Origin of the sequence: Streptomyces sp. NRRL S-87, assembly GCF_000719335.1 — a bacterium.
In the GTDB taxonomy this organism is placed as follows: Bacteria; Actinomycetota; Actinomycetes; order Streptomycetales; family Streptomycetaceae; genus Streptomyces.
This window is the reverse complement of record NZ_JOGB01000024.1, coordinates 1-113,377: the sequence shown is the minus strand read 5'-3', so window position 1 is coordinate 113,377 and position 113,377 is coordinate 1. Positions and strand designations below refer to the sequence as shown.

Sequence of the window (113,377 nt, the reverse complement as noted above, 5' to 3'; positions counted from 1 at the left end):
GCGGTGCACGTACTCGGCGGCGGCCGGGTCCGCCCGCGCCACCCGCCGCCCGAGGGCCCGGACCAGCCCCACGACGGGGTTGGCGGTCTCCCGGGAGGCCAGCGCCAACTCCCGTACGTCGTACGCGGCGGCGTCCGCGGCCGCCGAGACCGCCGCGGCGGCGGCCGGCGGCAGCGTGCCGAGCCGGGCCTGGGCCCGGGCGAGGGCGGCCTCGGCATCGAGCATGGCCTGCACCCAGGCCTCGTCCGCCACGGCTGCTTCCACCGGCGCCCCGGCCCGCACGGGCGACAGCAGCCCGCTGTCGAGCCCTGCCGGGCCGGCCCCGACGGCCGGCCGCCCGGGCCGGCCCGTCACGAGGTCACCCCCGACAGGTCGGCGTCCCACCGGTCGTCGGGGACGTCCGCCCCCAGGTCGTCGCGGCCGCCCGGTTCCGCCGCCGCGCCCCGGACCGGATCCAGCGCCAGCACCGCCCGCGCGATCGCGTCCGAGTCGCCCAGCGTCACCGAGTTGACCCCCGGCCGGATACCGGCCGCCGTCACCCAGTGCACGGCCTCGGTCGGCACCCCGTACGCGAACCGGCGCGGATGCGCCCGGCCCGCCGCGTCCACCACGTGGTAGGGCCGTTCGGTCACCGAGACGCCGCCGGTCTCGTAGACCGTGCCGCAGGCCCCCGGGATCCGGTAGGGCGCCAGCCGGCCCTCCGTCAGCAACTGGGCCATCAGGGGGTCGTCGGTGCGCCGCAGGTCGGGCTCGGGCAGCCGCGCCTCGATCAGCGCGCCCGCCCGCACCGGCGGCCCGGCCACCCGGTCGGAGGTGGCCTCGAAGGCCGGCCCGCCGGGTCCTGCGGTGGCCACCCGCACCCGCATCCCCGGCCCGAGCAGCTCCACCACCCCCGCCTCCACGAGGGCGATGAGCTCCTCGATGCGCGAGACCGGCGGGCCGATCGACAGGAAGGCGTTCAGCGGCGTGTACCAGCCCTGGAGGTCGTCGCGGTAGGAGTTGCCCTCCAGCCCGCCGTGGTCCACCACCAGCCGTATCTCGTTGCGCAGGTCGCGCAGGACGTCGAGGGCGGCCTTCAGCGGTCCGCTGACGTTGCCCGCCCGCGCCGCGGCCACGTCGGCGGCCAGGTACGCCAGCACCCACTCCCGGAACGCGTCCCGGTCGGCGAACACCCGGCTGCCGTGCGGCTGCGCCACCGCCTCCCAGTCCCACGCGTCGGCGGCCCCGATCCCGTACTCCGCGAGCAGGCCGCGCTCCTCCTCCCCGCCCGCCGGGGCCGCGAGGTAGCGTGCCGTGAAGTCCTCGCGCTCGGCCGCCGGCCGGCCGCGCCCGGCGAGCAGCGCGCCGTAGTAGACGCCCTCCACCTCCTTGGCGACCAGCGGCCACACGTCCGTGCCGAAGTGCACCCGCTCGCCGTCCACGGCCCGCGCGGCCAGCGCCGCGATCGCCGCGGGGGTGAGCAGCCGCGGCTCGTACCTCCCGTGCGCGCCCTTCTCGTTCTCGCCGCGGGCGTGGTACGGGATTCCGCGCCGCGACCCCGCGTACAGGAGCGGCTCCCGCCCCGAGGGGACGTAGCGCAGCGTCCCCGTCCCGGGCCGCCGCTCGAAGCGGCCGCCGCGGCCGGTGGTGAGCAGCGCCATGTGGTCGAAGAAGTTCAGGCCGAGGCCGCGCAGCAGCACCGCCCGGCCGGGGGCCAGCACGGAGAGGTCGACGTCGGCCGGGTTCGCCGGCAGGACGTGCGTCAGGCCCCACGCCCGCGCCTCCTCCGCCGTACGGGCCTCCTGCGGGGTGGGCCGGGCCCCGACGTGTCCCTGCGCCAGCACCACCGCGTCGAGCCCCGCCAGCAGCGTGCCGTCCGACAGCGTCAGCCGCTGGGGCCCGCCCCGCGCGCCGTGGGCACCGGCCGCGGTCTCCTCCGCCAGGTGCACCGCGCGCGCCCGGTGCACGCGCACGGTGACCTGCTCGGGCGCCGCCTCGACGATCCGGTCGAAGCAGTCCTCGAGGTAGCGGCCGTACAGGGCGCGGCTCGGGTACGCGTCCGGGCCGAGTTCCGCGGCCTCGGCCAGGAACGCCGCGTCGGCGGCGCCCCGCGGCTCGGCCGCCAGTCCCGGCAGCGCGAGGGCAGCCGACCACTCGTACAGGCTCGGGCCCTTCTCGACCGGGCCGGCCATCTCCACGCTGTCGTCGGTGAACACGGTCACCTGCGAGGCCACCGTGTTCATGAGCAGGTGCCGCGACTGCGCGGTGCGCCACACCTTGCCCGGGCCCGGCCGGTACGGGTCCACGACGTGGACCGTCACGGCGGAACCGGCGGGGCGGTTGCGCGCGTTGGCGCAGATCCGCTCCAGCACCGACAGGCCTCGCGGCCCCGCACCGACGATGCAGACCGTCAGATCCCCGCTGCTCATCACGCTTCTCCGATACTGGCGACACGGGCGGTACCCGCGGAACGGGCGGTTCGGGTGCTTCGGGTGGTACGAAGTACGGGGTGGCGTACGAGACGGCGTACGACGTGGCGTCCGGGGTGCCCGGCACGGAGGACCGGCCGGCTCAGGCCACGGCCGCGACCAGCAGGCTGGTCTCCAGGGACAGTTCGTGGACGGACTCCAGCCGCAACCCCGCCGCGGCGAGCACCGCGCGGTAACCGGCCAGGTCGCGCTCCCGGCCGCCGGCGGCCATGAGCAGGTGCAGGTCGTACAGCAGCGGCAGCAGCCGCGGGGCCCCGGGCTCGGGGACCACCCGCTCCAGGACCAGCAGTCGGGCGTCGCCCGGGCGGTCCCCGGCGGCGAGCGCCTCGCGCAGGTGCGACAGCAGCGTCGTGCAGTGCGCGTCGTCCCAGTCCTGGAGCACCCGCGAGAGCAGGTAGACGTCCGCGCCGCGCGGCAGTCCGGCGCCGGTGAACACGTCGCCGGCCACCGCCTCGTACCGTCCCGGCCCCACCGCCGCGTCCAGGTGCGCGGTGGCCACCGGCACCATGTGCGGCTGGTCGACGACGGTGCCGCGCAGCCCCGGACGCGCGGCCAGGACGGTGCCCAGCAGCATGCCGCTGCCGCCGGCCACGTCCACGACGTGGCGGGCACCGCCGAAGTCGTAGGCGTCGAGGACGTCGGGGAAGAAGACGTTCCCGGCGTTCATCGCCCGCTGGAAGCGGCCCGCGGCCGCCGGGTCGCGCAGGTACTCGTGCAGGGTCTTGCCGAAGGCGTGCTGGAAGCCGGATGTCCCGGTGCGCACCGCCGGCACCACCGCGCCCCAGGCCCGGTGGAACTCCTCGCCGTAGATGCGGACCATGGCCGCGAGGGAGCGGGGCGCGTCGGTGCGCAGCAGCTCTCCGGCGGCGGTGAGGCGGTACGTTCCCCCGCCCCCGCCCCCGCCCCCGCCTCCGCCATGCGCCTCGCCCCCGCCATGCCCCTCGGCCTCGCCCGGGCCGTGGCCGGCCCCCTCGCCGGCCCCCGCGCTCCGGCCCGCCTGCGGGCCGGTCTCGACCACGTCCAGCGCCGCCAGCAGCCGCAGCAGCCGGGCCAGCGCGTCGGCGTCGGCACCCGCGGCGTCGGCGAGCGCCGCCGCGGTCAGCCCGCCGGGCCGACCGGCGAGGTGGTCCGGCAGCCCCAGGGCCACGGCCGCGTACAGCGCCTGCGCCCGCCACGTACCGGTGATGGTGTCGACGAGCCGGCGCACCGACTCCTGCTCCGCCCCGGGGCCTTCGACGGTGCCGGGGGCGGTCCCGGCCGACGTCCCGGCCGCCGCCTCGTCCGTGCGTACGGTCACGGTCCTCACGCCCCCGTCTTCGCGACGGCCGGCCCGGCCGGCTCGGTCAGCACGTCCCGGTACCGCTCGCGCAGCACCCGCTTGAGCACCTTGCCGGTGACCCCCACCGGCAGGCCCTCCCGCTCCCCGGTGAGCACCAGCGCGTTCAGCCGCGGCAGACCCGCCGCGTCCAGCGCGGCGTTGCACGCGGCCAGCAGGTCGGCCGGGATCCGCTCGACGCCGTCCGCGTAGTAGACGACCGCCGCCGGGCAGGACCTGCCGGGCTGCTGCGGGTCGGCCACCGCCACCACCGCCGCGTCCAGCGCCTGCGTGGTGTTCAGGACGACCTCTTCGAGGGGCAGGCTGTGGACGTCCCCGGCCGCGGCCCGGATGACGTCGGGCGTGCGGTCGAGGTGGTACCAGTTGCCCTCGGCGTCCCTGCGGACGATGTCGCCGGTGAGGAAGTACCCGCTGAGCACGGACTCCTTGTTCAGGCCCGGATCGTCCCAGTACCCGGGTGTCACGCTGGGCGTGCGCACCCCCAGCATGCCGGCCTGCCCGTCGGGCAGTTCGCGCCCGTCGGGCGCGAGCACGGCGGCCTTGCGCACCACCCCGGCGGGCCGGCCGATCAGCCGTCCGTACCGCTGCGAGGCGCGGGTGTGGGCCGCCTTGAACAGCACCATGCCCATCTCCGACGACCCCAGCCCGTCCAGGTACACCGACCCCGTGCCGGGCGCACCGAGCGCCGTCAGCGGGCGGATGTGGCGCTCGTGGGAGGCGTCGCCCATGCCGTTCCAGGTGTGGACGCGCCGGGCGGCCTCCAGGTCGACGGCGGCCGGGTCGAGCTCGGCGAGGGTGAGCGGGAAGCCCAGCACGACCGTGGGCCGGAAGGCGTTGACCGCGCGGGCCAGCCGGTCGCCGTCCGCGCCGTCCAGGACCAGGGTGGGGATGCCCAGCAGCAGCGCCATCGACAGGTAGCTGATCCCCGCGGAGTGGCTGTGCGGCAGCGCGGTCAGCAGCCGGTCGGTCCGCAGCGAGGGGAAGGTCCACAGCCGTTCGCGCTTGCCGATGAAGAACGAACGGTGGTGGAACACCGGCGCCTTGGGCCGACCCGTGGTCCCCGACGAGTGGGAGATCATCACCAGGTCGTCGGCGGTGTGCCGGTACGGGAAGTCCTCGAGCGGCCGGCGCGGCCGCGGCGCCCGCGCGTCCACCTCGGCCACGTCGTGCAGCGCGGGGACCTGCGTGCGGCCGGCCGCCTGCCAGGCGGAGGCCAGGTCCTTGAGCAGGTCGGCGTCGCCCACCACCAGGTGGGTGCCGGTGCGCAGGAAGTACTCGGCCGCCGTCTGCGGGGCCATCCGGGGGTTGCAGTGCACCGCGGCGGCGCCCAGGCTCGTGACGGCGATGTGGTGCAGCAGGCCGAACAGCCCGTGCCGGGTGTACAGGCCCACGTGCGAGGAGGAGGTGACGCCCTGCTCCCGGTACCAGGCGGCGTACCGGACGACGGCGTCCCTGGCGCCGTTCAGGGACAGTCCCGGCAACTCCCGCTCCTCCCACCCCGGTACGGAGACGTCCGGGTGGAACAGCAGCGGCCGGTCCCGGTCGCGGGAAATGCGCCAGGCGTGCCAGAAGAAGTTTCCGGCGCCCAGTTCGCGGTCGGCCGTGAGGCGCAGGCGCTGCACGATGGAGCGGTGCGTGCCTATCAGGAACATGGAATACCTCACACTCCGTCGAGATCCGATCCGGTGCAGCGGCCCGGAAAGGGGATCCGGGACGATCCGAGAGAGCCGGTCCAGTACGCCGCCGAGTCTTCCGGGGGCGTCTAAAGATCCTCTGGAGGTGGAAATCGAGGGCGCGCGCCGGCGTGAATTCGCGGCGGTCGCGATGCGCCGTCACCGCCCCTTTATCCGTCCTTCAGGCGCCGCTGGGACGATGCACCGCGCCCGCCGTACGCCCGCCCTCCCGCCGTACGCCCGCCATCCGCCCGCCCGCCTGCCGTACGCCCGCCGCCCGCCCGCCCGTACCGAACGCTGGAGGCCCCGATGGTCCCCGTCCGCCCCCCGCAGCAGCCCGTCGCCATCGTCGGCGGCGGCCCCGTGGGGCTCGTGCTCGCGCTGCTCCTCGACCACCACGGCGTGGCGTCCACCGTCTACGACGCCGCCCCGTCCGTGGCCGCCGAACCGCGCGGCAGCACCCACGGCGCCCGCACCATGGAGCACTACCGCCGCCTCGGCCTGGCCACGCGGGTGCGCGAGCTCGGCCTACCCGGCGGCCACAGCGCGGGCATCACCTTCTTCACCCGCTACGACGGCCACCTCCTGGCCCACCTGCCGCACCCCGGCGCCGACGAGGTGCGCGCCGCCACCGCCGCCGCCCCGCGCACCCACCAGGTGCCCGAACCCATGCACCGCGCCAACCAGATGTACGTCGAGCGCCTGCTGCGCGAGCACGCCGGCACCCGCCCCCGCATCACCCTGCGCTACGGCCACCGCGTCACCGCGCTCGCCGAGGAGGCCGAGGCCGTGGCCCTGACCGTCGAGGGGCCGGCCGGCCGGGACGTCGTCCGGGCCGCGTACGTGGCCGGCTGCGACGGCGGCCAGGGCCTGGTCCGCCGTGCGCTCGGCATCGCCTACTCCGGCGAGGGCTCCCTCGACCAGGACGTCCTCGGCCGCCGGGCCACCGCCGCGCACCTGCGCGTGCCCGGCATGTACCGGCGCTTCCTGCGCGACCGGGCCGGCTGGAGCAACTGGGTGGTCAACGCGGAGCTCGCCCTCAACCTCATCGCCCTCGACGGCGACGACCAGTTCTTCCTGCTCACCAGCTCGGCCGACCCCGACGACCCCGACGACTCCCGGGTGGCCGACCTCGTACGCCGCGCCGCCGGCACCGACCTCGACGTGGAGGTGCTCTCCCGCCGGGCCTGGACCCCCGGCGCCGCGCTGGTCGCCGAGCGCTTCGGCAGCGGCCGCGTCTGGCTGGCCGGCGACTCCGCGCACCTGTTCACGCCCAACGGCGGCTTCGGCATGAACACCGGCGTCGACGACGCCGCCAACCTCGCCTGGAAGCTCGCCGCGGCCGTCCAGGGCTGGGGCGGGCCCGGCCTGCTCCCCTCGTACGAGACCGAGCGCCGGCCCGTCGCCCTGCGCAACACCACCGCCGCCCGCGAGCTCAACATCGGCCTCGGCGCCATCGAGCGCCCCGCGGAGCTGGAGGCCGACACGGCCGGGGGCCGCGCCGCCCGCGCCCGCACCGCCGAGCGGCTGGCCGCGTACGGGCAGCTCACCCTCGACACCCTCGGCGTGCAGCTGGGCGCCCGCTACGACGGCTCCCCGCTCATAGCCGCCGCCGGCGACACCCCGCCGCCGGACGCCTTCACCACGTACACGCCCTCCGGGGTGCCGGGCGGGCGGGCCCCGCACCTGTGGCTGGACGACGAACGGGGCCCGGGCAGCTCCCTCTTCGACCTCCTCGGCCCCGGCTTCACCCTGCTCAGCCTCTGCCCGGTGCACTCCGGCACCGCCGCCGTCGAGGCGGCCGCCCGGGCGGCCGGGGTGCCGCTGAGCGTGGTCCGGGTCGACGACGGCGCGGCCCGCGAGCTGTACGGGCGCGACCTCGTGCTCGTACGCCCCGACCAGCACATCGCCTGGCGCGGCAACCGGGCCCCGCGCGACCCCGAGGGCCTGGTGGCAAAGGTCACCGGCCATTAGTGCCGGATTCACCGAGCCCTTTCCATAAATACCGAATCAAGAATTCCGCTTGTGCTCGTCGGGCCGTTCAAACGCCCCCGGTGGCCGCCGCGACAAAGGCGCGGCGGCCCCGAGTTGCCAAAGTGGGAATGGTCTTGTGCGCCCCTCCCGAATCGTCGTTACGGTCGAATGGTCACGACGGCTCATTCCTGGAGGGGTAATGCATTTCCGTATGCTGGGGCCCATGTCCGTCACCGAAAGCGGAGACGACAGAACGCCCAGCGCGCCCAAGCACCGCCAGATGCTGGCCCTCCTGCTGATGAACGCCAACCAGGTCGTCTCCATGGCCCAGTTCGTCGAGGAGCTGTGGGAGTACAGCCCGCCGCCGCGCGCGGTCGCCGCCGTGCACACCTACGTCATGCAGCTGCGCCGCATCCTGCACGGCGGCGCGACCGCCGTCGCCTGCGGCCGCCTCGTCACCCGGGAGCAGGGCTACCTGCTGCGCGTCGAGGACGGCGAACTCGACCTGCACCTGTACGAGAGCCGGCTCCGGGCCGGCCGCGCCCTCCTCGACGCCGGTGAGCCCGACGCCGGCGCCCGCCTGCTCCGCACCGCCGACGCCATGTGGAGCGGCACCACCGGCCTGGTCGACGCCCCCACCGGCCCGCTGCTGCGGGCCGCGCTCGCCCCGATCGAACGCGAACGCACGGAGGCCACGGTCCGCCGCATCCACGCCGAACTGGCCCTGGGCCGGCACCAGGAGCTGGTCTCGGAGCTCTGCGCCCTGGTCCACCAGGACCTCACCCACGAGGAGCTCACGGGCCAGCTGATGCTCGCCCTCTACCGCTCCGGTCGACAGGCCGACGCCCTCGCCGCCTTCCACCGCCTCCGGCACGCCCTGCGCGAGGACCTGGCCACCACCCCGGGCCCGGACATCCACCGCCTGACCACCGACATCCTCACCGGCCACCCCCGCCTCGAACCGCCCACGACGGGCCACCTCCCCCTCACCCTGGACGCGGTCCCCACCCTCGTGGCCGCCTGATCCGCGAGGGGCCGGCGTTCCAGGCGCCGCCCACCCGGCCGCCGGCCCCCCGCCCCCCATTCACCGGGAGGCGGAGTCGAGGGCGCCCGCGGGGAGTTCGCCGGGGTGCCGCTCCCGAGCGGCAGCCCCGCGCCGCGCAGCGGGCGGCAGGCCGAAGCGGGCCGTCAGGGCGGCGCAGGCGACGAGCGCGGCGCAGACCCAGAAGGCCCGGGTCAGGCCGGCCGCACCGGCCTCCGTCACCGCCCCCGCCGCGGCCCCGGCGGCCGACCCCCCGTCCGCACCCGCACCCGGTCCCGCACCCGCACCGGGTCCCGCCGCCGAGCCGTACACCGAGACGACCACCGCCAGCCCCACCGCGGCCCCGATCTGCCCGGCGCACTGCACGACGCCCGCCGCGGACCCGAGCAGGTCCCGCCGGACCCCCGCCACCGCGGCGGTCTCGTACGCCATCCACAGGAACGGCAGTCCCGCCCCCACCAGAGCCAGCCCCGGCAGCATCCCCGACGCGTACGAGGACCCCGGCGCCACCCGGGTGAGCAGCAGCAGCCCCGCCCCGCTCAGCGCGCAGCCGACCAGCGCCGGCACCCGCGCGCCGAACCGGTCCAACAGCCGTGCGCACGGACGCCCCACCACCAGGACGCCGCCCACCACCGGCAGCAGCGCGCACCCCGCCGCCCAGGCGCTGTAGCCGTGCGCCTCCTGGAGGTACAGGCTCGCCACGAACACCACCGGCCCCGTCCCGGCGGCCACGAACCCGATGCCCACCGCGCCCGCCGCCAGCGACCGGTCCCGCCACAGCGCCGCCGGCAGCAGCGGGTCCGCGGCCACCGCCTGCCGGCGCAGGAACAGCGCCCCGAGCAGCCCGGCCGCCCCGAGCACCCCCCATGTCGTCGCCGACGCCCCCCGTTCGCCCATCCCCACCAGCCCGTACACGAACGCCAGCAGCCCCCCGACGAGGAACACCGCCCCCGGCACGTCGAGCGGCGCGGCCAGAGGTACGCGCGAAGGCACGCCCGGGGGCACGCGCGAAGGCACGCCCGATCGAACCCGGGCACCGCCCCGCGCCCGTCCTCCGCCGTGTGCGCACGGGGGGCACAGCCACCGCCCCGCCGCCCACGCGGCCAGTGCTATCGGCACGTTGAGGAAGAAGGCACACCGCCAGTCCAGCCGGCTGACCGCCACTCCGCCCGCCAGCACTCCGGCGATCGACCCGAGCCCTCCGCACGCGGCCCACAGGGCGAGGGCCCGGCGGCGTTCGCGGGCCCCGGGCACCACCGTCAGCAGCATGCACATCGCGGCCGGTACGAGCAGCGCCGCCGCGACCGCCTGCCCGGCCCGGGCGGCCAGCAGCACGCTCCCGCCGGGCGCGGCCCCGCACACGGCGGAGGCGGCGGCGAAGCCGGCCAGGGACCCCAGGAAGAGGCGGCGAGCGCCCAGCCGGTCGCACAGGCGCCCGCCCAGCAGTTGGAGCCCGCCGACGAGCAGGACGTACAGGTTCGTCACCCAGTGCGCGCCGGTCAGGGTCAGGCCCAGATCGCGCTGGATGTCGGGCACGGCCAGGACGACGAGACCGGCGTCCGCGTTCGCCAGCAGCGGCGCGAGGCAGACGAGCGCCAGCACGGACCGCGGCGGCCGGTACGCAGACGCAGGCGCAGACGCGGCCGGAGCCGTGTCCGAGGGACCGGCCGCAGGTCCGGGCGACGGTCCGGTGGTCGCGGGCCCGGTGGTCGCGGGTCCGGCGGTCGCGGGCGCGGCCGTCGAGGCCCCGGCCGTCGGCAGCGCGGCGGCTCCGGGCGCCGTAAGCAGGTCGGAGGAGGCGGCAGCGGAAGCGGAGGCGGCAGCGGAGGCGGAGGCCGAAGCGGGCATGCGGAACTCCCGGGGGAGAAGGGGAAGGGTCGCGGGTCAGAACCCCGCCGCCGCACCCCCGGTTGCCACACGGGCGCGACACCGCCGACCGGACCTGCGACCGACCCCGTGCAACCCGTTCGCGCGACCCGGTGTTCAACCACCGAGAGCGCACCGACAGAGCGCTCGCCTGCTTCCCGGGCCCGGCCCCGCCTCCCGGGTCAGGGCCCGAACAAGAGAAGGACAACCATGGATCTTCAGCTGTCCGGCAAGGTCGCCGTGGTCACCGGCGCCTCCAAGGGAATCGGTCTCGCGGTCACGCGCTCGCTGCTCGAGGAGGGCGCCCGGGTCGTCGCGGTCTCCCGCAAGAACACCCCCGAGCTCGAGCAGCTCGCGGGCCCGAACCTGCTGCACGTCTCGGCCGACCTGATCGACCCCGAGGCCCCGGCGCAGGTGATCGCCCGCGCCGTGGAGCACTTCGGCGGCCTCGACATCCTCGTCAACAACGCGGGTGGCCCGCCGCCCGGCGTCACCATGCCCCGTACCGGCTTCTTCGACAGCAACGACGGCCAGTGGCAGTCGATCTTCGAGTTCAACCTGTTCTCGGTGGTCCGCGCCATCCGCGCCGCCATCCCGAAGCTGGTCGAGCGCGGCGGCGGCTCCATCATCAACATCTCCACGGGCATGGCCCGCCAGCCCGCGCCGGTCAACATCGAGTACGGCGCGGCCAAGGCCGGCCTGTCGAACCTCACCAAGGCGCTGTCCGAGGAGTTCGGCTCCCAGGGCGTCCGCGTCAACACGGTCTCCCCGGGTGCCGTGCGCACCGCCTGGTGGACCGAGGAGGGCGGCGCCGCCGACGTCATCGCCGGGATGGCGGGCGCCGACCGCGACTCGGTGATGGACTCCATCGCCCCGCAGATGATGGGTCAGGTCACCGGCCGCCTCATCGACCCGCAGGAGGTCGCCGACGCGGTGCTGCTGCTCGCCTCGCCGCGGTCCGCGAGCACCACCGGTGCGGACTTCGCCGTCGACGCCGGTTTCGTCAAGACCTTCTGAGCCGGCGGAGCCGTCCGGGGCTCACGAGCCGTCCGGGGCTCACAGGGTGCACGGCGTGCACGAGGTGAAGGGGGCCGGCCCGCGGGTGTGACCGGCCCGCGGGCCGCCCGCCCCGCCTCAGACCCGGTCGGTGGCCGGGTCGAGGCGGGCGGCGACCACGTCGGGGAGCGTCTCGAGGGCGGCGTTCTCCGACGGGCGCCGGTCCATGTAGTCGGGGTTGCAGGCCTGGTAGCCCAACAGCCGGGCCAGCGGCGCCAGCGCGCCGTTCATGAGCTTCTGCAGCGCCCACGGCCGGTCCGTGAAGCGCAGCACGTCCTGGAACTCGCGCATCGTGACGGCGTGCTGGAGCAGCGAGGGCCGGCCCTCGGCGTCCGTCTTGCCGTCCTGGGCGAGCCCGAACAGCTGGCGCAGGATCAGCTGCTCGAAGCGCTCGGCCCGGTTGACCAGTTCGACGACCGCGAAGGAGGTCTCGTCCTCGGTGTTCCCGAACCAGCGGTGCACCGTGCCCGCCGGCACGGTCACGGTCTGCCCGACCTCGTCGAGGACGATGTCGCGGCCGCCCAGGTGCACGCGCAGACTTCCCCGTACCAGCGTGAAGACCTCCTCGCTGTACGGGTGGATGTGGTAGCCAGCGGCGAAACCGCCCGGCTCCACGTACAGGTCCATCACCGCACGATGGCCGCCGGTGGCGGCCGCGGGGGTCCTGATGACGATCTTCTCCCTGCAGCGCGGGTTGTAGTAGACCTCGCCCGGGTGGACGGCCATGACGCCTCCAAGGGGGAACACGCCCGTACGGCCTGCCAGCCGGTACGGGCGGAACGTGGGAGAGCTCGGCCGGCGGCCCGGTAGGGGGCCGGCGGAGCGACAAGGGAAAGCTCGGGCCCGGCCTGCCAGCCGGCACGAGCGAGAAGAAGGGGTCGCCCCGGCCGGCCTGCCAGCCGGCGGGGCGCGCACGGACGCTCGGCCGGCCTTCGGGCCGGCGGGGCGCTCCGTGCTGTCTGCTCCCACCCTCGGGGTCGGGCCCGCGTGCCCACACCCCCGTTTCTTGCTGCCTACTTCACGGCGTCCGGCGCGTCGCAACGCACTCCGCGGGGCATGCCGAAGGGCCCGCCGGGGGGTGTCCCTGGCGGGCTGTCGACGTCGCGGGAAAGGGCGGGTCGCTGGTGTCGACGTCGCGGTGCCGGGCCGGCCGCCCGCTTCGAGGGGGCGCCCCGTGGTGTGTGGGTCCCCTCAGGGGGGTCAGACGGCGCTCCCCCGTACCCGCCGTGCCCGCAGCAGCACCGCGGCCGCCACGGCTGCCGAACCCGCCAGCGCCGCGCCCGCGGCCATGGCCGCCGGGATGCCGGGGCCGTCGGCCACCAGGCCGCCCAGGAGCGAGCCCGCCGCCAGGGACAGCTGGACCGCCGTCACGAACACCGCCAGCGCGCTCTCCGGAGCCTCCGGGACCGCACCCGCCAGCGCCGTCTGCAGGCTCAGCGGTACCGCGCCGAACGCCGCGCCCCACACCGTGACCAGCACGGCCACGAGCACCGGCGAGCCCGCACACAGCGGCAGCGCCCCGGCCACGGCGGCCAGCGCCGCGGCCGCGCCGCACACCGTGCCCGGCACCGTAAGGGCCAGGGTCAGCCCGGCGAGGAAGTTGCCGGCGATGCCGGCCACTCCGTAGGCCAGCAGCAGCCCGGCGACCGCCCCCGCGCCGAGGTGCGCGTTCCGCTGCAGGTACGGCGCGATGTACGTGTACGCCGCGAAATGGCCCAGGAACACGAGGCAGGTGGCCAGCAGCCCGGCGCGGGCCGCCGGCCGCCGCGGTACGTCCAGCAGCGCGCGTACGCCCGCCACGGAACCGGCCGGCAGCCGGGGCAGGAACCGCAGCTGCGCCCCGAGGGCCAGCAGCCCCAGCACCCCGGCGGCCGCGAACGCCACCCGCCAGCCGGCCCCGCCGGCGGAGCCGGCGGAGCCGGTGCGCGCGGCCAGCGCCGCGAGCGGCAGGCTCGCCACCGTGCCCACCGAGATGCCGGCGGTGACCAGCGAGGAGGCCCGGTGGACCGCCGCCGGCGGCACCAGCCGGCCGGCCGCCGCAGCGCCCACCGCCCAGAACCCGCCCAGGGCCAGGCCCAGCAGGAGCCGGCCGGCCAGCACGGCGGCCAGGTTCGGCGCCAGCGCGCACACCCCGTCCGCGACCACCGTCAGCGCGGCCAGGGTCCACAGGACGGGCCGGCGGTCGAAGCGCCGGGAGGCCACCGTCAGGACGGGTGCCGCCGCGGCGGCCGCGAGGCCCGGCACCACCACCAGCAGGCCCGCCGTGCCGGTGCTCACCCCGAGGTCCGCCGCGACGGCCGGCAGCGCCCCGACCGGCAGCAGCTCCGAGAGCACCAGCGCCAGCGACCCCAGCGCCACGGCGGCCACCGCCGGCCAGCCGCCCCGCCGGCCGCCCGCGGACGCCGGCCGCCCCGCCCGCGACGCGTCGGCGGGGCCAGGTACGGCCGTACGGCCCCCGGCGTCGGTGCGCCGGGGGCCGTACGTCGTCGTCTCGTCACTCACCAGGAGGTCCCGATCACGAGGCCGGGAGCTGGACGGACTGGCTGTGGCGGAACACGTTGCGCGGGTCGTACTTCTTCTTGACCTGCTGCAGCTTGGCGTAGTTGCCCTTGTAGTACAGCTCGTGCCAGGGCGTGGCGGACTTGTTGAACTGCGGGTCGTGCAGGTCGATGTCCGGGTAGTTGACGTAGCAGCCGTCGGTCACGTCGTTGATGACCGGCACGCCGCCGGTGTCGGCGTACACGCCGTGGAAGAACTCGCGGATCCACTTGAGCGAGACCGCCTCGTCCGCCGGGTCGGTCCACCAGATCATCCAGGCGGCCTTGTACGCGGCGTCGCGGTGCGCGGCGGCCGTGGCGTCCTGGGCCACCGCGTTGACCTTGCCGCCGAAGGAGCTCAGCAGCACCGAGGCGGTGGTGTTGACCAGGTCGTCGCGGGTCAGGTGCTGGTAGAACGCGTCGATGTGCGCGTCCGGCATCGCCGTCTTGTAGTACGAGGACTTGAAGTCGCCCTTGAGGCTCGGGTCGTTCAGCGTCGGGTTCGTGGTCCCCATGTAGCGGGTGGCCTGCAGCCACGGCATCCGGCGCGGCTTGGCCAGCTCCGGCATCGCGGAGAGCTCGCCCATGTGGGTGGCCAGCGGCTGGTGCGCGACGTCGAGGCCCTTGGTCATCTCGGCGAGGAAGTCGTCGAGGACCTGCTGGGCGTTCGGGATGGTGGCGTCCACCTGGGTGACCAGGCCGATGTACCCGTTGGACTTGTGGTTCAGCGCGAGCATGCTGACCAGGTTGTCGTTGACCGTGCCGGGCTTGAGGTATGTGGCGTGCCACTCGCCGTAGTTCTTCACCAGGCGCGCGAAGCGGTCCTTGGTCATCTCCGCCCACGGCCACGACACCGCGCTCAGCAGCACCTCGGACGGGGGCTGCGGCAGCAGCTTGGCCGGGTCGGTGCCGGTGGCGCCGGGGGAGCGGAACCAGAAGCGGGTGATGACGCCGAAGTTGCCGCCGCCACCGCCGGTGTGCGCCCACCACAGGTCGCGGTGCGGGTCCTCGGCCTCGCGGGTGGCCACGTGCACGCGCGCGGTGCCGTCGGCGTCGACCGACACGACCTCGACGCCGTACAGGTGGTCCACCACCAGGCCGAGCTGGCGGCAGAGCAGGCCCCAGCCGCCGCCGCTGACGTGGCCGCCGGCGCCGACCTGGAAGCACATGCCGGCCGGGACGATGACGCCCCAGGTGCGGTACATCCGCTCGTACACGTTGAGCAGCTGGGAGCCGGCCTCGACGCAGACGGCGTTCTTCGCGGAGTCGAAGTACACCTTGTTCATCTTGGTCATGTCGAGGATGACCCGGACGTCCGGGTTGAAGACCCAGTCCTCCCAGCAGTGCCCGCCGCCGCGCACGGTCAGCCGCTTGTTGCCCTTCACGGCCGTCTGGACCACCTGCTGCACCTGCGCGGTGGTCTCGGCGAGGAAGACGGTCTCGGGGTTGGCGACCCAGCGCTGGTTCCAGCCCCGTACGAGGTCCTTGTACCGCTTGTCGCCGGGGGTCACCGCGGTGATCGGCTCCGCGAGCGCGACCGCGGTGCCGTCGGCGGCGCGGGCCGGGGCGGCGACGGCACCGGCCGTCCCGGTGAGCAGCGCGGCTCCGGAGGCCGCCGCACCGCCCGCCAGGAAGCCGCGCCTGCCGATCCCACCCGTGCCCTTGGCCTTGGCCTTGGCCATGGTTCCCCCTCCACAGTTCAATGTTTTCAACGGGTTTCACGCTAAAGATCACGGTGTGCCCCGGGCACCCAGCCGATTGCGCTCGTACTCGGCGGCCCGGGGACGCCCCCCGCGTGTCCCTGCGCGGTGCGGAGCGGCCGCCGGCGCTGCCCGGTCCGGTCTCAGGCCGCCGGCAGCCGCACCGACTGCGTGTGCCGGAAGAAGTCCCGGGGGTCGTACTTCTTCTTCACCTGCTGCAACTTGGCGTAGTTGCCCTTGAAGTACAGGTCGTGCCACGGCACGGCCGACTTGTTGTACGCCGGGTCGTTGAGGTCGGCGTCGGGGTAGTTGACGTAGCAGCCGTCGGTCACCGCGTTCGGCACCGGTACGCCGCCCGTGTCGGCGTACGTCTCCGCGTAGCTCTCCCGGGTCCAGGCGATGTACTTCGCGTCCTCGGCCGGGTCGTTCCACAGCACCGACCACAGCATCTTGAAGGCCGCGCCGCGGTGCGCGCAGGCGGTGTCGGTGTCGGAGAGGGCGTTGACCCGGCCGCCGTACGGCGTGAGCTGAATGTTGATCTTCGGGTTGTCGATGTCGGTGCGGGTCAGGTGCTTGTACAGGGCGTCCGCCTGCGCCTTGGGGAAGGCCGCCTTCATGTAGGCCGACTTGTACTCGGCCCGCAGCGTGGGGTCGTTGAGCAGCGGGTTCGTCGTGCTGGAGAAGCGGGTGGCCTGCAGCCACGGCATCCGGCGCGGCTCGGCGAACTGCGGCATGGCCGACATCTCGCCCATCGGCTGCGTGAGCGCGCCGGCGTCGGTGGTGATGCCCGCGCTCATGTACGCGAGGTAGTCGTCCAGCAGCTTGCGCGCGTCCGGGGCGGTGGCGTCGACCTGGGTGACCATGCCGATCTGGCCGTTCGACCTGTGGTTGAGCAGCAGGAAGCTGGTCAGGAAGCGGGTGGGGCTGTTCGCGCCGATGTTGGCCACGTGCCAGGACGCGTAGTTCTGCACGAGCCGGGTGAACTCGTCCTGCGTGAGGTCGCTCCACGCCCACGACACCGCGCTGAACAGCACCTCGGCCGGCGGCTTGGGCAGCAGCCCCTTCGGGTCGGTGCCCGTGGCGTCGGGGGAGCGGAAGAAGTAGCGGGTGACGACGCCGAACGTGCCGCCGCCGCCCCCGGTGTGGGCCCACCACAGGTCGCGGTTGGGGTCGGAGGCCTCGCGGGTGGCGATGACCGTCTTGACGCTGCCGTCGGCCGCGACGGTGACCACCTCGACGGCGTACAGGTGGTCCACGACCAGCCCGTTGCGGCGTACGAGCATGCCCCAGCCGCCGCCCGCGACGTGCCCGCCGACGCCGACCGAGTAGCAGATGCCGCCGGGGATGGTGATGCCGTAGCAGGAGTACAGCCTCTCGTACACGTCCAGCAGGCGGGCGCCGGCCTCCACCGCCACCGCGTTGAGCTGCGAGTAGTAGTAGACGGAGTTCATCTTCGACAGGTCGAGGACGATCTGCGTGCTGGAGTTGTAGACGAAGTCCTCCAGGCAGTGGCCGCCGCTGCGGACGGTCAGGCGCTTGTTGCCCTTGACCGCCTCCTGGACGATCGGCGCCACCTGCGAGGGGGCGTCGACCATGCGCACCGAGTCGGGCTTGGCCACGTACCGGGCGTTCAGGGCCCGGACCAGGTCCGGGTACTGCTGGTCGGCGGAGGTGACGGTCACCGCACCGATGGTGGCGAGGGCGGGTCCGGCGTCCGCGGCGGCGGGGTCCGCCGCGGACGCCGTCCCGTCGAGCCCGAGTGCGGCGGCCCCGCCCACACCGGCGGCTCCGATGAGGAAGCGTCGCCGGTGCAGCCCGGCTCTGTTCTGCGACATGGTCGAAAATTCCTTCGGTGAGGTCGGGTTCGCGGAGCGTCAGCGCTTGAGCGCGAAGGTCAGCCCGTCGGCGACCGGCAGCACGCTCAGCTCCACCCGGTCGTCGTCCCGCACCTTCGCGTTGAACGCCCGCAGCGCGACCGTCTCGGAGTCCTGTGCCGACGGGTCGAGGACGGCCCCGTGCCACAGCACGTTGTCCACCACGACCAGTCCCCCGGGCCGCAGCAGCGTCAGCGCGGCCTCGTAGTACGCCCAGTAGTTCTCCTTGTCGGCGTCGATGAAGACGAAGTCGTAGCTGCCCGCCTCGCCCTCCCGCGCCAGCAGCGCGTCCAGGGAGGCCCGCGCGTCGCCGATCCGCAGGTCGATCCGGTCCGCGACGCCGGCCCGGGCGGCGTACTCGCGGGCGATCGCGGTCCACTCCTCGCTGATGTCGAGGGCGGTCACCGTGCCGCCCTCCGGCAGCGCGAGCGCGGTGGCGATCAGGCTGTAGCCGGTGAAGACACCGATCTCCAGCGCCTTCTTCACCCCGGTCGACTTCACCAGCAGGGAAAGGAACTGGCCCTGCTCGGGCGATATCTGCATGAGGGACAGAGGGAGCTTCGAGGTCTCGGCCCGGAGGTCCTTCAAAACCTCCGGCTCGCGCAGCGAAATGCTCGCCACGTAGTCCTGAAGTGCCTCGTTCACTTCTACCTGAATACGCATGGTGGACCCCTCGGTCGGGACGGGCAGTACCGGATGACCAGCGACGAGTCGGAAAACTAGAACGCGAAATGGCCATGCGTCAAGCCGCTCGACGGGGGCTGAGTTCCCTGGAGCGTTTCTTCAGAGAGCCCTGGAACAATGCTCGCGTGGGGTCGCCCGCGCGGCCGCTCATTGAAATTCCGGAAACCCCGGAAAAGTGATCGGAAGGGTTTCCGTCCGAGTCGGAAACAGTCCTTCCCGCTCGACCGGAACCTTATTCACCGGATTTCCCCCGAGGATTCGAGGAGCACACCCGTGAGCACACCTGTGACTCCGCACGCGAGCCCCCCTGCGGCCCCGGACGTCGACCCGCGCGCCCTGCGTACCGCCCTGGGGCAGTTCGCCTCCGGCGTCACCGTGGTCGCCACGAGCGACGGGGCCGCCGTCCACGGCGCCACCGTCAGCTCCTTCACCTCGGTCTCGCTCGACCCCCCGCTGGTCCTGGTCAGCCTGGACCGGCGCAGCCGCAGCTGCGCCCGGCTCGCCGACGCCCCGTTCGGGGTGAACGTCCTCGCGGCCGGCCAGCGCGACCTCGCCCTGCTGTTCGCCGGCGCACCGGGCCGCGCCGCCGGGGCCGGGAGCGCGTGGCCGCGTCCCGAGCCGCGGTGGGAGGGCGACCCCCGCGCCCCCCGCCTGGCGGGCTCCGCGGCGTACTTCGGCTGCGTCCCCTGGGCGGCGTACGACGGCGGCGACCACGTGCTCTACGTCGGGAGGGTCGTCCGCTTCGACGCGCCCGGCGGCGAGCCGCTGGTCTTCCACTCCGGCGCGCTCGGCGGCTTCCGCCGCCCCGCGGCCGCCGCCACCGCCGCCTGGACCGGCTCGCTCGACGGCCCCGCCCACGGCTGGACGGCCGACTTCGGGGCCCTCGGCAGCGCCCGCACCGCCTGAGGCGAAGCGCCCGCGCGCGGCGAAGCGCCCGCACGGCCCGAGTCGAGCGCCCGCACGGCCCGCGGCGGAGCGCCGCACCGCCCGAAGCGCACGGCACCCGCACCCCCCGACCGTTCGAGGAAGAAGAGGACATGACGCTCACCGACCCCGCCCCGCACGCCCCCGAGCCGGCCGCCCGCACCACCCGCCCCCTCACCGGGGCCGAGTACCTGGAGAGCCTGCGCGACGACCGCGCGATCCACCTCTACGGGGACCGCGTCAAGGACGTCACCGCCCACCCCGCCTTCCGCAACGCCGCGCTGATGACGGCCCGCCTCTACGACGCCCTGCACGACCCGGCGAAGAAGGACGTGCTCACCACCCGCACCGACACCGGCAGCGACGGCTGGACGCACAAGTTCTTCCGCACCCCGCGCAGCGTCCAGGACCTCGTCGAGGACCGCGAGGCCATCGCCGAGTGGGCGCGGATGACGTACGGCTGGATGGGCCGCAGCCCCGACTACAAGGCCGCCTTCCTGGGCACCCTGGGCGCGAACACGGAGTACTACGCCCCCTTCGAGGACAACGCCCGCCGCTGGTACCGGGAGTCGCAGGAGAAGGTCCTCTTCTGGAACCACGCCATCATCCACCCGCCCGTCGACCGCCACCTGCCCACCGAACAGGTGCAGGACGTGTTCGTGCACGTGGAGAAGGAGACCGACGCCGGGCTGGTCGTCTCCGGCGCCAAGGTCGTCGCCACCGGCTCCGCCATCACCCACTTCAACTTCATCTCGCACTACGGCCTGCCGCTGCGCGACAAGAAGTTCGCCCTCGTCGCCACCGTCCCCATGGGCAGCCCGGGCCTGAAGCTGATCTGCCGCCCGTCGTACGCCGCCGCCGCGGCGGCCGTCGGCAGCCCCTTCGACTACCCGCTCTCCTCGCGCCTGGACGAGAACGACACCATCTTCGTGATGGACAAGGTCCTCATCCCCTGGGAGAACGTCTTCCTCTACGGGGACGTGGACAAGGTCAACGGCTTCGCCCCGCAGTCCGGCTTCCTGGAGCGGCTCACCTTCCACGGCGCGATCCGCCTCGCCGTCAAGATCGACTTCATTGCGGGGCTGCTGCTCAAGGCGGTCGACATGACCGGCTCCAAGGACTTCCGCGGCATCCAGTCGCGTGTCGGCGAGGTGCTGGCCTGGCGCAACATGTTCTGGGCCCTGTCCGACGCGGCCGCCCGCAACCCGCAGGAGTGGAAGGACGGCGCGCTGCTGCCGCGGCTCGACTACGGCATGGCGTACCGCTGGTTCATGACCATCGGCTATCCGCGGATCAAGGAGATCATCCAGCAGGACGTGGCCAGCGGCCTGATCTACGTCAACTCCAGCGCCGAGGACTTCAAGAACCCCGAGATCCGCCCGTACCTCGACAAGTACGTGCGCGGTTCGAACGGCTACGACTCCGTCAGCCGCGTCAAGCTCATGAAGCTCCTGTGGGACGCGGTCGGCACCGAGTTCGGCGGCCGGCACGAGCTGTACGAGCGCAACTACTCCGGCAACCACGAGCAGGTGCGCACCGACATCCTGCAGGCGCAGGCCGCCAGCGGACAGCTGGACGAGTACCGCGGTTTCGCGGAGAAGTGCCTGGAGGAGTACGACCTCGACGGCTGGACCGTGCCGGACCTCGACTCCTTCCCGTCCCTGCGCGAGCAGCGCAAGAACCTCTGGTCCTGACGCCCGGAGGCCCGGAGGCCCGGAGGCCCGGAGGCCCGGTGCCGAGCCGCGACGACGCGCGGCTCGGCACCGGGCCCTCGGTGCGGCGACCCGTCGGAGAAAGGCCCGGCGGCGAGACCTGTTGCGATTATTTCGAATGTTGCGGATGCTTCGTTTAACAGGGCAGCTGGGGCCACCCGGCCCTCGCACGAAGGGACGGTGCACCGTGAGCCCATCGACCGCTCGGGCCACCACCCCGTCCGGGGCGGACGCAGACTTCGCGGCCCGGGCGCTGCGGCCCGTGAAGAGGTCCCTCGCCCGCTCGCCTCACGCCGAGCGGATCCGGTTCCGGATCGAGGACGGAAACGCTGACCTCGAACTGCCGCGCGAGGCAGTGGAACTGTTGGCGACGGTGCTGAGCCACATGGCGGCAGGTCGCGCCGTCTCCATCGTGCCCGAGCACGCGGAGCTGACCACGCAGCAAGCCGCCGACATGCTGAACGTCTCCCGGCCGTTCCTGATCGGTCTCCTGGACGCCGGGGAGATCGACTTCCGGAAGGTCGGCACCCATCGTCGGATCAAGGCACAGTCCTTGCTCGAGTACCAGCGCCGGGACGACCGGCGGCGGCGGGAGGCAGCGGACGAACTGACAGCCCTGAACCAGGAGATGGGGCTGATCTGAAGCGGCGCCGTGGGTGACGTGCTGGACCGGCTGGAGCGGGACGGGCTCCTGGAGTCGGCCGCCGCCCTCCGCGCGGGATAGGGCCCGGCCTTCGGTCCGGCTTCCGGCCGGGCAGGGTCACCGGTCCGCGCCGGGCCCGGCCCCGTCCTCCCGGTCGATGAGCGCCTGTACGCCGTCCAGGATGAGCTCCAGCCCCACGGCGAGCGGGTCGTCGGCCGGGGCCCCGAACGCGCCGTCGGCGATCGCCCTGGTCAGGGCGGGGAACCGGGCCGCGTGCCGGTCGAGCAGCTCGCCGGTCAGGCGGCCCCACTCCCGGTCGTGCTCGGGGTCGAAGTCGGCCGACTGCTGGGCGAGGGCGCGCACCTGGCCGACGATCAGGAGGAACACCTGGTGGCGCTGCGCGGCCGTGAGGCCGGTGGGCTCCAGGGCGGCGAGCGCCGCGTCCAGCCAGCCGAGCTGGTTCGGGCCCATGACCTGGCGCCGCATCGCGACGGCCGACAGCAGCCAGGGGTGCGCCCGGTAGACCCCGAGCATCACCCGGGCCCAGGCCGTGATCGCCTCCCGCCAGCCGGGGCCCGCGGACGACAGGTCGGGGCGCTCGGCGCTGACCGACTCGACCATCAGCTCGACGAGTTCGGCCTTGCCGGGCACGTAGCGGTACAGCGCCATCGCCGAGACCTCGAACCCCGCGGCCACCTTGCTCATGGAGACGGCCTCCAGGCCCTCGGCGTCGGCGAGGGCCACCGCGGCCTCGGCGATCCGGGCGGGGGTCAGGCTGGGCTTGGGTCCGCGGGTGGGCTGCTCCTGCTCGCCCCACAGCAGCGCCACGCTCGCTCGCAGGTCGCGCGGCCTGTCCTCGCGCCCCTTGCCCTTGCCGGGGCCGCCGGATGGGACGGAGGTGCCGGTGCGCGTCGTGGTGGTCCTGGCCATGGCGGTCCCCTCGGTCGTGGCTGCGGCGCGGAAGGCCGTTGACGCCCTCCGAAACTGTGTATACCTTAAACACATCAAAACTGCTTACGCCGAAAACAGTTTATGGGGGTAACCATGCTCGGCACCGTCCTCGCCACCGCCTCGGCCGCCGTCCTCGCCGCACCCGTCGCCGGCCTCGCGGTCCACCGGCAGGTCAAGCGCGCCGCCCACGCCCGCCGGCTGCGCATCACCGGCCCCCGGGGCATCGACGAGTCCGGCTTCGTCCGCATCGGCGGCATCGACCAGTGGGTCTCCGTCCGCGGCGAGGACCGGCGCAACCCGGTGCTCCTGGAGATCCACGGCGGCCCCGGCGCCTCGAACCTGCCCTATGCGCACCGCACCCGCTCCTGGGAGCAGCACTTCACGCTCGTGCGCTGGGACATGCGCGGCGCCGGCAAGACCTTCGCGCGCACCGGACCGACCGGTCAGGGCGAACTGACCCTGGAGCGCCTGGAGGCCGACGCCCTGGAGGTCACCCACCACGTCCGCGCCCGGCTCGGCGTCGACAAGGTCGTCCTGCTCGCCAGCTCCTTCGGCACCGTGACCGGTCTGCGGCTGGCCCGCCGCCATCCCGAGCTGTACGCCGCGTACGTCGGCACCGACCAGAACATCGTCGACGGCGGCCGCGACCGCACCGCCCACGACGCCCTGGTCGACCGGCTCACCCGGGCCGGCCGGCGCAAGGACCTGGCCGCGGTCACGGCGATGGGCGCGGACCGGTCGGCGTGGACCGCGCACCAGTGGTCGCGGAACAACAAGCTCGTCGTCGGCTCCGACCCCCTCACCCTGGACACCGTCAAGAAGGTCGTCCTCGGCTCGATGCTGACCTCGCCCCTGCTGACCCTGCGCGAGGTCCGCAGCTTCATGAAGGCCATGGAGTTCTGTGAACCCCTCGGACCGCAGGCGATCGCCACCGTCGACGAACGCGCCGAGGGGACGGACTTCGCGCTGCCGTTCTTCGTCTTCCAGGGCGCGCGCGACGTCATCACGCCCGTCGCCCCGGCGCGCCGCTTCTTCGACCAGGTCAGCGCCCCGGTCAAGGCGTTCGCCCTCATCGAGGGCGCCGGCCACTTCGCGTCCTTCCGCCACCCCGACCGCTTCCTCGACCTCCTCCTCACCAAGGTCCGCCCGGCCCTCGCGGAAGCCGCCGAAGCCCGCTGACCGCCCCGCGCGGCCGGGCGGGTCCGCGGCGACCCCGCCCCGGTTCGGATCAGGCTCGCCGACCCCGCCCCACTTCGGATCATGCCCTCGCCGACCGGTTCCCGAGCGATCCTCGAGCACCGGGTGGGATTCCTCTTAGGGGCGCTTTTCCTACCTACCCGGTCGGAAAAGCGCACGACCCGAAGGCGGAGCCCCATCCCGCCGGCCCCGCCGCCGATCACTGCCGGAGGAATACGTGAGTCCAGTCCGTGAGCGGTACACGGTGGCCGTCGTCGGCGCCGGTGCGGCCGGCACGCTGACCGCCGTCCACCTCTGTGAGACGGCCGCGCGCCGCCGCACCCCCATCGACCTCTTCATGATCGACCCGGCCCCCGAAGCGGGCCGCGGCACCGCCTACTCCACCCGGGATCCCGGACACCGCCTCAACGTGCCCGCGGGCGGCATGAGCGGCTACCCCGACGACCCCGGCCACTTCACCCGGTGGCTCTGTCGCCACGGCGAACCCACCGTCACCGCCGCCCACTTCGCGACCCGCTACCGCTACGGCGCCTACCTCGCCGACACGCTCGCCCAGGCCATCGTCCGCGCGCACGGCACCGTGTCCGTACACCGGCTGACCACCCGCGCCGAGCACGTCGCCGGCGCCCCGGACGGCGGGGTGACCCTGCAGCTCGCCGACGGGACGCGGCTCGCCGCCGACGTCGCGGTCCTCGCCACCGGCCCCGCCGCGGCGACCGCGGCCTGGGCCCCCGCCCAACTGCGTTCCGCCGCCCGCTTCATCGCGGAGCCCTGGGCCGGCGGCGCGCTGGACGGACCCCTCGCCGACGACAGCGACGTCCTCCTCGTGGGCACCGGCCTGACCTCCGTCGACCTCGCCCTCACCCTCGAACGCCCCGGCCGCACGGTGCACGCCGTGTCCCGCAACGGCCTGGTGCCCCAGCCGCACACCCTGACCCCGGCCGGCCCCATGCCCGCCCCGGAAGGCCTCCACGACTCCTCCTTCGAACAGCTGCGCCGCAGCGTCTACCGCCACATCGCCCGCTCCGTGCGCCTGCACGGCGACTGGCGCCCCGCGCTCGACAGCCTGCGCCCGCACACCGCGGAACTGTGGCGCCGCCTCACCCCCGAGGAGCGCGCCGAATTCCTCGCCCGCGACGGCGCGCTGTGGAACACCCACCGCCACCGCATGGCGCCCGCCACCGGCGAGTCCATCGCGCGCGCCCGCACCGCGCGCCGCCTGGCCGTCCACGCCGGCACCGTCACCCGCGCCGACGTCCGCGCCGACGGAACGCTGGACGTCGGGCTCTCCGGCGGGCGCGACCTGCACGTGGGCTGGGTCCTCGACTGCACGGGGCCGGGCCCGCGCCTGGAGGACCCCGTGTGGCGCTCCCTGTTCGAAGCCGGCGCCGCGGTGCCCGGTCCGCTCGGCATGGGCGTCGCCACCGTCGACGGGCGCCTGCTCGACGAGGCAGGGGGCACCGGCCTGCCCGTGTACACCCTCGGCGCCCCGCGCCGCGGCGAGCTGTGGGAGACCACGGCCATCCCCGAGATCCGCGTCCAGGCGGCGGACCTGGCCCGGGAGCTGCTCGCACCGCTCGCCCCCCGGCGCCGGACCGCGCGCCGCCCGCTCGACGGGCACGGCCTGGCCCTGTCCACGCACGCCGAGGCGGCGGCCGCCTACCGCACCGGCCTCGACCGGATCCTGAAGGTCCGCTCGGGTGCCGAGGACTCCCTCACCCGCGCGGTCGCCCTCGACCCCGGCTTCGCCCTCGGGCACGCGGCCCTCGCCCTGCTGGGACACGAGTGCGGAGCCGCCGTCGACGTACCCCGGGCCCTGGCGGAGGCCCAGCGCTGCGCCCGGGAGCGGGCGTGCGAACGCGAGCGCTCCTTCGTGGAGGTCGTCAGCCGCCGCGTCCACGGGGACGACGGCGACGCCGCCCTCGTACGGCACCTGGAGCACCACCCGGCCGACGCGCTCGCCCTCGCCGTGGCCGTGCCCACTATCGCCTTCTCCGGCGTCGACGACCTCGACGACGACTACGCGCTGCGCCTGGTCGAGCAGACCTCCTCGGCGTACGACGGCCACTGGTTCCACACCTCCCTGCTGGCGTTCCTGCGCCAGGAGCAGGGCCGCCTGTACGAGGCCGGCGAACTCGCCCACCGCGCCCTGGCCGCCGAGCCCGCCTCCGGGCACGCCGTGCACGCGCTCGCCCACGTCCACTACGAGACCGGTGCGCACCGCGCGGGCCGCGACTGGCTGGAGCGGTGGGTCTCCGGGCGGGGCCGCGGCGCCGTGCACCGGGCCCACTTCTCCTGGCACATCGCCCTGCACGAACTGGCCCTCGACGACCCCGCCGCCGTACGCAAGCGCTGGTTCACGCAGCTCGCCCCCGGCCGGGTGACCGGCGTACGGGCCCTGGTGGACTCGGGGTCGCTGCTGTGGCGCGCCCGGCTCAGCGACAGCTGGCGCGGCGACCTGCCGGCCGCGGACGTCCTGGACGCGGTGGAGGCGGAGGTCCTGGAACGGCCCGCGACCGCCTTCACCGCCCTGCACTCCGCCATCACCCTCACCGCCGTGGGCGACCTCGCCGCCCTGCGCCGGCTGCGCGACCACGCGGCGGCCGCCGACGAGGTCCAGCGCGAGGTCATCGCCCCGCTGTGCGAGGCGTTCGCCGCGCTCGTCGAGGAGCGCTTCCACGAGGCCGCCCGCGGCCTCGACGCGCTCCTGCCCGTCCTGCGGCGGGTCGGCGGCAGCGCGGCGCAGCGCGAGGTCGTCGAGGAGACGCTGCTGTACGCGCTGACGGCGGACGGTCGCTGCGACGCGGCGGCCCGCCTGCTGGACGCCCGCCTGGAGCGTACGCAGGCCCCCCGGGACCGGCGCATGCGGGCGGGCCTGCCGGGCTGAGGGCGCCCCGGCGCCGCAGCGGGGCGCGGTGCCGCGCGGCGACGCGGTGGGGTGCCGCGCGGGGGCGGCGACGCGGTGCGGTGCTGGGCGGTGCGGGTCGGGGTGTCCCGAGGGGACACCCCCTAACCCGCCCGCAGGCCCGCGGCGTCGCCGGTGGTGGCGGTGCCGGCGGGTGCGGGGGTGGACATGGACGCGGACGCGGACGCGGGCGCGGACGTCAGGTGGTCGTGGACGGCGTGGCGGACGACCTCGTCGCGGCAGGTGCGGACCACCCGCCGGGGGAGGAAGGCCGCCAGGGCCGGTTCGGGAGGCTCGGCGCGCTGCAGGGCCCGCTGGACCAGGGAGGACAGGGCGGCGTCGGCCGGCGCGTGGCGGGCCTGCGGGAAGAGCGCCGCCAGCCGGTCGCGGGCCCGGTCGCCGGGGCGGTCGTCCAGCACCGCGCACACGCCCCGGTCCGCCACCGCCACCAGGACCGGCCCGGCCGCGGTCGCCCCCACCGCCGAGCGGACCGCGACCCCGGCGCCGCCGGCCCGGAAGGCCTGCGGGGCCATGCCGAGGATCGCCCCCGAGACGGCGTAGAACTGTCCGTTGGTGTTGAACCCGGCCCGGTAGATCGCGTCCGAGACGGTCCGCGCGCCGCCGAGGAGCTCCTCGCGGACCCGGCGCGCCCGGACGGCCGTCCAGTACGTGTACGGGGTCACCCCCGTCAGGGACTTGAACATCCGGTGGAAGTGGAACCGGCTGTACCCGGCCGCCTGCGCCAGTTCGTCGAGGTTCGGCGGCACGGCCGCGCCGTCCATCAGGGCACAGGCCCGGGCCACCGTGTCGGCGTAGTGCCGCTGCGGGTCCGGTTCGCCGGGATGGCAGCGCCGGCACGGCCGGTAGCCGCGGGCCCGCAACTCCGCCAGGGAGGTGTGGAACTCCACGTTCTCGCGGCGCGCCGACCGGGCGGCGCAGGAGGGGCGGCTGTAGATGCCGGTGGTCGTGACGGCGTAGTAGAACACCCCGTCGGCCGCCTCGTCCCGCTCCAGGACCGCCCGCCAGCGCTCGTCGTCGCTGGCGTACGCGGGGGCGACCGTGGTTTCGGCGGTCGTGGCGGCGGTGGCTGTGGCGGCCGTGGTGGGGGCGACCGTGGTGGGGGCGGCTGTGGTGACGGTGGTCGGGGCGGTGACGGCGGTAGGGGTGGCGGTGGTGGTCACGTCGATCGGTCGTTTCGTGTCGGTCCGGGTGGCGGGGGCCGGTGCGGAGGGTGGTGCGGCGGCCGGTGCGGCCCTCGGTGTCGGCGCGCTCACCGGCGGCGCCCCGCCGCGACGGCCGGGCGCGGGGCCCAGCCCCGCTCGTGCAGCCGCGCCCGGTCGCGGAGCACCTTGCCGCTCGCCGACCGCGCCAGCTCCGGCACCACGTGGAAGCGCCGCGGTGCCGAGCGCTCGCCCAGGAACCGCCGGCACCAGGCCGACAGTTCCGCGGGCCGCAGCTCCGCCGTCCCGGCCACGTGCGCCTCGACCGGGTCCGGCCCCAGCACCACCGCCTCGCGGACGTGCCGGTGGGCGCGCAGCACCTCCTCGATGTCCAGCAGGTCGGCCCCGGACGCGGCCCGCCCGGTGCGGCCGCGCAGCCGCAGCGCACCGGTGGCCGGGTCGCGGGCCACCAGGTCGTGGGTGGCCAGCCAGCCGTCCGCCCACACACGGTCCGCGGCATCCACGGCACCCGCAGGACCCGCGGCACCCGCGTCCCCGGCGGATGACGCCCCGTGAGCCGACGGCCCGTAGACGGACGGCCCGTAGACGGACGGCTCGTCAGCGGAAGGCCCGTAGGCGGAAGCCCCATCGGCGGACGGCCCGGGTGCGGACGGCCCGTGTGCGACGGGCCCGTACGGATCCGGTGCCTCCGCCAGCCGCACCTGCAGCGCCCCGCCGACCACCCGCGTACGCACGCCCGGCACCGGTACGCCCAGTGCGCCGGGCCCGTGCCCGCCCGCGAGGTCGGTCGCGACGATGCCGGTCTCCGTGGTGCCGTACGCCTGCCCGACGAGCACCCCGTACCGGCGCGCGAACGCCCCGGCCACCGCCCCGGGCAGCACGTCCCCGCCCGAGACCGCCAGCCGCAGCCGCTCCAGCCGCACCCCCGCCGGGGCCCCGGCGAGCACCCCGAAGTGGCGCGGCCGTCCCAGCACCACGTGCGCCGAAGCGGCCGCCTCGGTCACCGCGTCGGACTCCGCCGACGCGGGCAGGACCACCGTCGCGCCCACGGCGAGGGCGTGCAGCACCCCGCCGATCAGCGCGAACGAGTGCGCCACCGGCTCCAGCACGGCCACGCTCTCGCCCGCCCGCGGCATCAGCGGCAGCGCGCCCAGCCGGCGCACCTCCGTCAGCAGCGACCCCGGCGTACGGCCGGCCGGCTTGGGGCGGCCCGTCGTACCCGAGGAGAACTGCACCAGCCGGTGCGCCGTGGCGGCGGGCCGGCCGCCGGGCCTGCGCCGCACCAGCACCTCGCACTCGGGCACGAAGCGCTCCTCGTCCCCGTGCGACTCGCCCAGCGTCACCACGTACTGGGGGCGCGCCAGGTCCAGCAGCGCCGCCCGCTCCGGCCCGCTGAGGGCCGGCTCGAGCAGCAGCACCTGCGCGTCCAGGGACCACAGCGCGAGGACCGACCACAGGTGCGTGAAGCCCGGGCTGCCGTGCAGGGCCACGGTGGCGCCCGGCCGGATGCCGTGGCAGGACAGGGTGCGGGCCAGTCGCGCGGTCTCGGCGCGCAGTGCGCCGAACGTCACCGACTGGCCGCCGGCGGCCGCCGACCGGGCCCACACGGCCCCGTCGGCGCCGCCGGCCAGCAGCCGCGCACCCCACCAGCCGGCGCCCTGCGGGGCCGCGCCCCGCAGGCCCTGCCTCCGACGTGCGTCGTCATCGCTCATCGAAGGGCTCCGGTCGCTACTTCTCGACGCAGAACTCGCCGACCGGCCAGCCCACGTGGCGCTTGTCGGTGGCGACGTGCCCGAGGACCTGGTCGCCCTTCTTCAGCTCGGTGACGTTGAGCACCGCGGCGCCCGGGCCCAGGACCCGTACGTGCCAGTCGTCCTGCACGATCAGGTTGACCTCGACGCCCTCCGGCGAGGTGGCGTGGATGCTCAGCAGCGGTCGCGACTCCAGCTTGATCCGCCCCACCGTGATCCGGCGGGTACGACCGTCCGCGCCCACCGCCAGCACCGCGCTGCCCGCCTTCAGCTCGCTCAGGTAGTTGGTGCGGTTGTCCTGGCCGAAGGCGTACGAGTGCAGGGCGCCGGCGTTGATGCGGAACGGCCGGGTCGGCATGTAGGGCAGCGGGTGCGTCTCGCTGACGCACAGGACGAACCCGTGCGCGTACGAGCCGATCAGCATGCCCTCGTCCTTCTCGAAGTGCGAGGTGGTGTCGATGCACACGCGGTCGCCCAGGCCCAGGTGCTCGATGCGGTCGACCGTCAGGGTCGTCAGGTCCAGGTCCGGGGTCTTCACGCGCAGCGCCTCGACCAGCTCGAAGACGTCGTCGGCGGTGCGCGGGGCGATCAGCACGCCCTCCGAGCCCTTCTCCAGCACGTCGATGATGACCTTGGCCTCCTCGAGGTCCGCGGCCCGGCAGACGAGCTGCCCGGGGGAGCGGTCGGCCGCCGCGATCACGATCTCGAGGGGGATCTTCGTCGGGTCCTTGAACTCCACGAGCGTGTACGGGAGCGCGATCGCGGTCTCACAGGCCAGCGTCAGGGTCGGGTCGTCGACGACGTTGACGCGCCCGGCGATCTGCTTCTCGCCGGACTGGTGGCGGGCCCGCAGCTCGGCCAGGCCGTCGTGGCCGGCCACGTCGCGCAGCACGATCAGGTCGTCCAGGCCCTGGTCCGCCGGCACCTCGGCACCGGCCAGGATGCGCTTGACCGTGGCCGGCAGGGTGGCGAGCAGCGCGGGGTCGTTCGAGACGATGCCGTCGACCCGGGCGTGGATGGCCGCGTCGACCACCGCCTCCCGCTGCTCGGCGGACACGGAACGGACGTCGATCCAGGCGAATTTCATCGGGCACCTGCCAGTTCGGGACGGGATTCGGGACGTTCGTGACGGGGGGCGGAGGGGGTCCCCTGCGTGCTCGTGCTTGCGGTCGTGTCCGTGGTCGCGTTCGCGCCGCCCGCCGCCGTGTCGTGGGCGGGGGCGTGGACGACGGCGGAGAGCTGGCGGACTGCCTCCCGGGGGGAGGGGCTGGTGAACACGCGGCGGCCGACGGCCAGGCCCGCGCAGCCGTTGGCCATGGCCGAGGAGGCGAAGGACGTCAGGCTCTGCTCGGAGCCGCCGCCGCCGGCCACGATGATCGGCAGCGGGGAGCTCGCGACCACCTCCGCCATCCGCTCGGCCGGGGCGGCCAGGACGGTCTTGACGATGTCGACGCCGAGGTCGGCGGCGATGCTCGCGACGTGCGCGAGGAGGTCGGGCCGGGTGGGGTCGTCCACCCGCGGCCCGCGCGGGTAGATCATGGCGATCAGCGGCATGCCCCAGCGCTCGCACGCGGCCGCCACGGCCCCGAGGTCGCCCAGCTGCTCGGCCTCGGTGTCCGAGCCGATGTTGACGTGCACGCTGACCGCGTCCGCGCCCAGCCGTACGCACTCCTCGACGTCCCCGACGAGCACCTTGGCGTCGACGTCGGGCGCGTGGTTCGTGCTGGCGCTCAGGTGGACGACGAGCCCGGTACGGGCCAGCAGGGCCGGCGGGATCAGCCGCGCCCGCCCTTTGTGCACCACCACGGCGTCCGCGCCGCCCGCCGCGATGTCCGCCACCAGGTCCGGGAAGCCGGCCGCGGGGACGATCGGCCCGTCGGAGACGGAGTGGTCGAGCGGGATGAACAGGTACCGGCCGTCACCTCGGCGGGACAGGCGCGCCAGGCGCACCGCCTTCCCGGACAGCGGCATGGTCGTCATGACGCACCCCTTCGTTCGCGACAGCTCCGTCTCATGGCAGGAGCGTGGCAAGGGCCTCTGAAGAATCGAGCCAAGGGCGGGCGGGGCGGGGGACCGGCGGGGGTGCGGGGGCGGTGCCGGCAACCGCGCGGCGCCCCGCGGTGTTCGACGTACGACGCACCGGCGACGAGGGGAACCACCATGCGGGACCAGCGGGACGGCCACGGCGGCGGCCACGGCAGCGGCCGTGACGACGGCCGTGAGGACGGCGGCCGGGACCGAACGGCGGGCGGGACCGCGGGGCCGGCCGTGGACACCGAGGTGGCGGTGGTCGGCGGCGGCCCCGTCGGCACCCTCCTCGCCCGCGAACTGGCCCTGCTCGGCGTCGACGTGACCGTCCTGGAGAAGCTTCCCAGCCCGGACGGGATCTCCAAGGCGAGCACCCTGCACGCCCGTACCGCCCAGACCCTCGACCGCCGCGGCCTCCTCGAGGCGGTCCAGCCCGGCCGCCGGGTGGCGTCCCGGGAGGTGCACGGCCCGGTTCCGTTCCACTTCGGGGCGATGTTCGACCTCGACCTGGCGCGGGTGGTCGACGAGGGGCCCGTACTGGTCGGCAGCCCGCAGGCCTACGCCCAGGAGGTGTTCGCCGCCGAGGCGGTCCGACTGGGCGGCCGGCTCCGCAGGGACGCCGAGGTCACCGGCCTCGAGCAGCATCCCGAGCACGTCGTCCTCACCACCCGGTCCGCCGACGGGACCGAGCGCACCCTGACCGCGCGCTGGGTGGTCGGCTGCGACGGCGCGCGCAGCGCCGTACGCCGCCTCGCCGGGATCCGCTTCCTCGGCGACGGGCCCACCGTGGCGGCCCTGATGGGCGAGGTGCGGCTGCTCGACCCGCTCGGCGCCCCGTCCGGCTGGCAGCGCACCCCCCGCGGCTGGACGCTGGTGTGGACCAACCCGTACGGCCTGAGCCGGGTGTGCACGTACGACTTCCGCGGGCCGCACCGGGACCGGCGTGCGCCCGTCACGCTGGACGAGCTGCGCAACGAGGTGGAGCGGATCGCCGGCCGGCCCGTGCCCATGGACGGCGCGGCGTGGATCTCCCGCTTCAGCGACGCGTCCCTGCAGGCGGAGCACTACCGCGACGGGCGGGTCCTGCTCGCCGGCGACGCGGCCCACGTGCACTTCCCGGCCGGCGGCCAGGGCGTCAACCTCGGGCTCCAGGACGCCGTGAACCTGGGCTGGAAGCTGGCCGCCGAGGTGCGCGGCCACGCCCCGCAGGACCTCCTGGACACGTACGGGAGCGAGCGGCAGCCGGTCGCGGCCGCCGTGCTGCACAACGTACGGGCCCAGGTCGCGCTCATGGACCCGGATCCGCGGGTCGACGCGCTGCGCGCGCTGTTCGCCCGGCTCATGCACATGGACGAGGTCAACGACCTGCTCAGCACCATGATCAGCGGGGTGGGGGTGCGGTACGACGTCGGCGCCCGGCGTGCCGATCCGCTCGCCGGACGGCTCGTTCCGAGCCTGCCCCTGAAGACCTCCGACGGCGCCACCACCGTGGCCGAACTGCTGCACCGGGGGCGGCCCGTACTGCTGGACCTCGCCGGCCACGTCGGCCTGCGCACCGTCGCCGCTCCCTGGTCGGACCGCGTCGACGTGGTCACCGCCACGCCGGACGGCGGCCGGGACGTAAGGGATGCACGGGACGGTGGCGACGGATGGGGGACGGACGCTGTCCTGATCCGCCCCGACGGGTACGCCGTGTGGTCGGCCCGGGGCACCACCTCGGACGCCGAGGCCCTCCGCGCGGCCCTGGTGCGGTGGTTCGGTCCGGAGGGGGTGGAGGGGACGTAGGCCGGCGGGGTGGAGGGGACGTAGGTCGGCGGGTGGGGCGGGCGGAGCGGCGGAGGAGGTGGAGGGCTCGGCGGCCCCGGAGCGGGGATATCTGCGCCACGCAGAATATTGCGCGACGCAGTAATCTCCCCTAGTCTTCTGCGTGACACAGATGATGCAGTATGCAGAGAAAAGTAGTCCGCTACCGAGGAGCCCCCCCGTGACCACCATCGCCGTCACCGGCGCCACCGGCGCCCAGGGCGGGGCCACCGCCCGCGCCCTGCTCGCCGCCGGCCACACCGTCCGCGCCCTCACCCGCCGGCCCGCCGCCCCCGCCGCCGAGGCGCTGCGCGCCCTGGGCGCCGACGTCCGCCGGGCGGATTTCGACGACCGCGCCTCCCTCGATGCCGCGCTCGCCGGAGCGGACTCCCTGTTCGCCGTCACCACGCCGTTCGGCACCGACATCGGCACCGAGGTGCGGCAGGGCAGGGCCCTCGTCGACGCCGCCGCGGCCGCCCGCCTCGGGCACGTGGTGTTCACCTCCGCCGCGCACGCCGACCGCGCCACCGGCGTCCCGCACTACGACAGCAAGTTCCTGATCGAGCGGCACCTCTACGCGTCCGGCCTGACCTGGACCGTGATCGGTCCCGCCGCCTTCATGGACAACTACGCGGGCGGCTGGTCCCTGGACGGCCTGCGCGAGGGCTCCTTCGCCTGGCCGATGCCGGCCGACCGGCCGCTCACCCTCGTCTCCGCCCGCGACATCGGCGCCTTCGCGGCCCTCGCGCTCCAGCGGCGCGACACCTTCGCCGGGCGCCGGATCGACATCGCCTCGGACGAACTCGACCCCGCCCGGATCGCGGCGGTCCTCGCGGCCGCGACGGGACGTCCGATCGCGCACCAGCAGGTCCCGCTGGACGTCGTCCGCGGCCACTCCACCGACCTGGCCGCGATGTTCGCGTACTTCGCCGCCTTCGGCCTCGACGTGGACCTGGCCGCGCTGCGCCGGGAGTTCGCCGAGGTCGGCTGGCAGTCCTTCGCCGACTGGGCCGCCACCCAGGACTGGACCGCCCTCCTGGCCGCCCCGGCCGGCGCCGCCTCCGCTGCTCCGGCGGTCGTCTGAGGCGTTCCCGGACCCCGACCGGAGCGCCGCCACGCTACTCGGGATCCGTGGCCGGGTAGTCGCCGAGGGCCGCGACGAGCAGGCCGTAGACGTGGTCCGCCTCCGGAGTCATCGCGGCCTCGATCTCGTCGTTGTCGAGTCCGGACAGGGTGAGCTCCTGAAGCCGCCGGAACATCAACCGCTCGGCCGCGGAGACCAGCGCGGCCGCCGCCCGGGGCGCGATGGCCGGCGCGGAGTCCAGGGTGGCCCCGGCCAGGGCCGTGGCGAGCGCCGCCTCACGCAGGTCGTGCAGTTCGCGCAGGCGTGCGCTGAGCGTGGGGCTGTCGGCGACCATCTGCGCGAACTCCCGGCCCGTGAACCCGGCCACGGGGCTGTGCTCGCGCAGCGCCGTGCGGAAGAACCGGCGCAGCGCCACCAGTGGGCCCTCGCCGGGCGCGCGCCGCGCCACGGCGCGCGCCAGGCTTTCGGTGAACGCCTCGTGGTGGTCGAGGGCGAGGTCCTCCTTGCGCGGGAAGTAGTTCGTGACCGTCTTCTTGGCCACTCGGGCCGCGGTCGCGATCTCGGCGATGGTCGTCTGCTCGAAGCCCTGCTCGATGAAGAGGCGGGTGGCGCAGTCGGAGATCAGCTGTCGCGTCTCCGCCTTCTTCGCCTCGCGCAGTCCCGGCGGCTCGGCGGGGGCGGTCGGCGTGCCCGATGGGTTCGTCGTCATGGAGAAATCTTACCCCGGTCGTAAAAATATCCTTGACGTGCTGATGCTCTCGATGCAAAGTTACTTCCGTCGTAAGAATAGGCTCGGGCGAAGGTTCGTGGTCAACGGTCGTCGACCGGAGACCCGGATCGCCGGGCACAACAGGAAGGACGTGTCGCCCTTGCGCCACACGCTCAGCTCCAGCACCACGCTCGGCACCACGGAGCTCGCCACGGCGAAGCTCGCCGCCGCGAAGCTCGCAGCCCAGGGCTCGGGCCCGGCGGCCGCCCGCAGGTACCCGGCCCGGGACCTGCCCTCCTCCGGTCGCGGCAAGGGCTTCCGCGCCGTCCACCGAGCACCTCGGCGGACGTACTGACCGAGCCCGTACGCGCCGCTGCCGCGCCGCACCCGTCAGCGCAAGTCCCAGCCCCAGCCCCGCAAGGAGCCGCCGTGAACGTCACCACCGCCACCCTCTCGCTGACCGTCGACGACGTGGACGCCTCCCGCGACTTCTTCACCACCCACCTCGGCTACCGGGTCGCCGCCGGCGCCGACGGCTTCGTGTCCCTGACCCGCGGTGACGCGGCGGCGGACGTGGTGCTGCTCCGCCGCGGCACCGAGGTCCTGCCGCCCGAGCAGCGCGACCGGCGGGCGGGCGGACTGATCCTCGCCCTCACCGTCGACGGCGACCTCGAAGCCGAGGAACGCCGGCTGCGCGAGGCCGGTGCGCCGGTCACCATGCCGCTGCGCGAAGAGCCGTGGGGCGAGCGGCTGTTCCAGCTGACCGACCCCAACGGCGTCGTCGTCCAGCTCGTGGAGTGGGTGCGGCCGGCTGCGGCGTCCGCGGCAGCAGCCGAGGCCGTCGGGGGCGCCACGGACGCAGAGAAGGCCGAGAGCGCCGAGAGCGCCGAGAGCGCTGAAAGCGCTGTGAACGTCCAGAGTGCTGAGGAGGCCGCCGCCCTGCACGTGATCAGTCCCGCACCCGAGCACACCATCGAGTCCCCCAACGCCCGGATGACCGGCCTGGCGGCCCCCAGCCGGGGCAGCGCGGAACTCAGCACCTGGAACGTCTCCATGACGGCCGGCCAGACCGGTCCCGAGCACTGCGTCAGCCGCGAACAGATCTGGACGGTCGCCTCCGGCACGCTCGAGGTGACCAGCGGCGGTGTCACCGAGAAGGTCTCGGCCGGCCAGACGCTCGTCCTGCCGCCCGGCATCGTCCGCCGGGTCCACGCCCCGCAGGACACCGAGGCCCACGTCGCCATGCGCGCCGACGGGGTGGCGTCCGTCCCCGGCACCGAGGGCACCCGCGTGATCCCCTGGGCCGAGTAGGGCACCGGCCCGCCTCGTGGGGTCCCGAGGGTCCCGCAACCACCCCCACACCGACCCCGAACCGCTTGGCCCGGGGTGCGGTCGGGGGAGTCGGGGCGCGGCCGGCCCCCGGTGCTCAACCGCCAGGGGAGGACACCCAGGTGCCCCGGACCTGCCAGGTGGTGCCGTCCGCGGCGGCGCCGCGCAGGCCGTGCAGGACGCCGGGACCTGCGAGGGCCGGGACGCGGGAGTCGCCGAGCGAGCCGAAGGCGTACGTACGGGCCGGGTCCCAGTCCGTGCTGTGCCGCAACCGGCGGGCCAGCTGGGCGAAGCCGACCCCGGCGGCCGCCACCACCCACGCGTCCGGGACCTCCGCCGTCAGGCGGCGGGCGGCGCGCAGCCAGGACGCCGCCGACTCCGGCCACGTGACCGTGGCCAGGATCCGGCCGCCGCGGGCCTCCCAGGCCGTGGCGAACGCCCGCGCGGCCGCCGCCGAGGCCGGGTCGCGGCCGTGGCCCACCACGACGGTGCTGATCCGGGAGCGGGGGACCGTCAGCAGGCCCAGCAGGGCGGCCAGTTCGGCCTCCGTGTGCGGGGTCGGCGCGGGAAGCTCACCGTGCGCCGCGGACTCGCCGGCGGGGAGGAGCGGGCTCACCCGCGGCCCGGGACCTGGTGAGGCCCGCAGCGTCTCCCACGGGCTCGGCGGCGGTCCGGATCCGTGCCCCGCCCGCGGGGCGGTCGGCCGCCCGGCCGCCCGTCCCGACCCCGCTCGCGGAACCACCGGGTGCCCCGACCCGGAGGCCGCCTTCCAGGCCCGGTAGCGTTCCGGCAGGCACACGGCGCACGGCCGGTAGCCGGCCGCCACCGCGCTCGCCTCGTCCGCGAAGAAGACCCGCTCGCGCACGTACCCCCCGCGCGCCAGCGCGCGCAGCGCGCTCGGGCAGTCCAGCCGCCCGTACAGCCGACCGCGCCGGTGCCCGCCCAACACCCCTGGCACCGCACTGCGGTACGGCCGCCCGTCGGGGCCCAGCAGCACGTACCCGCCGCCGCTCATGACGCGTCGTGGAAGACCAGGCCGAGGGCCCGCCGCCGGCCGGAGCGCACCGTGCTCACCCCGTGCCGGACCGCGCCCGCCGACCAGCCGCGCGCGGTGGCCACCGGCCGGTCCCGGGTCGTGAAGACCAGCCCGTGCCCCTGCCGCAGGACGCTCGACGTGCCCCGCGACTGGGCCCGCGGCCGCTGCTCGACCAGCAGGAACTCGCCGCCCGTGTAGTCGGTCCCGTACGCGTCCAGGCCGATCACGACCTGGAGCGGGAAGACCAGGTCCCCGAACAGGTCCCGGTGCAGGGCGTTCCAGTCGCCCTCCCCGTACGAGAGCAGGATCTGGGCCGAGCGGTCCTGGCCGCCGGCGTGGCAGGCCGCGAGCCACTCGTCCAGGTCGTCCGGCCAGGGCGAGGGCCGGCCCAGCCGGGCCGCCCAGTCGCGCGCGACCGGCAGCAGCCGCGGGTACAGGGCCGCCCGCAGCGCGGCCACCGGCTCGGGCAGGTCGTGGGTGAAGTACCGGTACTGGCCGGAGCCGAAGCGGTGGCGGGCCATGTCGACGGTGGTCCGGAACAGCTCCGGCCGCTCGTACAGGGCCGCGACGTCACGGCACTCGGCGGGGGTGAGCAGCGGACCGTCGGTCGACGCGCACCCGTGCGCGTCGAGTTGGGCGGCCAGGGCCGCCCAGTCGCAGGCCCCGACCCGGTCGGCGAGCTGCTCCCGGACCGCCCCGGCGGGTGCGGGTGAGGCCGGGTGCGAGTGCGAGGGTGAGGACGCGGCAGCCGGTGCGTACGTCATCCCGCCAGCACCGAGCCCTCGATGGCCAGCAGCGTCTGCTTGCGCTCCAGGCCGCCGGCGTAGCCGGTCAGCGAGCCGTTGGCACCGATGACGCGGTGGCAGGGGCGCACGACCAGCAGCGGGTTCGCGCCGATCGCGGTGCCGACCGAGCGCGAGGCGCTGCGCGGGGCGCCGATGCGGTCGGCGATCTGCCCGTACGTCAGCGTCGTCCCGTACGGGATGGCTTCCAGGGCCCCCCACACGTCGCGCTGGAACTGCGAGCCCGAGGGCACGAACTCCAGCTCGAACTCGGTCAGGCCGCCGCCGAAGTAGGCGTCCAGCTGGCCGGCGGCGTACGCGAACGCGGCGTCGTCGCGCACCCAGCCCGGGCGGACCGCGGCCGCGCCCTTCTGCCCCTCCATGGACAGCGACACCAGGGCGACACCCCCCGGCGCGCCCGCGGACTTCTCCCCGACCAGCAGCAGCGTGCCCAGCGGGCTTTCCAGCGTGGTGTATCGCGTGGTCATCGTCTCGGTTCCTTTCGTTCTGCCTCCAGACTCGCGCGCGCGGCACCGGAAGTCTGGCGGCTTTCGGACGTCGCATTCCCGCGACCGCCCGCGCCGGCGCGCCACCGCCGCCCCGCCCGCGACCCGGCCGCCCCCGCCGCGACCCGGCCGCCCGCCGCGGCCGACCCGGCTGCCGGGCCGACTCGGCCGCCGGCCCCGCTGCGACGCCCGGCGGTCCCTCCCCCGGGGCGCGGGCAGCTCAGGGTGCCGCTGCCGCGGCCCAGAAGTGGTGCATCGCGTACGAGCGCCAGGGCCGCCAGCGCTCCGCCTCCTCGGGTGCGGAGCCGGAGCGGCGCATGCCCGCGCGCACCGCGACGTCGTTCGACAGCAGCACGTCCGGGTCCGACAGGGCCCGCATCCGGATGTAGCCGGCGGTCCACGGGCCGATGCCCGGCAGCTCCAGCAGGGCCTCCTCGGCCGCCTGGCGGTCCGCGCCCGCGTCCAGCACCACCGCGCCCCCGGCCAGGGCGCCGGCCAGGGCGCGCACCGCCGCGCGCCGCGCGGCCGGCATCCCGAGCGGCGCCAGGTCGGCCTCGGCGAGCTCCGCCGGACGCGGGAAGAGGTGCGTCAGCCCGCCGCTGGCGCGCTCCAGCGGTTCGCCGTAGGCCGCGACCAGCGCGGCCCCCAGCCGCCGGCCGGCGGCCACCGACACCTGCTGGCCCAGGACCGCCCGTACCGCCAACTCGCCGCCGTCCACCGCGCCGGGCGAACGCAGCCCCGGCCGCTGCGCCACCAGTCCCGCCAGTCCTGCCGCCCCCGCCAGTCCTGCCGCTCCCGCCGGTCCGGCCAGTCCCGCCGGTCCCGCGGCCGTGCCGCCCGGCCCGGCGCCGAGCCGTTCCTCCACCGCGTACGGGTCCGCGTCGAGGTCGAACAGCCGCCGCACCCGCTGGCTCGCGGTCGTCAGGTCCCGCAGGTCACTCAGGTGCAGCCGGCACTCCAGCCAACCCTGACCCGCGACCGCGCCCCGCGCCGGTCCCGCGCCCGGCCCGTCGGCGTCCGGCCCCGTCCCCGGCCCGGGGGCCGGCTCGCGCACCTCGGCGATGCCGGTGCCGTACGGGAGCCGCAGCGTGCGGCGGTAGAGGCGGGCCCCGCGCCCTCCGGTGACCTCCTCGATCCCGGGGACCGCCCGCCGCTCCAGGTAGTCGAAGACTTCCGCCGCCGCGTACGCCCCCCGGTACGCGAGCCGCCGGGCCACGCCGCCCGACCCGTCGGGCGCGGCCACCGGTCCGAACCGGGTGGACCGTGCGGGTCGGGCCGCGCGCAGCTCGCGCGGGGTGGCGGCGTAGATCCCGCGGATCGTGTCGTTGAACTGCCGGATGCTGGTGAACCCCGCGGCGAAGGCGATCTCCGAGGCCTGCAGGTCGGTGGTCTGGAGGAGGATCCGGGCGGTGTGCGAACGCTGCGAGCGGGCCAGCGCGATGGGACCCGCGCCGAGTTCGGCGTTGAGCTGCCGCTGCACCTGGCGCGTGCTGTAGCCCAGCCGGGCGGCCAGGCCCGACACGCCCTCGCGGTCCACGATCCCGTCGGCGATCAGCTGCATGGCGCGGCCCACCACGTCGGCGCGCAGGTTCCACTCGGCCGAGCCCGGCACGGCGTCCGGGCGGCACCGGCGGCAGGCGCGGAAGCCGGCACCCTGGGCGCCGGCGGCGGTGGTGAAGAAGCGGACGTTGGCCCGCTTGGGGGTGGTGGCGGGGCAGCTGGGGCGGCAGTAGATGCCCGTGGTGGTGACGGCGAAGAAGAACTCGCCGTCGAAGCGGGCGTCGCGGCCGCGTACGGCCGCGTACCGGCCGTCGTCCGTCAGCCCCGTCAGCTCGGTCAGCCCCGTCAGTCCCGGCGGCCCCGACTGCCCGCCGGGCCCCGGCTGCCCCGGCTGCCCCTTCGGGCGTCCGGAGGTCCTGTCCCGTCCGGCCTCCGGCGGTCGCAGCGTCTCAGCGCGCATGATGGAAGATCACCCCCAGGACGTACCGCACCCCGTGCCCCACCTCGCCGCTGCCGTGGCGTACGGCGTGCCGCCGTACGCCCTGCGGGCCGTGCACCGGACGCTCCCGCACCGGGAACACCACGCCCTGCCCGAGTCCCGGCCGGACCACCACGGCCCGCGACTGCGCGCGCGGCCGCTGCTCCACGAAGACGCTCTCGCCCCCGGTGAAGTCCGCCTCCGGATCGCTGAGCAGCACCGACACCTGGAGCGGGAAGACCAGTTCGCCGTACACGTCCTGGTGCAGCGCGGCGTACCCGCCGGGGCCGTAGCGCAGGATCAGCGGGGTCGGCCGCAGCTGGCCGCGCTCGGCGCACCGGGCGTGCAGGGCCGCCAGCCGGTCGGGGTACGCCGGCTCGCCGAGCAGCCGTGCCCACCGGTTGGCCGCCCGGGCCAGCCCGGGGTAGAGCTCCTCGCGCAGCCGCCGTACGAGGGGCAGCGCGTCGGGGTCGGCGTAGTACCGGTACGTGCCGCGGCCGTAGCCGTGCCGGTCCATCTCGACCGTCGACCGGAACAGGTCGCGCCGCTCGAAGGTGGCCGCCAGCTCCGCGCACTCGGCAGGGGTCAGCAGCGGGGGCGTCACCGCGGCGCCCCGCTCGTCGAGTTCGCCGTACAGCCGCTCCCAGTCCGCGGCGGTCCAGCCCACCGGCCCCCCGACCGGTGGGCCGGCCGGTGTCGGATCGGCCTCGGCCAGGTCGAACAGCGCCCACTCGCTCACGGCGCCCACCCACGGCGCGACACTACGGTTCCCACCACCCCATCCTGCCCCCGGCGAAGGAGGTCCGCTGGCGGGTTTCGGACACGGTGCTCGGGCGGCTCGGGGTGGTGCTACTCCGGCAGGCGCAGGGCCAGGCCGTCGAGGATGACCTCCAGGCCGTAGGCGAACTTGGCGTCGCGCATCGCGGCGGGGTCGCCGGCGGTCTCGGCGGCGGCGGCGTAGCCGGCCTCCAGGTGTTCGTGGCCGGCCACGGCCTTCTGGGCGTCGGGCAGCAGCCGTGCGATCAGGCCGGCCTCGGTGTCGCCGGAGCGCTCGACGGAGGTCAGCCAGGCGGCCTCGGAGGTGCTCATCCCGATCACGTACGTCAACACCGTGTCGATGGCCCGGCTCGGTTCGGGGAAACCGACGGCGGTGACCAGGGCGGACAGGCGCTCCACGTAGGCCATGAGGTTGGGGCCGAGGTAGGCGAGGCCGGCCTGGCCGAGGACGGACGTGAGCCACTTGTGGCGCAGGGCCGTGTCGCGGAAGGCGCCGGCGGCCTCGGTGACCGCCGCCCGCCAGTCCGGGCTGTCCGCCGGGGGCACGGCGATCTCGCCGAAGACCTCGTCCACGGCGAGCTCCATCAGCTCGTCCTTGGTGGCCACGTGGCGGTAGAGGGAGGTGGCGCCGGCGTTCAGCCGGGCGCCGAGCTTGCGCATGCTCAGGGCGTCGATGCCGTCGGCGTCCAGCATCGCGACCGCCTCCCGGACGATCGCGGCCCGGCTGAGCGACGGCTGGTCGGGGCTGCTCGGCCGGCGGGCCCAGACCGACGGGATCGGGTTCCGGGGGGTGGTCGTCCTGGTGGTGGCCATGGGGGGCCCCTTCCTCACGGGGGTAGCGGCATCACTGGGTGGGGTGGCTGCATCACGGGGGGCATCCACGCGAACAGCGTGCGCAATCAGCGTACAGCGTTATCGGATTGCGTACACCGTTCCGCTATGCGTACAGTGTGCGCAGCACCGGAACAGTGTGCGCAACCGGAGGGGGACCCCGAGATGCAGTCAGAGAACCGAGATCCGCGGCGCTGGTGGATCCTGATCGTGCTGTGCCTGAGCACGCTCGTCCTGGTGGTCGACAGCATGGCCCTGACGGTGGCCGTGCCCGCGATGGCCGAGGACACCGGTGCGAGCGCCCAGGACGTCCAGTGGATCCTGGACTCCTACATCCTGGTGTTCGCCGGACTCCTGCTGACCTCCGGAAGCCTCGGCGACCGCTTCGGCCGCCGCAAGGTGATGATCATCGGGCTGCTGCTCTTCGGAGCCGCCTCCCTGGCCGCCAGCTTCTGCACCGGCCCCGGCGAGGTCATCGCCGTACGGGTCGCCATGGGCGTGGGCGGCGCGCTGATCATGCCCTCCACCCTGTCGATCCTCATCACCGTCTTCGACGAGGCGGAGCGGCCCAAGGCGATGGCCGCGTGGGGCTCGGTCTCGATGCTCGGCCTGGTCGGCAGCCCCGTGCTGGGCGGCGTGCTGATCGACCGGTTCTCGTGGCACTCGATCTTCTTCATCAACGTCCCGGTCGTCGCCCTGGCCGTGCTCGCCGCCCTGACCCTCATGCCCGAGTCGAAGGCCCCGTGGCAGAAGGCGGACCCGCTGGGCGCGATCCTGTCCGCCGCCGGCATGACCGCCCTGATCTGGTGGATCATCGAGATCCCGCAGCACGGAGCCTTCAGCGGCCGGTCCGCCGTCACCCTGGCCGTCGCCGTCGTCACCCTCGCCGGCTTCGTGGTCTGGGAGAACACCACCGCCTCGCCGATGGTCCCGTTGGTGCTCTTCAAGCACCGCAACTTCAGCGGCGGTTCGCTCTCGCTGGCCCTGGTCCAGATCGGCAACGGCGGTCTGCTGCTGGTGCTCACCCAGTACCTGCAGTTCGTCCTCGGCTACTCGCCCGTCAAGGCCGGCCTCGCCTTCGTCCCGCTCGCCGTCGCCGCACTGCTCGGCAACGGGATCGGTGCCAAGTCCGCCGCGCGGTACGGCAACCGGGCCCTGCTGCTGACCGGCATGGGCCTGATGGCCGGCTCCTTCGCCCTGCTGACCACCGTCTCCGCCGACTCGGGGTTCACCGTCCCGGCCGTCGCCCTCGGCCTGCTCGGCCTCGGCGCGGGCATCGCGATGCCCGCCGCCGTGGGCGCCCTGATGAGCACCATCCCGGCCGAGAAGGCCGGCGTCGGCTCCGCCCTGAACGACACCATCCAGCAGGCCGGCACCGCGCTGGGCATCGCGATCCTCGGCTCGCTCCTGAGTAGCACCTTCGCGAACGAGATGCCGGCCGGGGCCCCTGAGCAGGCCAAGCAGTCCATCGGGGCCGCGCTCGCCGTCGCCCAGGGCGACGCGGGCCTGGTCCGGGCCGCCAAGGAGGCCTTCGCCGACTCGATGTCGACCACCTTCACCCTCAGTGCGATCGGCGTGGTCGCGGCGGCGGTCCTCGCCGGGCTGGTGATGCGGGATGCGAAGGCGGCGGCCTCAGGTGAGGGCGAGGGCGAGGGCGAGGCTGAAGGTGCAGGAGCGGACGCCGAGGACGCCGAGGACGCCGGGGACGCCGTCCGGCCGTCCGAACTGACCGCCTGACCCGGCCGGCTCCGGCCGGCACGAACGGCGGGTGGCCCCCTCCCACGACCGGGAGGGGGCCGTCGGCCGTCGTGCCGTCAGGCGCCGCGCGGCCCCGCGGCGCTCCGACGGCGGTGGCGGCCGGGGCCGCCGCGGCTCAGCGACGGGTCGGGCACTTCTTCCACGCGAAGTGGTAGACCGTGCTCAGGCTGCCGTCGGTGGAGTCCATCGCCATGAAGCTGGTCGTGCGGGCGGCGTCGGAGGAGCCGGCGTCCACCCGCAGCTCGGTGTTGATGTTGAAGTTGCGCTGCGCCCCGCACGGCGCGAACTCCAGGGCCTCGATCGCGGTCGAGTCCGAGGCCTGCCAGTTGTCCTGCACCGGCCCGTGGAAGGTGTGGCTGTGGCTGGTGGTGCGGGACATGCCCTGGAAGTAGTAGCTCGCCTGCTGCGTGCCGGTGGCGCCCCGCTCCAGGCTGGCGAAGCCGCGGTAGTCCGTCCTGGCGACGGCGTACGTGAAGCCCTGCGGAACGTTGACCCGCACGCCGAGCTGGCAGTTCTTGCGGAAGTCCGTGGCCTTGGCGTCCTTGCCGACCTGCGCGAGGTACTCGCTGTAGGTGACGGTGAAGGCGGTGTTGTCGGCGGCGACCGACACCGCCGCGCTGCCCGGCCGGCAGCCCGAACCGTTGACCTGCACCAGGTCGACGGTGACCTGTGCGGCGGGGACGGGATCGCGCAGCGGCACCGGGGCCTGCGCCGCCGCGGCTCCGGTGGCCGGCGAGAGCGCCGCCGCGACGAGCACCGCGCCCGCGCCGCCGATCAGCACCTTCTTGAACATGAGGGGTCCTTCCGCTCGCTGGACGCGGCCCGTCCGCCCGTCCGCCCGCCCGTACGCCCGGCCGGGCCCGGCCGGGCCCGGCCGTGACAACTGGCGATCATTGCGGCGGAACCGTGCCCAGCCGTGCACGCCGCGCCCGGAACTTCCCCGAATGGCGCTCCGGAAAGGGATCCGCCCGGCGTTCCGGAACACTCCGGGCGCGGGCCGGGCGGCCGGTTCGACGGAATCCCGGCATTTGTCGGGGGGCTCCGCGGCCGGCATCTACCCGAGCCCGGTGGAATTCCGGTGGAATTCCACCGGAAGGGCGGTGGAGGACTGCCGGACCCCCCCGGGCGGTCCGCCCGAATTCCCGTGCGGGCCGCCCGGGACCGGCACGTCGGAGGCCGTGCGGGACCCGGGCGGCAGGGTGCCGCGGACCGGGGGACCGGCTGGTTCTCGACGTGTCCGGGTCAAGTACGCCGCGAGCAAGTAGCGTGCAGGCATGGACCACAAGGCTGGCGATCCCCGTCCCGACTACCCTGCCCTGGCCGCCGCTTCGATCACGGTCGTGCTGTGGGCTTCCGCTTTCGTCTCCATCCGTGCCTCCGCCGAGCACTTCGGACCCGGCGCCCTCGCACTCGGCCGCCTGCTGACGGCCTCCGTCGTGCTCGGCCTGGTCCTGCTCGTCAAGCGCGTGCCGGTCCCACCGCGCCAGGCCTGGCCCGGCATCCTCGCCTCGGGCCTGCTGTGGTTCGGGCTCTACATGGTCGTGCTCAACTGGGGTGAGCAGCTGGTGGACGCCGGTACCGCGGCCATGGTCGTGAACATCGGCCCCATCGTCATCGCCCTGCTCAGCGGCTGGTTCCTCAAGGAGGGCTTCCCGCCCATGCTGCTGGCCGGCATGGCCGTGTCCTTCGCGGGCGCCGTCGTCGTCGGGGTGTCCACCTCCTCCGGCGGCTCGTCCTCGATCGGCGGGGTGCTCCTGTGTCTGACCGCCGCGCTCGCCTACGGCGCCGGGGTGGTGCTGCAGAAGCCCGCCCTGTCGTACGCGAGCCCGATCCAGGTCACCGCGTACAGCTGCTTCGTCGGGGCCGCCGGCACGCTGCCCTTCGCCGGGCAGCTCGTGCACCAGCTCGGCGACGCACCCGCGAGCGCCACGCTCAACATGGTGTACCTGGGCCTGTTCCCGACCGCACTGGCCTTCAGCACGTGGACGTACGCCCTGGCCCGGACCACCGCGGGCAAGCTCGGCGCCACCACCTACGCCGTGCCGGCGGTCGTGGTGCTCATCGCGTGGCTCGCGCTGGACGAGGTGCCGGGGTGGCTGACGCTGCTGGGCGGCGCCATCTGCCTGGCCGGCGTGGCCGTCTCGCGGCGCCGCCCGGCGGCCCGGGCGGCGGCGCCCGCCACGCCCTCCGCCGCCGCGACCGACGACCGCCCGGCCGTCCCCGCCGCCGACTGACGGCCGCCCGGCCGCCGGGCCGTCCTCGCGCCCCCGCGCCGCAGCCCACCGGAGCCGCCCCGCAGCCCACCGGAGCCGCGCCGCAGCACACCGCCCCCGCGCCGCAGCCCACCGGAGCCGGGCTGCGGCGCGGCCCCACCGGGGCGCCCGGCGGACCTCCGGACGCCCCCTAGATGACCACCGTCGCCTCGTTGCGCCCCAGTACGTACCCCAGCTGGAGCCGGTTCCCCGCGCCCAACTCCTGCTTCATGGACGCGATGTGCGCCTGCAGCGACCGCTCGCTGATGCCGATGCGGCGGGCGATGGCCTTGTCCGAGTAGCCCTCGACCAGCAGCCGGCCGATCGACTCGCGTATCGCCGGGACCACCTCGTCCGCCGCCTTCGCGGCGTGCAGCGGGACGAACGGGAACTCCTTGGCCCGATCCCACGCCCGGTCGAAGGTGTCGCGCAGGAACCGCACGATCGTCGGCTCGGTGATTTCGATCGCCGTCGTCCGGTCCGCGTTCGCCGAAATGAATGCGATGTCGTCCACGATGATGAGCCGGTCGAAGAATTCCTCCAGAGTGCGCACCTGCGCCCCGTATTCCGTCACGGCGCGCACGTATTCTTTCGTCGCCTCGTCGAATCTCGTGGTGTGCTGGTAAAGCGTCCGCATCGAAATTCCGGAGGCTATCTGCCGGCGCACGCGTTCCAGCGCGTCTTTCAATACGGCGCCGGGGCGCGCCCCGTCCGGCTGTGCCGTGAGGATTTCGCGCCGGACCCGCGACAGCGCCGCGTCGATCGCCCCGCCGATGGTCGGCATGCCGTGCAGGTAGCGCACGCCCGGGCCGTCGCCCGGTCCGCCCGTACCCTCCCCACCTGCTCCGTCGCCCGCCGCGGCGGTCGGGGCGGGGCCGCGCCAGCCGCCGGACGCGGCCTGCTCCGAGGCCTCGGCGGCCAGTCTGCCCAAGTGCGCTGCAAGTTCCCGCAGGAATTCCTGCGGGGCCTCGTCGGCCGTCGGTTGCGGCCGGTACGCCGCAGGGTTCTGTCCGGGTTCGCCACGTTCGGACACGCCTGACCCCACCCCCATCTGTCCGGTGTGCAGCATTTTGGGGTGGTTGAGACCCCGTGGGTAACCGCAATGCGGAAACCGGAGCCATCGTAGGCCTCGCCCGACCTCCTCCACACGGGGGAGATTTGGTCTCACCGAAGGAGCGGAAACCGGGGACCAGCCCGGTGGGACTTCTACGGAAAAGGATCGGAATGTTTGGTTCCGTTTCCTTGTGGACCAAAGGCGAAACGACGTCGAGGGGGAACACGAAAATGGGGGACCGCACCATGGGCGCTTTCCGAGGCCGCAAGCTTTCCGCAATCCGCCGAGGAGCCGTCCTCGCGGCCGCGGGTCTCGCCCTGGCACTGGCCGGGGCGCAGGGCGCCCTCGGCGGCGACGACGCCACGCACCTCCGCCTGGACGTCGGCTGGAACGGCCCGAAGCCGGTCGTGCACGCCGCCCCCGGCACGGTCGGGGACGTCACCGGCGACGTCGGCTGGAACGCCGCCGAGGACGCCACCGGCGACGTCGGCTGGAACGGCCCGAACCCCGGCGGCCGCACGAACGACGTCGGCTGGAACTGAGCGGTTCCTCCCGCTTCCCGCGCTCCAGGCCTCGACGCCCACTCTCCGACTCCCCTCCCCGCCCCGACCGCGCGGGAGGAGAATGGCCCGAACCACATGCCTCCCGTGACTCCTTCCACCTGGTTCCTGACCGCCGACACCGCCGCCAGACCCCTGGGCGGACCGGCCGCCGACGCCCTCGTCTTCTGCTTCGCGCACGCCGGCGGGAACCCCCGCACCTACCTCGGCTGGCAGGACGCCCTCGGCCGCGACGGCCGCGTCCTCGCCGTGTGCCCCCCCGGCCGCGCCCACCGCTTCCGTGAACCCGCCCTCGCCACCGTCGCCGACCTCGCCGACGGAGCCGCGGCCGCCGTCACGGCCGCCGCCGCCGAACAGGGCCTGCCGTTCCTCCTCTTCGGCCACAGCTTCGGCGCCGCCCTCGCCTTCGAGGTCGCCCGCCGCATCGACGGCCTGCCCGGCTTCGCCGGCCTGGTCGTCTCCGGCTGCTCCGCCCCCTCGCTGCTGCCCACCCCCCGCGTCGTCGAGGCCGCCCGGCTCGAGGGGCGCGCCTTCACCGAGGCCGTCGGCTTCTTCGGCGGACTGCCCCCCGAGATCGCCGAGGACGAGATGATGCAGGAGCTCCTCCTGCCCCACCTCAAGGCCGACTTCCGCATGGTCGCCGGGTACGCCTACCGGCCCGCGGCCCCGCTCGGCGTCCCGGTCACCCTCGTCAACGGCACCGACGACCCGCACGTGACCCCGGAGTCCGTCGAGCCCTGGGCCCGCGAGTGCGCCCGGCCGCCCGTACGCCACTGGACCGAGGGCGGCCACTTCTACTTCGAGGACCGGCCCGCCGCGGTCACCGACGTCCTGCGCCCGCTGCTGCGCGCGGCAACGGCCGCCGCACGCACCGCCGATGAGTACGTTGAGCTGATCTGACGGTCCAGGCAGCAGCGACGCACCGCGAGGGAACCGACCATGAGCCACACCCCCCGTACCACCGAGGCCCAGTACCGCCGGGCCGTCGCCTTCCGGGAGCTGCACGACGGCCCCCAGCCCTTCGTCGTCCCCAACCCCTGGGACGCCGGCTCCGCCCGCCTGCTGGCCGGCCTCGGCTTCCCCGCCCTGGCCACCACCGGCGCCGGGCTCGCCCACAGCCTCGGCCGCCCCGACGGCACCCTGACCCGCGCCGACATCCTCGACAACGCCCGCACGATCGTCGAGGCCACCGGCCTGCCCGTCACGGCCGACCTCGAGAGCGGCTTCGGCGAGAAGCCCGAGGACGTCGCCGAGACCGTCCGGCTGGCCGCGGCCGCCGGTCTCGTCGGCGGCTCGGTCGAGGACTCGACCGGCCGCGCCGCGGACCCCGTGCGCCCGCTCGGCGAGGCGGTCGAACGCATCGCCGCCGCCGTCGAGGCCGCCCGCGCACTCGGCTTCCCGTTCACCGTCACCGCCCGCGCCGAGAACTTCTTCCTCGGCCGCCCCGACCTCGACGACACCCTCCGCCGCCTCCGGGCGTACGAGGAGGCCGGCGCGGACGTGCTCTACGCCCCCGCCCTGCCCGACGCCGAGTCGATCCGGGCCGTCTGCTCCGCCGTAACCCGCCCCGTCAACGTCCTGATGGGCGGCGCCCTGCGGCTGTCCGTCGCCGACCTCGGCGCGCTCGGCGTACGCCGCGTCAGCACCGGCTCGGCCCTGTCCCGAGCCGCCCTCGGCGCCCTCGTGCGGGCGGCCCGCGAGATCGGCGAGCACGGCACCTTCGACTTCGGCGCCGACGCCCTGCCGTACGCCGAGGCCAACGCCCTGCTCGCCGCACCGGCGCCGGCCGCGCCCCCGGCGCCCGCCGCCACCCCGAACCCCGCCGCCGACCGAGAGAGCGATCCGGCACCGTGAGCATCACCCACGACCTCCACGGCGCGGCCCCCGGCCCCCGGCCGGGGGACCAGCCCGCCCGCCCCGCCGTCCACCTGTCCGCCCCGGCCTACGTGCTCGGCGAGCAGGAGGCCGACCACAGCACGATCCCCGGACTGGCCGAGCGCGCCCGCCAGTTCGGCATGCCCCCCAAGGCCCAGCTCTGGGGCTGGGGCAGCATCCGCCGCACCGCCCGCGGCCTGGAGGACCTGGCCGTCGAGAGCGCCCGCGCCACCCTCGCCGGCGCCGGCGTGGAGCCGTCCTCCGTCGACTGCCTGGTCCTGTGCTCCACCCGCTTCCCCGGCGGCCCGCGCACCCACGGCAAGTTCGTCGAGACCGTGATGGCCGGCGCCGGCCTCGGCCCCGGCACCGCCTTCACCGGCATCACCCTCAACCGGTGCACCAACCTCCTGGTCGCCGTCCGCACCGCGCAGGCCCTCGTCGCCGCCGGCCAGTACCGCCGGGTCCTGGTGGTCACCACCGACCGCGTCAGCGACGAGTCCGTCCGCATGGAGAACTTCGCCCTCTTCAGCGACGGCGCCGCCTCCTGCCTGGTCGGCGCCGAACCGCTCGGCGCGGACGCGTACGAGATCGTCGCCGGCGCCAGCGCCCAGGACCCCGGCTCGCTCGACTGGTCGAACGAGATCAGCTCCGACCTCGCCCGCGCCGTCAACGAGCGGATCCTGGCCGACGCCGGGATGAAGCCCGGCGACGTCCACGGGGTGCTGCACCCCAACCTCTTCAAGCCCGTGGTCGTGCTCAAGGAGCGCCAGGCGGGCTTCACCAAGGACCAGCTGTTCCTCGACAACATCACCCGCTTCGGGCACTGCTTCGCCGCCGACCCGCTCATCAACCTGGTGGACCGGGCCGCGGCCGGCGGCGTCAGGCCCGAAGGCCACTACCTGCTGGCGTCCAGCGTCCCCGGGGTCCGGGTCGGCGTCCTGCTGCGCAAGCCCGCCACCGCACACGGGGAGTTCTGACCCATGACCGCCCAGACCGTCCAGCCCGCCGAGGCCACCGCCGAGGGCACCCCCGCGGCCACCACCCCGGCCGCCGCCGCACCCGCGGGCCCCGCCCGCCCCGCCGCCGGCGCGCCCGTGACGCCCGGCGCCCCCGCCCTGCAGCCCGCCGGCGGCTCCGCGGCCTACCCGCTGCCGGACCTGACCACCTCGCTGCCCCGCGCCCCGTTCGAGGCCTCCCCGGCGGGTGCGGCCGAGGCCGTCGCGATCGCCGCCGGGGAGCCCGCCGAGCTCTTCCGCCGCCTGCTCGCCGACCAGGAGGGCGAGAGCGCCCTGCTCGCCGCCCGCCGCGTGCTGGCCGGCTTCCTCGACGCCGACGCCGACGCCGACGGCTCCGGCTCCGGGTACGAGGACCAGGGCGCCGACCCCCTCGCCGGGGACGCCCTCGCCGAGGATGCCGACGCCGACGCCGTCGCCGCCCACGTCCTGGCCGTCCGCGCCCGACTCGCCCCCGCCCTCGCCGCCCTGCGCGAGCACGCCGACCCCGAGGTCCGCGCCGCCGTCCTGCGCCAGCGCGCCCCCCTCGCCCTGGCCGGCAGCTGCTGGCTCGACACCGTCTCCCAGGCCGCCACCCAGCCGGCCGAGATCGTCGGCCGGCTCTTCGGCCACCACTGGCTGCTCATGGGCGAGGGCACCGCCCAGGCCGGCGAGACCGCCCGCCGCCGCCGCGCACTGGCCGAACGCGGCGTCTTCCTTCCGGAGATCGAGGCCGAGGGCTTCCTCCGCGAGACCGGCGCCCGCCCCCTCACCGCCCTGCACGGCGCCTTCCGCCTGGCCCTGTCCCGGCTCCCCGGCGCCTTCCTCCCCGAGGTCGTCGGCGTCCACTACGCCGCCCACGCCCTCGGGCTGGACGACCTCCTCCTCGGCAGCGCGCCGCTGCTCGGCGAGGCGGACGTACGGCCCGTCCTCGCCGAGTACCTGGCCCTCACCGAGGCGTCCGCCACCGGCGCCGAGGACCGCCGCCGCGCGCTGGCCGCCGTACGCCTGGTCGTCCGGCTGGAGCGCGAGCACACCGCCGCCCTCACCGAGCTCGCCGCCTGGCAGGACGGCCTGTCCCTGGACGCCAAGGTCGCGCAGATCGTCGCCCGGCACGCCCCGCACGCGGGCCGCCAGCACCGCGCGGTCCGCATCGGCAAGCAGAAGCTGACGGACTGGCTGGACGACGAGCACCTCGACCTGGCCGCCTTCGTCGAGGAGTTCCGCTCCGCCCGCCAGATGCGGCCCGGACGCGACGGCGGCCCCTGCCGCTTCCTGCAGTCCATCAAGTTCGGCGGGCCGATGTTCGGCATCTTCGACGAGCGCGAGGCCGCCGTCTTCACCGCCTGGGCCCACTCCATCGCCGCCGGTGAGCCCGCCGACCTCGACCACGACCTCGTCCCGCGCGCCGGCGACGGGCCCGCCGCCCGCTGGAGCGCCCGCCTCGCCGCGGCCGAGCCCGCCGACATCGCCGTGCGCGAGCCGGACGCGGCCGCCGACGACCGGACCCTCTTCCACCGGATCGTCAACGTCGAGCAGTTCCCCAACGTCCTGCCGGTGGCCCGGGCCCGCGCCGAGGCCGGACTGGCCGAGGCCGAGCTGCTCTTCGAGCACGGCGCCGGCGGCCGCCTCACCGACGCCTCGTACTTCGACTACACGCCCGAGGCCCTGATGGAGCGGGTCGAGCGCATCTACTGGGACAAGCTCGTCGACCCGTACCAGCCGCTCACCGAGATCCCCGACCGCGACGAGGTCGTCTTCGAGCAGTCGACCTTCGCGCTCGGCAGCCTCATCGACGGGACCTGGGCGCACCGGATCGGCAACCTCGGCCGCCGCTCCCGCACCGGCGACGACATGCTCTTCTCCATCTACGCCGACGAGATGGGCCGCGGCGACGTGGCGAAGAACCACATCACGATCATCCACCGGGTCCTGGCCAGCATGGACATGGACCTGCCGCACATCCGCCAGGAGGCCTTCCTGGACCAGGGCGACCTGCCCGACCACCTCTACGGCTTCTCGATCCACCAGGTCTGCCTGTCGCTGTTCCCCGACAGCCTCTACAACGAGATCCTCGGCTACAACCTCGGCATCGAGATGTTCGGCCTCGGCGAGATGCGCCTGCACGAGATCCAGAAGCTGCGCAGCCACGGCCTCGACGTCTCCTACGAGGAGGCCCACCTGTCGATCGACAACTTCTCCGCGGGCCACGCCCGCCAGTCGGCCGAGATCATCGTCGCCCACCTCGACGACGTCCGCCGGTCGGCGGGGGAGGAGGCGGTGCAGCGCGAGTGGCGCCGCATCTGGCGCGGTTACGCCTCCTTCGCCCACTTCGTCGAGCACTCCCTGGTGAAGCGGGTCCGGGCCGGGGCGGCGACCCCCGCCGCGGTCGCCGGCACCGACGCCGACACCGACGCCGACCTGGTCATCTGAGGAGCGCAGCCGTGGACACGATGACCAGTTACGACCCCGAGATCCTCCAGCTGCCGTTCTACGAGGACGCCCACCGCGCGCTCGCCGCCGAGGCCGGCGCCTGGTGCGACGCCCGGCGGGTGCTGTGGGAGGAGACCCGGGAGCTGGACCCCGACGCCGCGGGCCGGCGCCTGGTACGGGCACTGGGCGAGGCCGGCTGGCTGGCCGGCCTGGACCCGGAGGGGCCCGCCGCCCCGGAGGACTTCCGGACGGTGTGCCTGCGCCGCGAGGCCCTCGCCTACGCCGAGGACCTGGCCGACTTCGCGTACGCCATCCAGGCCCTGGCCGCCACGCCGATCGTCCGGTTCGGCAGCGGGGCGCAGCGCGCCGACTGGCTGCCCGGCCTGGCCGCGGGCACGCTCATCGGCTCCTTCGCGGTCTCCGAGAAGGAGGCGGGCTCGGACCTCGCCGCGGTGGCGCTGGCCGCCGAGAAGGGCGCGGACGGCTCGTACGTGCTGAACGGCCGCAAGGCCTGGATCGCCAACGCCACCATCGCCGACGTGTTCGTGGTCGTCGCCCGCACCGGCGAGGGCCCCGGACCGCTGGGGCTCTCCGCCCTGCTGGTCCCGGCGGACACGCCCGGGCTGCGGGTCGAGCCGGTGGACGCGACCGCCCCGCGGTCCTTCGGGCACCTGTCCTTCGAGGACTGCCGACTGCCCGCCGGGGCGCTGCTGGGCCGGGCCGGTCGCGGGTTCGTCGTCGCCGTGGACCTGCTGGAGCGGTTCCGCACGACCGTGGGCGCCGCCGCGCTCGGCTTCGCCCGCCGGGCCTTCGACACCGCCCTCGCCCACACCCGCTCGCGGCAGGCGTACGGGGCCACGCTCTTCGACCTCCAACTGGTCAAGGGCCGGCTCGCGGACATGGAGATCGAGCTGAACGCGGCCTCCCTGCTCGTCGCCCGGGCCGCCTGGGAGACCGACCGGGGCAGCCGGTCCTTCGCCCGGCACTCCAACATGGCCAAGGTGCACGCCACCGAGGCCGCCCAGCAGATCGTCGACTCCGCCGTGCAGCTGCTCGGCGCGGCCGGCATCGTCCGGGACGGCGTCACCGAGCGGCTGTACCGGCAGATCCGCTCGCTGCGGATCTACGAGGGCAGCACGGACGTGCTCCGCATGGCCGTGGCGGGCTCCCTGGACATGCGCCGCGCCACCCGCACCACCGCCTGAAAAGGGTGGGGCCCGCGCCCCATGGGTGTGGGCAGTCGTTCCGCAGGGCGGAACGGGTGGGCACACCCACCCACCGGCCCGCACCCGGCCCGTCCCCCGCCCCCCGCACCCTTTGCACCCCCCGCACCCCGCACACCCCCCGCACCCCGCACCACCCGCACCACCCCGTTCCACCGAGCAAGGAGCCCCCGTGACCACCACCCCGATCGACGCCGTGCGGCACCCCGACCCGTACCCGTACTACGCGGACCTGGTCGCCGACCGCCCCTTCGCGTACGACGGGTCGCTGAACGCCTGGGTGGCCGCCGACGCGACGGCGGTCCGCGCCGTCCTGGCCGCACCGCAGCTGAGGGTGCGCCCCGCCGGGGAACCGGTCCCCACGGGCATCACCGGCACCGCGGCCGGCGAGGTCTTCGGGGACCTGGTCCGCATGACCGACGGCAGCCTCCCGCAGCGCCTGAAGGCCCTGGTCGTACGGGCGCTGGGCCGGGCCGACACGGCCCGCGCGGCCGCCCTCGCCGCGGCGCACACCCGCGAGGTGCTGGCGGCGGGCGGCGGGGTCCCGTACCAGGAGCTGATGTTCGGGGTGCCGGCCCGGACGGTGGCCGGCCTCCTGGGCCTGACCGACGGAGCCGACGCCGAGGCGGCCCGGCTGGTCGGGGACTTCGTGCAGTGCATCCCCGCGGGCGCCTCGGAGGAGCAGTACAAGGCGGCGGCGCTGGCCGCCGCCCGCCTCCAGGACCTGCTCCGGCCCGGCCTGGACGGGTCGCGGGAAGGGCTGTTGGCCGAGCTGGTCCGGGCGGCCCGGCAGGACTCCTGGCCGGACACCGCGCCGCTGCTCGCCAACGCGGTGGGCTTCCTGTCCCAGACGTACGACGCCACCGCAGGCCTGATCGGCAACACGCTGGTCGCGCTGGCCCGCGGCGCCGTCCGCCCCGGCACCCCGCGGGCCGCCGAAGCGCTGGTCCGCGAGGTGGTCCGGCACGACGCCCCGATCCAGAACACCCGCCGGTTCGCGGCCGGGGCCTTCCACCACGGCGGCGCCACGGTCGAGCCCGGCGGGCAGGTGCTCGTGGTGCTCGCCGCGGCCAACCGCGACCCGTCCGTCAACCCCGATCCGCACGCGCTGCTCCCCGGCCGGGTGAATCCGACGGTGTTCACCTTCGGTGCCGCCGCCCACCGCTGCCCGGGCGAGGACCTGGCGGCGGCCCTGGCCGGCGCCGTGGTCACCGAACTGCTCGCGGCAGGCTGGGACCCCGCCGACCTGCCCGCCACCCCCTGATCTCCCGCCGCCCCAGACCTCTCCCGCCGCCCCCAGACCACGCCCGCACTCCGCGCCCGCCGCCGCTCCGGCACGGGTGCCGCCCACCCGCATGCCTCCAGACAGGACAAACCCCCTCATGTCGGACCGCCCGCACCTCTGGATGCGCCACGAGGCCCGTCCCACCGAACGCCGCGCCCCCCTCGTCCCCGAGGACGCGGCCACCCTCGTCCGGCAGGGCGTACGCATCACCGTCGAGGACTCCGACCAGCGCGCCTTCCCCCTGGCCGACTACGCCGCCGCCGGCTGCGCCACCGCGCCGGCCGGCAGCTGGACCGCGGCCCCCCAGGACGCCTACGTACTCGGCCTGAAGGAACTCCCCGACGGGCCGGCCGCACTGCACCACCGCCACATCTACTTCGCCCACGCCTACAAGGGCCAGGCCGGCGCCGAGGCGCTGCTCGGCCGCTTCACCGCCGGCGGCGGCGCCCTGCTCGACCTCGAGTACCTCACCGACGACGACGGCCGCCGGGTGGCCGCCTTCGGCTACTGGGCCGGCTACATCGGCGCCGCCCTCGCGGTCCTGCACCGCCGCGGCCGGCTGACCGCCCCGCTCGTCCCCACCGCCCGCCCCGCCCTCGACGCGCTGCTCGCCGCCGACGCCGCCGACGACGACACCCGCGCCCTGGTGGTCGGCGCGCTCGGCCGCAGCGGCCGCGGCGCCTGCGACGCGCTGGAGCGGGCCGGCCTGGACCCCACCCGCTGGGACGTGGCGGAGACCCGCGACCTGGACCGCCCCGCGCTCCTGGCCCACGACCTCATGGTCAACACCGTGCTGACGGTCCGCCCGGTGCCGCCCTTCCTCACCCCGGCCGACCTGGACGAGCCCGCCCGCCGGCTCTCCCTCGTCTCCGACGTCACCTGCGACGTCACCTCCGAGTGCAACGTCCTGCCGGTCTACGACGAGACCACGACCTGGGCCGACCCGGTCCGCGCGCTGCGCGGCGGGGCCGCCCCGCTGGACCTGATCGCCATCGACAACCTGCCGTCCCTGCTGCCGGTGGAGGCCAGCCGCGCCTTCTCCGCCGAACTCGCCCCGCACCTGGCCCGCCTGACGGACGCCGCCGCCCCCGCCGGCGGCTGGGACCCCGTCTGGGCCCGCGCCCTGCGCCTGTTCGAGTCCGCGACCGCCCCCCTGGAGGAGGCCACCCGTGTCCGCTGAAACCCCCGCACCCGCCTCCGGCACCGTGCACTGGATAGGCACCGGCCTGTCCACCGGCGCCTCCGGCCTCGGCCTCGTCTGCGACCGCGCCGCCCGCGTCCTGCTGTGGGACCGCACCGCCGAGCGCGCCACCGAGCGGCTGGCCGCCCTGGGCCTGGCCGGCCGCGCCGAGGTACGGGCCTACGACCCCGATGCCCTGGCCGCCGAGGTGGCCGCCGGCGACGTGCTCGTCTCGATGCTGCCGGCCGCCGAGCACCCGGTACTCCTGCGCACCGCGCTGGCCGCCGGCGCGCACTTCGCCTGCACCAGCTACACCTCCCCCGAGCTGGTCGAGCTGGCGGAGCGGGCGCGGACGTCCACCCGTACCGTCGTCCTCACCGAGGCCGGACTCGACCCGGGCATCGACCACCTGTACGCGCACGACCTGGTCGCCCGGGCCCGGGCGGTCCTCGGGGACGTCCCCGCCACCGCCGTCTTCACGTCCTTCTGCGGCGGCCTGCCGGCCGAGCCCAACGAGTTCCGCTACCGCTTCAGCTGGGCCCCGTACGGGGTGCTGGCCGCCCTCGGCTCGCCCGCCCGCTACGTGGACGACGGCGCCGAGCGCACCGTGGTCCACCCGTGGGAGGCCGTCCGGCCCCTGATCCTCGACGGCGAGCCCTTCGAGGTCTACCCCAACCGCGACAGCCTGCCCTTCATCGGCCAGTACGGCTTCCCGGACGGCTGGCGGCCGGAGACCTTCGTCCGCGGCACGATGCGGTCGCAGGGCTGGTCCGCCGCCTGGAAGCCGGTCTTCGAGACCGTCGCCACCGGCGACGAGCAGGCCGTCCGCGCGCTGGCCGCCGACCTCGCCGCCCGCTACCCGGCCACCGCCGACGACCGCGACCGCGTCGTGCTCTCCGTCGCGCTGGACCTGCGCACCGAGGACGGCCGCCACTGGTCCGGCAGCCACCGGCTGGACCTCACCGGCAGGGCCGACGAGTCCGCCATGGCCCGCTGCGTCTCCCTCCCGCTGGCCCACGGCGTGACCCGGATCCTCGACGGCGCCCTCCCCGCCGGGCTCCAGCGGGCCGCCGGGTCCCCCGACGAGACGGGCCGCTGGCTGGCCTTCCTCGCCGACCGGGGCCTGCGCTCCACCGTTCACGAGCAGCTCGACGCCCACCCGACCGATCCCTCATCTGGAGCCCCGGCATGACCCGCACCGCGCCCGCCCCCCACTCCGACTCCGGCATAGCCGCCCCCGCCCCCGAGGCGTTCGTCCTCACCGGCGCGTTCTGGGTCGTCTGCCGCAACACCCGCTATCTCGAGGAGCTGTCCGCCCGGGGCCTGAAGATCCTGCTCATCACCCCGGAGGCCTACCGCGAGGCCGCCACCGCCGCCCGCAAGGACCCGGCCCACCCGGCCGCCCTCATCGACGACATCGCGTACGTCGACGGCTCCCTCGACCAGGAGGGCTCCTTCACCCCCTCCTTCATCGCCCGGGCCCGCGCCTGGCGCGGCCGCTACACCCTGGTCGGCGCCTACGCGGTCGGCGAGACCCTGGTCGAGCAGACCGGCCTGCTGTGCGACGCGCTGGGCCTGCCCGGCCCGGGGCTGCGGGCCACCCGCGTGTGCCGCAGCAAGTACCTCCAGCGCTGGTACCTCGACGAGTTCAGCCCCGCCTCCCTGGTCCTGGCGCCCGGCACCCGCGAGGACGCCGACCTGGCCGCCCTGCGCTACCCGGTCGTCGTCAAGCCGGCCACCCGGCACTCCAGCTCCGGCGTGATCGCCGTCGACGGGCCCGACGCGCTGCGCGCGCTGCTGCGGGAGTACCCCGACCACGAGACGATCCTCGTCGAGCAGAAGGTCAGCGGCCAGGAGTACTCGGTGGAGTCCCTGGTCCAGCAGGGAGAGGTGGTCTTCACCTCGGTCACCCGCAAGGAGACCACCGAGTCCGGGGACCGGACCTTCGTCGAGCTCGCCCACTCGGTGCCCAGCGCCGACCCGGCCGGCCACGCCGAACTCCTCGCCGCCAACCTGCGGATGCTCGCCGCCCTCGGCTTCCGCGACGGCATCGCGCACGCCGAGTGGCGCACCGGCGACGACGGCCGCCCGTACCTGATGGAGGTCGCCGCCCGCACCCCCGGCGACGGCCTGCTCGCCCTCTACCACCTGGCCACCGGGCAGCCGATGGAGCCGGAGATCGTCCGCATCGCGCTCGGCGAGCCCGCCGCCTACCCGGCCCCGGCCCGCTACGCCCGCCAGGTCTACCTGGAGCACGAGGAGGGCGCCCTCGGCACCGTCGCCCTCGACTGGCCCGGCGTGGCGCCGCAGTGGGTCGGCGGCGACGGCGGCATGTGGCCCGAGACCGTGCCCGGCGCGGCCGACGACCCCGGCGCGCTGCGCGCCCTGCTCGTCCTCAAGGAGGCCGGCGCCCGCCTGACGCCGCTCGCCAGCTCCGACGACCGGGCGGTGACGTTCCTCATCGACGCGCCGACCCCTGCGGAACTGGACGAGCTGGAGCGCCGGGTGCGGGCCGCCGTGACCGTCACCGTCGACCCGGTGGTGGACGATGAGCGCTGACCTCACCGCCCCGGCGGCCGGTCCGGAGGCCGGGGAGGACGTCCGCGGACCCGAGTCGCTTGGGTCGCTCGGGTCGCTCCCGGCGGCCCCGCCCGCCGCCGACGGCAGCCGGCGGCAGGACCCGGCCCCCGCTGCCGGACGACCCACGGTCTGGGCCACCTTCCGGGACTCGAGCCCCGCGGTGAAGACCGTCCTCGCCGGGGTGCTCGTCAACCGGCTCAGCGGCTTCCTCCAGCTCTTCCTCGTCCTGTTCCTCACCTCCCGCGGCTATTCCGACGGCCGGACCGTCATCGCGCTCGGCGTCTTCGGCGCGGGCGCGGTGGCCGGCTCGCTCGTCGGCGGCTCCCTCGCCGAACGGCTGGGAATCCGGGGCGCCACCACCGTCTCCATGAGCAGCACCGCCGTGCTCACCGCCGCCCTGCTCTACCTGCCCTCGTACGGGCTGCTGCTGGCCGCGGTCGCGCTGGTCAGCCTCGGCGCCCAGTTGTTCCGGCCGGCGTCGGCCACGCTGCTGGCCGACGAGACCGACGGCGACCGGCAGGTCATGGTCTTCGCGATGTACCGGTTCGGCCTGAACGTGGGCGCCACCGCCGCACCCCTGGTCGGCTACGCGCTCTACAACGCGGGCGGGCAGTCGTACACCCTGCTCTTCTGGGGCGAGGCGGCCATCGCCCTGCTGTACGCCGTGGTCGCCCGGGCCACCCTGCCGCCCCGGACCGCCGCCCGCACCGCGGACGCCGCGGACGCCGGGGACGGCGCCGCACCGGCCGCGGCCGGCGGCTACGCGGCCGTCCTGCGCGACCGCCGCTTCCTGCTCTACCTCGCCGCGGCCTTCTTCCACTCGGCCGTCTACATGCAGTACCTGTCCACGCTGCCGCTCTACATGAAGGACGCCGGCATGGCGCTCTTCTGGTACACCTTCGCGGTCGCGCTCAACGGGTTCATCGTCATCGCCTTCGAGCTCCTGGTCACCAAGCTCTCCCAGGGCTGGCCCCTGAAGATCACCGTCGGTCTGGGCTTCGCCCTCGTCGGCGCCGGCGTCGCCTGCTACGGGCTGCCCATCGGCCCGGCCGCGGTGGTCATCGGCACCCTCGTGTGGTCCCTCGGCGAGATCCTCGGCGGCCCCGCCGTCTTCGCCTATCCGGCCAAGGCCGGCCCCGAGGCGCTGCGCTCGCGCTACATCGGCAGCTTCCAGTTCATGTTCGGCCTCGGCTCCGCCCTCGGCCCGATGGCCGGCAGCTGGCTCTTCGTCACCACCGGCGCCCTGGTGTGGCCGCTGGTCGGCTGCTGCTCGCTGCTCGCCACGGTCTGCGGCCTGATCGCCGTACGCACCCCCCGCCCGCCCGCACGTCCCCGCGCGCACTGAACCCCTACGACCCCAGCCACGAGCGCCATCCCTTCCCTCCCCACACCCGTCACCGCTTCACCACATGAGAGGTCCGAACCATGGGGCACGAGAACAACCGGTCCAGTGCGGCCCACTACCGCTGCATAGGCGTCGGCGTGGGCCCGGCCAACCTGAGCCTGGCGTCACTGCTGCACGGCCGGCCGGAGGTACCCAACCTCTTCGTCGACCGCAAGGAGTCCTTCACCTGGCACGACGGCCAGCAGATCCCGGGCACCACCCTCCAGGTGTCCCAGTTCAAGGACCTGGTCAGCCTCGCCGACCCGAGCAGCCCCTTCTCCTTCCTCTCCTACCTGCACGAGAAGGGCCGGGTCTACCACTTCCTCAACGCCCGCTTCGACGACGTGCCGCGCCGGGAGTTCCGCAACTACCTCGCCTGGGCCAGCCGCCGCAACGAGAACATCGCCTTCGGCGAGACCGTGCGGGAGGTCGCCTTCGACGATGAGGCGAATCGTTTCACCGTCCGTACCGACCGCCGCACCGCCACCGCCGACAACGTGGTGGTCGGCATCGGCAGCCGCCCCTGGATCCCCCCGCAGGGCGCGGACGGCCAGGGCGCCACCCAGTTCCACGTGGCCGACTACCTGGAGCGCGCCCACGGCCTGGGCGGCAAGCGCGTGGTCGTCATCGGCGGCGGCCAGTCCGGAGCCGAGGCCTTCCTGGACCTGATCTCCCGCTCCGGGGCCGAACTGCCGCGCCGGGTCTCGTGGATATCGCGCCGGCAGAACTACTTCCCGATCGACGACTCCCCGTTCACCAACGACTTCTACATGCCGAGCCACGCGGACTACTTCTACGGGCTGCCCCGCGAGCAGCGCCACCACCTCAACACCCGCCACATCCTCACCAGCGACGGCATCTCCGAGTCCACCCTGCGCGAGATCTACCAGGCCATCTACGTCCACCGCTTCGTCGAGGACAACGACGACCTGGTCGCCCTGCACCCCGACCGTGACGTCTTCGACGTCAGCCCCGGTGCCGTCGGCGGCTGGGAGGTCAGCGCCCGCCACAACGGCGAGTCGGACTCCCTCGAGAAGTTCGAGGCCGACGTCATCGTCTGGGCCACCGGCTACCGCCCGGCCGCCATGGACTTCCTGGCCCCGGTCGCCGACCGCCTCGAACGCGAGGGCGACGAACTGCGCGTCGACGAGGACTACGCCGTGCGCTGGGACGGCCCCGCCGACCGCCGGATCTTCGTCCAGAACGGCGTCCGCGGCCAGCGCGGCCTCGCCGACCCCAACCTCAGCCTCAACGCCTGGCGCAGCCGCCGCATCGCCGACCGGCTGATCGGCGTCCGGAGCGACGAGCAACTGGCCTCCTTCATCGAGTGGTCCTCCAAGTCGGCCCCGCGCGACGAGCGGTGGAGCGCATGACCGGCGCAGCCACCCCTCCCGCACCGCCGCGCGGACCCGGGCGCACGGACGTGGCGATCGTGGGCGCGGGCATCCTCGGGGTGCTCACCGCCCGCGAGATCCTCGCCCGCGCCCCCGGCACGTCCGTCACCGTCATGGACCGGGACCTCGTCGGCTCCGGCGCCACCCGCCGCTCCGCCGGCCTGCACTTCCCGCGCGGCGCCAGCGCCACCACCCGGGAACTGGCCGCCGAGAGCGAGCGGTTCTACGCCGACCTGCACTCCGCCCGGCCCGAGCTGCCCATCCATCCCCTGGGAATGAGCGTGCTCGCGCCGCTGGCGAGCGAACCGGCCCTCCGCGAGGCCTACCTGCCGGAGGCCGAGCTGCGCCCGGCCGACGCCCTGCCCGCACAGGTGCCCGCCCTGCCCGCCGGGTACGGGCTGTGGGAGGGCGACGGCTGCCAGTACGCCGACGTCCACGCCCTGACCCAGACCCTCGCGGCCGAGCTGCGGCCGGCCGCGGCCTTCCGCGAGGGCGTGGCCGTCACCGCCCTCGACCCGGGCCCCGACGGGGTCCGCCTCACCCTGACGGGCGGGGCGGAGCTGACCGCCGGGCACGTGGTGCTCGCCCCGGGCCCCTGGCTCGCCGAGCCCGCCTGGGCCGACCTGGTCGCCCCGCTCGGCGCCCGCGTCAAGAAGATCGTCGCCCTGCACGTCGAGGTACCGCCGGCTCCCGGGGACCGGGCGATCGTCTTCCACGACGAGGACGCCTTCCTCCTGCCCTTCCACCACCGCGGCCACTGGCTCTTCAGCTACACGTGCCAGGAGTGGGACGTCGAACCGGCCGAGGTCGACCCCGCCGTCTCCGCCGCCCACCTCGACGAGGCCCTCGCCCTGCTGGGCCGGTACGCCCCCGAGCTGGCCGCGGCCTGCGTCTCCGGCCGGGTGTTCTGCGACGCCTACGGCCCCGGCAACACGGCCCTCGTCGAGCCGCTCGCGGACGGCCGGGTGGTCTTCGCCGGCGCCGCCAGCGGCTCCGGATACCGCCTCGCCCCCGCCCTCGCGGCCCGCGCCGCCGACCTGATCCCGACCCTCCCGCGCCACCGAAAGGCCACGACATGATCATCGCCAGCTACGACGCCGACGTGCTGGAGCAGGCGTTCGGCATCGACATGAGCTCCGTCGAGGGCCTGGGCACCGGCGCGGGCTGGGGCCGGGTCGCCCCGGGTGTCACCTCCGAGCGCCACCACCACGACGAGACCGAGCTGTTCGTCGTCGTCGCCGGCACCGGCGAGTTCGCCGTCGACGGCGCCACCCACCCGGCCGCCCCCGGCACCGTCATCCTCTTCGAGCCGTTCGAGACCCACGTCCTGACCAACACCGGCGAGGCCGACCTGATCTTCTTCACCCAGTACTGGCGCGACGCCGAGCGGGCCATGACCTCCGCCGGCAACGAGGAGCGCAGGGGCTTCGGCGACCGCCCCGTCTTCGTCTTCTCCACCCCGCCCACCCCCAACGGCGACCTGCACCTGGGCCACCTCTCCGGCCCCTACCTGGGCGCCGACGCCTTCACCCGCTTCCAGCGCATGAACGGCGCCGAGGCCTACCACCTCACCGGCAGCGACGACTACCAGAGCTACGTCGTCGGCGCCGCCCGCGCCGAGGACCGCACCCCCGCCGAAACCGCCGCCCACTACAGCGCCGAGATCGCCGAGACGCTGCGGCTGATGGACATCCCGCTCGACCAGTACACGGTCACCGACCAGGACCCCGCCTACCGCGAGGGCCTGCAGGACTTCTTCAGCAAGGTCGTCGCCTCCGGCGAGGTGTCCGTCGCCGAGCACGACGCCCTCTTCGACGCCGGGACCGGCCGCTACCTGTACGAGGTCGACGTCAAGGGCGGCTGCCCCGGCTGCGGCAACGGCACCTCCGGCAACATCTGCGAGGAATGCGGCGAGCCCAACACCGTCGCCGACCTCGCCGAACCCCGCTCCGCCGCCCCGGCGGCCCCCGTGCGCGGCACCTCCGCCCGCTGGACCCTGCCCCTGCACACCTTCTCCGGCGAGGTCCGCGACCACCACAAGCTGGGCCGCGTCCCGGCCCGGCTGCGCGAGCTGGCCGACCGGCTCTTCGCCCGCCCGAGCCTCGACATCCCGATCACCCACCCCTCCGAGTGGGGCGTCGAGCCCCGCGAGGGCGACACCGAGGGCCAGGTCATCTGGGTGTGGCCCGAGATGAGCTACGGCTTCCTGCACGGCATCCAGTCCCTGGGCGCCCGGCTGGGCCGCGACTGGCGGGCCGCCGAGCCGGCCGCCGACTGGAAGATCGTCCACTTCTTCGGCTACGACAACAGCTTCTACCACTCGGTGCTCTACCCGGTCCTGTACAAGCTGGCGTTCCCCGGCTGGCAGCCCGACATCGACTACCACGTCAACGAGTTCTACCTGCTGGAGGGCCAGAAGTTCTCCACCAGCCGCCGGCACGCCATCTGGGGCAAGGAGATCCTGAACCCCGGCACCGTCGACGCCGTCCGCTTCTTCCTGTCCGCCACCCGCCCCGAAGGCCTGCGCACCAACTTCCAGCGCGCCGCGTACGAGAAGACCCTCGACGACACCCTCATCGGCACCTGGCAGGCGTGGCTGAACGACCTCGGCGCCCGCGTCGCCAAGCACCACGGCGGCCTGGCCCCCGACGCCGGCAACTGGACCCCCGAGCACCAGGCCTTCCTGGCCCGCCTCGGCGCCCGCCTGTCGGCCGTCACCGGCGCCCTCTCCGGCGACGCCTTCTCCCTCAACCAGGCCGCCGCCGAACTCGACGGCATCGTCGCCGACACGGTCCGCTTCGCCCGCGCCGAGGGCCTGCTCACCGACACCGCCGGCTGGGAGAACGAGAACCGCACCGCCATCGCCCTGGAGCTGGCCGCCGCCCGCCTGCTGGCGCACGCCGCCACCCCGGTCATGCCGCGCTTCGCCGCCCGGCTGGCCGCCGCCCTCGGCATGGGCGACGCCCCCTCGGCGTGGCCCCGTACGGTCGAACTCCTCACCCCCGGCAGCGAGGTCGCCCTCGCCGACGCCGTCTTCTTCACCCCGACGGCCGCCGCGGCCGCCACCGGCACCGACCCGCTCACCGACTGGCTGTCCGCCACGGTGCGCACCGCCCTGCGGCTGGAGGGCGACGAGCCGATCGCCGACCGCACCCTGACCCAGCTGGCGGCCGGCTCCCTGCAGGCCGTCACCGTCCAGTACCAGATCCTCGACGCCCTCGACGTGGACCTGTCCATGGACGAGCTGCTGCACGGCGGGACGGTCGCCGAACTGGCCGCCGTCCTCGCCGAACGCGCCGAGCCGGCCACGGTGGCCGCCCTCACGGAAGGCCGGCACTGATGGATCGCCACGACACCCACCACCCGGTCGACCACCACGCGGTACTGAAGGACATCGCCGACCGCGGCCTGTCCGTCAGCCTCGTCGACGGCGACCTGCGCCTGCAGGGACCGCGCGAGCGGATGGACGGCGAGTTCATCGGCCGCATCAAGGCCGCCAAGGCCGACCTCGTCGCGCACCTGGCCGCCGAGGCCGAACTCGGCCCCGGCTTCCCCCTCACCCCGCTCCAGCGCGGCTACTACCTCGGCCGCTCCGGCATCTTCGAGATCGGGGACGTGGCCAGCCACGTCTACCACGAGATCGAGGGCCACTGGGACCTCGACCGCCTCCAGACCGCCCTGGACGCCGTCGTCGCCGCCCACAGCGCGCTGCGCTCCCGCTTCCTCGCCGACGACCGCCAGGTCACCGTCCCGGCCGCCGCCGCCCGCGTCCCGATCGGCCGCCTCGACCTGCGCGACCAGGACCCCGCGCAGCAGGAGCGCACCCGCGCCGAGCTGCGCGAGGCCCGCTCCCACCGGCTGCTGGCCGCCGACCGCGGCCCCCTCCTGGCCGTGGACGTCACCGTCCTCGCCGACGACCGGATGGTGCTGCACGTCGGCCACGACGGCCTCGTGATGGACGGGATCAGCATGTTCCTGTTCTTCCGCGCCTGGTGGCACGCCTACCAGAGCCCGGGCGCCGAGCTCCCCGAGGAACTGCCGTACGCGCAGTACGTCGAGGCCCGCGAGGCGGCCCGCGGCAAGGCCCCGGCCCGCCGCTCGCAGACGTACTGGAGCGAGCGCGCCCCCGACCTGGCCCCGCACCCGGACCTGCCGCTGCGCACCAGCCCCGCGGCCCTGACCCGGTCCCGGTTCAGCCAGCGCACCGTCGAACTCGACGCGGCCGCCTGGGGCCGGCTCAAGGAGCGGGGCGCGGCACTCGGCCTGACCCCTTCGGCCGTGCTGCTCTCCGCCTACGCCGAGACGCTGTCGACCTGGGGCGCGGGGGAGCGGTTCACCCTCACCACCACCATCGCCCAGCGGCCCCCCGTGCACCCGCGGATCTTCGAGGCCATCGGCCAGTTCTCCGACACCCTGCTGGTGGAGGCCGAGGTCGACCGCGGCCGCCCGTACGCCGAGCGCGCCCAGGCCCTGCAGAAGCGGCTGCACGCCGACATCGACCACCGCCACCACTCCGGCGTCGAGGTCATGGCCGAACTGTCGCGGCTGCGCGGCGGAGTGGCCGGCGCCCGCATGCCGTTCACCTTCAACAGCGCCATCGGACACGCCAGCACCGAGGTGGACGGCTCCGCCCTGGAGCTGTTCGGCCCCGAGGTGTTCACCGTCTCCCAGACCCCGCAGGTCTGGCTCAACGCCTTCGCCATGGAGCGCCGCGGCGCCCTCGTCGTCCAGCTCGACGGCCTCGACGAGCTCTTCCCCGAGGGCCTGCTCGACGACCTCGCGCACGGCTACCGGGAACTGCTCGGCACGCTCACGGACGAGGCCGCCTGGCAGCGGCACGCCTTCGACCTGCTGCCGCCCGCCCAGCGGGCCCGCCGCGACGCGGCCAACGACACGGCCGTGGCGCGCGCCCCCGAGATGCTCGGCGACGCCATCGCCGCGCAGGCCCGCCGCACCCCCGACGCGCCGGCCGTCCTCACCACCGCGGGCGTCCTGACGTACGGGGAACTCCTCGACCGCGCCGCCCGGGCCGCGACCTGGCTGCGCGCGCACGGCGTCGGCCGCGGCGACCTGGTCGGCCTGGTCATGCACCGCGGCCCCGAGCAGATCACCGGCATCCTCGCCACCGTCCTGGCCGGCGCCGGCTACCTGCCCGTGGACGCGGCCCTGCCGGAGTCCCGCCGCGACTACATGCTCACCGACGGCCGGGTCCGCTGCGTGCTGACCAACGCCGGCTGGCAGGAGGGCGACCCCGGGCGCGGCATCGCCGCCCTCGACCTCACGGCCCACGAGCCCGGCGCGGCCCCCGCCGACGTCCCGGCCCGGCTGCCCGGCTCGGACCCGGAGGACCTCGCCTACGTCCTCTACACCTCCGGCACCACCGGCGCCCCCAAGGGCGTCATGGTCACCCACGCCAACGTCGCCAACGTCGTCGCCGACTGCCAGGAGCGCTTCGGCATCCGCCCCGACGACCGGTTCATGGCCATCAGCGCCTTCAACTTCGACCTGTCCGTCTGGGACGTCTTCGGTGCGCTGGCGGCCGGCGCGGCCCTGGTCATGCCCGACCGGGACCGCGCCGTGGACCCCGGCCACTGGCTGGAGCTGGCCTCGGAGTTCGGCATCAGCGTGTGGAACTCCGTCCCGGCCATCGTCAACCTGATGCACGACCAGGCCGTCGCCGACGGCACCGCGCCCCCCGCGCTGCGCCTGGTCATGATGAGCGGCGACCGGCTGCCGCCGGCCCTGCCCGCGGCCCTGCGCCGACTGGTCCCCGGCCTGGAGGTGGTCTCCCTCGGCGGGCCCACCGAGACCACCATCTGGAACATCCTGCACCCCGTCCGCGAGGACGAGGACGGCACCGAGTCCATCCCGTACGGCCACCCCAACGCCAACAACCGGGCCTACGTCCTCGACCGCGACGGGCTGGACTGCCCCGACTGGGTCACCGGCGAGATCGTCGCGGCCGGCACCGGCCTGGCCCGCGGCTACTGGGGCGACGAGGCGCGCACCGCCGAGAAGTTCTACCGGGACGACAGCCGCGGCGAGCGCATGTACCGCACCGGCGACCTGGGCCGCTACCTGCCCGACGGGGAGATCCAGATCCTCGGCCGCGGCGACTTCCAGATCAAGGTCAACGGCTACCGCATCGAGGCCGGCGAGGTCGAGACCCGGCTGGCCGCCCTCGACTCCGTCGCCAAGGCCGTCGTCGCCGCCCGCCCCGGGCCGCGCGGCGACCAGCTCGTGGCCCACCTCGTCCCGGCCGGCCCGGCCCGTCCGCACGCCGGCGAACTGCGCCAGGCCCTGCGGGCCGACCTGCCCGACTACATGATCCCGACCGTGGTGCTGTGGCACGACGCCCTCCCCCTCACCAAGAACGCCAAGGTCGACCGCACGAAGCTGGCGGCGCTGGGCGCCGCGACCGCCGACGCCGCACCCGCCCAGGAGGCCGCCTCCGTCCCGCCCGAGACCGAGACGGAGAAGCTGCTCGCCGAGATCTGGGCGACCGTGCTGCGCCGCCCGGACCTGGGCGTCACCGACACCCTCGCCTCGCTCGGCGGCGACTCCATCGCCGCGGCCCGCATCCTCACCGCGACCCGCAAGCGCTTCGGCACCACCGTCACCCTCGACCAGTTCGCCGAGATGGACTCGGTCCGCGCCATGGCCGCCCACCTCGCACCGGAGACACCCCGATGACCACGATCGACGCGGCGCCCACCACCGGGGCCGCTCCGCACGAACCGGCCGGCCCCGCCGCCGACTCCGCCCTCCAGCGCCTCGTCACCACCGCGCCCACGGCCGGCACCCTGACCGTGGCGCGGCTCGACGGCACCCGCACCGTCCCCCTGACCGAGCTGTACGAGCGCTCGGGCCGGCTCGCCCTGCGGCTGCGCGAACGCGGCGTCGGCCGGGGCTCGCGGATCGGCGTCCTGGCCGCCAACAGCCTGGAGTGGGTGCTGCTCGACCTCGCCGCCCTGCGCCTGAAGGCCGAGACGGCAGGCCTGGAGCCGGGCAAGTTCACCCCCTCCGCCGCGCTCATGGACGCGTACGACCTCGACCTGCTCTTCACCGACCAGGACACGGCCGGCATACCCGACGCGGTCTCCACCGCGGACGTCTGGGAGCTCACCGAGCCCCGCGCCGACGCGGAGGAGCCGCAGGCCGGGCCGGCGCCCGTCACCTGGGGACCCGGAGACGTCACCACCATCAAGTTCACCTCGGGCAGCACCGGCGTCCCCAAGGGCCTCGGGGCCACCGCGGGCAGCATCGACAGCTCGCTGGCGGCCGTCCAGCAGATCTTCGGGCACGGGCCGGACGACCACCTCTTCGTGTTCCTGCCGCTCTCCCTGCTCCAGCAGCGCTACTGGGTCTACTCCGCCCTCCTGCACGGCCACGACCTCACCATCAGCACGTACGAGGCCGCGTTCGCCGCGCTGCGCCGCACCCGGCCCACCGTCGTGATGGGCGTACCGGCGTTCTTCGAGACCGCCCGCCGCCAGATCGAGGCCCGGCACCGGCGGGCCGCCGACGGGACGCCGGTGGCGGAGACGGCGAAGGTCCTCTTCGGCGACCGGATCCGCTACCTGTGGACCGGCTCCGCCCCCGCCTCGGCGGACGTGCACCGCTTCTACGCCGAGGCCGGCCTGCCCCTCTACGAGGGCTACGGCATGAACGAGACCTGCATCGTCACCAAGAACCACCCCGGGGCCCACCGGGAGGGCAGCGTCGGCAAGGTGCTGCCCGGCAAGGAGGTGCTGATCGACCCGGACGGGGTCATCCACGTCCGCAGCACCCACCCCGTCAACACCCGCTACCTGTACGCCCGCCCCGGCGACTCCGAGAAGGTCTTCGCCCCCGACGGCACCGTCCGCACCGGCGACCTCGGCCACCTCGACGAGGACGGCTTCCTCTTCGTCCACGGCCGCGCCGACGACGTCATCGTGCTCGACAACGGCAAGAAGGTCGTCGTGCGGCCCGTCGAGGAGCTCATGAAGGCCGATCCGGCGATCGGCGAGTGCGTGCTCTTCAGCCCCACCCAGACCGACCTGGTCGCCGTGGTCTCGCCGGCCGCCGTACCGGCCGACCACGACGCCATCGCCGCCCGCCTGGCCGCCGTGAACGCGGCCACCGCGGCGGACGAGCACATCAGCCGCGTGGTCGTCGCCGACGCCCCCTTCAGCATCGACAACGACCTCCTCACCTCCCAGTACAAGCCCAAGCGCCCGCAGATCCGGGCCGCCTACGCCGCCCAGCTGCTCAACCAGGAGACCGGTATCCATGCCTGACACCGCCGCCGAGGCCACCGTCGCCCCCGCGATCGAGGCCGCCGCCCGCGACCAGCTCTCCCTCGTCCTGACCCCGCCGGTCGCCGCCGAGGACCTCGACCTGGACGCCGACATGGTCGCCGCCTACGGACTGACCTCCCTCAACAAGGTCCTCTTCCTCACCGAGGTCTGCGACGAGACCGGCGTCGACCTCGCCCACTTCACCGAGCACGACCTCGCCGCCATGATCACGCTGCGGCACGTCGCCGCCGCCCTCACCCGCCACAGCGACACCACCGGAGCCTGACCATGACCGCCTCCTGGACCACCCACGCCGCCGCCCGCCTCGAGAACGAGCACGTCGTCGTCCGCCCCGTCACCGAGGCCGACCGCGAGGGCATCCGCGCCGTCGCCATGGACCCCGACATCTGGCGCTACTTCGTCGCCGCCGTCGAGACCGACGCCGACTTCGAGACCTTCTTCGCCACCAACCTCGCCGACCACGCGGCCGGCCGCCGCGTCGTCCACACCATCGTCGACAAGGCCACCGGCCGCATCGCCGGCAGCATGAGCTACGGCAACCTCGCCGAGGCCGACCGCCGCCTGGAGATCGGCTGGTCCTGGCTCGGCCGCGACTCGCAAGGGGCTGCGCAACATCGGCGCCACCGAGGAGGGCACCCTGCGCTCCTTCAACTACATGCCGGGCGGCCGCCGCCGCGACGCGGTCTTCTACAGCGTCCTGCGCGCCGAATGGCCCGAGGTCCGGGCCGCCCTCGCCCGGGGCCCGAAGCAGGCCGTGGCGCACGCATGACCGACACCGCACAGGTGACCCCCGCGGCGGCCGGCGCCGCCGCGGGCGGGCCCGACCCGGTCGCGGGTCCGTCCGCGCCCGCCGCGGCCCCGGTCGCGGCCGTCGTGGGGGCGGACGCCGACCCCGCGGGCGTGGACCCGGCCACGGACCCGGTCACCTTCATCGACGCCGCCGGCAGCCCGTACGAACTCGGCCGCGCGCACGGCGAGGCGCTCGCCGCCCCGCTGCGCGGCTTCCTCGACGACGGCCTCGCCCGGCTGAACCACCTGACCGCCACCCCGTTCACGTACGAGGCGCTGCGGCCGCGGATCGCCGCGTACCGCACGGCGGTCACGGCCGCCCTGCCGGCCCTCGCCGAGGAGGTGGCCGGCCTCGCCGCCGGCGCCCGCCTCACCGAGGAAGAGGCGTGGCTGCTCCAGCTGCGCCGCGAGATCATGGGCTACTCCAAGATCCCGACGGCCGGGGACTGCACGACGTACGCGCGCATCGGCACCGGCGCGCCCGTCCTCGCCCAGACCGTCGACCTCAACGGCGACCTGGACGACCACATCAGCGTGCTGCGGCTGGCCCCGGCCGGCTCGCCCCGGCGCTCCCTGGTGCTCAGCTTCGCCGGCCTCCTCGGCTACCTGGGCGTCAACAGCGACGGGCTGGCCGTCGGCCTCAACCTCGTCCTCGGCGGCGACTGGCGCCCGGGCGTCCCCCCGTACCTCGCCATCCGGCACCTCCTCGACACCGCCGGCAGCGTCACCGAGGCCCTGGAGGTCCTGGCCGGCCTGCCGCTGGCCAGCTCCCGCTCGCTCATGCTGTGCGACGCGGAGCGGGCGCTGTACGTCGAACTCCTCGGCGGCGAGCTGCGGGTGACGGAGGCGACCGGGCCGCGGAACGGCGCTGCCGCCGCCAGGACGGCCGTCCACACCAACCACTTCCTCCACCCCGACTTCGCCCCGCGCGACGAACTCAACGTCTTCGCCCGCAACTCCTCGCTGCGCCGCCTCAAGGCCGCCACCGAGGGCCTGGCGGAGCTGCCCTCCGACGCGGTCCCGGGCGACCACTTCGCCCTGTTGTCCCGGCCGCCGATCTGTGTACCCGACCGCGGCGACATCCGCGCCGAACGCACCGTCGCCGCAGCCGTCCTGCACCCCGCCGCCGGCACGCTCCACCTGCGCCCCGGCGACCCCTCCCGCTCCGCCACCAGGGCGTTCACCCTGTAGGAAAGGACGGCGCCCCATGGACGCCTGGCTGGTCGACCTCGACCGCACAGCCCCCACCGACATCACCGCGAACTATCCCGAGGGCCTCACCGAGGACGAACTGCGCCGCGGCGCCGAGTTCGTGCACGCCCGGGCCGCGCACCGGTTCTTCCGGGCCCGGCTCGCCGTCCGCCGGCTGCTCGCCGACCGCCTCGGCACCGACCCGCACGGCCTGCGCATCCACTACGACCCCGCGGGCAAACCCCACCTGCCCGACCACCCCGGCACCCACATCAGCTGGTCCCGCTCCGACGGCCTGCTGCTGCTGGGCGCCACCGAGAGCGGACCCATCGGGGTGGACGTCGAACTCGTCCGCCCCGAGACCACCAACCTCGACGTCCTGGCCTTCGTCTACCCGGCCATGCCGCGCACCGCCTCGCCGGAGACCTTCTTCCACGCGTGGACCCTCCTGGAGGCGGCGGTCAAGGCCACCGGCCGGGGCCTGACGGAGGGGGCCGGGGACGTCGGCCTGACCTTCCCCGCCGACGGCTCCGTGTTCCTGCACGGCATCGACGGCCACGGCCCCGACCCCTGGTACGGGCACACGCGGCTGGAGCCGACCCGCCAGGACGCCCCCTGGGCGATGACGGCCTTCGTCTCGCACGAACTGCGGCCGCCCGCCCTGATCCCCTGGCCGCCGCGCACCGCCCGGGCCCGGCCGGCCCGGGCCCGGCCCGGGGGCCTCGCGGCGGTGGCGTGACGGTCCGGCGTCGGCGCTCCTCCCGGAGGGGCGTACGGGCTCCCCCGCACGGGGGAGCCCGTACCGCCGGGACCACCGTCCAGCCGGACGCACCGACGCGGGGGTCCCGGCCACGATGACGGCATGATCCGGCGCGCCCACCCCCTGGCCGCGGCCCTGCCGGCGCTCCTGGGCGGGCTCGTCCTGACGTTCCTGTGGGCCGGCCTCCCCTGGTGGTGGACCTTCCCGCACGCCGACATGACCCGCACCGGTCACCTCGTCGTGGGCCTGCTGTACTTCCCCCAGTTCTTCTGGGGCCCCCTCACGGTCGCCCTCGCCGTGTCGTACTGGCGCCGAACCCGTGTGCGGGCCGGTGGCGTTGCCCGGTCCGTCCTTGATCGTTAAACTCGTCCGCGTGACAGCCGGGTCGGCCATGGGCCACACACGAGACGGGTTCCCGGCCTCGGCGTGACTCCGGGGCGGGCCCGAGCCCCGCCCTCCCCTCCGCGTCCTCGCACCCGGCGCCCCTCCGCGGCGCCCCACCCAGCGATCCGAGACCGGAGCCACACGACATGCCCCATTCCCAGCAGCCCCCGCACGCCCCCACCACGGCCCCCACCACCGCCACCGCTGCCGCCACGGCAGCCGCGACCGCCGTCCAGTTGAACCACACGGCCGTGTACGCGACCGACCGCCGCCTGTCCGCCGAGTTCATCGCCGCGGTCCTGGGCCTGACGGTGGCCGCCCCGTTCGGCCCTTTCCTGCCCGTGGACCTCGGTAACGGCGTCACGCTCGACTACTACGAGAAGACCGACGAGCCGATCCAGTCGCAGCACTACGCGTTCCTGCTCCCGGAGGACCGCTTCGACGCCGCGATCTCCCGCCTGGAGTTCCTCGGCGTCACCTACTACTCCGACCCCGCCCACACCGACCCGGGCCGCCCCAACACCCTCTTCGGCGGCCGCGGCGCGTACTTCCTCGACCCCGACGGCCACAACATGGAGATCATGACGGTCCCCTACGCCCGACCCTGACGGCGGGCGGTGTGCCGCGGCCCGACGGATTCGCGGGAGTCGGCCGTCCTGTGGTGTGTGGGGGAGGCGCTTGACAGGGGTGGCAGGCTGGTCCACCTCCCAGCGGTAGCTGGGGGAGGCCTGCAGGCCGCCCCTGTCAAGCGCCGAGGGGACCCACACACCACGGGACGGCCCCGCGAAGCGAGCCCACCCCGACCCCGTGCTCGTACGGCACACCGCACGGCACGGCCCGGAGCACACCGCGGGCGCGCGACCGCAACCGGTCGCGCGCCCGCCGTGCCGTGTCGTGCTGCGCCGTGCCGCCCGCCCGGTCAGGGCGAGGTCACCCGGGGCCCCGCGCGGGTCAGCTCGCACCTGCCGTCCGGGCCGGTGCAGGACCGCCGCAGCCGCCCGGCCGTGACGGTCTCCACGAGGCCGATCGCCCAGCACATGGGGCAGCCGCGTAGCGCGAACAGACCGACCGGCGCGAGCAGCAGGCTCACCGGGCCGACGAGCGGCAGCAGGGCCAGGGACCCGACGAGCGCGCCGAACCCGAGGCCCCCACGGGCCAGATGGCGCGGGACGGAGCTGCTGGCGAAGCCGCCGCGGGCCGTCTTGGCCGGTTGGTCAGGAGCCATCGTCAGTTCCCTTCGTTCCCTTCGTTCCCTTCGTTCCGGTCGTGGCGGCCGGTGCGTCGCGCAGTGCCTCGCGCACTGCCGAACGGGCGCGGTGGAGGCGGGACTTCATGGCGGCGGTGGTCAGCCCGAGCCGGTCGGCGACGGTGCGGCCGGGCAGTCCCTGGACGTCCCGCATGACCAGTACCTGCCGCTGGTCGTCCGGCAGGGCGGCGACGGCCGCGGCGACGCGCTCGGCCTCCAGGCGCAGCAGGGCGTCCTCCTCGGCGGACCTCGCGGTGCCGCCGAGCGCGTCGGAGCCGCCCGCCGCGCCGAGCGGACCGGGCCCGTCCGCCGGGAGGGGGTGGAGCGGGTGGACCAGGGAGCGGGTGCGGCGCAGGCACTCGTTGCGGACGATCCGGAACATCCACGACGCCAGGGCCCCGGAGGCGCGCAGCATGCCGATCTTGCGGTAGAGGATGATCAGCGCCTCCTGGGCGGCGTCCTCGGCGTCCTGGGGCGTGGCGCACAGCGAGTGCGCGAACCGGCGCACGTGCGGGTACGAGCCGTACACCAGCGCGGTGAGCGCCTCGACGTCGCCGCGCTGCGCCGCGTCGACCAGGACCGCGCCGGGCCAGCGGTGGTCAGCCACGCTGACGCTTCCGGCGGCGCAGCAGCGTGACGGTGCACGCGCACAGCAGCACGGCGGCCGCGGCGACGATGACGGCGGTGGTCATGGGTTCCTCCCAGGTGGGGTGCGGGGCGGACACGTTCGTCCGCACGCCCATGAGAGGCACGGCGGGCACGGAAGGATTCACCCTGGTTCAGAATTCGAGGCCCGAGGCCCGAGGCCCGAGGCCCGAGGCCCGAGGCCCGAGGCCCGAGGCCCGAGGCCCGAGGCCCGAGGCCCGAGGCCCGAGGCCCGAAGTCCGAGGCCCGAAGTCCGAAGTCCGAGGGCCCGTTGGTCCTCTCAGTCCGTGAGGGCGTGCTCGATGCGGCTGAGGAGCTTCGGCCAGCCGTCGCCCATGCCCTCGAAGGCGGCCTTGCCGAGGGGGGAGTCCAGGTCGAAGCCCGTGTGCTCCAGGAACAGGCGGGTGCCGGACCCCTCCGCCTCCAGCCGCCACGTGATCGTGGTGTCCAGCGAGCCGGGGGCGAAGGAGTAGCGCAGCAGCCGCTCCGGCTCGACGGCCAGCACCTCGCACGCCTGCCGGCCCCAGGGCCCCATGTCCAGCGTGAAGCGGTGGCCCACGACGGGCCGCACGTCGCCCGCGGCCCACCACTTGGCGTGCAGCTCGGGCTCGGTCAGCGCGCGCCACACCTCGGCGGGCGGGTGCGCGATGAACTGGTCGCAGTGGATGGTGTCGGGGCGGTTCGGGTCGGGGGCGGTGCTCACGGGTTCTCCTCGTCCAACAGGTCGCGCAGCGCGCCCATCCGGGCCCGCCAGTAGTGCTCGAAGGGGTGCAGCCATGCGCCGACTTCGGCGAGCGGTGCCGCTTCGAGGTGGTAGTAGCGGTGGCGCCCGCGCGGCTCTTCCCGTACGAGGGCGGCCTTCTTGAGCACCGCCAGGTGCTCGGACACCGCGGGCCTGCTCAGCTCGAACTCGCCGGCGAGGTCCCCCGCCGCGCGCGGTCCGTCCCGCAGGGCCTCCAGCAGCTTGCGCCGCGCCGGATTGGCCAGCGCACTGAACACGTCCACTCCTGCCATACCCCGACTATGCGTCGGAGAACTCCGACATGTCAACTTTCTCCGACGCGTCCGCGCAACACGGCCCAGCTTCCTCGGCTTCGAGGCCGAGTGGGCGGTCGGCCGCCGTGTCAGCGGCGGCGGGCGATGGTGACCCCGTCGCGGACGGGGAGCATGACCGAGTCCACCCGGTCGTCGGTGGTGATCAGGTCGTTGAGGCGGCGCATGGCCACGTAGCGCTCGTCCTGGTAGGCGGGGTCGAGGACGCGGCCGCCGAGGAAGACGTTGTCCAGCACCACCAGGCCGCCGGGGCGCAGTCGGCGCACGATCTCCTCGTAGTACGCCGGGTAGGCCGGCTTGTCGGCGTCGACGAACGCGATGTCGATGACCGGCTCCTCGTCGAGCGCGCGGAGCGTCTCCAGCGCGGGGGCGATGCGCAGGTCGATCCGGTCGGCGACGCCGGCCTTCTGCCAGTACGGGCGGCCGATCGCGGCCCACTCCTCGCTGATGTCGCAGGCGAGCAGGCGGCCGCCGTCGCTCAGGCCGCGGGCGATGCAGAGGGACGAGTAGCCGGTGAAGACGCCGACCTCGACCGCGAAACGGGCGCCGGTCAACCGGGTCAGCATGGTGAGCAGCGCGCCTTCGTCGGAGGAGACCTGCATGTGCGCGGCCTCGCCCACGGCGTCGCGGGTGGCGGCGGCCAGCCCGCCGAGGACCTCGTCGGCCGGGGTGTGCTGGCTGAACAGGTAGTCGCTGACGGCGGGGGCGAGGGGCTCCAGGTCGCCGCCGTCGATCGGGGCCGACCAGTCGACGGTGAGCTGTTCCTGGGTGGCGAAGCGCACCAGGTGGCGGGTGATGACGTCCTGGACCCGGCCCAGCGCCTCGGCGTCGACCGCGGCGGCCGTCAGTTCCAGCGTGTCCGGGGTGGGCATGAGCGTGCAGGTGCCGGAGGCGACGGTGATCGTGCCGCGGCCGTCGGGGCCGAGGGTGGTGGTGACCTTGTGGCCCATGTGCGAGACGAGCTGCTTGATGTGGCGCGCGGAGCGGGTGGTGGCGACGCGGGCGGTGGCGAGGGGCAATTGGACTCCTGAAGTCTCACTCGTTAAGTGGCGAGAATCTTCGCCACTTCCTGGTGCAGGATTCTGGCGCACCGGGCCGGAGTTGTCAAAAGCGTTTAAGTTCGTGGACACTTCAACGCATGGGAGAAGAACAGCCACCCACGCCCGCACGCGACGCCGACCAGGACGAGCAGCGCCGTGACGAAGAGGGCCACCTCGTCCTGAGCTCGCCGGAGCAGTTCAAGGCCCTGGGGCACCCCATGCGCCAACGCATGGTCAACGTGCTGCGCCAGCGCCCGGCGACACTGCGCCAGCTCGCCGAGGCACTGGGGATGAGCAAGGGCACCATCGGCTACCACGTACGCGTCCTGCGCGAAGCCGGACTGGTGCGGCTCACGGAGACCCGTCAGGTGCGCGGCGGCACCGAGCAGTACTTCGCCCTGGCCGGCAAGAGCTTCAAACTGGACCGGGGTGCGGCGGTCGGCCCCGAGTTCCTCATCAACGCCGCGCTCGGCGAGATGCTGCCGAACGCGCCCGACCAGATCTCGCACACCTCACTGCGCCACCTCTGGCTCACCGAGGACCAGGCACGGGCACTGGACCTGCGCCTGCGCGCACTTGCCGCGGAACCCCACCCCGCAGACCCCGGCCACGGCCAGGCCTACGGACTGCTCCTCAGCCTCTTCCGCGCCGACGTCCCCCACCTCCCGCCGGACGACGCCGCGGCCCCCTCCGACGTCCCCGACCTCCCGCCGGACGACGCCGTGGCCCCCTCCGACTGAGGTACCTCCTGCCACAGCTGCGGTGCGGACGGACCGGTTCGTGCAGGTCAGGGCTGCGGTCGTGAGGGTGGCGGCGGTGCAGGCCTCGAAGGCCGGGGTCAGGCCGATCGCGCCGGCCAAGGCGCCGAAGGCGGCGTAGGAGACGGGCGCGAGTCCGAGGGAGGCGAAGCCGGCGAGGGCCGACACGCGACCGGTGTAGTGCTCGTGGGTGCGGGCCTGCACGAGGCCGAGGAGCAGGGCGGTCGCGGGCCCGGTGGTGAACCCCAGCGCCGCGGTCAGGGCCAGCACCGGTACGAGCGACGGGGCGAGCGGACACAGGGCCAGGCACGCCCCGCCCGCCGCCACCCAGGCGAGTCCGGCGGCGGCCGTCGGCGGGCGCCCGCCGCGCCGTACGGAGAACAGCGCGCCCGCCACCGCGCCCGCCGCGAACGCCGACACCGTGACCGAGTACCCCGCGGGGCCCCAGCCCCGCTCGGCGGACAGCAGGGCCAGACCGACGTTGAGCGGGGCGGCCAGCGCCAGATTCAGCACCGCCACCAGCACCAGCACTCGGCCGACCACCGGCTCGCGCACCGCGTACCGGATTCCTGCGGCGACCGCCTGCCAGCCGGAGTCGTCCGCTGCTCGGCGGGTCTTCGGCGGTGCGGGCGTTGGGGTGGGTGCTGGGGTGGGTGCTGGGAGGGTGGGTGCTGGAGTGGGTGCTGGGAGGGTGGGTGCTGGTGCTGGTGCTGGTGCTGGTGCTGGTGCTGGTGCTGGTGCTGGTGCCTGCAGGCCCTGCGGCAGGCCCACCCCGAGGGCTTTGGGGCTTCGCCCTGGCCTTCGGCCACCCTCGGCCCGGGCCTGCCTCCGGACCAGCCTGCCATACCCCGTCAAGCGCCTCCCCCGCACACCACGGGGCGGCCTGCGGGGGCTGCGATTCGTGCCGTCGCTGTCCTGGAGCTGGAGCTGGAGCTGGAGTCGGGAACGGAGTCGGGGCGGGAGCCGGGGCCGGGGTCGGGTCGGGAGCCGGGGCCGGGGTCGGGTCGGGAGCCGGGGCCGGGGTCGGGTCGGGAGCCGGAGCCGGAGGCGGGGCCGGGGTCGGGGTTGGGTCGGGAGCCGGGGCCGGGGCCGGAGCTGGGGCCGGGGTCGGGTCGGGAGCCGGAGCCGGAGCCGGAGGCGGGGCCGGGGTCGGGGTCGGAGCTGGGGCCAGAACCGGGGCCACGGGCCGGTCGCGGACGTGCCAGAGCAGGGTCAGGGCCGAGGCGAAGAGCGCGGCGACGAGTGCGGTCGCCGCGGCGGGGCCGGCGAAGGCGGTGACCGCGCCGCCCGCAGGGGCGCCGAGGACGCCGGCCGTGCGCTGCACCGCTTGGACGGCACCCTGGGCCCGGGGCAGTTCCGCGCGGGGCACCAGGCGGGTCGGTGCGGCCGAGGTCGCCGGGACGTGTGCGGCGTCCAGTACGCCGAACGCCACGGCCGTCGCCGCGAGCAGGGCGAGCGGTGCCCCGCCGGCGAGCCACAGGCCGAGGGCGGCGGCCGCCATGACGGCGGTGCGCAGCAGTTGGCTGACGCGGACCACGCGCAGTGGACCGTAGTGGTCGGCCAGGGTGCCGCCCACGAGGAGCAGTACCGCCCGCGGAACCGACGCGCAGGCCATCACCGCCGTGGTCCGCAGGGGCGACTCCAACCGGGCGGCGGCCCAGCCGAGGGCGACGAACCACATCTGGTCCCCGGCGTGCGAGAGCCCCAGCCCGCAGAGGAAGCGGGCGGGAGCGGGTAAGCGGGGCCCCCGCTCGCGGCGGGCGCTCACCCTTCCGTACCGCCCTCGAAGGGGAAGGCCTGGGCGATGACGAAGACCTGTTCGGTGTCCGGCTCGGGCGTGGTGCCGGCCGCGGCGCGGGCTCGGGTCCGGTCGCCCCAGCGCTCCAGCAGGGCGTCGAGTTCCGTGCCGAACTCCCGCAGCTCGTCCGGAGTCAGCCGCAGCAGGCCGTCGTACGAGACCGCCGCGTCCGCCCAGTCCTCGCCCCACCGGGCGGGGCCGCCGGCCTCCCACTCGCGCAGCCGCGCCGCGCGGCGCTCGGCCAGGACGCGCTGGGCCGCGGCCAGGGCCTCGCGCCCGCCGGGGCTGCCGGCGAAGTCCGCGGACGAGAACCGCATGCCGCCCGGTACGGCCCGCCACCAGCGCTCGCGCCCGTCCGTGCCGGGCCCCTCGGCCTCCAACACGAACCCGCAGGCGGCGAGCGTGCGCAGGTGGTAGCTGAGGGACCCGGGCGCGACGGGCACGTACCGCGACAGCCGCGCCGCGGTGGCCGGGCCCTCCGCCACGAGGAGTTCGTACAGGCGCAGCCGTACCGGGTGCGTCATCGCGCGTAGGACCTGAGGGTCCGTCATCGGTGGTGTCTGCGGGTGCTGTTCGTCGGTGGTCACCTCCGTAGGGTAGATGCACAAGATGATTTGCGCAGCTGGATTTGTGCAACTCTCCTTGTCGGTCCGGCCGGCCGGGGCGCGGGGCCCGTGCGGGTCCCGGCGTCCCGGCCTACAGGGGAGGGCGGACCGGGTCAGGAGTGGACGGGGAGCGTGGAGACCGTTGCCGAGAAGACCGGGCGGCCTTCCTGCGTGGCGCAGACGCGGACGCGGGCGCGGCCCGCCGTGTCGGGCATGGCGGGCTCGGCCACCAGCAGGCAGGGCCGGTCGAACTCGACGTACCGGTGGAACTCCGTCTCGAGCGCCACGGCCACCACCGGGCCGTCCGCGCAGGCGTGGGCGGCCTGGACGGCGGCCTCCAGGAGCACCATCCCCGGTACGTGGTCGTGCGGGTGGTCGAAGAGGACGCCGTGCGAGACGTCGACGCGCAGCTGCCACCGGTGCGGGGTGTCCGTGGGGGAGAGCACGACGTCGCGGTCGTGGCTGCGGCCGACCCGGTGGGCCGCCACCGGCGGCGTCAGCGGCAGGGCCCGGGCGAAGGCCTGGCCGGCGTGGGCGTACGGGCCGCGCAGCCGGTCGTAGACCGCGGGCGGGTGGGTGCTGTACGCCAACTCGGCGGTGCCGACGGGGCGTCCGGCGCGCCAGGCGTGGATGCGCGAGGCGAGGTGGACCGAGCCCATCCGGCGGCGGCGGACGGAGAGGTCGGTGACGAGGAGGGTGACCGTGTCCTCGTGGGGGCTGCTCCGGGTTCCGGTACCGGCGCCCCTGGCGGTTCCGGTTCCGGTTCCGGTTCCGGTCCCGGGGTCCGGGTCGATCACGAGGGTGGCGGGGTCGACCGTGGAGTGGATGTGCTCCCAGCCGAGCCGGTGGCCGAGCGGGACGTGGTGGATGCTGTGGGTCAGGAGCGCCAGTGCCTGGCGCAGGCTCTCGGTGAACAGCAGCGGGCTGTAGCGCCCGTCGACGGTGTAGAACGGGTGGTCGCGCGGCCAGCGGACCGTCACGCGCCGCGTGGTGTCCGACACCTCGCTCCACCCGGAGACCAGGGCCTCGTGCCGGCGCGACTTGCGCACCAGCGACTCGACTCCTGGACGGGGTAACCCCCCGCCCGCCGCGTCGGCGGCGACGGCGGAACCGGTCCGGGCCCCGCCCGCCGTGCCCGTCCGTTCCGGGCGGCCTACCGCGTTCGGCGTGCTCGTCGTTCTCGTGCGTGCGCTTGCTGACATGAAGACGATCCCCCTGTAAGAGCGTGCGGATCCGGTCACGCAAACCTGCGGTGCGTGCCGGGTGGTGCCGGGTTCGTGCTTGAGTCGTGCCTGATCACGTGCCGAAGACGGGCCGAGCACGGGTGATCGACGTGCCGGCCGTGTGCTGAAGTCGTGCCGAAGCTGGTGATGTGCCTGCCGATGGCTCATCCCCAGGCATAAAATAAAGAACATTTTTCTTTTGGTGAAGACTCGTCTTGAAGAGCGGGGTGTGACACATGGCCGTGCGGGCTGTGAAACAGGAACGGGCCGAGCGGACGCGTGCCGCAGTGATCCAGGCAGCGGCGGAGGTCTTCGCGGAGAACGGCTTCGCCGGCACCAGCGTCATGAAGGTCGCCGACCGGGCCGGCGTGACCCTGGGGGCGGTGTACTTCCACTTCCGCAACAAGGAGGAGCTGGCCCGCCACATCGTCGCCGCGCAGCCCGAACTCGTCGTCCCGCCGCACGCCTCGCGCGGCCTCCAGCACGCCGTCGACGTCACGCTCGCCTGGGCGTACCAGCTCCTCGACAACCCCGTGCTGCGCGCCGGGGCGCGGTTGGTGTGGGAGCAGGAGCAGTTCACGCCGGCCGAGGAGAACTCGCACCAGCAGTGGACCGAGATCATCCTCGAGGACCTGCGCGCGGCGCAGACCCGGCGCGAGCTGCGCGCCGGCACCGACGTCGGCCAGCTCGCCCGCCTCGTCGTGAACGCCTGCACCGGCGCGCAGATGCATTCCTACGTCGAGTCGGGGCACCTGGACCTGCCGCAGCGGGTCGAGGAGATCTGGGGCTGCCTGCTGCAGGCCGTCGCCGTGCCCAGTGCCGTCAAGAGGATCGAACTCGGGGAGGACCGCGGGCGCGTGCCCCGGGCCGACTGCGCCTGAGGCACCGTCAGGGTGCCCCGGTACGGTGTCGCCCGGGAACTCCTGTTCGCATCTGAGTCGGGTACGCCGACGGGGAAGGACACACGATGGAGCACGGCCAGGGCATGCTGCGCGACAGGACCGTCATGGTCACCGGGGCCTCCAGCGGGATCGGCGCGGCGGCCGCACGGCTGTTCGCCGCCGAAGGCGCGGCGGTGGTGCTGATGGCCCGCCGCAAGGAGCTGCTGGACGACCTCGCGGCCGGGATACGGGCCGCCGGCGGCCGGGCCGAGGCGGTGGCCGGGGACGTCACCGCCCCGGCGGACGTCGAGCGCGCCGTGGCCCGCGCGGTGGAGGCGTTCGGGAGTCTGGACGGGGCGTTCAACAACGCCGGTTGGGGCTCCATCGGCACGGAACTGCACGAGCTGGACGACGCCGTCTTCGACCGGACCATGGACGTCAACGTCCGGGGTGTCTGGAACTGCCTGAAGCAGCAGATCCCGGTCATGCTCGGCCAGGAGGCGGGCGGCGCGATCGTCAACACCTCCAGCACCGCCGGCTCGTTCGCGACCGGGGCCAGCGCCCCGTACGTCGCCGCCAAGCACGCCGTCCTCGGTCTGACCCGGGCCGCGGCGGCCGAGTACGGGCGGCGCGGCATCCGCGTCAACGCGCTGATGGTGGGCGCCACCCGCACCGAGCTGATGGAGGACGCGATCCGGGAGCTGCCGGTGCTGGAGCAGGCGGCCACCGCCCGGGCCGTGCAGCCGCGTCTCGCCGACCCCGTGGAGGTGGCCCGTGCGGCGGCCTGGCTGCTCTGCGACCACTCGTCGTTCGTCACCGGCGGGGCGATCCCCGTGGACGGCGGGTGCAGCGCCGTCTGACCGGACGCCGGCGCGCGGGTCACGCCCGGGCGTACCCGCGCAGCACCAGGTCCCAGATCCGGGCCAGCCGCGCGGCGGGCCGTCCCTCCGGGACCTCCGGGCGGCCGGCCCCGCTGCGGGCGTCGCACTCCACCCCGGCGACCAGGTGCACGGCCAGCGCGGTCAGGGTGGCCCCGTCGCCGCCCTCCGGACCCCCGTCCAGCCGCCGCAGCCGCTCGCGCACCACCGGTACCCACGCCCCGGTCCACCGCGGCCCGCAGCCGGGCTGTTCCCGCGTCAGCCGGGCCGCCGCGCGCACGGAGACCTCGTCCTCCAGCAGCCGGGCCAGGGTCAGCGTCAGGGCGACCACGGACCGCAGCGGGTCCTCCTGGCACGCCCGTACGCGGGCCACCGCGGCCAGCGTGGCCGCGTGCCCCTGCGCGCGCACCACCTCGGCGAGTTCCTCCTTGTTCGGGAAGTGGAAGGTCACGGCGCCCGTGGAGATCCCGGCGGTCCGCGCGATGCGCGTCAGGGACGAGCCGGCGTACCCGTGGCGGTCGAACTCGCAGGCAGCGGCCTCGACCAGGGTCCGGCGCGTCCGGGCGGCCCTCTCTTGCATCCCCATGTTCCTTCCCTGCGGCGCGGTGCGGCCGGCGGCTCGGCGGGCCCCCGGTGCGGAGGTTCCGCCCCCACCGGGTGGCGGTTAAAAAAAAAGAGACACTATTATTTAGTCATGCTCGGGGCGCGCTCGCGCGCACCTCGCACCGACTGGCGCACAAGGGGGAGAGCAATGACTCAATTAGGTGCCCGCGTCCTCGTCGTCGAGGACGACGACACCGCGGCCCAGAGCAGGGTCCGCGAGCTGCGCCGGCAGGGCTACGCCGCCCGCAGCGTCGACACCGGCGCGAAGGCGCTCCGCTCGCACGAGCAGTCGGACCTGGTCCTGCTCGGCCTCGACCTCCCCGACATCGACGGTCTGGAGGTCTGCCGCTCCATCAGGGAGACCGGAAACAAGCCGATCATCTCCGTCACGCCCCACGACACCGAGATGGACCGGGTCCTCGCCCTCCAGGCCGGGGCCGACGACTGCGTCGTCACCTCCTGCGGGGCCCGGGAGATGGCCGCCCGCATCGAGGCCGTCCTGCGCCGGGCGCTGCCGCGCCCGCAGCCGCACCGGTTCCTCCGCCTCGACCCGCTGCGCATCGACGTCCTGACCCGCGAGGTCCGGCTGGCCGGCGAGCCCGTCGCCCTCACCGGCAAGGAGTTCGAGCTCCTGTGCCTGCTCGCCTCCCGGCCCGAGGGCGTGGTGTCCCGCAAGGAGCTCATGGCCCGGGTGTGGGACACCAGCTGGGCCGACTCCAGCCGCACCATCGACACGCACGTGAGCAGCCTGCGGGCCAAGCTCGGCTCCCCCACGTGGATCATCACCGTCCGCGGCGTCGGCTACCGGATGGGCCGCGGCTGAATGGCGGCGGCCCCACCGGCCCCGCCCCCTCCCGGCCCCCTCCGTCCCCGTCTCCCCCCGAACGCACGCGAAGCGGCCCCCGGCATCCGGGGGCCGCTTCGAGCGGTACGGGCAGCGGGCCTCAGCCCGTCGCCGGCCGCTTGGCCGGGAAGGCGTGCGCCCGCGCCCCGACCACGACCAGCAGCACCGGAGCCAGCAGCGCCAGCACGCTCCACGGGAACGACGTCGGGCCCAACCGGTCGAGCAGGATGCCGCCCACCGCGCCACCGCCGGCCATGAAGGAGTTCCACGTGGTCACCAGCAGGGCCTGGCCGCGGTCGCCGCCCGCGTCGGTCACGGCGGTCTGCAGCAGCGTCGCCACGCCGCCCCAGCCCAGACCCCACAGGATCATCGCCGCGTACACCACCACCGCGTTGTCGGCCATCGCCCACAGCAGGCCGGCCGCCACGATGAACAGGGCGGTGCTGCCGATGGTCAGGGACCGCAGCTTGCGGTCCACGAGGGCACCGGTGATGAAGATGCTCACCATCGAGGCGACGCCGAAGACCAGCAGGATGATGTCGCGCTGGCCGCCGAGTTCGTACTCGTCGAGGAACGTGGCGATGTACGTGTAGAGGATGTTGTGGGCCAGGACGTACGCCGCGACGACGAACAGCACGGCCACCACGCCCGGCAGCCGCAGCGCCTTCAGGATCGGCTCGCGCTTGCCGGCCTCCTGGCCCGGCGCGTCGGGCACCGATGCCAGGATCCAGAAGATCAGGGCCACGGACACCGCGGTGACCAGGCCGAAGGTCAGCCGCCAGCCGAGCAGCTTGCCGAGGAACGTGCCCACGGGGATGCCCAGTGCGAGTGCGAGCGGGATGCCCGCCATGGTGATCGCGATGGCCCGGCCCACCAGGTGGGGCGGCGCCAGCCGGCGGGCGTACCCGACGAGCTCGGCCCACACCACCGCCGCGGCCACACCGGCCACCAGGCGGAACACCATGGTCAGCGCGTAGTTGGAGGAGACGGCCGTGACCAGGTTGGCCACGGCGAACGCCAGTACGGAGACCAGCAGCAGCTTGCGCCGCCGCCACCCGGCCGTGGCGACGGACACGGGGATCGCCGACAGGCCGGTGGCGATGGCGTAGATGGTCAGCATCTGCCCGGTCGCGGACTCGCTGACCGAGAGGTCGCGGGCCATCTCGGGCAGCACGCCGGCGGGCAGCGCCTCGGTGAGGATCCCCATGAAGGCCGCGGTGGCCAGCGCCAGCAGCGGCGACATGGGGAGCTTTCGGTCGTCAACTCCCCTGGGGGAGGGGGCAGTCAGTGTTTCCTGTGAAGTCGTCATGGCCTGTATGCTCAAACCCTTACATAAGTGTGAAGGTCAAGACCTTCAGAGAGACCTTCTGGTGTGGAGTGGGTCACATGCGCATCGGGGAGCTGTCCGAACGCACCGGTACGTCCCGCCGGTTGCTGCGCTACTACGAGGAGCAGGGGCTCGTCCGGGCCGCCCGCTCCCTGAACGGCTACCGCGAGTACGACGAGGACTGCGTGGACCGGGTCCTGCAGGTGCGCGGCCTGCTCGACGCCGGTCTGCCGACCCGGGTCATCCGGCAGGTGCTGCCCTGCCTCGACCGGCCCCGCGAGATCCGGATCTCCGGCGCCGCGCAGGAGACGGTCGACGCGCTGGAGCGCGAGCGCGACCGGATGAACGAGCGCATCGCGTGCCTCGTGCGCAACCGGGACGCCATCTCCGGCTACCTCGACGCCGTCCGCGAGGCGCAGCGGCAGCCGGCCGCCTCCTGACTCAGACAGAGGCCGGCTCCGGCACCGCCACCGGCCCGATCACGTCCCCGAGCGGCTCGGCGAACCGCACGGTGTTGGCCAGCTCGACCCCGTGGCTCGCCACGTCGATCACGATCCGGTCGCCGTCGGCGATCCGGTACCCGGCGTGCCAGCTGGCCTTGTCGGAGCCCAGCAGCAGGTAGTTCACCAGGCCGGGCCGGCGCATCGCCGGGTAGGAGAACAGGTTGTTCACCATGTCCGCCACCCGGTGGAAGACGGCGTCCCCGCCGCACGAGAAGTCGCCCCGCCAGGCCGGCTCCCCGTCGCGCTCGATGGTGATCGTCCCGGTGACCGTCCGCGGCGGCTCCCCGAGGAACAGCCACGGCGTCATGGACGTGTCGCACAGCTTCGCGTACGGCGTCCAGCCCCACGGGTTCCGCTGGTGCAGCCCGATGTCGTTGAGGTCGTTGCCGAAGGAGTAGCCGGCGTAGCGGGGGTAGCCTTCCTCGTCGTTGACGAACACGAGGGCCACCTCCGGCTCCTCCAGCAGCGCCACGGCCTGCGCGGGCACGGTCAGCTCCTCGCCCCGTACGCGCAGCCAGGAGCCGAAGCCCTTGATGAGCCAGTTCGGGGCGTTGAACTCCTCGTCCGGCGCCGGCGGCTCCGGGAACTTGGAGCGGTGCGTGCCCATGAAGCCCGTCAGCAGCGCGTCGTTCGTCTCCGTGGGCAGCAGCGGCGGCAGGAACCGCAGCTCGGGGTCGCCCGCCGTCACGGTGACCGTCTCGGTGACGGCGGTGACCGCGGCGGCCAGCGCCTCGGGCCCCTGGCCGGCGACCAGTGCGGCGCGCAGCTGCCCGTCGGACACGGCGTACAGGGTCGTGGTCTCACCGGGGACCGGCATGCCGAGGCCGGCGTACCGGCGGCCCCGGTACTCGCATTCGAAGAGGATGGTGGACACGGGCCGGACCTCCTGGGTCGGGGACGAAAGGGGGGACGTGAAGATCTGAGGACCTGCGGACGCGGCGCAGGGCGCGCAGGGGTCGGGAGGCGCGCCTACGGGGCGGCCCTGAGGTCGGCCAGCACCTCGCCGACGCGCTCCACGGACGCCCTGATCCAGGGCAGGGCGAGCGGGTCGGGCGCAGCCAGCGCGGCGGTCCGCTCGGCCTCCGTGTCGCCGTACAGCCGGCTGGTTGCGGCCCGGACGCGCAGCGACTCCGACGCCTCGCCGAAGGCGCTGCCGGGCAGCAGCCCCACCCCGTACCGCTCGGCGAACAGAGCGGCGAGCTGCCCGCCGCAGTGCACCCCGTGGACCCGGGCCAGCCGCTCGCGCAGCGGCTCGAAGTCGGGGTAGAGGTAGCAGGTCGCCACGACCGGGGCGAGGAGCGCGCCGACGGCCGTGAACCGCTCGGCCACCGCCCGGGCCACCGCCGCGTGCAGCCGTACCGAGGCGGCCACCCGCTCCACCACCTCGGGCGGCTCGCCGAACGCGTACGCGGCGGCCGCCTGGACCGGCGCCGCGGTGCTCGACCACACCTGGCTGGCGATCCCGGTCAGCCGGGTGCGGGTCTCGCGGCCGAGCGGGCTGTCGGGGAGCCGGGCCACTCCCATGCGCCAGCCGCCCAGGCCCAGGTTCTTGGTCAGCCCGGTGGTCACCACGGTCCGCTCGGGCGCGAACACGGCGGGGGAGACCGCCCGGTCCGCCGGGTCGAAGGCCAGGTCGCAGTAGATCTCGTCGGAGATCACGAGCAGGTTCAGCTCCCGCGCCGCCTCGGCCAGCCGCTGCACGGTGCCGGGCCCGGCGACGGTGCCGGTGGGGTTGTCGGGCAGGGTCACCACCACGCTGCGCGGATGCCGACCGGCCGCCCGGGCCCGCGCCACCGCCGCCCGCAGCAGGTCCGGGTCCGGTACGCCGCCCTCGCCCGGCCGGACCGGCACCGGCAGCGCCCGGCCCCCGGCCAGCGCGGCCTGCGCCGCGTAGCTGACCCAGCTGGGCACCGGGACCACCACGTCGCCGCCGACCGCCAGCATCAGCGCGAACAGCAGCGGCTTGGTGCCCGGCCCGCACACCACGAGGGAGGGGTCGACGGGCAGGCCGCGCCGCCCCCAGTAGCCGGCCGCGGCCGCCCGCAGCTCCGGGCTGCCGGCGACGGGGCCGTACGCGTTGCGGTCGGCCGCCGCGGCGAGCCGGGTCCGCAGCTCCGGCAGCACCGGCAGCCCGATCTCGCCGCTCGCGAGCGACAGGACCCGCTCCCCGGCACGGCGCCGGCGCTCCAGCTCCTCGTCGGCGGCGAGGGTCGCCGACATGGTCACCGGCGCGGGTTGGGACATTGCGGGCCTCCATCGGGGCGGGATCGGGAGGAGATCGGGAGGGGGAAGGGGCGGAAGGGATGGAAGGGACGGAAGGGAGAACCGGGGGGCGGACGGGGGAGGAACACCCCCCGGTGTCCGGGGTGCGGGAGCGGCCCCGCGGCGGCCGGCCGCTCCCGCGGGGGAGGGCCGGACCGGCCGCGGGCCGCTCCCGGGCGGGCCCGCGCCACGCGGGCGCGGTGCCCGGAGCGGGGCCGGGCTCAGCCCGCGTACAGCTCCCTGAGCTCGACCTTGCGGACCTTGCCCGTCAGGGTCTTGGGCAGCGCGTCCACGACCTCGAGCCGCTCCGGGAAGAACCGCGGGTCCTGCCCGTGGTCGCGCAGGTGCGCCCGGATCTCCTGGAGCGAGGGCCGGCGCCCGCCGCGCGGTACGGCCACGGCCAGGATGGGGTCGTCCACCTGCCCGGTCGGCCCCACCAGCGCGGCCTCGGTGACCTTCGGGTGCCGGGAGATGATCGCCTCCAGCTCGGCCATCGGGACCACGATCCCGTCGCGCAGGACCGTGTCCCGGGACCGCCCCAGGATCCGGATGCCGCCGCGGCCGTCCTCGCGCGCCACGTCGCCGGTGTCGAACCAGCCGTCCTCGGTCAGCTCGGAGTCGAAGGCCTCCTGCTGCCTGAAGTAGCCGAGCGCCTGCGACGCGCCGCGCGCCCGCAGCCGGCCCACCGGGGCCCGCTTCGTGGGGTCGTGGCACACGTCGATGCGGATCTCCATGGAGTCGATCGGCCGGCCGTGGCTGTGCGCCGCCCAGTCCTGGTTGTAGTCCAGCCGGCTGATGGTGACCGGCCCGAACTCCGACATGCCCCACACCGAGTACGTGCGGGCGCCGAAGGTCGTGCGCAGTTCGTCCACCAGCTCCTGGAGGACCGGTGCCGCGCCCGTGACGGTGTGCCGCAGGCTGGAGACGTCGTGCGGGTCGACCTGCTGCGCCTGCGCCACGCCCGAAAGGGTCGGCGGGGGCCCGTAGAGCAGCGTGGCGCCGTACCGCTCGATCAGGTCCAGCAGGCCCGCGAAGTCGGGGCCGTCCTGGAAGGCGACCGTGCCGCCGAGCATCACCCCGGCGAGCACGCCCTGGCCGAAGCCGGAGTAGTGCACCAGGGGGGTGGTGACGGCGACCACGAGGTCCTCGCGGAGCAGGAAGGTGTCCACGTACCCGCGCACGCCCGAGTGCACGGTGTTCTGGCTGTGCACCACGCCCTTGGAGAAGCCGGTCGTACCCGAGGTGAACAGCACCACGAACGGCTCGTCCGGCCGCAGCTGACGACCCTCCAGGTCCGCCGCCCGGGTCTTCTCCCAGTGCACGGAGACGAAGTGCTGCTGGAAGTCGACCGCGCCCTCGGGCGTCTGGCCGTCGAGCACCACCAGATGCTCCAGCGGCAGCTCGTCGCGCAGCCCGGCGACCGTCCCGGCCAGCGGGTAGCCCTCCCACTCCGGCACGGTGACGCACACCTTCGCCTCGGTGAGGGAGAGCCGGTGGCGCAGCTCGTCCTCCTGGCAGACCGGCGCGATCGGGCAGATCACGGCGCCGACCGCCATGCAGGCGAACATCAGCGGCACCATCTCCCACCGGTTGGGCAGCTGTACGGCGACCACGTCGCCCCGCTGCACGTCCAGCTCCAGCAGCGCTCCGGCGAACCGGTCGGTGAGCCGGGACAGTTCGGCGTAGTCGAGGGTGTCGGTGCGGGCCTCGTCCAGGCGCCGCCCGGCGACGGCCAGCTTGCGGGGCCGCTCGCGGGACTGCCGGCGCAGGTCGTCGAGGAAGGTCTCGTCGCGCCACCAGCCGCGACGCCGGTACTCGGCCATGCGGTCGGCGGCCGAGGAGGCGGCCAGGATGGAGGTCGTCGTCGTGGTCATCGCAGCAGTTCCCCACGACGGGTGGCCAGCAGTTCGGGCAGCGGGTTGCCGGCCGTGGCCGCGGCGATCTCCAGCAGGGCGCGGGTGTTCTGCCGGACCTTGTCGCCGACCCAGTCGAACACCCAGGCCTTGCGGGCCTCCGCCGCCAGCTCGAAGGGCACGACCCGGGTGACCGCCAGCGCGGCCGAGGCGGCCCCGCCGATGTTGGCGATGACGCCCGGGACCAGGGCGATCCCGGCGGCGGCCGCCTTCTCCCTGGCCTCATCGGTGGAGGCGATGTTCGCGCCCTCCACCACCAGGCCGGCCTTGAGCCGGTGCGCGTTCTCGGCGGTCAGCGCGTGCTTCTGCGCCGCCAGCACCAGCAGGTCGGCGTCCACGTCCAGCCAGGCGTCCGGCTCGGTGGAGACCGTGACGCCGTCCGGGAGCCGGGAGTGGTCGATGCGGCCGAAGCCGTCCGTGATGTCGACCAGGTCGGCCACCGGCAGCCGGTCGGCGCTGAGGGTGCCCTGCACGTCGGCGATGCCGACGATCACGTGCCCGCGGTCCTCCAGGAACCGGGCCACCGCCCGGCCCACCGCGCCGAAGCCCTGCACCACGACCCGGGCCGGGCCGCCGCGGCCGCCCGCCTCCAGGGCGGTGAGCGCGGCCACCCCGACGCCGTGGCCGGTGCAGTCGATCAGCGGCTCGTAGTACGTGCGCCAGTCGATCGGCATGTCGGGGGCGCCGCGCCGGAACCGCGGGTCGTAGCCGGCCGTGTCGAAGAACACCGCCCGGTCGGCCGGGGTGACGCCCATGTCGATGCCGAGGTGGATGCCGCCGTGCAGCAGCGGCTTGACGGTGCGGCCGAAGGTGCGGAACGTCTCCACCCGGCCCTCGCCCCCGGAGTTGGAGGCGTCGGCGACGATGCCGGCCTTGGCACCGCCGATGCGCAGCCCCGCCAGGGTGAACTTCTGCGTCATGTCGTGCGCCAGGCCGGCCACCTCCTCCTCGGAGACCGCCGTCGTCATGCGCGTACCGCCCATGGCCAGGCCGTCGACGAGCGAGTCGACCACCACCCAGCCCTTGAGGGGCCCGCCGCTGCCGTTCAGGTGCACGGTGAACGCGGGTTCGTGCGTGTCTTCCACTGCACTCATGGTCAAGTCCTTCGGTACGTGTGTACGTGTGTGGGTTGGGCGGCCGGCGGTCACTGGTAGAGCTGGGCGAAGCCGCGCAGGACCTCCAGGCCGTCCCGGCGGAACTCCACGTGTGCCTGGGAGCCGAGGATCCGGCCGTCGTCCGAGCTCAGGAACTCCACGGGCGCGTGCTCGGAGCGGCCGATGGAGCGGAAGCCCGCGGGGGCCTCCTGCAGGTACAGGGTGTGCCGGTGGAAGAGGGTCACGGTCGGTTTGACGTACGTGAACAGCGGCTCGGTCTTGTCGACCTCGGCGTCGTAGCCGCCCACCCGCTGCGGCCCCTCCGCCAGCCGGCCGCCGTTGGCCACGGCGATGATCTGCATGCCGCCGCAGATGCCGTACACCGGCACGTCGGAGCCCATGACCAGGTCGATCAGCGGCCGGTAGTAGTCGGTGTCGTAGGCCCGCACCTTGGTGCCGCTCAGCACGATCGCCTGGTAGCGGCCGCCGAGCGAGGCCGGTACGGACGCCGCGTCGACCGCATCGGTGTCCGAGCCCAGTTCCTCGAAGCGGGTGCGCAGCTGTTTCAGGGACAGGGTCCCGTTGTTGACGACGAGTACGCGGGGTTTCGCCACGGTCTCTCCACTCCTCAGCTTCGCGTGATGACGGTGCCGGTGCGGCCGGCGAGCAGGTCCGAGACGGGCGCGCTGCCGATGACCACCCGCTCCACGCCCCGCTCCAGGGCCTCGCCCGCGGCGCGCAGCTTCTTGCGCATGCCGCCGGTGGCGCCCTTGTCGCGGAACGCGGCCGCCGCCTCGGCGGTGATCTCGCGCACCGGCTCGCCGTCGATGAGCAGGTGGGCCACGTCCGTGACCAGGACCAGGTCCCGGGCGCCGGTGGCGCCGGCGAGGGCGGCCGCGGCCCGGTCGGCGTCGGTGTTGACCTCCTGGCCGACGGCGTTCCTGGCGAGCGGGGTGACGAGGTAGGCGTGGCCGGGCTGGGTGTTCTTCAGCGCCGTCGGGTCCACGCCGGTGATCGGGCCGACCAGGTTCTCCAGTTCGACCAGCTGCTTGTCGCGCCACCACCAGCGCTCGCCCTCGCCGGCGAACACCAGGCCCTCGCTGCCCAGCAGCCGCTCGGCCGCGATGCCGCGCCGCTCCAGCCGCGCGAAGACGTCCTCGGCCATGCCGGCGCTGACGGTCTTGATGTCCGCGATGACCTCGGGCGTGGTCCACCGGCTCTGGTTGCCGTACCGGTCGCGCAGGACGGCCGACGGCTCGCTGTAGCGCGGGTGGAGCCGCTTGAGGGGCTTGGACCAGCCGTGCACGAGGACGAGCGGCTGCTCGTGCCCGTGCCGGGCCAGGTCGTCCCACCAGCCGTCGGCGAGGGCGTCGAGGCAGCTGCCGCCGAGCTTGACCACGGTCGGTGCGGTCCGCTCCAGCGTCGCCAGGTTCGTGTCGGGGCGGGTCAGGGTCTCGCTCATACGGGCATCACCGGCTGCATCGTCAGGCCCGTCTCCTCGGGCAGCTCGAACCGCAGGTTGGCGGCCTGCACGGCCTGCCCCGCGGCTCCCTTGACCAGGTTGTCGAGGGCGGACAGCACGACGATGCGGCCGTCCTCCTCGTCGTACAGGACCGTCACGTCGCAGTAGTTGGAGCCCAGGACCGCCTGCGGGTCGGGCACCGGGATGAGCGTCTCGGTGTTGCGGCGCACCCGCACGAACCGGTTGTTCTTGTAGAAGCGCAGGTACGCCCGCTGCAGCTCGCGCAGTTCGACCCGGTCGTCCGTGAACACGTAGCTGCTGGTCATCAGGCCGCGGACGTGCGAGACGCCGTACGCCGACATGCTCAGCGTCCCGATCGAGCCGGGCCGGCCGCGCTCCAGGAAGTCGCGGACCTCACCGGCGTGCCGGTGCCCGGTCGGCGCGTACGGGGCGATCGCCCCGTTGCGCAGCGGGTGCAGGTCCGCCGTGCGCAGGCTCAGGCCGCCGCCGCTGGAGCCGGACTTGCCGTCCACCACGACGGTCCTGAGGTCCAGCCCCAGGCCCAGGGTCAGCGGCGCCAGCCCCAGGGTCATGGAGGTGGCGTAGCAGCCGGGCAGCGAGATCAGCGGGGCGCCGGAGAACCGGTCGCCGACCAGCTCCGGTACGCCGTACACGAAGCGGTCGACGAGGTCGGGACGCCGGCTGACCTTCGGGTACCAGCGGTCGTGCAGTTCCGGGGTGCGGATCCGGAACGCGCCGCTGAGGTCGATGACCGCGGGCACCTTGTCGGCGAACAGCGCCGCCAGGTCCGCCGAGACCGGCGCCGGGGTGGACAGGAACAGGACGTCGACCTGGTCGGCGACCGCGTCGGCGGTTTCCTCCGTGACCGGCCGGACCGTCAGGCCCCCGAAGTCCAGCCGCAGGCCGGGGTGCATCTCGGAGACCCGGCGGCCGATGTTGGAGGAGCCGCCGAGGAAGGTCAGCTCCAGGTCGGGATGCTGGGTGATCAGTCTGATGAGTTCGCCGCCGGCGAGCCCGGAGGCGCCGACGATTCCGGCACGGATCATGCGAGCAGCTCCTGGACGTGGCGGACGACGGCCGTCGGGACGTCCGCGCCGGTGGCCGAGGCCACGGCCCGGAAGCCGGGCGCGTGGTTGACCTCGTTGACCACGAAGCCCTCGGGCGTGCGGAAGAGGTCGACCCCGTAGATGCCGGGGCCCAGGACGTCCACCACCCCGTCGACGATCTTGACGACGTCGGGGTCGTGCGCGACGGCGCGGCTGCTGTTGCCCAGCGCGGCGTTGTTGCGCCAGTCGGTGCCGCCGCTGGCGAACTCGGCGGCCCCGACCAGCTCGCGGCCGACGACCAGGCAGCGCACCGAGGTGCCGCCGCCCAGGTACGGCTCCACGAGGCAGGCCTGCTCGAAGGCGTGCCCGAGGTCCTCGACGTAGTCGTACACGGACTGCGCGGTGTCGGTGTCGCGGATCAGGGTGACCCGCTTGCCCATGCCGCCGAAGACCGGCTTGAGGACGACGGGCACGGGTATCTCGCCGAGCGCCTCGGTGAAGTCCTTGCGGGACAGCACCAGCCGGAAGTCCGGCACCGGCACGCCGGCGGTGCGCAGCACGGTGCGCAGCGCCGCCTTGTTCTCGCAGGCCTGGATGGCGCCGGCGGTGTTGAGCACCAGGGCCCCGGACGCCTCGGCGAGCGAGGCGATCAGGCCGCCGCGGGTGTAGCTGCGGCTGCGGACCAGCAGGGCGTCGTAGTCCTTGACGGACGGGGCGTCCGGGTGGCCCAGGCACAGGGACTCGTCGTTGACCCACTCGACGTCCAGCCCGTGCTCGGGGCCGGACCGGATCAGCTCGCGCTCCTCCCAGGCGATCCGGTCCGCGACGATGGCGACCTTCCTGACCTTCTTCACGACCTTCGTGACGACCTTCTTGGCGGTCTCGGCCATCTCACTGGCCCCAGTCACGCAGCTGGACCTCGACCATGGACAGGCTCAGCCGGCCTTCCTCGACGTCCTCGACGCGGAGCGTGAGCATGCACTCGGGGCAGGAGAACGTCTCGCCCTGGACGACCGGGGGGACGGTCAGGTCGGTCTCGCACTCGGGGCAGACGCCGGTGAGGGTGGCGGTGGACATGTGGCAACTCCGTTTGTCGTACGGCGATGTCGGAAGGGGTGGGGGTGGGGGGTGGGGAAGGCGGTACGGACATGCGGGGTGGGGCAGGGGCGTTCGGGTGTGGGGGGTGGGGAGGGAGGGCGGTGCGGAGTGCGGGGGCGGGGAAGCGGGGTTCGGGTGTGGGGTGGGGAAGCGAGGTACAGGTGTGGGGCGGGGAGGGTGCTGCGGAAGGCGGTGCGGCGTGCTCAGGCGGCCTGGAAGTCGATGGCGGCCTTGCGGATCGCGTCCCGGTCGAGCAGCGGGCGCCCCTCGCGCTCCTGCCGCTCGACGAGCCACGGCGTGAACAGGTCGACGTCGACGAAGACGCCCGAGTCGGCCAGCGCCCACTTCACGAGCGCGGGCGTCAGACGGGTGCGCACCAGCAGCTCCCGGGAGTTGCCGACCAGCTCCGCCGGCAGGGTCTCGTACGCCTCGGGGTGCGTGAGCTGCCCCGGCAGCTCGTACGCGAAGGCGTGCGGGGTGGTCGGCCCCGACTGGAAGGCCTCGCCGAGCCCCGCTCCGCGCAGCGCGACCCGGGACAGCTCGGTGAGGTGCGAGAGGTCGAACCGGGTGTCGCCGTGGATCACGCGCAGCGAGGTGAGCAGCTCGGCCAGCGGCGCGTTGCCGCCGCGCTCGCCGATGCCGCCGACCGTCACCGAGATCCACTTCGCGCCGGCCCGCAGCGCGGCCAGCGAGTTGGCCACGGCCATGCCCAGCATGTTGTGCGAGTGGATCTCGATCTCGGAGCCGTCGATCGCCGTGAGGTCGGCGATCACCTCCTCCATCTGCCAGGGGGAGAGGTACGCGACGGTCTCCGCGAGCCGGAACCGGTCCGCACCCGCCGCGAAGCCCGCGGTCACGTAGGGGACCAGGCGCTCCCTGGGCGTGCGCGCGCCGTCCTCGCCGCTGAACGTGACGTGGAAGCCGCGGTCCTTGGCCTGCCCGATCGCGGAGCGGGCCAGTGCCTCCAGGAACTTCGCGCTCGGCGAGCCGAGCTTGAGCTTCGCGTGCTGCTCGGAGGTGGGGATGGAGTACATGACGTGGCGCACGCCCAGCCGCTCGGCCTCGTCGAGGGCCGTGGCGACCTGCTGGCGGTCGCGCACGACGACCAGGGTCATGCTCCGCTCGGGGCCCACGGTCTCGTGGACCGCGTCGATCAGGTCGGCGTCCTTGGAGCCCGGGCCGGACACCATGCCCACCTCGACCAGGTCGATCCCGGTCTTCACCAGCAGGTCGGCGATGACGGCGGCGTCCCGGGGGCCGAACTCCACGCCGGCCATGTGGGCGGAGTCCCGCAGGGTCGCGTCGGACAGGTGGGGAAGCATTTTCGGAATGCCGCCCCCGTGCTCTGCTAATGCCATTGCCTTCTCTCCTTCATCCGGAGCGAGCCGTCACACATCTTGCTGTGACCTGCGGTGACGAGACAACGGCTGGCATGTCAGAAGACTGTCAAGGACTGTGCGGAAATGTGAGTCACCGTGAGCCGTGTGAATTCTCCGTGCGGCTGTGCGAATTCACTTTGCCGTATTTCCCTTTCTCGAAATCCTCGGGGTGGCCCACCGCACGTCCGCGGTGGCCACGGAACGGACCCGAAAGGGAGAGAGAGGAGGCCCGACGGTGTTTCCGCATTCCCCCGACTCCGGCCGGCCGTCGCCGGCCGAGGCGGCCCGGGAGCTCGCCGACCGGGTGGCCCGCCCCACCGCCGCGGACCGCGACCGCGAAGGCCGGTGGGACGCGCGGCTGTTCGCCGACCTGGCCGCCGCGACGGCGGACGGTCGGGTCGCGGGCTTCGGTGCAGTCGCCGGTGCCGGTGCCGGTGCGGCCGTGGGTGCCGGTGCGGCGGTGGGTGCCGGTGCGGCGGTGGGTGCCGGTGTGGCGGTGGGCGCCGCTCCGGACGCCCCGGCCGTCGTACCCCCGCCCGCCGGGGCCCTCGTCCCCGCGTCCCTCGGCGGTGCGGGCCTGTCCGCCTCCGAGACCTGCGCCCTGCTGCACGGTCTGGGCGAGGGCGCCCGCGACCCGGGCCTCACGCTCGCCCTCGGCGTGCACGCCGTCCTGGCCACCGTGCCCCTGCGGGCCTTCGGCAGCCCCGGGCAGCGCGAGCGCTACCTGCCCCGCATGGCGTCCGGCGAATGGCTCGGCGGCCTCTCCCTGCGGCAGACCCAGGGCGGCTCCCTCGCCCCCGCCGTCACCGCCTGGCCGGCCCCGCACGCCCGCGACGGCTGGCTGCTCTCCGGCACCCTCGACCTGGTCGCGCTCGGCCCCCGGGCCCACCACTTCCTCGTGCTCGCCGCCCACCAGGACGGCCGGCGCACCGCCTTCGTGCTCGACCGCGCCACGCCCGGCCTGCACGTCGAGGCGGACGCCCGGACCGCCATGCCCACGTGCCCGTGGGGCCGCCTCGTCCTCACCGACTGCTTCGTTCCGTCCGCCGCCGTGCTCGGCACCCCCGGCGGCGCCGTCGCCGAGGTCGAGCCTCTGCTCGCCGCACTCGACTGGGTCTTCACGAGCGCACCCTGGCTGGGCGTCATGCGCGCCCTGACCCGCGACGCCGTCGACACCGCCCGCGAGCGGGAGCTGTTCGGCCGGCCGCTGACCCACGCCCAGTCCGCCCGCTTCACCCTCGCGGACCTGGCCACCCGCTGCGAGCTGGCCGAAGGCCTGCTCTACCGTGCCGCGGCGCAGTTCGACGCCGGCGGCCGCCCGTCGCCCCAGGACGCGGCGGCCGCCCGCCTGTTCGTGGCCGCGGCCGCCCGTACCGTCGCCGAGGGCGCGGCCCGGCTGGCCGGGCCGCTCGCCGACGACGGCGACCGGCTCGTCGAACGGGCCCACCGCGACGCGCTGTTCTTCGCCGGCACCGGCGGCGGCACCGAGGTGCTCCGCCCCGTGATCGCGGCTTCCCTCCTCGGACTCGGCTGACAGGACCACGCCATGACCGCCACCACCACGTACGCGAACGGCGCGGCACACGAGGCCGCGACCGACGCCCACGGCACCGACAGCACCGACAGCACCGGAAGCACTGACGGCCCTGACAGCCCCGGCAGCCCCGGCAGCTCCGGCACCATCAGCGACACCCACAGCACCCTCGTCAACGACGCCCTCGCCGCCACCGCCGCAGCCACCGCCACCGGTACCGGCACCACGACCGGCTCCGCCGGTACGGTCGCGTTCCCCGGCATCGCCGCCCGCGCCGCGGCCACCGACGCCACCGGCCGGATACCCGCCGAGAACTGGCAGGACCTGGTCGACAGCGGGTACCTCCGGCTGTTCCACCCGCCGGAGTTCGGCGGTACCGGCGCCGACGGCCCCGCCATGGCCGCCGCGATGGAGGCCCTGGCCCGGGCCTGCCCCGGAACGTACTGGGCCGCCAGCGTCTCCGCCCTGCTCTGCGGCAAGCTGATCACCACCTACGGCGACCCCCGCGGTGCCCACGCCCCGCTCCTCGCCGCGCTGCTCTCCGGCGAGAAGCTCGCCGCGTTCGGCGTCGTCGAGAACGCCGCGGGCAGCGACGCCGGCACCTTCCGCACCACCGTCCGTCCGGCCCCCGGCCGGTCCGACGGCAGCTTCGTGATCACGGGCGAGAAGTCCCGCATCACCAACGCCCCGGACGCGGACGTGGCGGTCGTCCTGTCCCGCCGGGAGCGGCCGCTGGGCGACGACGGTCCAGAATGGTGCCTGGCCTTCGTCGACCTCCACCAGCCCGGCGTGCACCGCTACGACATCCCGCGCATGGGACTGCGGGCCATGCCCTGGGGCGGCATGGTCTTCAACGACGCCCACGTGGCCGCCGCCGACGTGCTGCCGGTGCCGTTCGAGGAACTCTCCGAGGGCATGGCCTGGGGCTGGCTCAAGAACTCGATCGGCGCCGTCGCCCTTGCCGAGAACGCCCTCGCGGCCTCCGTGCGCCACGCCCAGCAGCGCGTCTCCTTCGGCCGCCCGCTGGCCCACATGGAGGGCGTACAGGCCCAACTCGCCGAGTCCCGCGCCCAGATCGACGCCGCCCGGCTGCTCGCCGTCCGCTGCACGAGCGAGCGCGCCGCCGGCCGCTCGGCCCGCGACCTCATCGGCATGCTCAAGGTCTACGCCACCGAGATGGCGGTCGAGGTGACCGGCCGTGCCGTCCAGATCCACGGTGCCGCCGGCCTGACCCCCGGCCACGAGGTCGAACGCCACTACCGGGACGCCCAGATGCACGTCATCGGCAGCTTCGCCTCCAACCGGCTGCGCGAGCAGATCGCCGAGGGCATCGGCCTCGGTCCCGCGGTCTACGCCCCGTTCGACTGGCTCGCCCCCAGCGGCCTGGCCCACACCCCCGCCGGTCTGGACGGCCTGCGCGCCCCCGCGGGCCAGGACGGACCACCGGCCGCGCCCTGACGGGCGTACCCGCTCCGGGTGCCTGCCCCGAGGCACCCGGATGCGGCGTACGCGGTCCCGGCGCCCCCGGGCCCGCGTACGCGCCACCGGCCCCCCGAGGGCCGGCCCCGGAGCCCCCCGCGCCGCACCCGCGGGGGGCTCCACGCACATGTGGCCCAGATCACACGGATAGATCTTCTTCCGGGCGATGATTCTCCGGGCCCGTGCCGGTCTACACAGGCGTAACGGCAACGGGCGGACGGGCCGCGAGGCCACGGCGACGGAAGAGGACGTACCGACATGCGCATCGTCATCAGTGAGTTCATCAGCCTGGACGGCGTCGTGCAGGCCCCCGGCGGCCCCGACGAGGACGTCGACGGCGGCTTCGCCCACGGCGGCTGGACCCACCCCTTCTTCGACCCGGAGGTCGTCGGCGGTGCCTTCGCCGAGGCCGCGTTCAAGGCCGACGCCCTCCTCTTCGGCCGCCGCACCTGGCAGACCATGGCCGGCGCCTGGCCCGGCCGGGCCGGCGACCCCTTCGCGGACCGGATGAACGCCCTGCCCAAGTACGTGGTCTCCGGCACCCTCGCCGACTCCGACCTGACCTGGAACACCAGCCTCATCCCGGCCGCCGACGCCGTCGCCCGCCTCCGCGAGCTGCACGGCACCGAGGGCGGCGACCTCCTGGTCATGGGCAGCCCGAGCCTCGTGCGCACCCTGCTTGCCGAGGGCCTGGTGGACGAACTGCGTCTCATGCACATGCCGGTCCTGCTGGGCGGCGGCAAGTCGATCTTCCCCGCGGACGGCGGCCTGCGCACCCTTGAGCTGGTCTCCACGACCACCTCCCCGCACGGGGTCCAGGTCTCCACGTACCGCCCCGCCAAGGGCTGACCACGGGCTTTCTGCCCGTCCCGTCCCGTCCCCTCCCCGGTTCTGTCCGGAGCCGTCCGGTCCTGTGCGGTCCTGCCTGGTCCTGCCTGGTCCTCCGGACGCGTCCGGTCCTGTCCGCCCGGATCCCGCCGCCCGCCCGCGGCTACGCCAGTAGCCGCTTGCGGGCCAGCTCCATCACCTCCGCGCGGCTGAAGGGGCCGTGGTCCGCCGCGATCAGGTGGCCGCCGAGGCGGAGGGCGAAGGTCAGCGTGCAGCGCAGCTCGACCTCCTGCGCGCTCTCGCAGAACGATCCGAACAGCGAGCGCAGGTACTCCATCCGCCGGTTGTCGACCCGGCGCAGCCGCTCGGCCACGGACTCGTCCCGGCGCGCCCAGTCGCGGATCGCCAGCTCGACCGCCACGCCCCGGGCCGGCCCCTCGGGGGTGGCCGTGATGGTGAACAGCCGGTCCAGTCGGGTCCGGGCGTCCCCGCCGGTGCCCTCGACCTCCTCGATGACCGCCTCGGCGGCCTCCCGCTCCCAGGTGTCGAGCATCTCGGTGAGCAGGGCGTCCCGGTTGCGGAAGTACCCGTAGAAGCCGCCCTTGCTCACGCCGAGCGCCTGCGCGAGCACCTCGATGCGCACCGCCTCCGGCCCCGCCGCGGCCAGCGCCTCCAGGCCCTGCTCGATCCACGCGCCGCGCGGCGTACGGGTCACGCCCATGCCGTCTCTCCTTGTGATCCACCGAACATACGGACCCGTATAGACGTTGCCGTATAACAGTCGTATCGTAGATCTATACGCCACCGTATAGACAGGGGTTCCGCCATGAGGCTTCCCAGCACGGCGCACACTTCCCGGCCCTGGCGCATCCACGCCATCGCACCCGACTTCCGGCTCGAGGACGTGTGGGCCGTGCCCACCCCGGGCGGACCCGACGACTTCCCGCGGCTGGTCGGCCTGTTCACGGGTGGGGGTGGTGCGGCAGGTGGGCCGTCCGTCGAGGGCGGCTCCGGCGCGCCGGGCTCCGCCGCGCCGGGCTCTCCCGAGGACGGCTTCATCACCTCCCCGGTCGCGCGGGCGCTGTTCGCGATCCGCTGGAAGCTCGGGGCGCTGTTCGGCTGGGACGATCCGAAGACCGGCCTCGGCGCCCGGGTGCCCAGCCTGCGCGACCGGCTCCCGCAGGACCTGCGGGAACGGCTCCCCCAGGACCTGCCGCCCTCGCGCAACGCCCGCTTCGACACCGTGTACGAGACGCACGACGAGTGGGTGGCCGAGATGGCCAACCGCACCGTGCACGGCATCCTCCACCTCGGCTGGGTGCCGGACGGCTCCGGCGGGTACCGCGGCCAGCTCGCCGTGCTCGTCAGGCCCAACGGCTTCTTCGGTCACCTGTACATGGCCGGCATCAAGCCCTTCCGCTATCTCGGCGTGTACGAGAACATGCTCCGCACCATCGGGGCCCGCTGGCGGGCGCAGTCGGCCACCGCGCCGCGCCCCTGACCCCTCAGAGCCAGCCCCTGCGGACGGCGATCACCCCGGCCTGGAACCTGCTCGCGGCGTCGAGGCGCTCCATGAGGTTGGCCATCATGCGCTGGACCGTGCGCGGCGACACGCCCAGGTGCCGGGCCGCCGACTCGTCGGTGTCGCCGTCCGCGACGAGCGCGAGCAGCGCGCGTTCCACGGGGGTGCAGCCGTTGTCGTCGGCCGCCGGCCGCTCGCCCACCGGGGTGCCGGCCGACCAGCACTGCTCGAACAGGGCGTGCAGGGCGGCGAGGACGCCCGGACTGCGGGCCTCGAGGGCGCCGCGGCGGGGGTCCTCCGGGTCGAGCGGGAGGAGGGCGACCCGCCGGTCGACGACGATCATCTGGACGGGCACCACGGGCACGGTGCGCAGCTGGCCGCCGTGCTCGACGAGCCAGCGCGCGTACGCGAGCGTGTCGGGGTCGTTGCGGAAGCTGTCGCGGGCGACCGCGCGGATGGTGACGCCCCGGCGCAGGGCCTGCTCGTTGAGGGGGGTCGCGGCGCTGCGCGCGTCGGGGCGGTGGGCGCCGCCCGGGTTGAGCGACAGGCACTCGAACTCCGTCGTCCGCTGGAGCTCTTCGAGGCGGGACCGGACGGCGTCGATGCCCTCGAGCCGGGTGGCGCTGTCGGACGCGCGGGTGCTGCTGTGCTCGGCGGCGATCGCCGCGATCTGCGCGCGGGCCGTCGCCACCTGCGCGCGGCGTTCCGCGAGCTCCGCCTCGGCGCTCGCCAGCAGTGTGGTCAGCCCCACCTCGGGGCTAACCGGCCGCATGTGCCCGCCGAACTCGTCGGACGGCTTCAGCAGGGCGAGGGCGGCCAGTTCGTCCAACGAGGTGCGTACGGCCCGCTCGTCGAGCCCGGTGACGGCGGTCAGGGCGACCACGCCGCGTTCCGGGTGGTGGAGGGCCGCCCGGTAGACGCGCTCGGCATCGGCTGACAGCCCGAGTAACTCCAGCATCCTGTGCGACCTCCGCCTCCGGTCCGGACCATCGGTGGGTACGAGGCTCACCGAGCCGGCGCGGGCGTTCAAGTCGTCTTCTTGCGGAGGTCTTCTCGCGGACGTCTCCGCGGGGAGGTTGCGGAGGTGTCCGTGAGGATGTCCCGGCGGGGAGGTCGCGGACGTCTCCGTGCGGACGTCTCCGTGCGGACGTCTCCCTGTGGACGTCTCCGTGCCGACGTCTCCGGGCGGACGTCTCCGGGCCGGCGCGCGGTCGTGTCGCGAACGCGCCAGGCGCCTTCGCGCCGCCCCGGAACCCGTGACACCGCCGCGGCTCCGGGTCAGTCTTGGTGCATCGACCACAACACCCCGCACTCCGGGTGAGAACAGGGTCGATCACCTCGAATCCCCTGCCCTGAAAGGAAACCGTGCCATGTCCAGGATCGCGCTGCTGGTGACGACCGCCGCCCTCGTCGCGGCCCTGGGGACGGCCGGTACCGCCTCCGCCCTGAGCGCCGCGGCTCCGGGCGCCCCGGCCGGAGGGGGCGGACACGGCGCCCCGCAGCGCGCTGCCGCGGTCCCCGGCGACGGGTTCGGCTGGGGCCGTCCGCAGCCCCGGGTCGCGCCGTACGACGACGGCTACGGCTGGGGTGCGAGGCCCGTCGCTTCCCATACCGGCCGTCGGGGGGCGTGAGGGCCGGCGGGGGATGCGGGGCGCCGTCCACGGCGTGGGCGCGGAATCCATGTACATGATCACGTATCGGCTGTCCGGCCGTCCGCCGGACCGCCCGGCCCCGCCCGACATCAAGGAACTCCTGACCGCCGCCTTCGCCCCCGCCGACCGGATCGAGCACCTGTGGGCGCGCAGCGCACCGGGACGGGTGGACCTGGTGCTGTTCCTCCTCGCCGACTGCGAGGCCACGGCGCTCCTGGCCGGACGTGAGGCCTGTCTGCGCGCCCTCCGACAGAGCCCTCGCCTGGACGGCTGGCACCTGTCGGACGACGACACCTGAGCGAGGAGTTCGAGCGCCGAGTCCGAGTGCCGAGTCCGAGCCGAGTGCCGAGTGCCGAGTGCCGAGTGCCAAGTGCCGAGCGACGAGTGCCAAGCGCCGAGTACCGAGTGCCCAGTGCCGAACTCCGCTCCTGACCATGCACGGCCGCGTCGGCCGCCACCCCCGCCCGTGACACCGAGAGGACTTCGCCATGCCCATGACCGCAGACGCGGCCCCGCCCGCCACCGCCCTCGACCGCTCCACCCCCCGTCGGCACATCGGTACCTTCGAAGTGCCCGACGACGTCACCGCCGTGGACTTCCCGATCGACGGGACGCGGCTGGAGACCGCCAACGTGACCGACCGCGGCGCCACCGCCGGTGTGGTCCGGGTCGCCCGCATCTCCGAGGGCCCCGGCATCACCGACTACGTCACCCACCAGAAGGACTTCACGTACTCGACGTACGGCATCCACGTCGGCCAGGACGACCGGCTCACCTTCTTCGGCGACGGCCAGCGCATCGCCGTCCACCTGATCGACTGCCGGGAGGGCTCGCCGCGCCTCGGCGACGAGATCACCATCCGCATGGCGGTCTCCCCGCACCGCGTCCTGATCATCCCCAAGGGCGTCGCCCACACCCTCGACGGCCTCGGCGGCGTGGTCACCCGGGACGAGCCGGTCTGGTACGCCGACCGCAACCCCGACTGGGAGCCGGACAACGACCTGGTGTCCTTCCTGCGCACGGCCGAGCGCGCCCCCGTGGTGCGCACCAACCGCCACCGCCTCCCGGTCGCCGCCCACCTCCTGCTCTCGCGCATGTCCCAGCGGACCAACTCCGAGGTCCGGGGCGCCTACGCCGCCCGCTTCCGGGTCTCCGTGGGCGGCCGGACGACGTACGCGACGATCCGCCCCGACTGGCGCGCGGCCGAGCCGCAGTCCGACGACCACGGGCTGGTCCGGCGCAACAACTTCGTGCTCACCGGACCCGAGTCCTTCACCGTCGTGCCGTCCACCGACAGCTGCACCTCGGACGTGCTCGAGGTGGCCCTCGACGGCCAGGACGGCCGGTTCACCCGGCACTCCTACTCCCGCCGCACCGTCACCTGGCTGGCGGGCAGCGAGGAGGCCGACATCGAGGTCGTGACGGCGGACGGCGAGCACCGCGTCGTACGCCTCGGCGACCCCACCGTCGGCGTCCGCGTCCCTCCCGGCACCTGGTACCGGTTCACCGGTACCGGCCGTATCTGGGTCCGCTCCGAGATGGAGCTCCTGGACCTGTCCCCGTGGAACCTGGACCACCCCCTCGGGCGCGACCTGACCACGGCGGACCCCGGCGAAGCCGGCCCCAGCAGGCCCGAGCAGGACGGCGACCGCTACCTGCCCGGCCCGGCTCTCCACGCGCTGGCGCGCATGGAGGCCAAGGCGATGTCACTCACCCACTGAGAGGAAATGCCATGTCCATCACCACCGCAGAGACCACCGCCTGGAAGAACGAGCTCGCCGCGATGTCGGGCGACGTCACCGACCCGGCCGCCCGCGCCGCCCTGGAAAGCCTGACCTCCGCGCTGGAGCCGTACTTCGAGACCCCGGAGTACTTCCAGAGCATCCTCGGCAAGATCGCCTCCGCCATGATCGACGCGGACACCGAGGAGGAGATCACCTCCCGCGCCTTCGGCGACATCGAGGAGCTCAAGGCCGCCCTGCCCGAGGGCGTCGTCGTCACCACGCTCTGAGCCGGGCCGAACGGCCTGGGGCGGGCCGCATGTACGGCTGAGCTGGGCCGCACGTACGGCCTGAGGCGGGCCGCACGCAAGGCCCGAGCCGGGTCGCACGCAAGGCCCGAGCCGCGCCGACGCGCAAGGCCCGTCCGGGCCGCACAGCCGCGCGGGGCGGGTGCACCCCACGGCGCACCCGCCCCGGGCGCCCCGGGCGAATCCAGGAAGGAAGGCGGCCGATGACCGCACTGCCGAAACCCCAGCTGATCATGAGCAGGACCCGCACCACCCCGGCCGGCTCCGGCCTCCCGGGCGCCCGGCGCATCCGCACCTCGCGGAACGACCGGCCGTACCACTACATGGTCCACAGCCCGCACTTCGCCTACGAGGAGTACGCGATCCACCTCGGGCAGTACGACCGGCTCTCCTTCTACGGCCCGGCCGGCGCCCGCCCGGTCACCGTCCACCTGTACGACTGCCGCGCGGACTCCCCGGAGTACGACCGCAAGCTCGAGATCGACGTCCCGGCCGACGGCTCGTGCGTGCTGGCCGTCCCGCCGGGCTACGCCCACTGGTTCGAGCACCTCGGCGGCGTCACGACCCGCAACGACTACTCCCTCCACGCCCCGGCCGACCCGGCCACGCCCTGGAACCCCCTCGACGACAACGCCACCCACCCCGTCGAGGAGATGCGCCGGTCCCGGCCGGCCGTCACCGCCAACACCACCGAACTGCCCTCGGCCGCACAGTTCCTGGTCGCCAAGGCCGTGTCGCGCAGCTGGCGGGGCGGGGCCACCGAGCAGGGGGTGGTCGCGACGGCCGAGATAGCCGGCGAGCGCCGCCGCTACTTCATCGACCGGGACCTGACCGGCGACCGGCCGGAGTTGCCCGTGTCCGAACTGGCCACCGTCACCGTCGAGGTGGGTTCGTACCAGTCCATCCGCGACGACTCGTACGGCATCGGCGCCAACGTCGGCAACGGTCTCGCCGACACCATGGTGTGCGACCTTTCGGACGCATGGCCGCTGGATTTCAGCGCCCATCCCCATCTCACCCTGAAGCTGTCGCCCCTGCTGTACGACAATCCCGAGGTGGAACTGCAGCTCGTCGACCGGCGCGCGGACTCCCCGACCTTCGGAGCCGCCCAGGTCCTCCCCTTCCCACGCGACCCGCGGGCCGTCGTCACCGTCGAGCCCGGCGTGCTGATGCGCGCCCGCGGTGCCGGCACCCTCCACTACCGCGTCGAGTACGAGGTGCACGACGCCCGCTCGGGCCTGCCCGAACTCTTCGTCCCGGTCCCCGGCGACGCGTTACCGCCCACCTTCGAAGCCCCGGGCGGCACGCTGCCCGAGAACGTCGTACGAGAGCTGGCCTACCAGTGACCACCACCACTCAGCAGACCACCGGCGACGCCGGAGACGCCGGCGACCCCCACGACGCCGACGGTACCGTCGGATCCGGTTCCGCCGTCGGGCACGCGCGCTGGCTCACCCTGCTGCTCGGCGTCTTCGCCGCCCTCGTACTGGCCCGCTCGCTCAGCGAGGGCATCTACGACATCGCCTTCGCCAACCTCGCCCTCGACCTCTCCGGCCTCGTCAGCACGGTGGGCCTGGTCTACTGCGTCGGGTACGGGGTCGAGGTCGTCGCCTCGGTCGCGGCCGGCCCGCTCCTGGACCGGGGGAGCCCGAAGGCCGTGCTCGTCACCTCGTACCTCGTCAAGATCGCGGTCTTCGGGGTCATCGGACTCGGCTCGGCGTTCCTTTCCTCCCACCTCTGGGCGATCGTCCTCGCGGCCGCCACGGTCGACCTCGTGCACCACCTGGGCGAGATGGCCCTGTTCGTCCTCCTGCCGAGGATCCTCGACCCCACGACCCTCGTCCGCGTCCAGGGCATCGGGGGAACGGTCCGGTCGGCCTGCGAGCTCCTCTCCCCGGTGGTGGCCGGCCTCGCCATCGCGCTGCTGCCGGGCTCCAAGGCCCTGCTGGCGGCCGCCGCCCTGCAGGTGCTGGCCCTCGCCGTCTTCGCCGCGCTCGTCGCCGTCGTCGCCCGCCGTCCGGCTGCCGCGGAGCGGCCCGGTGCCGCGACGGAGTCCGGAGCGGGCGCCGACCTCCCGCCCGTGTCCCGCCGCACCGTCGCCCGGACCCTGGTCACCCACTCCGCGTGGCGGCGCTTCGTGCTCTTCCACGGCCTGACCGTGCTCGCCCTCTCCACGGTCATCCTGTCGCTGCTGTCCCTGATGCGGCAGACGCTGGACATGTCGCCCTCCCGCGCCGGCGCCTTCCTGGCGTTCTCCACCGTCGGCGCCGTCCTGGGCGGCCTGGTGGTGGCCAAGGGAGGTCCCGAGGGGATCCGGACCAGCCTGCGCTGGGCGCCGGCCCTCGCCGGCCTCGGCACCCTGACCGTGGCGCTGTTCGGCCGCTTCCAGCCCGTCCTCGCCGCCGGCCTGGTCGTCTTCGGCCTCGGCTTCACGGTCTACCTGCGCTCGGCCGGGCTCCTCGTCCAACTGCGCGCCCCCGCTGCCCTGCTCGGTACCTGGCACGGTCTCGTCGACGCGGTCATCCGGATCGTCAGCGCCGCCGCCATCCTCGCCACCGGGTTCCTGTTCGACCACCTCGGCGGCCGCCCGGTCTACGTCGCCTTCGGCGCGCTGCTGCTCGTGGCCGGGGCCCTGTGGTCCTCGTTCGACGGGGACGACCACGACGCGCTGACCACCACGGCCCTCCACCCGGAGGCGGTGCGGTCCGGCTGAGGGGGGCGGAGGGGGGTTGTGCGGTCCGGCTGGGGTGCGGGGCCGGACGGGGGTTGTGCGGTCCGGCTGGGGGGGGCGGACGGGGGTTGTGCGGTCGGGCTGGGGGGCGGACGGGGGTTGTGCGGTCGGGCTGGGGGGGGCGGACGGGGGTTGTGCGGTCGGGCTGGGGTGCGGGGGCGCCGACCGGCAGGTCACTCGGCGGCCGCGGGCCCCAAGTCCCGTACGAACGCCAGCCCCGGCCGCCCGCCCACTTCCAGTTCCGCCGTCTCTGCGAAGCCGGTGCGCGCCAGGACGGCCCGCGACCCGGCGTTGTCCAGGGTCGTCCTGGCCCGGACCCGCCGCAGCCCGTACTCCGCCCGGGCCCGCCGCAGCACCTCCCGCACGGCCGCCGTCGCCAGCCCCTGCCCGGTGGCCGTGCGCGCGATCCGGTAGCCGAGCTCGGCCTCCCCCTCTTCCACGTCGACCAGGTTGACCCGCCCCAGCACCTGACCGCCGTCGTCCACGACGACGTGGAACAGGCACACGCCCGCTGCCTGCTCCGCCAGCAGCCCGCGCTGGCGCTCCTCGAACTCCGCGAAGTACGCGTCCCCGCGGTCGGGCACCGACGCCGCGAAGTACGCGCGGTTCTCGCGCTCGAACTCCAGCACCGCCGGCCCGTGCTCGGCCGTCAGAAGTTCCAGCTTCGGGTGCGGCTCCAGTTCCTTGTCCATGGGCCCGATACTACGAACTGCGGGTTTGCGGGTTTCCGGGTTTGCTGGCGCCGCTGCGCACATGCGGCGGCGGCCCGCCCCGGGCGGTGGCGGGGCGCTGGTCGAACGGTTCGTCGGCGGTCGTCGGCGGTCAGGCGGCGGTCCTGATGGCCGTCACTGGCCGTCAGTGGCCTCAGCGGCCGCCAGTGGCCGTTCGTTCCGTAGTCGTGAGAGGCCGTCAGATTCGCAGGTGGTTGTCAGCGGCCGAGCAGGCGCAGCATCCGGCGGCCCTCGGCCGACTCGGCCAGCGTCTTCCACAGCTTGGAAGAGCTGGTGGAGGTGTACACGCCGGGCGCGCCCTGCTCCGCGCATCCCTCGCCGTACGACACGATCCCGATCTGGAAGGTGCGCCCGGCGACCTTGCGGAACAGCGGGCCGCCGCTGTCGCCCTGGCAGGAGTCCTTGCCCTCGACACCGGCGCAGACGTTGACGGCCTTGTCGTAGTCCTTGTTCGTCGCCTTGCACTCGGCGTGCGACAGCAGCGGCACCTGCACGCCGCGCAGCCGGTCCGGGTACTGCGTGATCTCGGTGTCGGTGTTGCCCCAGCCGATGACCGTGGCCTTCGCACCCGGGCGCAGCAGGGCGTCGGTGCCCTGCGTCGGGAGCGACACCGCCGCGATGCCGGTGACCGGCTTCGCCAGCTCGACGAGCGCCAGGTCGTACGCCTCGTCGCCCTTGGCGTAGCGCGGGTGGACGGTCAGGGAGCGGACGTCGCGCAGCTGCCCCTGGTTCTTCTTGGACAGCACGGTGCGGCCGACCGTGACTTCGAGCTTGTTCGGCTTCTCGCCGGTGACGCAGTGCGCGGCGGTGAGGACGACGTTCGGGGCGATGAGGCTGCCGCCGCAGAACTGCCGCTGCACGGGGCTGGCCTTGCCCTTGCTCAGCAGCGCCGCCATCCAGGGGTACGTGCCGTCGGCCTGCTCCTTGCCGCCGATGATGCCGTCGCCCGGCTTCTGCACGGCGGGGGCGGCGGGCGCGGCGGTGGCCGCGGCCGTGGCCGAGCCGATGAGGGCCAGCGCGGCGCCGGTCGCCAGGCCTATGGACGCCAGGCGGCGGCCGGTCAGGTGCTTGTTCATTTGGGGGGTGGTCTCCGTATGTCCGTATTTCGGTAACGCGGCAACGCGTTCAACGCGGTGACGCGGCAACGCGGTGACGCGGTGACGCGCTGACGCGGGGACGCGGGCACGCAGTAAGGCGTTGCGTGTTGCGCGTCCTACGAGACCGCGAATCCGCGGTCGGGGTTCATCCGGATCCGGATTTCTTGTCGGTGGGCTGTCACATCCGTGCGGCCGGCTCCGTCAGTGCAGTGTCCGGCCGCCGATCAGCACGCGGCCGGTACCGCCAACGACTTTGTGAGGAGCACCCCATGTCCGGAGCCCAGATCGTCACCCTCGTCGCCGCCTTCCTCTCCGGCTTCTCGGCCGTCTCGGTCTTCCTCAAGGCGGCGTGGGTCGTCGAGCCGCTGGTCCAGTACGGCGTCCCGCGCTCGTGGTGGAACCTGCTCGGCACCGCAAAGGCGGCCGGCTCGGCGGGCCTCCTGGTCGGCCTCGCGGTCCCTCCGATCGGCATCGCGGCGGCCGTCGGTCTCGTCCTGTACTTCACCGGGGCCGTCGTCACGGTCCTGAAGGCCCGCAGCTGGTCGCACGTCGCCTTCCCGATCATCTACGCCGCCCCGGCGGCCGCGGCGCTCGTCCTCGGGTTCTGAGGATGGTGGGTGGGGGGTTGGGTGGTGGGAGATGGGTGGCGGGTGGGGGGTGCGTGCGTGTGTGGGTGGTGGGTTGGGTGGTGGGTGGTGGGTGGTGCGTGAGTGGTGGGTGGTGCGTGGGTGGTGGGTGGTGCGTGGGTGGTGGGTGGGTGGTGGGTGGTGCGTGGGTGGTGGGCTGGTGGTCAGGCGATCATCGTGAGTGCCGTGGCGCCTACGAAGACCACCTGGAGCGCGGTGCGCGGTCCCAGTCGGGTGGCCCCGGGCAGCTCCCGCCGGGCGGCCGAGACGTTGGCCGGGAACATGGCGAGCATCAGCAGGATCAGTCCGGCCGCCGCCCAGCCGGCCGTCGCCGGTATCAGCACCCCCACCGCACCGGCCAGTTCGAGCAGGCCGGTCACCGTCACCAGAAGCTCCGGCCGCGGCAGCCCCGGCGGCACCATCGCCACCAGTTCGGCTCGCAGCTTCGGGAAGAAGTGCGCGAACGTGGTCAGCAGGAACATCAGCGCGACCCCGACGCGCAGCGACGGCTGCCACGCGTCCAGGGCGTCGACACCGGCGACGCCGGCCAGCCGGGCGGCCAGGAATCCGACGACGAGCGCGATCAGGGGCTCCATCACAACCTCCACGGGACAGCTCGAGTTGCTCGCATCTTGACGCTGTCAAGTTAGGGTTGGGCGGGCTATCTTGTCAATGACAAGTTATGGTGGGGGCATGACGGAACGGCCCTACCACCACGGCAACCTCAGGAGCGCGCTGCTCGACGCCGCCTGCGCGGCCATCGAGGAGACCGGCCCCGCCGCCCTGAGTCTGCGCGACCTCGCCCGGCGCGCCGGCGTCTCGCACGCCGCCCCCGCGCACCACTTCGGAGACAAGGCGGGCCTGCTCACCGAACTCGCCGCCCAGGGCTACGACCTGCTCGCTGAGGCCGTCCGGGCCGCCGGGCCCGACCTGACCGAGGCCGGTGTCGCGTACGTCCGCTTCGCCGTCGAGCACCGGGCCCACTTCGAGGTGATGTTCCAGCCGGGCCTCCAGCGCCCCCACGACCCTGCTCTCGAAGCTGCCCGCCGGCGCGCCGACCAGGCCCTGGCCGATGCGCTGGCCTCCTCCGGCCCCGCCCGCCAGGCGAACTCCGAGGCCAAGCTCGCGGCCTGGTCGATCGTCCACGGTTTCGCCGCCCTGTGGACCAGCGGCGCGCTCGACGCCCGGACCGGTGACGACCCGGCGGCGCTGGCGCGTACGGTCATCGCCAACCTCTTCGCGGCGGATCGCTGACCCGTGGCGTCGGTCGGGCCTCCGCTTGTGCCGTCGCGGGCGGGGGCGGGGTGGGGCGGGGTGGGGTGAGGGGCCCGGGGTGGGGCTTGCGAGGTTGGGGTCGGGCGGGGTCGGAGTGCGTGGGCGGGGTCGGGCCTGTCCGCCTGCCGAGGGTTTCCGGGCCGGGTCGGGGCGTCAAGGGCGCCCTTCGGGCGTCGCCTGCGGCGATTGCGCTGCGCTCCACCCTTGACCCCCCGACCCGGCCCGGAAAGCAAAACCTCGGCGGACAGGCCCGGAAAGACGCCCGGGACGATCGTGAAGACTCCGGTCCGTTGAGTCCCTCGACCCGGGTCAGCGCCTCAGATCGCTACGCCCCACCGGTTCGGGTGGCGGGTGCGGGTCCGGTGGGGGTTGGGCATAGGCCGCCTCAGATCGCTACGCCCCTCCGGTTGAGGTGGCGGCTTCCGGGTCCGGTGGGGGCTGGGCATACGCCGCCCACGAT

Annotated in this window: 102 protein-coding genes (1 of these 102 cut by a window edge); 52 read left to right on the top strand and 50 right to left on the bottom strand. The window is 74.5% G+C overall.

Annotated elements, in window-relative coordinates:
• The 4 genes from IF43_RS0117565 to IF43_RS0117550 all read right to left on the bottom strand — a co-directional run.
• On the bottom strand, positions 1-354 hold the 5' portion of the coding sequence (locus IF43_RS0117565) for a lyase family protein (protein WP_051795548.1). It extends 1,146 nt beyond the left edge of the window; only the first 354 of its 1,500 coding nucleotides appear in the window; it begins with the start codon at positions 352-354; its stop codon lies off the left edge, out of view.
• The gene (locus tag IF43_RS0117560; protein ID WP_030201059.1) at positions 351-2,408 is read right to left on the bottom strand and encodes an FAD/NAD(P)-binding domain-containing protein; all 2,058 of its coding nucleotides are present in this window, start codon (positions 2,406-2,408) and stop codon (positions 351-353) included. Before IF43_RS0117560 ends, IF43_RS0117565 begins: the two co-directional genes overlap by 4 nt.
• A gap of 142 nt (positions 2,409-2,550) precedes the next feature.
• Positions 2,551-3,765, bottom strand: a complete 1,215-nt coding sequence (locus tag IF43_RS42755; protein WP_234332241.1) for a methyltransferase — start codon at positions 3,763-3,765, stop codon at positions 2,551-2,553.
• Between the two features lie 5 nt (positions 3,766-3,770).
• On the bottom strand, positions 3,771-5,456 hold the full coding sequence (locus IF43_RS0117550; RefSeq protein ID WP_030201056.1) for a class I adenylate-forming enzyme family protein: 1,686 nt from the start codon (positions 5,454-5,456) through the stop codon (positions 3,771-3,773).
• A gap of 330 nt (positions 5,457-5,786) precedes the next feature.
• Between IF43_RS0117550 and IF43_RS0117545 the strand changes: the two genes are divergently transcribed.
• Together IF43_RS0117545 and IF43_RS0117540 are read left to right on the top strand one after the other, a co-directional pair.
• Positions 5,787-7,451: an FAD-dependent monooxygenase gene (locus tag IF43_RS0117545; protein ID WP_030201053.1), complete on the top strand. Its 1,665-nt coding sequence runs from the start codon at positions 5,787-5,789 to the stop codon at positions 7,449-7,451.
• A 223-nt stretch (positions 7,452-7,674) separates the two neighbouring features.
• Positions 7,675-8,475, top strand: a complete 801-nt coding sequence (locus tag IF43_RS0117540) for an AfsR/SARP family transcriptional regulator (RefSeq protein WP_234332239.1) — start codon at positions 7,675-7,677, stop codon at positions 8,473-8,475.
• Between the two features lie 60 nt (positions 8,476-8,535).
• Here IF43_RS0117540 and IF43_RS0117535 read toward each other — a convergent pair whose 3' ends face one another.
• A complete protein-coding gene (locus tag IF43_RS0117535; protein ID WP_158939386.1) occupies positions 8,536-10,095 on the bottom strand; it encodes an MFS transporter in 1,560 nt (519 codons plus the stop codon).
• Positions 10,096-10,569: 474 nt separating this feature from the next.
• Between IF43_RS0117535 and IF43_RS0117530 the strand changes: the two genes are divergently transcribed.
• The gene (locus IF43_RS0117530) at positions 10,570-11,376 is read left to right on the top strand and encodes an SDR family NAD(P)-dependent oxidoreductase (protein ID WP_030201046.1); all 807 of its coding nucleotides are present in this window, start codon (positions 10,570-10,572) and stop codon (positions 11,374-11,376) included.
• A gap of 117 nt (positions 11,377-11,493) precedes the next feature.
• Here IF43_RS0117530 and IF43_RS0117525 read toward each other — a convergent pair whose 3' ends face one another.
• From IF43_RS0117525 to IF43_RS0117505, 5 genes are all read right to left on the bottom strand, one after another.
• Positions 11,494-12,141, bottom strand: a complete 648-nt coding sequence (locus tag IF43_RS0117525; protein ID WP_030201044.1) for a cupin domain-containing protein — start codon at positions 12,139-12,141, stop codon at positions 11,494-11,496.
• 474 nt (positions 12,142-12,615) lie between these two features.
• The gene (locus IF43_RS0117520; RefSeq protein ID WP_234332234.1) at positions 12,616-13,917 is read right to left on the bottom strand and encodes an MFS transporter; all 1,302 of its coding nucleotides are present in this window, start codon (positions 13,915-13,917) and stop codon (positions 12,616-12,618) included.
• A gap of 13 nt (positions 13,918-13,930) precedes the next feature.
• Complete coding sequence (locus IF43_RS0117515) at positions 13,931-15,634, bottom strand: FAD-dependent oxidoreductase (protein WP_078910244.1); 1,704 nt, start codon at positions 15,632-15,634, stop codon at positions 13,931-13,933.
• A 161-nt stretch (positions 15,635-15,795) separates the two neighbouring features.
• On the bottom strand, positions 15,796-17,487 hold the full coding sequence (locus tag IF43_RS0117510; RefSeq protein WP_107048514.1) for an FAD-binding oxidoreductase: 1,692 nt from the start codon (positions 17,485-17,487) through the stop codon (positions 15,796-15,798).
• A 39-nt stretch (positions 17,488-17,526) separates the two neighbouring features.
• Positions 17,527-18,189 carry a class I SAM-dependent methyltransferase gene (locus tag IF43_RS0117505; RefSeq protein ID WP_030201035.1) on the bottom strand — a complete coding sequence of 221 codons (663 nt, stop codon included), beginning with the start codon at positions 18,187-18,189 and terminating at the stop codon, positions 17,527-17,529.
• 294 nt (positions 18,190-18,483) lie between these two features.
• Here IF43_RS0117505 and IF43_RS0117500 point away from each other — a divergent pair, with 294 nt between their 5' ends.
• From IF43_RS0117500 to IF43_RS0117490, 3 genes are all read left to right on the top strand, one after another.
• A complete protein-coding gene (locus IF43_RS0117500) occupies positions 18,484-19,116 on the top strand; it encodes a flavin reductase family protein (protein ID WP_234332233.1) in 633 nt (210 codons plus the stop codon).
• Between the two features lie 131 nt (positions 19,117-19,247).
• Positions 19,248-20,828: a 4-hydroxyphenylacetate 3-hydroxylase N-terminal domain-containing protein gene (locus IF43_RS0117495; RefSeq protein WP_030201026.1), complete on the top strand. Its 1,581-nt coding sequence runs from the start codon at positions 19,248-19,250 to the stop codon at positions 20,826-20,828.
• A 205-nt stretch (positions 20,829-21,033) separates the two neighbouring features.
• Positions 21,034-21,489, top strand: a complete 456-nt coding sequence (locus IF43_RS0117490; protein WP_030201024.1) for a helix-turn-helix domain-containing protein — start codon at positions 21,034-21,036, stop codon at positions 21,487-21,489.
• Between the two features lie 117 nt (positions 21,490-21,606).
• Here IF43_RS0117490 and IF43_RS0117485 read toward each other — a convergent pair whose 3' ends face one another.
• On the bottom strand, positions 21,607-22,419 hold the full coding sequence (locus tag IF43_RS0117485) for a TetR/AcrR family transcriptional regulator (protein ID WP_078910242.1): 813 nt from the start codon (positions 22,417-22,419) through the stop codon (positions 21,607-21,609).
• A gap of 114 nt (positions 22,420-22,533) precedes the next feature.
• Here IF43_RS0117485 and IF43_RS0117480 point away from each other — a divergent pair, with 114 nt between their 5' ends.
• Together IF43_RS0117480 and IF43_RS0117475 are read left to right on the top strand one after the other, a co-directional pair.
• On the top strand, positions 22,534-23,619 hold the full coding sequence (locus IF43_RS0117480) for an alpha/beta fold hydrolase (protein ID WP_030201021.1): 1,086 nt from the start codon (positions 22,534-22,536) through the stop codon (positions 23,617-23,619).
• A 235-nt stretch (positions 23,620-23,854) separates the two neighbouring features.
• Complete coding sequence (locus IF43_RS0117475) at positions 23,855-26,524, top strand: FAD/NAD(P)-binding protein (protein WP_199922742.1); 2,670 nt, start codon at positions 23,855-23,857, stop codon at positions 26,522-26,524.
• Between the two features lie 122 nt (positions 26,525-26,646).
• On the opposite strand, the gene IF43_RS0117470 is transcribed toward IF43_RS0117475, so the two are convergent.
• From IF43_RS0117470 to IF43_RS0117455, 4 genes are all read right to left on the bottom strand, one after another.
• Positions 26,647-27,723: a bifunctional transcriptional activator/DNA repair enzyme AdaA gene (locus tag IF43_RS0117470; RefSeq protein WP_051795534.1), complete on the bottom strand. Its 1,077-nt coding sequence runs from the start codon at positions 27,721-27,723 to the stop codon at positions 26,647-26,649.
• Between the two features lie 89 nt (positions 27,724-27,812).
• Positions 27,813-29,435, bottom strand: coding sequence for a class I adenylate-forming enzyme family protein (locus tag IF43_RS0117465; RefSeq protein WP_063753349.1), 1,623 nt, complete (start codon positions 29,433-29,435; stop codon positions 27,813-27,815).
• Positions 29,436-29,451: 16 nt separating this feature from the next.
• Positions 29,452-30,561 carry a 3-dehydroquinate synthase II gene (locus IF43_RS0117460; protein ID WP_030201010.1) on the bottom strand — a complete coding sequence of 370 codons (1,110 nt, stop codon included), beginning with the start codon at positions 30,559-30,561 and terminating at the stop codon, positions 29,452-29,454.
• Entirely contained in the window at positions 30,558-31,445 is an 888-nt protein-coding gene (locus IF43_RS0117455; RefSeq protein ID WP_078910251.1) for a 2-amino-3,7-dideoxy-D-threo-hept-6-ulosonate synthase, read from the bottom strand. Before IF43_RS0117455 ends, IF43_RS0117460 begins: the two co-directional genes overlap by 4 nt.
• A gap of 189 nt (positions 31,446-31,634) precedes the next feature.
• Here IF43_RS0117455 and IF43_RS0117450 point away from each other — a divergent pair, with 189 nt between their 5' ends.
• Positions 31,635-33,287, top strand: a complete 1,653-nt coding sequence (locus IF43_RS0117450; RefSeq protein ID WP_078910239.1) for an FAD-dependent monooxygenase — start codon at positions 31,635-31,637, stop codon at positions 33,285-33,287.
• Between the two features lie 199 nt (positions 33,288-33,486).
• The gene (locus tag IF43_RS0117445; RefSeq protein WP_030201003.1) at positions 33,487-34,389 is read left to right on the top strand and encodes an NmrA/HSCARG family protein; all 903 of its coding nucleotides are present in this window, start codon (positions 33,487-33,489) and stop codon (positions 34,387-34,389) included.
• 34 nt (positions 34,390-34,423) lie between these two features.
• On the opposite strand, the gene IF43_RS0117440 is transcribed toward IF43_RS0117445, so the two are convergent.
• Positions 34,424-35,098 (bottom strand): TetR/AcrR family transcriptional regulator, encoded by a 675-nt coding sequence (locus IF43_RS0117440; protein ID WP_030201001.1) that lies wholly within the window; start codon positions 35,096-35,098, stop codon positions 34,424-34,426.
• On the opposite strand from IF43_RS0117440, the gene IF43_RS41675 reads away from it, so the two are divergent.
• Complete coding sequence (locus IF43_RS41675) at positions 35,097-35,453, top strand: hypothetical protein (RefSeq protein ID WP_158939384.1); 357 nt, start codon at positions 35,097-35,099, stop codon at positions 35,451-35,453. The genes IF43_RS0117440 and IF43_RS41675 overlap by 2 nt on opposite strands.
• 74 nt (positions 35,454-35,527) lie before the next feature.
• Complete coding sequence (locus IF43_RS0117430) at positions 35,528-36,409, top strand: VOC family protein (protein WP_030200996.1); 882 nt, start codon at positions 35,528-35,530, stop codon at positions 36,407-36,409.
• A 115-nt stretch (positions 36,410-36,524) separates the two neighbouring features.
• Here IF43_RS0117430 and IF43_RS42750 read toward each other — a convergent pair whose 3' ends face one another.
• The 6 genes from IF43_RS42750 to IF43_RS0117395 all read right to left on the bottom strand — a co-directional run bounded on the left by IF43_RS42750 (position 36,525) and on the right by IF43_RS0117395 (position 42,319).
• Positions 36,525-37,442: an Ada metal-binding domain-containing protein gene (locus IF43_RS42750; protein ID WP_234332231.1), complete on the bottom strand. Its 918-nt coding sequence runs from the start codon at positions 37,440-37,442 to the stop codon at positions 36,525-36,527.
• Positions 37,439-38,227: a 2OG-Fe(II) oxygenase gene (locus IF43_RS0117415; RefSeq protein ID WP_078910238.1), complete on the bottom strand. Its 789-nt coding sequence runs from the start codon at positions 38,225-38,227 to the stop codon at positions 37,439-37,441. Before IF43_RS0117415 ends, IF43_RS42750 begins: the two co-directional genes overlap by 4 nt.
• Positions 38,224-38,733 (bottom strand): methylated-DNA--[protein]-cysteine S-methyltransferase, encoded by a 510-nt coding sequence (locus IF43_RS0117410; RefSeq protein WP_030200989.1) that lies wholly within the window; start codon positions 38,731-38,733, stop codon positions 38,224-38,226. The genes IF43_RS0117415 and IF43_RS0117410 overlap by 4 nt, the downstream gene beginning before the upstream one ends.
• Before the next feature lie 238 nt (positions 38,734-38,971).
• Positions 38,972-40,573 carry an Ada metal-binding domain-containing protein gene (locus tag IF43_RS0117405; RefSeq protein WP_037888968.1) on the bottom strand — a complete coding sequence of 534 codons (1,602 nt, stop codon included), beginning with the start codon at positions 40,571-40,573 and terminating at the stop codon, positions 38,972-38,974.
• 127 nt (positions 40,574-40,700) lie between these two features.
• The gene (locus IF43_RS0117400; RefSeq protein ID WP_234332228.1) at positions 40,701-41,468 is read right to left on the bottom strand and encodes a 2OG-Fe(II) oxygenase; all 768 of its coding nucleotides are present in this window, start codon (positions 41,466-41,468) and stop codon (positions 40,701-40,703) included.
• Positions 41,469-41,578: 110 nt separating this feature from the next.
• Positions 41,579-42,319, bottom strand: a complete 741-nt coding sequence (locus IF43_RS0117395) for a TetR/AcrR family transcriptional regulator (protein ID WP_030200977.1) — start codon at positions 42,317-42,319, stop codon at positions 41,579-41,581.
• A 183-nt stretch (positions 42,320-42,502) separates the two neighbouring features.
• Here IF43_RS0117395 and IF43_RS0117390 point away from each other — a divergent pair, with 183 nt between their 5' ends.
• Complete coding sequence (locus tag IF43_RS0117390; RefSeq protein ID WP_078910236.1) at positions 42,503-44,074, top strand: MFS transporter; 1,572 nt, start codon at positions 42,503-42,505, stop codon at positions 44,072-44,074.
• A gap of 136 nt (positions 44,075-44,210) precedes the next feature.
• Here IF43_RS0117390 and IF43_RS0117385 read toward each other — a convergent pair whose 3' ends face one another.
• Complete coding sequence (locus IF43_RS0117385) at positions 44,211-44,888, bottom strand: DUF4360 domain-containing protein (RefSeq protein ID WP_030200971.1); 678 nt, start codon at positions 44,886-44,888, stop codon at positions 44,211-44,213.
• Positions 44,889-45,369: 481 nt separating this feature from the next.
• Between IF43_RS0117385 and IF43_RS0117380 the strand changes: the two genes are divergently transcribed.
• On the top strand, positions 45,370-46,329 hold the full coding sequence (locus IF43_RS0117380) for a DMT family transporter (RefSeq protein ID WP_199922740.1): 960 nt from the start codon (positions 45,370-45,372) through the stop codon (positions 46,327-46,329).
• A gap of 169 nt (positions 46,330-46,498) precedes the next feature.
• Here the strand turns inward: IF43_RS0117380 and IF43_RS0117375 are convergent, their stop codons facing one another.
• On the bottom strand, positions 46,499-47,416 hold the full coding sequence (locus tag IF43_RS0117375; protein WP_078910235.1) for a helix-turn-helix transcriptional regulator: 918 nt from the start codon (positions 47,414-47,416) through the stop codon (positions 46,499-46,501).
• A gap of 230 nt (positions 47,417-47,646) precedes the next feature.
• Between IF43_RS0117375 and IF43_RS0117370 the strand changes: the two genes are divergently transcribed.
• The 21 genes from IF43_RS0117370 to IF43_RS0117270 all read left to right on the top strand — a co-directional run bounded on the left by IF43_RS0117370 (position 47,647) and on the right by IF43_RS0117270 (position 74,342).
• The gene (locus IF43_RS0117370; protein WP_158939381.1) at positions 47,647-47,943 is read left to right on the top strand and encodes a hypothetical protein; all 297 of its coding nucleotides are present in this window, start codon (positions 47,647-47,649) and stop codon (positions 47,941-47,943) included.
• Positions 47,944-48,048: 105 nt separating this feature from the next.
• Positions 48,049-48,861 carry a thioesterase II family protein gene (locus tag IF43_RS0117365; protein WP_234332227.1) on the top strand — a complete coding sequence of 271 codons (813 nt, stop codon included), beginning with the start codon at positions 48,049-48,051 and terminating at the stop codon, positions 48,859-48,861.
• Positions 48,862-48,900: 39 nt separating this feature from the next.
• A complete protein-coding gene (locus IF43_RS0117360) occupies positions 48,901-49,815 on the top strand; it encodes an oxaloacetate decarboxylase (RefSeq protein WP_051795532.1) in 915 nt (304 codons plus the stop codon).
• The gene (locus tag IF43_RS0117355) at positions 49,812-50,813 is read left to right on the top strand and encodes a 3-oxoacyl-ACP synthase (protein ID WP_234332225.1); all 1,002 of its coding nucleotides are present in this window, start codon (positions 49,812-49,814) and stop codon (positions 50,811-50,813) included. The genes IF43_RS0117360 and IF43_RS0117355 overlap by 4 nt, the downstream gene beginning before the upstream one ends.
• 3 nt (positions 50,814-50,816) lie before the next feature.
• Complete coding sequence (locus tag IF43_RS0117350) at positions 50,817-53,261, top strand: iron-containing redox enzyme family protein (protein ID WP_078910234.1); 2,445 nt, start codon at positions 50,817-50,819, stop codon at positions 53,259-53,261.
• 20 nt (positions 53,262-53,281) lie between these two features.
• On the top strand, positions 53,282-54,466 hold the full coding sequence (locus tag IF43_RS0117345) for an acyl-CoA dehydrogenase family protein (protein ID WP_030200950.1): 1,185 nt from the start codon (positions 53,282-53,284) through the stop codon (positions 54,464-54,466).
• A 190-nt stretch (positions 54,467-54,656) separates the two neighbouring features.
• Complete coding sequence (locus tag IF43_RS0117340; protein ID WP_051795531.1) at positions 54,657-55,748, top strand: cytochrome P450; 1,092 nt, start codon at positions 54,657-54,659, stop codon at positions 55,746-55,748.
• Positions 55,749-55,866: 118 nt separating this feature from the next.
• On the top strand, positions 55,867-56,949 hold the full coding sequence (locus IF43_RS0117335) for a saccharopine dehydrogenase (protein ID WP_030200944.1): 1,083 nt from the start codon (positions 55,867-55,869) through the stop codon (positions 56,947-56,949).
• Positions 56,939-58,141 carry a saccharopine dehydrogenase family protein gene (locus IF43_RS0117330; RefSeq protein WP_051795530.1) on the top strand — a complete coding sequence of 401 codons (1,203 nt, stop codon included), beginning with the start codon at positions 56,939-56,941 and terminating at the stop codon, positions 58,139-58,141. The genes IF43_RS0117335 and IF43_RS0117330 overlap by 11 nt, the downstream gene beginning before the upstream one ends.
• Positions 58,138-59,508, top strand: coding sequence for an acetyl-CoA carboxylase biotin carboxylase subunit family protein (locus IF43_RS0117325; RefSeq protein WP_030200939.1), 1,371 nt, complete (start codon positions 58,138-58,140; stop codon positions 59,506-59,508). Before IF43_RS0117330 ends, IF43_RS0117325 begins: the two co-directional genes overlap by 4 nt.
• Positions 59,498-60,874: an MFS transporter gene (locus tag IF43_RS0117320; protein WP_078910233.1), complete on the top strand. Its 1,377-nt coding sequence runs from the start codon at positions 59,498-59,500 to the stop codon at positions 60,872-60,874. Before IF43_RS0117325 ends, IF43_RS0117320 begins: the two co-directional genes overlap by 11 nt.
• Before the next feature lie 80 nt (positions 60,875-60,954).
• Positions 60,955-62,286: a lysine N(6)-hydroxylase/L-ornithine N(5)-oxygenase family protein gene (locus tag IF43_RS0117315; protein WP_030200935.1), complete on the top strand. Its 1,332-nt coding sequence runs from the start codon at positions 60,955-60,957 to the stop codon at positions 62,284-62,286.
• The gene (locus tag IF43_RS0117310; RefSeq protein ID WP_051795561.1) at positions 62,283-63,386 is read left to right on the top strand and encodes an FAD-binding oxidoreductase; all 1,104 of its coding nucleotides are present in this window, start codon (positions 62,283-62,285) and stop codon (positions 63,384-63,386) included. The genes IF43_RS0117315 and IF43_RS0117310 overlap by 4 nt, the downstream gene beginning before the upstream one ends.
• Complete coding sequence (locus IF43_RS0117305; RefSeq protein WP_051795529.1) at positions 63,383-65,647, top strand: class I tRNA ligase family protein; 2,265 nt, start codon at positions 63,383-63,385, stop codon at positions 65,645-65,647. Before IF43_RS0117310 ends, IF43_RS0117305 begins: the two co-directional genes overlap by 4 nt.
• Complete coding sequence (locus IF43_RS0117300) at positions 65,647-69,000, top strand: non-ribosomal peptide synthetase (RefSeq protein WP_051795528.1); 3,354 nt, start codon at positions 65,647-65,649, stop codon at positions 68,998-69,000. Before IF43_RS0117305 ends, IF43_RS0117300 begins: the two co-directional genes overlap by 1 nt.
• The gene (locus IF43_RS0117295; RefSeq protein ID WP_078910232.1) at positions 68,997-70,589 is read left to right on the top strand and encodes an AMP-binding protein; all 1,593 of its coding nucleotides are present in this window, start codon (positions 68,997-68,999) and stop codon (positions 70,587-70,589) included. Before IF43_RS0117300 ends, IF43_RS0117295 begins: the two co-directional genes overlap by 4 nt.
• Positions 70,582-70,875: a hypothetical protein gene (locus IF43_RS0117290; RefSeq protein ID WP_030200924.1), complete on the top strand. Its 294-nt coding sequence runs from the start codon at positions 70,582-70,584 to the stop codon at positions 70,873-70,875. The genes IF43_RS0117295 and IF43_RS0117290 overlap by 8 nt, the downstream gene beginning before the upstream one ends.
• A gap of 2 nt (positions 70,876-70,877) precedes the next feature.
• Entirely contained in the window at positions 70,878-72,590 is a 1,713-nt protein-coding gene (locus IF43_RS43715) for a C45 family autoproteolytic acyltransferase/hydolase (protein ID WP_324605115.1), read from the top strand.
• A gap of 16 nt (positions 72,591-72,606) precedes the next feature.
• Positions 72,607-73,329, top strand: a complete 723-nt coding sequence (locus IF43_RS41670; protein ID WP_051795526.1) for a 4'-phosphopantetheinyl transferase superfamily protein — start codon at positions 72,607-72,609, stop codon at positions 73,327-73,329.
• A gap of 123 nt (positions 73,330-73,452) precedes the next feature.
• Positions 73,453-73,713, top strand: a complete 261-nt coding sequence (locus tag IF43_RS0117275; RefSeq protein WP_051795523.1) for a hypothetical protein — start codon at positions 73,453-73,455, stop codon at positions 73,711-73,713.
• A gap of 167 nt (positions 73,714-73,880) precedes the next feature.
• Entirely contained in the window at positions 73,881-74,342 is a 462-nt protein-coding gene (locus tag IF43_RS0117270) for a VOC family protein (protein ID WP_107048513.1), read from the top strand.
• A gap of 311 nt (positions 74,343-74,653) precedes the next feature.
• On the opposite strand, the gene IF43_RS0117265 is transcribed toward IF43_RS0117270, so the two are convergent.
• The 6 genes from IF43_RS0117265 to IF43_RS39540 all read right to left on the bottom strand — a co-directional run bounded on the left by IF43_RS0117265 (position 74,654) and on the right by IF43_RS39540 (position 77,697).
• Complete coding sequence (locus IF43_RS0117265; RefSeq protein WP_037888922.1) at positions 74,654-74,959, bottom strand: hypothetical protein; 306 nt, start codon at positions 74,957-74,959, stop codon at positions 74,654-74,656.
• On the bottom strand, positions 74,949-75,587 hold the full coding sequence (locus tag IF43_RS0117260) for an RNA polymerase sigma factor (protein ID WP_051795520.1): 639 nt from the start codon (positions 75,585-75,587) through the stop codon (positions 74,949-74,951). The genes IF43_RS0117265 and IF43_RS0117260 overlap by 11 nt, the downstream gene beginning before the upstream one ends.
• Entirely contained in the window at positions 75,580-75,741 is a 162-nt protein-coding gene (locus tag IF43_RS41665) for a hypothetical protein (RefSeq protein ID WP_158939379.1), read from the bottom strand. The genes IF43_RS0117260 and IF43_RS41665 overlap by 8 nt, the downstream gene beginning before the upstream one ends.
• Before the next feature lie 164 nt (positions 75,742-75,905).
• Entirely contained in the window at positions 75,906-76,328 is a 423-nt protein-coding gene (locus IF43_RS0117250; protein WP_234332224.1) for an SRPBCC domain-containing protein, read from the bottom strand.
• Entirely contained in the window at positions 76,325-76,639 is a 315-nt protein-coding gene (locus IF43_RS0117245) for a helix-turn-helix transcriptional regulator (RefSeq protein WP_030200906.1), read from the bottom strand. The genes IF43_RS0117250 and IF43_RS0117245 overlap by 4 nt, the downstream gene beginning before the upstream one ends.
• 110 nt (positions 76,640-76,749) lie before the next feature.
• Positions 76,750-77,697 carry a DUF2218 domain-containing protein gene (locus IF43_RS39540; protein WP_158939377.1) on the bottom strand — a complete coding sequence of 316 codons (948 nt, stop codon included), beginning with the start codon at positions 77,695-77,697 and terminating at the stop codon, positions 76,750-76,752.
• Positions 77,698-77,816: 119 nt separating this feature from the next.
• Here IF43_RS39540 and IF43_RS39535 point away from each other — a divergent pair, with 119 nt between their 5' ends.
• On the top strand, positions 77,817-78,458 hold the full coding sequence (locus IF43_RS39535) for a transcriptional regulator (RefSeq protein WP_078910226.1): 642 nt from the start codon (positions 77,817-77,819) through the stop codon (positions 78,456-78,458).
• On the opposite strand, the gene IF43_RS43885 is transcribed toward IF43_RS39535, so the two are convergent.
• The 3 genes from IF43_RS43885 to IF43_RS36530 form a co-directional block, all read right to left on the bottom strand.
• Positions 78,352-80,244, bottom strand: coding sequence for an MFS transporter (locus IF43_RS43885; RefSeq protein WP_369405188.1), 1,893 nt, complete (start codon positions 80,242-80,244; stop codon positions 78,352-78,354). The genes IF43_RS39535 and IF43_RS43885 overlap by 107 nt on opposite strands.
• Positions 80,241-80,861 carry a winged helix-turn-helix domain-containing protein gene (locus IF43_RS0117225; RefSeq protein WP_158939375.1) on the bottom strand — a complete coding sequence of 207 codons (621 nt, stop codon included), beginning with the start codon at positions 80,859-80,861 and terminating at the stop codon, positions 80,241-80,243. The genes IF43_RS43885 and IF43_RS0117225 overlap by 4 nt, the downstream gene beginning before the upstream one ends.
• Positions 80,862-80,992: 131 nt before the next feature.
• A complete protein-coding gene (locus IF43_RS36530; RefSeq protein WP_158939373.1) occupies positions 80,993-81,928 on the bottom strand; it encodes a ScbA/BarX family gamma-butyrolactone biosynthesis protein in 936 nt (311 codons plus the stop codon).
• Between the two features lie 410 nt (positions 81,929-82,338).
• On the opposite strand from IF43_RS36530, the gene IF43_RS0117215 reads away from it, so the two are divergent.
• The gene (locus tag IF43_RS0117215; RefSeq protein WP_030200892.1) at positions 82,339-82,983 is read left to right on the top strand and encodes a ScbR family autoregulator-binding transcription factor; all 645 of its coding nucleotides are present in this window, start codon (positions 82,339-82,341) and stop codon (positions 82,981-82,983) included.
• Between the two features lie 125 nt (positions 82,984-83,108).
• Positions 83,109-83,843: an SDR family NAD(P)-dependent oxidoreductase gene (locus IF43_RS0117210; protein WP_051795560.1), complete on the top strand. Its 735-nt coding sequence runs from the start codon at positions 83,109-83,111 to the stop codon at positions 83,841-83,843.
• Between the two features lie 19 nt (positions 83,844-83,862).
• Here the strand turns inward: IF43_RS0117210 and IF43_RS0117205 are convergent, their stop codons facing one another.
• Positions 83,863-84,441, bottom strand: a complete 579-nt coding sequence (locus IF43_RS0117205; RefSeq protein WP_051795513.1) for a TetR/AcrR family transcriptional regulator — start codon at positions 84,439-84,441, stop codon at positions 83,863-83,865.
• Between the two features lie 171 nt (positions 84,442-84,612).
• Between IF43_RS0117205 and IF43_RS0117200 the strand changes: the two genes are divergently transcribed.
• Positions 84,613-85,287, top strand: coding sequence for a response regulator transcription factor (locus IF43_RS0117200; RefSeq protein ID WP_030200883.1), 675 nt, complete (start codon positions 84,613-84,615; stop codon positions 85,285-85,287).
• Positions 85,288-85,408: 121 nt separating this feature from the next.
• On the opposite strand, the gene IF43_RS0117195 is transcribed toward IF43_RS0117200, so the two are convergent.
• The gene (locus tag IF43_RS0117195; RefSeq protein ID WP_030200881.1) at positions 85,409-86,617 is read right to left on the bottom strand and encodes an MFS transporter; all 1,209 of its coding nucleotides are present in this window, start codon (positions 86,615-86,617) and stop codon (positions 85,409-85,411) included.
• Positions 86,618-86,694: 77 nt separating this feature from the next.
• Here IF43_RS0117195 and IF43_RS0117190 point away from each other — a divergent pair, with 77 nt between their 5' ends.
• Positions 86,695-87,075 (top strand): MerR family transcriptional regulator, encoded by a 381-nt coding sequence (locus IF43_RS0117190; protein ID WP_030200877.1) that lies wholly within the window; start codon positions 86,695-86,697, stop codon positions 87,073-87,075.
• Position 87,076: 1 nt separating this feature from the next.
• Here IF43_RS0117190 and IF43_RS0117185 read toward each other — a convergent pair whose 3' ends face one another.
• From IF43_RS0117185 to IF43_RS0117140, 10 genes are all read right to left on the bottom strand, one after another.
• A complete protein-coding gene (locus IF43_RS0117185; protein ID WP_051795511.1) occupies positions 87,077-88,012 on the bottom strand; it encodes a fumarylacetoacetate (FAA) hydrolase in 936 nt (311 codons plus the stop codon).
• A gap of 95 nt (positions 88,013-88,107) precedes the next feature.
• A complete protein-coding gene (locus tag IF43_RS0117180) occupies positions 88,108-89,382 on the bottom strand; it encodes a pyridoxal phosphate-dependent aminotransferase (RefSeq protein ID WP_030200873.1) in 1,275 nt (424 codons plus the stop codon).
• 239 nt (positions 89,383-89,621) lie between these two features.
• Positions 89,622-91,274 carry an AMP-binding protein gene (locus tag IF43_RS0117175; protein WP_030200869.1) on the bottom strand — a complete coding sequence of 551 codons (1,653 nt, stop codon included), beginning with the start codon at positions 91,272-91,274 and terminating at the stop codon, positions 89,622-89,624.
• On the bottom strand, positions 91,271-92,407 hold the full coding sequence (locus tag IF43_RS0117170; RefSeq protein ID WP_051795508.1) for a Glu/Leu/Phe/Val dehydrogenase dimerization domain-containing protein: 1,137 nt from the start codon (positions 92,405-92,407) through the stop codon (positions 91,271-91,273). Before IF43_RS0117170 ends, IF43_RS0117175 begins: the two co-directional genes overlap by 4 nt.
• 50 nt (positions 92,408-92,457) lie before the next feature.
• The gene (locus IF43_RS0117165) at positions 92,458-93,021 is read right to left on the bottom strand and encodes a type 1 glutamine amidotransferase (RefSeq protein ID WP_030200862.1); all 564 of its coding nucleotides are present in this window, start codon (positions 93,019-93,021) and stop codon (positions 92,458-92,460) included.
• Positions 93,022-93,035: 14 nt separating this feature from the next.
• On the bottom strand, positions 93,036-93,869 hold the full coding sequence (locus tag IF43_RS0117160) for a hypothetical protein (RefSeq protein ID WP_051795506.1): 834 nt from the start codon (positions 93,867-93,869) through the stop codon (positions 93,036-93,038).
• Positions 93,866-94,936 (bottom strand): N-acetyl-gamma-glutamyl-phosphate reductase, encoded by a 1,071-nt coding sequence (gene argC / locus IF43_RS0117155; RefSeq protein ID WP_030200849.1) that lies wholly within the window; start codon positions 94,934-94,936, stop codon positions 93,866-93,868. Before argC ends, IF43_RS0117160 begins: the two co-directional genes overlap by 4 nt.
• The gene (locus tag IF43_RS0117150) at positions 94,933-95,790 is read right to left on the bottom strand and encodes a RimK family alpha-L-glutamate ligase (RefSeq protein WP_030200847.1); all 858 of its coding nucleotides are present in this window, start codon (positions 95,788-95,790) and stop codon (positions 94,933-94,935) included. The genes argC and IF43_RS0117150 overlap by 4 nt, the downstream gene beginning before the upstream one ends.
• Before the next feature lie 37 nt (positions 95,791-95,827).
• A complete protein-coding gene (locus tag IF43_RS0117145) occupies positions 95,828-96,013 on the bottom strand; it encodes a hypothetical protein (protein WP_030200846.1) in 186 nt (61 codons plus the stop codon).
• Positions 96,014-96,237: 224 nt separating this feature from the next.
• Entirely contained in the window at positions 96,238-97,356 is a 1,119-nt protein-coding gene (locus IF43_RS0117140; protein ID WP_051795502.1) for an isopropylmalate synthase, read from the bottom strand.
• A gap of 292 nt (positions 97,357-97,648) precedes the next feature.
• On the opposite strand from IF43_RS0117140, the gene IF43_RS0117135 reads away from it, so the two are divergent.
• The 3 genes from IF43_RS0117135 (at position 97,649) to IF43_RS0117125 (ending at position 101,275) form a co-directional block, all read left to right on the top strand.
• A complete protein-coding gene (locus IF43_RS0117135) occupies positions 97,649-98,947 on the top strand; it encodes an acyl-CoA dehydrogenase family protein (RefSeq protein ID WP_030200844.1) in 1,299 nt (432 codons plus the stop codon).
• Positions 98,948-98,959: 12 nt separating this feature from the next.
• Positions 98,960-100,405, top strand: a complete 1,446-nt coding sequence (locus tag IF43_RS0117130; RefSeq protein ID WP_030200843.1) for an acyl-CoA dehydrogenase family protein — start codon at positions 98,960-98,962, stop codon at positions 100,403-100,405.
• A 279-nt stretch (positions 100,406-100,684) separates the two neighbouring features.
• Entirely contained in the window at positions 100,685-101,275 is a 591-nt protein-coding gene (locus IF43_RS0117125; RefSeq protein ID WP_030200842.1) for a dihydrofolate reductase family protein, read from the top strand.
• Between the two features lie 142 nt (positions 101,276-101,417).
• Here IF43_RS0117125 and IF43_RS0117120 read toward each other — a convergent pair whose 3' ends face one another.
• Positions 101,418-101,975 carry a TetR/AcrR family transcriptional regulator gene (locus IF43_RS0117120; protein WP_030200840.1) on the bottom strand — a complete coding sequence of 186 codons (558 nt, stop codon included), beginning with the start codon at positions 101,973-101,975 and terminating at the stop codon, positions 101,418-101,420.
• Positions 101,976-102,080: 105 nt separating this feature from the next.
• Between IF43_RS0117120 and IF43_RS0117115 the strand changes: the two genes are divergently transcribed.
• Positions 102,081-102,755: a DUF2867 domain-containing protein gene (locus tag IF43_RS0117115; RefSeq protein ID WP_030200837.1), complete on the top strand. Its 675-nt coding sequence runs from the start codon at positions 102,081-102,083 to the stop codon at positions 102,753-102,755.
• 4 nt (positions 102,756-102,759) lie between these two features.
• Here IF43_RS0117115 and IF43_RS0117110 read toward each other — a convergent pair whose 3' ends face one another.
• Positions 102,760-103,734, bottom strand: a complete 975-nt coding sequence (locus IF43_RS0117110) for a helix-turn-helix transcriptional regulator (protein ID WP_030200836.1) — start codon at positions 103,732-103,734, stop codon at positions 102,760-102,762.
• Between the two features lie 412 nt (positions 103,735-104,146).
• Between IF43_RS0117110 and IF43_RS0117105 the strand changes: the two genes are divergently transcribed.
• The 6 genes from IF43_RS0117105 to IF43_RS0117080 all read left to right on the top strand — a co-directional run bounded on the left by IF43_RS0117105 (position 104,147) and on the right by IF43_RS0117080 (position 109,170).
• Complete coding sequence (locus IF43_RS0117105; protein WP_030200835.1) at positions 104,147-104,407, top strand: hypothetical protein; 261 nt, start codon at positions 104,147-104,149, stop codon at positions 104,405-104,407.
• A 55-nt stretch (positions 104,408-104,462) separates the two neighbouring features.
• On the top strand, positions 104,463-104,726 hold the full coding sequence (locus IF43_RS0117100) for a hypothetical protein (protein WP_158939371.1): 264 nt from the start codon (positions 104,463-104,465) through the stop codon (positions 104,724-104,726).
• Positions 104,727-104,916: 190 nt separating this feature from the next.
• Positions 104,917-106,149 carry a hypothetical protein gene (locus IF43_RS41660; RefSeq protein WP_051795500.1) on the top strand — a complete coding sequence of 411 codons (1,233 nt, stop codon included), beginning with the start codon at positions 104,917-104,919 and terminating at the stop codon, positions 106,147-106,149.
• Between the two features lie 11 nt (positions 106,150-106,160).
• A complete protein-coding gene (locus tag IF43_RS0117090; protein ID WP_030200827.1) occupies positions 106,161-106,439 on the top strand; it encodes a hypothetical protein in 279 nt (92 codons plus the stop codon).
• Between the two features lie 221 nt (positions 106,440-106,660).
• Complete coding sequence (locus IF43_RS0117085) at positions 106,661-107,803, top strand: hypothetical protein (protein WP_030200824.1); 1,143 nt, start codon at positions 106,661-106,663, stop codon at positions 107,801-107,803.
• Positions 107,800-109,170, top strand: coding sequence for an MFS transporter (locus IF43_RS0117080; RefSeq protein WP_030200823.1), 1,371 nt, complete (start codon positions 107,800-107,802; stop codon positions 109,168-109,170). Before IF43_RS0117085 ends, IF43_RS0117080 begins: the two co-directional genes overlap by 4 nt.
• A gap of 191 nt (positions 109,171-109,361) precedes the next feature.
• On the opposite strand, the gene IF43_RS0117075 is transcribed toward IF43_RS0117080, so the two are convergent.
• A complete protein-coding gene (locus tag IF43_RS0117075; RefSeq protein WP_030200822.1) occupies positions 109,362-109,880 on the bottom strand; it encodes a GNAT family N-acetyltransferase in 519 nt (172 codons plus the stop codon).
• Between the two features lie 236 nt (positions 109,881-110,116).
• Positions 110,117-110,995 (bottom strand): serine protease, encoded by an 879-nt coding sequence (locus IF43_RS0117070; protein ID WP_030200821.1) that lies wholly within the window; start codon positions 110,993-110,995, stop codon positions 110,117-110,119.
• Positions 110,996-111,285: 290 nt separating this feature from the next.
• Here IF43_RS0117070 and IF43_RS0117065 point away from each other — a divergent pair, with 290 nt between their 5' ends.
• A complete protein-coding gene (locus IF43_RS0117065; protein ID WP_030200819.1) occupies positions 111,286-111,624 on the top strand; it encodes a DoxX family protein in 339 nt (112 codons plus the stop codon).
• A 182-nt stretch (positions 111,625-111,806) separates the two neighbouring features.
• Here the strand turns inward: IF43_RS0117065 and IF43_RS0117060 are convergent, their stop codons facing one another.
• Positions 111,807-112,238, bottom strand: a complete 432-nt coding sequence (locus tag IF43_RS0117060; RefSeq protein WP_030200816.1) for a DoxX family protein — start codon at positions 112,236-112,238, stop codon at positions 111,807-111,809.
• 97 nt (positions 112,239-112,335) lie between these two features.
• Here IF43_RS0117060 and IF43_RS0117055 point away from each other — a divergent pair, with 97 nt between their 5' ends.
• Positions 112,336-112,896: a TetR/AcrR family transcriptional regulator gene (locus tag IF43_RS0117055; protein ID WP_030200813.1), complete on the top strand. Its 561-nt coding sequence runs from the start codon at positions 112,336-112,338 to the stop codon at positions 112,894-112,896.
• Positions 112,897-113,377: the final 481 nt, after the last annotated feature.

Coding starts and splice junctions, on each gene's coding strand:
- IF43_RS0117560 (WP_030201059.1), bottom strand. CDS start 2,408: ATGAGCAGCGGGGATCTGACGGTCTGCATCGTCGGTGCGGGGCCGCGA.
- IF43_RS0117550 (WP_030201056.1), bottom strand. CDS start 5,456: ATGTTCCTGATAGGCACGCACCGCTCCATCGTGCAGCGCCTGCGCCTC.
- IF43_RS0117545 (WP_030201053.1), top strand. CDS start 5,787: ATGGTCCCCGTCCGCCCCCCGCAGCAGCCCGTCGCCATCGTCGGCGGC.
- IF43_RS0117540 (WP_234332239.1), top strand. CDS start 7,675: ATGTCCGTCACCGAAAGCGGAGACGACAGAACGCCCAGCGCGCCCAAG.
- IF43_RS0117530 (WP_030201046.1), top strand. CDS start 10,570: ATGGATCTTCAGCTGTCCGGCAAGGTCGCCGTGGTCACCGGCGCCTCC.
- IF43_RS0117525 (WP_030201044.1), bottom strand. CDS start 12,141: ATGGCCGTCCACCCGGGCGAGGTCTACTACAACCCGCGCTGCAGGGAG.
- IF43_RS0117515 (WP_078910244.1), bottom strand. CDS start 15,634: ATGGCCAAGGCCAAGGCCAAGGGCACGGGTGGGATCGGCAGGCGCGGC.
- IF43_RS0117510 (WP_107048514.1), bottom strand. CDS start 17,487: ATGTCGCAGAACAGAGCCGGGCTGCACCGGCGACGCTTCCTCATCGGA.
- IF43_RS0117505 (WP_030201035.1), bottom strand. CDS start 18,189: ATGCGTATTCAGGTAGAAGTGAACGAGGCACTTCAGGACTACGTGGCG.
- IF43_RS0117495 (WP_030201026.1), top strand. CDS start 19,248: ATGACGCTCACCGACCCCGCCCCGCACGCCCCCGAGCCGGCCGCCCGC.
- IF43_RS0117485 (WP_078910242.1), bottom strand. CDS start 22,419: ATGGCCAGGACCACCACGACGCGCACCGGCACCTCCGTCCCATCCGGC.
- IF43_RS0117480 (WP_030201021.1), top strand. CDS start 22,534: ATGCTCGGCACCGTCCTCGCCACCGCCTCGGCCGCCGTCCTCGCCGCA.
- IF43_RS0117465 (WP_063753349.1), bottom strand. CDS start 29,435: ATGAGCGATGACGACGCACGTCGGAGGCAGGGCCTGCGGGGCGCGGCC.
- IF43_RS0117460 (WP_030201010.1), bottom strand. CDS start 30,561: ATGAAATTCGCCTGGATCGACGTCCGTTCCGTGTCCGCCGAGCAGCGG.
- IF43_RS0117455 (WP_078910251.1), bottom strand. CDS start 31,445: ATGCCGCTGTCCGGGAAGGCGGTGCGCCTGGCGCGCCTGTCCCGCCGA.
- IF43_RS0117450 (WP_078910239.1), top strand. CDS start 31,635: ATGCGGGACCAGCGGGACGGCCACGGCGGCGGCCACGGCAGCGGCCGT.
- IF43_RS41675 (WP_158939384.1), top strand. CDS start 35,097: ATGGAGAAATCTTACCCCGGTCGTAAAAATATCCTTGACGTGCTGATG.
- IF43_RS0117440 (WP_030201001.1), bottom strand. CDS start 35,098: ATGACGACGAACCCATCGGGCACGCCGACCGCCCCCGCCGAGCCGCCG.
- IF43_RS42750 (WP_234332231.1), bottom strand. CDS start 37,442: ATGAGCGGCGGCGGGTACGTGCTGCTGGGCCCCGACGGGCGGCCGTAC.
- IF43_RS0117415 (WP_078910238.1), bottom strand. CDS start 38,227: ATGACGTACGCACCGGCTGCCGCGTCCTCACCCTCGCACTCGCACCCG.
- IF43_RS0117410 (WP_030200989.1), bottom strand. CDS start 38,733: ATGACCACGCGATACACCACGCTGGAAAGCCCGCTGGGCACGCTGCTG.
- IF43_RS0117395 (WP_030200977.1), bottom strand. CDS start 42,319: ATGGCCACCACCAGGACGACCACCCCCCGGAACCCGATCCCGTCGGTC.
- IF43_RS0117390 (WP_078910236.1), top strand. CDS start 42,503: ATGCAGTCAGAGAACCGAGATCCGCGGCGCTGGTGGATCCTGATCGTG.
- IF43_RS0117385 (WP_030200971.1), bottom strand. CDS start 44,888: ATGTTCAAGAAGGTGCTGATCGGCGGCGCGGGCGCGGTGCTCGTCGCG.
- IF43_RS0117380 (WP_199922740.1), top strand. CDS start 45,370: ATGGACCACAAGGCTGGCGATCCCCGTCCCGACTACCCTGCCCTGGCC.
- IF43_RS0117375 (WP_078910235.1), bottom strand. CDS start 47,416: ATGCTGCACACCGGACAGATGGGGGTGGGGTCAGGCGTGTCCGAACGT.
- IF43_RS0117370 (WP_158939381.1), top strand. CDS start 47,647: ATGGGCGCTTTCCGAGGCCGCAAGCTTTCCGCAATCCGCCGAGGAGCC.
- IF43_RS0117360 (WP_051795532.1), top strand. CDS start 48,901: ATGAGCCACACCCCCCGTACCACCGAGGCCCAGTACCGCCGGGCCGTC.
- IF43_RS0117350 (WP_078910234.1), top strand. CDS start 50,817: ATGACCGCCCAGACCGTCCAGCCCGCCGAGGCCACCGCCGAGGGCACC.
- IF43_RS0117345 (WP_030200950.1), top strand. CDS start 53,282: ATGACCAGTTACGACCCCGAGATCCTCCAGCTGCCGTTCTACGAGGAC.
- IF43_RS0117335 (WP_030200944.1), top strand. CDS start 55,867: ATGTCGGACCGCCCGCACCTCTGGATGCGCCACGAGGCCCGTCCCACC.
- IF43_RS0117325 (WP_030200939.1), top strand. CDS start 58,138: ATGACCCGCACCGCGCCCGCCCCCCACTCCGACTCCGGCATAGCCGCC.
- IF43_RS0117320 (WP_078910233.1), top strand. CDS start 59,498: ATGAGCGCTGACCTCACCGCCCCGGCGGCCGGTCCGGAGGCCGGGGAG.
- IF43_RS0117315 (WP_030200935.1), top strand. CDS start 60,955: ATGGGGCACGAGAACAACCGGTCCAGTGCGGCCCACTACCGCTGCATA.
- IF43_RS0117310 (WP_051795561.1), top strand. CDS start 62,283: ATGACCGGCGCAGCCACCCCTCCCGCACCGCCGCGCGGACCCGGGCGC.
- IF43_RS0117305 (WP_051795529.1), top strand. CDS start 63,383: ATGATCATCGCCAGCTACGACGCCGACGTGCTGGAGCAGGCGTTCGGC.
- IF43_RS0117300 (WP_051795528.1), top strand. CDS start 65,647: ATGGATCGCCACGACACCCACCACCCGGTCGACCACCACGCGGTACTG.
- IF43_RS0117295 (WP_078910232.1), top strand. CDS start 68,997: ATGACCACGATCGACGCGGCGCCCACCACCGGGGCCGCTCCGCACGAA.
- IF43_RS0117290 (WP_030200924.1), top strand. CDS start 70,582: ATGCCTGACACCGCCGCCGAGGCCACCGTCGCCCCCGCGATCGAGGCC.
- IF43_RS43715 (WP_324605115.1), top strand. CDS start 70,878: ATGACCGCCTCCTGGACCACCCACGCCGCCGCCCGCCTCGAGAACGAG.
- IF43_RS41670 (WP_051795526.1), top strand. CDS start 72,607: ATGGACGCCTGGCTGGTCGACCTCGACCGCACAGCCCCCACCGACATC.
- IF43_RS0117275 (WP_051795523.1), top strand. CDS start 73,453: ATGATCCGGCGCGCCCACCCCCTGGCCGCGGCCCTGCCGGCGCTCCTG.
- IF43_RS0117270 (WP_107048513.1), top strand. CDS start 73,881: ATGCCCCATTCCCAGCAGCCCCCGCACGCCCCCACCACGGCCCCCACC.
- IF43_RS0117265 (WP_037888922.1), bottom strand. CDS start 74,959: ATGGCTCCTGACCAACCGGCCAAGACGGCCCGCGGCGGCTTCGCCAGC.
- IF43_RS0117245 (WP_030200906.1), bottom strand. CDS start 76,639: ATGGCAGGAGTGGACGTGTTCAGTGCGCTGGCCAATCCGGCGCGGCGC.
- IF43_RS39535 (WP_078910226.1), top strand. CDS start 77,817: ATGGGAGAAGAACAGCCACCCACGCCCGCACGCGACGCCGACCAGGAC.
- IF43_RS0117215 (WP_030200892.1), top strand. CDS start 82,339: ATGGCCGTGCGGGCTGTGAAACAGGAACGGGCCGAGCGGACGCGTGCC.
- IF43_RS0117210 (WP_051795560.1), top strand. CDS start 83,109: ATGGTCACCGGGGCCTCCAGCGGGATCGGCGCGGCGGCCGCACGGCTG.
- IF43_RS0117205 (WP_051795513.1), bottom strand. CDS start 84,441: ATGCAAGAGAGGGCCGCCCGGACGCGCCGGACCCTGGTCGAGGCCGCT.
- IF43_RS0117200 (WP_030200883.1), top strand. CDS start 84,613: ATGACTCAATTAGGTGCCCGCGTCCTCGTCGTCGAGGACGACGACACC.
- IF43_RS0117195 (WP_030200881.1), bottom strand. CDS start 86,617: ATGACGACTTCACAGGAAACACTGACTGCCCCCTCCCCCAGGGGAGTT.
- IF43_RS0117190 (WP_030200877.1), top strand. CDS start 86,695: ATGCGCATCGGGGAGCTGTCCGAACGCACCGGTACGTCCCGCCGGTTG.
- IF43_RS0117180 (WP_030200873.1), bottom strand. CDS start 89,382: ATGTCCCAACCCGCGCCGGTGACCATGTCGGCGACCCTCGCCGCCGAC.
- IF43_RS0117175 (WP_030200869.1), bottom strand. CDS start 91,274: ATGACCACGACGACGACCTCCATCCTGGCCGCCTCCTCGGCCGCCGAC.
- IF43_RS0117170 (WP_051795508.1), bottom strand. CDS start 92,407: ATGAGTGCAGTGGAAGACACGCACGAACCCGCGTTCACCGTGCACCTG.
- IF43_RS0117160 (WP_051795506.1), bottom strand. CDS start 93,869: ATGAGCGAGACCCTGACCCGCCCCGACACGAACCTGGCGACGCTGGAG.
- argC (WP_030200849.1), bottom strand. CDS start 94,936: ATGATCCGTGCCGGAATCGTCGGCGCCTCCGGGCTCGCCGGCGGCGAA.
- IF43_RS0117145 (WP_030200846.1), bottom strand. CDS start 96,013: ATGTCCACCGCCACCCTCACCGGCGTCTGCCCCGAGTGCGAGACCGAC.
- IF43_RS0117140 (WP_051795502.1), bottom strand. CDS start 97,356: ATGCTTCCCCACCTGTCCGACGCGACCCTGCGGGACTCCGCCCACATG.
- IF43_RS0117130 (WP_030200843.1), top strand. CDS start 98,960: ATGACCGCCACCACCACGTACGCGAACGGCGCGGCACACGAGGCCGCG.
- IF43_RS0117125 (WP_030200842.1), top strand. CDS start 100,685: ATGCGCATCGTCATCAGTGAGTTCATCAGCCTGGACGGCGTCGTGCAG.
- IF43_RS0117120 (WP_030200840.1), bottom strand. CDS start 101,975: ATGGGCGTGACCCGTACGCCGCGCGGCGCGTGGATCGAGCAGGGCCTG.
- IF43_RS0117115 (WP_030200837.1), top strand. CDS start 102,081: ATGAGGCTTCCCAGCACGGCGCACACTTCCCGGCCCTGGCGCATCCAC.
- IF43_RS0117110 (WP_030200836.1), bottom strand. CDS start 103,734: ATGCTGGAGTTACTCGGGCTGTCAGCCGATGCCGAGCGCGTCTACCGG.
- IF43_RS0117105 (WP_030200835.1), top strand. CDS start 104,147: ATGTCCAGGATCGCGCTGCTGGTGACGACCGCCGCCCTCGTCGCGGCC.
- IF43_RS0117100 (WP_158939371.1), top strand. CDS start 104,463: ATGATCACGTATCGGCTGTCCGGCCGTCCGCCGGACCGCCCGGCCCCG.
- IF43_RS41660 (WP_051795500.1), top strand. CDS start 104,917: ATGCCCATGACCGCAGACGCGGCCCCGCCCGCCACCGCCCTCGACCGC.
- IF43_RS0117090 (WP_030200827.1), top strand. CDS start 106,161: ATGTCCATCACCACCGCAGAGACCACCGCCTGGAAGAACGAGCTCGCC.
- IF43_RS0117085 (WP_030200824.1), top strand. CDS start 106,661: ATGACCGCACTGCCGAAACCCCAGCTGATCATGAGCAGGACCCGCACC.
- IF43_RS0117075 (WP_030200822.1), bottom strand. CDS start 109,880: ATGGACAAGGAACTGGAGCCGCACCCGAAGCTGGAACTTCTGACGGCC.
- IF43_RS0117070 (WP_030200821.1), bottom strand. CDS start 110,995: ATGAACAAGCACCTGACCGGCCGCCGCCTGGCGTCCATAGGCCTGGCG.
- IF43_RS0117065 (WP_030200819.1), top strand. CDS start 111,286: ATGTCCGGAGCCCAGATCGTCACCCTCGTCGCCGCCTTCCTCTCCGGC.
- IF43_RS0117060 (WP_030200816.1), bottom strand. CDS start 112,238: ATGGAGCCCCTGATCGCGCTCGTCGTCGGATTCCTGGCCGCCCGGCTG.
- IF43_RS0117055 (WP_030200813.1), top strand. CDS start 112,336: ATGACGGAACGGCCCTACCACCACGGCAACCTCAGGAGCGCGCTGCTC.